The organism is Amycolatopsis bartoniae (assembly GCF_014191255.1).
GTDB lineage: Bacteria > Actinomycetota > Actinomycetes > Mycobacteriales > Pseudonocardiaceae > Amycolatopsis_E > Amycolatopsis_E bartoniae.
Genome location: NZ_JACHWH010000006.1, coordinates 223,930 through 334,417 on the forward strand (window position 1 = coordinate 223,930; position 110,488 = coordinate 334,417).

The window sequence follows — 110,488 nt, forward strand, 5'->3', positions numbered from 1 at the left end:
GACGCGGGGAAGAACAGCTGGGGGAAGATCAGTGCGGCGGCGGTGTTGTAGAGGAAGAAGTCGTACCACTCGATCGTCGTGCCGATCGCGCTGGCGACGGCGGCACGGCGGACCTGGGTCCGCTGCTCGGTGGCCTGGCTGTCGATGACCTTGTGCGCTTCGTTGCGTCCGAGAACCATCCTGGGCCTCCAGTGACTGGCATCACACTGCAGGCAACGATCGCGGACGAAACGGGCGAAGTCCAGACCGCGCGGACGATCAGTTCCCGTTCAGTCGTCCACCGGTGCCAGGACCGGCCGTTTCGGGTTGAGCGCGTCGCCGGAGGACTCGCCGCGCAGGCGCCGGCCCACCCACGGCAGCGCGTGCTCGCGGGCCCACCGCAGGTCCTCCGCGCGCTGACGCCGGCGGTCCACCGAGGGACGCGGGCCGAGGACATTGCGGGTCAGCTCGTGCGGCACCCCGAGGACGTCGAGCACGCTGATCGCGACCTCGGTGTGCCCGAGGGCGTTGAGGTGCAGCCGGTCGGCGGACCACATCCGCCGGTCCCGCAGCTGCCGCATGGCCCACATGTCCACGACGCGGGCGCCGTGGCGGGCGGCGATGACCCGGGCGTGCTCGTTGTAGATCGCGGTGCGCCCGCGCATCCGGCGGAACAGCGGGTCCTCGACGCCGTCGACGCCGGTGAACAGCACGACCGTGGCGCCGGTCTCGGCGAGCCGGGCGACGGCCTTGTCGTACTCGTCGGCGAGCGCGTCGATGTCCACCTTGGGGCGCATCAGGTCGTTGCCGCCGGCGTAGAGCGTGACCAGGTCCGGCTCCATGGCGAGCGCGGGTTCGAGCTGCTCGGACAGCACCTGGCCGAGCAGCCTGCCGCGGATCGCGAGGTTGGCGTAGCGGAAGTCCGGCTCACGGGTGGCGAGGACCTCGGCCACCCGGTCGGCCCAGCCGCGCACCCCGTTCGGGCGGGCCGGGTCGTCGTCGCCGACGCCCTCGGTGAAGGAGTCGCCGAGGGCCACTAAGCGCTTGCTCATGCCGGCTACTCTAGGTGCCCGCCCTTGCGGCCCCGGCACCGCCGGGTGCTTCAGCCGGCGTGCTCCCTGACCGCGAGCCGCTGGTCGATGCCCGTGACGGTCAGCGCGCGGACGGCCCACCGGTTGCCTCCGGTGACCACGCACAGCTCGATGCCGACCTGGCGGGCCAGCAGGTCCGCGTACAGCAGCGTGGAAAGCCCGGCGGCGCCGAGGAAGTCCACTTCGGACAGGTCCACCACGAGGGTGCGCAGGGTGCCGCGCAGCCGGGCGACGAGCACCTCGGTGAGCTTCGGCGCACTCGCACTGTCCACTTCGCCCCGGACGTGGACGACGGCGGTGTGCGGGCCCGGTCGTTCGACGCATACCCGCAGTGAGGACCCGGGGGCGGCGAAGGGCGCCTGGCGCTGGCGGGGCACGGACGGCCCAGTCCGCGGGGAGGAGAACGCATCTGCGGTGGTCACTTCGCCTCCAGCCTCCGCCCGGGAAGCGGGCGGGGTACGGCTTGGGTGGCGGCTACCGGCTTAACCGTTGCCGGCAGTCTAGTCCAGTCCGGCTCGCCGGGCAGGTGGTGTTTCGCCTGTTCCGGTTCAGTTCTCACCCCGGCGGTCGGCGAGGATCTGCGCCAGCGTGTGCACCGGGGAGCTGTCGAGCTTGTGCCGGTGCGCGTCGTAGTGGTCGCGGGTGGTGCGGATGTCGGCGTGCCCCAGCAGGTCCTGCACCTTCTGCACCGGCACGTCGTGCGCGAGCAGCAGCGTGCCGGTGGTGCGGCGGGCGGTGTGCGGGCTGATCCCCGCGGCGCCGGGGATGCCGGCTTCGGTGGCGAGCTTGCGCAGGGTTTGCCAGACGTCGCGCTGCCGCAACGGTTTCCCGCCCGGCTTCGTCCGGTCGTAGGGGTGCGGGATGGTGGCCAGCAGCGGACCCGAAGGCTCTTCGCGTTCGGCGCGGAGCCGGAGGTACTCGCGCAGCGGGCGCAGCGCGGGGGCCACCAGCGGCACGAAGTCACGCCGTCCGCCCTTGGCGCGGTAGCGCAGGATCGTGTGGCCGGAGTCGGTGTCGAGGTCGTCGACCTGGGCGCTGGTGATGCCCGAGACGCGCAGTCCGGTGTAGAAGAGCAGGGCCACCAGCGCGGCGTCGCGCCAGGACGTCTCCGTGCCGGCGCGGCGGGCGCGGCGCTCGACGTGGTCGAGCAGGGTCGCGGTGGCCTTCTCGTCCAGTGCGGGCAGGGGAGAGGTCCGCTCGCGCTTGGGCCGCCCGGCGGCGGCGACCGGGTTGCGCTCGGTGACGTCGTTCGACTGCAGGTACCGGTACCAGCTGGACACCCCGGCGAGGGTGCGTGCCACCGTCGAAGGCGCCGCGGGCCGCGGCACGCCGTCCGGCCCGGTGACGGTGAGGGTCAGCTTCCACGCGTCGACGTCCGCCCGCCGCGCCTGCAGCGGGTCGAGCCCGGTCCGCTGGCACCACGAGAGCCAGCCCGCGAGGTCCGCGTAGTAGGCGCGTTGCGTGTGCTCGCTCTTGTCCGCCTTCAGCCACAGCACCGTCACGTGACGAATCGCGTACCGGTCTCCCGGATCGGCGGGCGGCAGCGCGGGCAACAGCGCCACCGCCTCCGCGAGATCGCTTCCAGGGCTCCCCATCGGGACAAGCTCCGTCATAACTGTGATTATCACGGAACATTGTCGCGAAAATGTTGAGCAGTAACGCGTGTCGCGCAACTGGTTTTACTATCGCGTACGCGAAACTAGGGGTATGGAAAACGTGCTGGTCGAGGGCCAGATCTGCGCCCTGGAGGGCTGTGACAACCCGCTGCCGCCTCCGGCGGTGGACGAGCACGGGCGCCGGAAGGGCGGGCGCCCCTCGTCGTACTGCTGCAAGGGGCACGCCGACGCGGCGTCCCGCGCGCGGCGGGCGGCGCAGACGGCGGTGATCGTGGACCCGCTCGTGGAGATGCGCCGGGTCACCGAGGCGCTCGGGCCGGTCGTGCAGCCCCTGCTGGACTCCTTCGCCGAGCTGCGGGCGCGCCTGGAGGAGGCCGAGCGGGGGTCGCTCTCCCAGGTGCGCCAGGCGGAGGAGGACGCTCGTGCCGCCCGCGCGGAGGCCGAGGAGTCGGCGCAGCGCGCTGACCAGGCGGAACGGGCGCGGAACCAGGCACTGATGCAGTCCCGCGACGATCGCGCGGCTCGTGCCGAGGCGGAGAAGCTCGCGGAGCGGGCGGCGGCCGAGGCTGAGCGGGAGAAGCGGGAGGCGTGGGCGCAGGTCGCGGAACACGAACGTGCGAAGGGTGCCGCGGAAGCCGCCCGGCAAGCGGCGGAGCAGGCACGGAACGAGCTGGCCGAGGAGCTGCGTGCCGCCCGCGCGGGGCTGGACGAGCTGCGGACCGCGCGTGCCCAGCTCGCCCGCGAGCTGGAGGACAGCCGGACCCAGCTGCGGGAGAGCACGGCCGAGCTGGTGGTCCTCAGCGAGCGCCTGGCGACCTCGCGGGCTCAGCAGACCGCCGCCGAGCAGTCGGTCGAGCACGCCCGCCGCGAGACCGCCGACGCCCGCGCGGTGGCCGACGCCCAGAGAGCCGAACGTGAGCAGGCACTGGCTCGGCTCGCCGACGAGCACACCGCGCGCCGGGTCGCCGAAGCCCGCGCCGAGGAGACCGAGAAGGTCCTGCAGACCACGCGTGCGGAACTGGCCGAGGTCCAGGCGCGGCTGCTCGCGCTAGCCGCCGAGCAGGCCTCGCGCCCGGTCGAGCAGGAGGCAAGCAGTGGGAGCGTCGTGGCGTCAGGCGAAGATGAGTCGGCCCCGTAGCGAGATCGGCGGGACCGCCAGCGTGAACCTCAGTCGGTCCCGTAGCGGGACTACTCGCGCTAGCCGTCGAGCAGGCTGCGCGCCCGGTCGAGCAGGGCGCGGGCGGCGGGACTGACGGGCCCGTCGGTGCGCCAGGCGAAGACGAGCCGACCCCGTAGCCGCGGAGCCACGATCGCCAGCGGATGCAGTCCGGGGCGGGAGCGGGCGAGCGAGTCGGGCAGGATCGCCACCCCCAGCCCGTGTGCGGCGAACTGCGCCAGCACCGAGGGATCGCCCGCTTCGCAGACGATGCGCGGCCGGAAACCCGCGGCCGCGCAGGCGTGTTCGAGGTGGGAGCGGATGCCGGTGCCGGGCGGCAGGCTGATCAGCGGCCGGTCCCGCAGCTCCGCGAGCGGGATCTCGGCCAGCCCGGCGAGCTCGTGGTCCGGCGCGACGGCGGCGGTGATCGCCTCGTCCGTCACCACGACGAAGCCGAGACCAGGCGGCGGCTCGGGACCGGCGGAAACGAGCGCGGCGTCGAGAGTGCCGTCACGCAGGCCCTCGACCAGCTGGGCCGACCCGGCCTCGGTGAGCGTGACCTCGACTCCGGGGTGGTCCCGGTGGAACGCGGCGAGCAGCCCGGGCAGGTCGACGTTGTGCGAGGTGACCATGCCGACCGCGACCCGCCCGCGCAGCAATCCGGTCAGCTCGTCGACCGCCGCCCGCGCTCCCGCGACGGCCGCGAGCGCCGCACGGGCGTAGGGGAGTACGGCGGATCCGGCGTCGGTCAGGCGCACCCCGCGCCCGGACCGGTCCAGCAGCTCCTGGCCCAGCTCCCGTTCGAGCCGCCGGATCTGCGCACTCACGCCAGGCTGGGCCACGTGCACCCGCTCCGCGGCGCGCGTGAAGTTGCGCTCCTCGGCGACCGCGACGAAGTACTCCAGCTGACGCAGTTCCATAAGCGATGATTATAGGAGTCAGCAGAACCAGCTCTTGGACTTCTGACAGGCCGCGCGCCACGCTGGGAGGCATGAGCGCCAAGGAACCCGAAGACCTCGCCCGCCTGTTCGTCGAGCGGGCCAACGCCCGTGACGCCGCCGGGCTCGCCGAGCTGTACGAACCCGACGCCGTCCTCGCCTATCCGCCGGGGTCGGTCACCGTGGGCCGCCCGGCGATCCGGGCGGTGTTCGAGCGGATGCTGGAGCAGGCTCCCCGGTTCACCGTCGAGGAGCCGCTGCCGACCGTGCGCCACGGTGATCTGGCCCTGACCTCGACCCGCCCCGCCGACGGCACGGGCGGCCGGGTGCAGGTGGCGCGCCGCCAGGCGGATGGCACGTGGCTGCGCATCATCGACCGCCCGGAGTCGGGCTGAGTCCGAGGACGATCCGGTACCGGACATCGGCCGCAGCGAGCCGGTCCAGAGCCGTGTGGACTCGGTGACGGGAAGGACCTCGACGGTCGCGGTCACGTCGTGGACGACGACACACTGACCGGCGTGGCTCAGCGGTCGGCCCGGGCCGACCAGCGGCCGTCCTCCCTGCTGATCCGCACCGGGTGGTCGAAGCACTTCGTCACCTGGTCGCTGGTGAGCACGTCCGCGACCGGGCCCGCCGCGAGCGCGCGGCCCTCGCGCAGCAGCAGCGCGTGGGTCGTGCTCTCCGGCAGCTCCTCCAGATGGTGCGTCACGAGCACGGTCGCGAGCGCGGGATGCCGGCGACGCAGCGTGTCGAGGCTGGTCAGCAGCTGCTCGCGGGCCGCGAGGTCGAGGCCGGTGGCGGGCTCGTCGAGCAGCAGCAACCGCGGTCGCGGCATCAGCGCCCGTGCGATGAGGGCCCGGCCGCGTTCGCCCTGGGACAGCACGGGCCACAGCGCGTCGCGGCGGGTGCTCAGGCCGAGCATCCCGATCAGCTCCTCGGCCTGCTCGACCTGCTCCGGGGCAGGCGACCAACGCGGCACGAACTCGGTGGTGTTGGTCAAGCCGGTGAGCACGACGTCACGCACCCGCAGCGGCGTGCGCAGGGGATGGCGCGGGTCGACGTGCCCGATCTCCGCCCGCAGGCTGCGCATGTCCACGCGGCCGAGACGGTGGCCCAGCACGTCGACGGTGCCGCGGGTGGGGTGCGCACGGGCACCGAGCAGGCTCATCAGCGTGCTCTTGCCGGCGCCGTTGCCGCCCAGCAAGGCCCAGTGCTCGCCCTCGCGGACGGTCAGCGAGACCGAGCTGAGCAGGTAGTTGCCGTCGCGGACCAGGTCCACTTCGTCGGCCACCAGAACCGCGGTCACTGCGCCACCCCCGATCGCAGCTCGGAGACGATGGCGTCGAGGTGGGCGACGGTGGCGGCGGCCGCCGCGTCGGCGTCCCCGCGCTCGAGCGCGTCGAGCAGGTCGGTGTGGGCGTCGGACACGTCCGGCAGCGGGGTCTCGTGCCGGAACATCTCGGTGATCGCGTCGTGCAGCACCGGCTGCGCGGCGGCGAACAGGTCGGCCAGCAGCGCGTTGCCCGCCAGCGCCACGATCGACCGGTGGAACTCCAGGTCGGCGGCGACGAACTCGGCCGGGTCGGCGTCCAGCAGCTCCTGGCGGCGGCGCAGCCCGGACCGCAGCCGCGCCACGTCCTCGGGCCGCACGCGCTGCGCGGCGAGGCGGGCCGCCTCGACCTCCAGCGCGCGCCGGACCTCGTAGACCTCCAACAGCCGCGCCCGGCGCAGCAGGCCGCGTACGTCGGGGGAGCCGGCAGGCGGCTCGGCGACGAAGGTGCCCGAGCCGTGCCGCACGTCGAGCAGCCCGTCCCGCGCCAGCAGCCGCACGGCCTCGCGCACGGAGGAGCGGCCGACCCCGAGCTCGGCGGCGAGCCGCACCTCGTTGGGCAGCCGTTCGCCCGGTTTCCAGTACCCCTCGCGGAGCCGGTCGCGCAGCAGGCTCTCCACCTGCGGAACGACGGGGCCGTGTCGCAGAACAGTCACGACGGGCACGCTAGCACGCGGTCCGCAGAGGTCTGAGGACTAGGTTTCCCGGCTTGCGGTGTCGGATCGGGGCGATGGCGTTCGTAGCAGGGGTGAGGCCGCCCGCGAGGGGCGGCACCGAGGCAAGGGAAACCACGATGAAGCTGACCACGATGACCCAGATCACCCTCGACGGAGTGGTGCAGGGCAACGGCGCCGCGTCGGAGGAGGACCGCAGGAACGGTTTCGAGCGCGGCGGCTGGGCCTTGGGCGCGGGCGACGACGAGACCAGGACGCTCATCACGCGGACCTACCAGCGCGCCGACGCGTTCCTGTTCGGCCGCCGCACCTACGAGTTGTTCGCCGGCGCCTGGGGGCCCAGCACGCATCCGGTCGGCGTGGCGCTGAACGAGGCCCCCAAGTACGTGGCATCGACTACGCTCACCGCGCCGAGGTGGCAGAACACGACCGTCCTCGGTGGTGACCTCGCGGCGGCCGTCCGTGAGCTGAAGGCCGAGCCCGGGGGTGAGCTGCAGGTGCACGGCAGCGGCACGCTGACCCGGTGGCTGCTGGCGAACGGCCTGGTCGACGAGCTGACCCTGATCGTGGTCCCGGTGGTCCTCGGCCAGGGCGCGCGGCTGTTCCCGGAAACCGGCCCGGATCTCGCGCTCGACCTGGTCGAGTCGCGGGTCGACGCGAAGGGCGTGACGACCCAGGTCTTCCGGCCCGCCGGGCGCCCGCACTACGCCACGGCCTGACCCGAACCACGCTGTTCACAGGAGGGGATTTTCCGATGCAGTACCTGGTTTCCGTGATCCACGACCAGCCGAGCCTCGCCACCGCGGACGAGCACGCCGCGATCGACGTGTTCAACGAGCGGCTCCAGACCGGGGGCAACTGGGTCTTCGCCGGCGGTCTCGCCGCGCCCGACGCGGCCACCGTCATCGACAACCGGGGCGAGGACGCGCTGGTCATCGACGGCCCGTTCCTGGAGTCCAAGGAGTACCTCGCCGGCTTCTGGGTCATCGAGGCCCCCGACCTGGACGTGGCGCTCGCGCTCGCCGCCGACGGGTCGAAGGCGTGCAACCGGAAGGTCGAGGTGCGGCCGTTCCGGGCCGAGTGACCGTGGCCGACGTCCGCGACGCGGTCACCCGGGCCCACCACGAGGAGTGGGCCCGGGTCGTCGCCGCCCTGACCAGGCGTTTCGGGGACCTCGACATCGCCGAGGAGGCGGCGGCCGAGGCGTTCGCGACCGCCGTCGAGCGGTGGCCCGCCGAGGGCGTGCCCCCGAACCCCGGGGCCTGGCTGACCACCACCGCCACCCGCAAGGCCATCGACCGGATCCGGCGCGAGACCAAGCGCGACGACAAGCACAAGGAGGCTCAGCTGGTGCACGACCACACTCCACGCGAGCCTCCCGGTGCCCTCGACGACGACCGGCTCCGGCTGGTCTTCACCTGCTGTCACCCGGCACTGGCGATGCCCACCCGCGTGGCGCTGACCCTGCGCTTGGTCGGCGGGCTGACCGTGCCGGAGATCGCGCGCGCCTTCCTGGTGGCCGAGAGCGCCATGGGGCAGCGGATCACCCGCGCGAAGGCCAAGATCAAGGCGGCGCGGATCCCGTACCGGGTGCCGTCCGCCGAGGATCTCCCGGCCCGGGTCGCCGGTGTCCTGACGGTGTTGTTTCTCGTGTTCAACGAGGGCTACCTGGCGTCCGGCCCCGGCACCGATCCCGTGCGCCAGGACCTGACCGCCGAGGCGATCCGGCTCACCCGCCTGGTCCGCGCCCTGCTGCCGCAGGACGGTGAGGTGGCCGGGCTGCTGGCGTTGATGCTGCTCATCGAGGCCCGCCGTCCCGCCAGGGTGTCGGCCCACGGTGAACTGGTCGCCCTCGACGAGCAGGACCGCGGGGCCTGGGACACGACGCTGATCGCGGAAGGCCACCGGCTGGTGCGTGAGCGCCTGGCCGCCGGAGTACCTCCGGGCCGCTACCAGATCCTCGCCGCGATCAACGCCGTGCACACCTCCGCCCGCGACATCCGCGACACCGACTGGTCCCAGGTCCTCGCCCTCTACGATCAGCTCGCCCGCCTCGACGCCTCCCCGGTCGTCGCCCTCAACCGGGCCATCGCCGTCGCCGAGCTCGACGGCCCGGAGGTGGCGCTGGCGGTCGTCGACCGCCTTGAGCCGAAGCTGGCCGGTTATCACGCCTACCACGCCACTCGCGCCGATCTGCTGCGCCGGCTGGGCCGCGGCCAGGACTCGCGCGCGGCGTACGACAAGGCCATCGAGCTGGCGGGCAACACCGCGGAGGTCGCGTACCTGACCCGCCGTCGCGACCAGCTGGCGTAGAGCGGCTAACATCGGTGGCGACGTACGAAAGCCACAGCCCGGTGGGTAGTCCGGGCGGTGCCGGTCTCCGGCGCCCGTACGAGTGCCCCCGCGGGCCACCGGTGCGTCCTTTGTTCGAGCGATCCAGCAAAGGACCCAGCATGCCCGCACCCGGCACCGTACTGATCATCGGCTCTGGCCTCGGCGGCCTCACCCTCGCCCAGTCCCTGCGGGCCGGTGGAATCGACGTCGCCGTCTTCGAACGTGACCGCAGCCCCTGGGAGCGCCCCCAGGGTTACCGGCTCCACCTCGACGCCGACGCCGTCAACGCCGTCCGGGAGGTCCTTCCGCCGCACCTGGTGGCACTGTTCGAGGCCACCTCGTACTTCACCGAACCCTTCACCACGATCCTCGACACCGACCTGACTGTCGCCCGGCGCCTGCCCGCCGCCGGGGACGTGCACGCGAACGTGGACCGCGCCACGCTGCGGCGGATCCTCCTGACCGGCCTCGACGACGTCCTCCACTTCGGCAAGAGGCTGGAGCGTTACGAAAGCACCTCGGCCGGTGTCACCGCGTACTTCGGCGACGGCAGCACCGCCCACGGCGACGTGCTGGTCGGTGCGGACGGCATCCGCTCCGCCGTCCGTGCCCGGCGGGCGCCACACCTGTCCACTGTGGACGCGGGCATCACCGCGATCTACGGACGGCTGCCCCTCGACGTCGCCCGGCCGCGAGTGCCCGCGGAGGTCCTCGACGACATCTTCGCCATCGCGTCCGACCACCGGAAGGTGTTCCTGGGGCTGGGCTCGGTGCTGTTTCCCTCGCGCCACGAGCAGGACGACTACGTGGTGTGCGTCGTCGGCGGACGCCACGAGTTCTTCCCCGGGACCGCCGGCCGCTCCGGGAACGACCTCCGCGAACTCGCGGCGCGCGCACTGGCCGACTGGCCCGGCGGCGCCGCCGACCTCGTCCGCCAGGGGGATCCCGGGACGTTCTTCCCGGTTCGCATGGACACCAGCGTGCCCGGCACGCTCGACGCGCCGACCAACGTCACCCTGCTCGGCGACGCCGTGCACGCGATGACGCCCACCCTCGGACGCGGCGCCAACCTCGCCATGCGCGACGCGGCCCTGCTCGGCCGGGCGCTGCGTACCGTCGCCGCCGGGGACAGCGATCTCGACGAGGCGCTCTCCCGCTATGAGCGTGACATGACGGCGTACGGGTTCCGCGTCGTGCGCGAAGCCGCCCGGATCGGTGAGCAGCGCATGGCGCAGAACCCGTTGCCGGCGGCGGCGCTACAGTGACCCGTGCTTCCCACCGCTGACATCGTCGCCACGCTGCGCGCCGCCGGATGTGTCTTCGCCGAGGACGAGGCGCGGCTGCTCGTCGAGGCGACGGCCGATCCGGACGAGCTGTCGGCGCTCGTGGCGCGCCGGGTCGCGGGGGAGCCGTTGGAGCAGCTTCTCGGGTGGGCCGAGTTCCGCGGGCTGCGCATCGCCGTCGAGCCAGGGGTGTTCGTGCCCCGGCGGCGGACCGAGTTCCTCGTCGAGCAGGCGCTCGCGAGCGCCCCGCCGGAGCCGGTGGTGCTCGACCTCTGCTGCGGCTCCGGCGCGCTCGGGGCGGCCTTCGCCGCGGCCACGCGGGTGAAAGCCCTCTACGCCGCCGACGTCGATCCAGCCGCCGTCCGCTGCGCGCGGCGGAACGTGCCCGGGCAGGTGTTCGAAGGTGACCTCTTCACCCCGCTGCCCGCGGACCTGCGTGGCCGGGTGGACGTGCTGCTCGCCAATGTTCCTTACGTACCAACGGAAGCCATCGCCACCATGCCTCCGGAGGCCCGGGACCACGAGCACCGCGTCGCCCTCGACGGCGGTGGCGACGGTCTCGAAGTCCTGCGCCGGGTCGCCGCCGAAGCGTCCCGCTGGCTCACGGCGGGAGGGCACCTGTTCGTGGAGACCAGCGAGCGTCAGGCCCCCGTCGCGGCCGCCGTGTTCGCCGAGGCGGGGCTGGCTCCGGACATCACCGGCGATGAGGAGACCGGCGCAACCGTCGTGCGCGGGACCTCAACGCCCTGACGCATCGACCCGACATGCCGTAGCACGCTTTAACTCGGTGCCTGGAAGCCGCCGATGGCCTGTTCGAGCAGTTCGGCTAGCCGCAGCGGGGTGCGGTCCTCGAACATCGGGCCGATGAGCTGCACTCCCACCGGCAGCCCGCCCGGGGTCAGGCCCGCCGGTACGGCGGTGGCGGGCAGGCCGGGCATGGTGGCCAGCCCCGCCCAGACGAGCTGGTCGAAGAACGGGTACTCGGCGCCGTCGATGTCGATTCGGCGGTTGAGCAGGTCGGGATCGTGGTCGTGCGGGAACGCGGGAGTCGGCGTGATCGGGCACACCACGACGTCGAACTCGGCGAACAGTTCGCGCCAGCCGTGACGGTGGAGCTCGCGACGGTTGTTCGCCTCGATCCAGTCGCGGTGGCTGAGCACCATCCCGCGCAGCCGCGCCGCGTCGAGACTCTGGTCGTCCGCGCTCAGTCCGGCGGTGCGGGCCCGCAGCTGCTCGTACGCCTCGACGGGAAAACGTGCGGCGGCACCCGAGAACATCAACTGCGTGTAGACGGTCGCGGCTTCGGTCAGGTCGGGCAACAGTGGACTGTGCCGTTCGACGCGGGCGCCGCCGTCGGCCAGCGCCTCGGCCACCCGGTTCACGCCCGTCCGCACAGCGGCCCCGGTCGGGAGGAACGGATGCTCGTCGAGGACCAGGGCCCGGAACTCGCTCAGGGTCTCGTGGCGGGCGGGCGGCAGGGTCAACTCGTACGCCACGCCGAGCGTCATCGGGTCCGGCCCGGCCATGACGTCGAGCAGGAGCGTGAGATCGCGGGCGGTGCGCGCCATCGGGCCGACCACAGCCAGGTCGAGGTCGGCCGGCAGGGCCGGCGTGGCCGGCGGGACCATGCCGCGGTGCGCGACCAGTCCGAGTGTCGGCTTGTGCGCGTAGACACCGCAGAAATGCGCGGGAGTGCGCAGCGAACCGCCGAGGTCGGAGCCGATGGACAACGCGCCGAAGCCGGCCGCCAGAGCTGCCGCGGATCCGCCGGAGGAGCCGCCCGGCGTGCGATCGTGAGCCCACGGGTTGGTGGTGGTGCCGTAGATCTCGTTGAAGCTCTGCAGATCCTGCAGTCCCAAGGGCACATTGGTCTTGCCGAGCACCACCGCGCCGGCGGCCTTGAGCCGCGACACCTGCACCGCGTCCTCGGCGGGCACGAAGTCCCGGTACATCGGCATGCCCCAGGTCGTGGGCAGCCCGGCCACGTTGTAGGACTCCTTGACCGTCACCGGAACACCGAGCAGCGGCCGGTCCTCGCCGCGGGCGCGCGCCTGGTCGGCCTCGTGCGCGGCAGCCCGCGCACGGTCGAAGTCCGGCACGCAGATCGCGTTGGTCATCTTGTCGTCCCGCTCGATGCGGCCGATCGCCTCGTCGGTCAGCTCCGCAGAGCTGACTTCACCGGCCCGCAAGGCGGTCACGAGTTCTTCGGCCGCCAGAAGGTTCCACGTCATGAATCCGACCGTATCGGCCTCGGGAAAAGGCCATAAAATATCAATTTGCACAACCGGGACAGCGGTATCGGCGCCCGGTCGCCGCGGCCTATGGTCAGATCGAGGTGGGCGTCATGGCGCGGAAATCCGCATTCGAGTGCGAGCGGACCAACTGGCGCCGGGAAGAGGTGGATCTGTACGCGGCGGCGAGGCTGGTGTGCGGCCGGCGGTTACTGCCCGGCGGCCCGTTGCTGCGCGAGCGTGGTGCCGTGCGGTGGTATCTGAAGGATCTCTACATCTTCACGCCCGAACACGAGAAGGGGCTCGGCGGCAGGTTGCCGCTGTTCTGTTCGGAAGGCCGGAAAGCGAGCAAGATCATCTGGCACTCACCGGCCCGCACCAAGGTCGAGGAGACCGGCGTCGCCAGTACGCGGTCGTCGCACTCGGCGGCGAACCACGGCACCGCACACCACAGCAGTTACGGCGTGGGCGGTTGCGGCTTCGGCGGCTTCTGAAGGTTCATCCGGGGGAAGCTCCCTCTCGGGACTGCCGAACCGCTACTTAACATAATGTACATTATCGGCACTTGGTGAGTAGTGGCGCCGGAGGACGATCAGCGGGGTCACGTAGTGCTCGGTGACCGTGCCGCCCAGTTGCCGGACCGCCTCCGCCGCTGCGCCGACCTCCGGTGCGCTCCAGTCGCTGAAGGTGCTGAACAGGTCGTGGATCCCGTCGGCGCCGAGGTCGATGCTCCACCGGAACTCATCGACGTGGACGACCGTGAACTCGCCACCCGCCGTGAGCCGCCGCGCCCATCCCGCGGTGTCGAGCTCGCCGCGGTCCGTGCCCTCGTCGCGTCGCGCCACACCGCAAAGTGGCCACCGGGTGTGAGCGCACGATGGAGCTTGGGCAGCAGCACGGTGTGAGGTCGAGCCAGCGCGCGGACGTCGCGGCCACGGCGAGGTCGTACTGGCCGTCCGCCAACTCGGCGTCCGACGCGCTGGTGACGATCACCCGCGCACGGCGAGGAGACGCTCGGTGGCCAGCCCCGCAAGACCCCCACGTCGATCGCCCGCACGTGCGCCGATCGCAATGCTAGCCCAGCCACTCCCCCTCAGCCGATGTATTCCGCCAGGTGCTTCCCCGTCAGCGTGGACCTCGCGGCGACCAGCTCCGCGGGCGTGCCTTCGAACACGATGCGGCCGCCGTCGTGGCCCGCGCCCGGGCCCAGGTCGATGATCCAGTCCGCGTGGGCCATCACCGCCTGGTGGTGCTCGATCACGATCACCGACTTGCCCGCGTCCACCAGCCTGTCGAGCAGGCCCAGCAGCTGCTCCACGTCGGCGAGGTGCAGGCCGGTGGTGGGTTCGTCCAAAATGTACACCCCGCCCTTCTCCCCCATCTGCGTCGCGAGCTTGAGCCGTTGCCGCTCGCCGCCCGACAGGGTGGTCAGCGGCTGGCCCAGGGTGAGATAACCGAGACCGACGTCGGCCATCCGCTGCAGGATCTTGTGCGCCGCAGGCGTTTTCGCGTCACCGGCGCTGAAGAACTCCTCCGCCTCGCTGACGGGCATCGCGAGCACCTCGCTGATGTCCTTGCCCCCGAAGGTGTACTCCAGGACCTGCGCCTGGAAGCGCTTTCCCTCGCACTCCTCGCACGTGGTGGCGACTCCGGCCATCATCGCCAGGTCGGTGTAGACGACCCCGGCGCCGTTGCAGTTCGGGCAGGCGCCTTCGGAGTTGGCGCTGAACAACGCGGGCTTCACGCCGTTGGCCTTCGCGAACGCCTTGCGGATCGGGTCGAGCAGTCCGGTGTAGGTCGCCGGGTTGCTGCGCCGCGAACCGCGGATCGGGGCCTGGTCGACCGCCACCACACCCTCGCGGCCGGCCACCGAGCCGTGGATCAGCGAGCTCTTTCCCGACCCCGCGACGCCGGTGACCACGACGAGCACGCCGAGCGGGATGTCGACGTCGACGTCCCGCAGGTTGTGCATCGAAGCGCCACGGACCTCCAGCGCACCCGACGGTGTCCGCACCGACGGCTTGAGCGACGCGCGGTCGTCCAGGTGCCGCCCGGTGACGGTGTCGGCGGCCCGCAGCCCCTCGACGGTGCCCTCGAAGCAGACCGTGCCGCCCGCCGTGCCGGCGCCGGGGCCGAGGTCGACGACGTGGTCGGCGATCGCGATCGTCTCCGGCTTGTGCTCCACGACGAGCACGGTGTTGCCCTTGTCGCGCAGCTGCAGCAGCAGGGTGTTCATCCGCTGGATGTCGTGCGGGTGCAGCCCGATCGACGGCTCGTCGAAGACGTACGTGACGTCGGTCAGCGACGAACCGAGGTGGCGGATCATCTTGGTGCGCTGCGCTTCGCCGCCCGAGAGGGTGGCCGCGGGCCGGTCGAGCGAGAGGTAGCCGAGCCCGATCTCGACGAACGAGTCGAGGGTGTGGCGCAGCGAGGCGAGCAACGGCGCCACGGACGGCTCGTCGAGGCCCCGCACCCACTCGGCGAGGTCGCTGATCTGCATCGCACACGCGTCGGCGATGTTGATCCCGGCGATCTTCGACGACCGGGCCTCCGCGCTCAGCCGCGTGCCGTCGCAGTCGGGACAGGTGGCGAACGTGACCGCCCGCTCCACGAACGCCCGGATGTGCGGCTGCATGGAGTCGACGTCCTTGGACAGCATCGACTTCTGGATCCGCGGGATCAGCCCCTCGTAGGTGAGGTTGATGCCGTCGACCTTGATCTTGGTGGGTTCCTTGTGCAGCAGGTCGTGCAGCTGCCGCTTGGTGTACTTGCGGATCGGCTTGTCCGGGTCGAAGAAGCCGCTGCCCTTGAAGATCCGGCCGTACCAGCCGTCCATGCTGTAGCCGGGGATGGTGATCGCGCCCTCGTTGAGGGACTTGTTCTCGTCGTAGAGCTGCGTCAGGTCGATGTCGTTGACCGAGCCGCGGCCTTCGCAGCGCGGGCACATGCCGCCGGTGATGCTGAAGCTGCGGCGTTCCTTCACGGTCTGCCCGCCGCGCTCGATCGTCACCGCCCCGGCGCCGCTGATCGAGGCGACGTTGAAGGAGAACGCCTGGGGCGAGCCGATGTGCGGCTGCCCCAGGCGGCTGAACAGGATCCGCAGCATCGCGTTGGCGTCGGTGGCGGTGCCGACCGTGGAGCGCGGGTCGGCACCCATCCGCTGCTGGTCCACGATGATCGCGGTGGTGAGCCCGTCGAGCACGTCGACGTCGGGCCGTGCCAGCGTCGGCATGAAACCCTGCACGAACGCGCTGTAGGTCTCGTTGATCAGCCGCTGCGACTCGGCGGCGATCGTGCCGAACACCAGCGAGCTCTTGCCCGAGCCGGACACGCCGGTGAACACGGTCAGCCTGCGCTTCGGGAGCTCGATGCTGACGTCCTTGAGGTTGTTCTCGCGCGCGCCGTGCACGCGGATCAGGTCGTGGGTGTCAGCGGCGTGGGGCACCTGCGTCTCCGTTCTCATGGTTTCCGTGGTCCGGTCAGCGCCGTTCCTGGATCCGGATCATGTTGCCCGCCGGGTCGCGGAAGGCGCAGTCGCGGACCCCGTAGGGCTGGTCCACCGGCTCCTGGACCACCTCGGCGTCGCCGGCCTGGAGCCGTTCGAAGGTGGCGTCGAGGTCCTTGGTGGCCAGCAGGAGGCTGCCGTAGGTGCCCTTGGCCATCATCTCGGCGATGGTGCGGCTCTCGTCCTCGGTGATGCCGGGGGTGGCGGTCGGCGGGAACAGGACGATGTTGACGTCGGGCTGGCTCGGCGGCCCGACGGTGATCCAGTGCAGCCCGTTGTAGCCGACGTCGTTGCGCACCTCGAAGCCGAGGGTGTCGCGGTAGAACGCGATGGCCGCGTCCCGGTCGTTGTGCGGGAGGAAGCTGGAGTGAATGGTGATGTCCATGGCGGTCACCCTAGGTTCGGGCTGGTGGGGCGCGCTTCTCGATTCCTGATCGGTCTGGTGACCTGTTTCGCTACGCACGCCGGCAGGCCCTCGGTCGCGTTCGCCGCCTCCCGCCGGTAGGTGCTGGGCGGCATGCCGACCAGTTCGGTGAAGCGGGTGCTGAACGTGCCCAGCGAGGAGAAGCCGACGGCGAAACACGCCTCGGTGACGCTGTGGTCGCCGCGGCGCAGCAGTGCCATCGCGCGTTCGACGCGCCGCGTCATGAGGTAGGAGTACGGGGACTCGCCGTAGGCGCGCTTGAACTCGCGGCTGAGGTGGCCCGCCGACACGTTCGCGCCGCGGGCGAGCGCCTCGACGTCCAGCGGCTGTGCGTATTCGCGGTCGATGCGGTCGCGGACGCGGCGCAGCAGCGCGAGGTCACGCAGGCGCTGAGCTGCGGCGGAGGAGCTGGTCACCCGCGAATCGTGCCACATCGGACGGTCGGCGGCGGCCGGATGTCAGCGCAGCCGTTCCAGTTCCCTGGCCGAGCGCACCAGTTCCAGTGCCATGCGCCGCAGCTCGCCGGACTCCGCGCCGTCGTCCGCGGCGGTGGCGACGTCCTCGGCGGCGCAGCGCAGCTGGAACAGCCGGTCCTGCAATGCGGCGAGCTCGGCGTCGGAGAGCACCACGGCGTCGTCGGGCAGTCCGCTGCGCTGCAGCGCCGTGCGCCGCTCGTAGGCCCGCTGTCGGCACGACTGCCCGCAGTAGCGCCGCCTTCTCCCCTTCGCCGCGGCCTGCTCCAGCCGCCGCCCGCACCAGCCGCAGTGCTGGGGCGGGGTGTTGCGCGGGATCCCCGCCAGCAGGTCGACCGTCTCGCTCACGTGCCAGACCCTAACCGGCCACCGGGGCATCATGACTTGGCCACGCCGATCCCCCACACTGGTGGGGTGCGCAGCACTCACCCGTACCTCGCCGGCACCTTTCCCCGAGCCTTCGCCCACCGCGGCTGGCACCTGGACGAGCTGGACGGCATGGAGAACTCGCTGTCGTCGTTCCGCCGCGCCGTGGCCGAGGGGTTCCAGTACCTCGAGACCGACGTGCACGCGACGTCCGACGGTGTGGTCGTGGTCCACCACGACGCCGTGCTCGACCGCACCACCGACGGGCACGGGGCGATCGCCGCGCAGCCCTGGTCGGTGGTGAAGAAAGCCCTGATCGGGGGACGCGAGCCGGTGTCGCGCCTGGAGGACGTGCTGGAGGAGCTGCCGGAGGCGCGGTTCAACATCGACGTGAAGGCCAACAGCGCGGTCGTGCCGTTCCTGCAGGTCGTCGAGCGGCTCGGCGCCACCGAGCGGGTCGCGGCCGCGGCGTTCTCCGATGCCCGGCTCGCCCGGATCCGCAAGCTCGCCGGGCCGAAGCTGCTGACGTCGATGGGTCCGCGGTCGGTGGCGACCCTGTGGGCCAACGGCTGGGCACCGTGGCTGCGGCTGGGTGCCCTGTGCCGCGGCGCCATGGCACAGGTCCCGGTCCGGCAGGGCCGGCTCACCGTGGTCGACCCCGCGTTCCTGCGCAGCGCGGCGAAGGTGGGCGTCGAGGTGCACACGTGGACGATCGACGACCAGGCCGAGATGCGCCGGCTGCTGGAGCTGGGCGTGCACGGCATCGTCACCGACCGGCCGGACCTGCTGCGCGAGGTCCTGCGCGAACGGGGCGAGTGGGGCTGAGGGGCTCAGGCCGGGCCGAGCAGGTCCCAGCGGTTCCCGGCCACGTCGAGGAACACCGCCACCTGCCCGTAGTCCTCGGTCCGCGGTGCGGTGAGGAACTCGACGCCCGCCCCGTTCATGCGCTGGTACATGGCGTCGAAGTCGTCGACCCGCAGGAAGAACCCGACGCGGCCGGCGAACTGGTGGCCCACCGCCGCGCGCTGGTGCTCGCCGTCGGCGCGGGCGAGCAGCAGGCCCGTCTCCGCGCCGGGCGGGCGGACCACGACCCACCGCTTCGGGCGGCCGTCGTTGGTGCGCGAGGGCTCGTCCTGCACCAGGTCGAAGCCCAGGACGCCGACGAAGAACTCGATGGCCCGGTCGTAGTCGTCCACGACCAGCGCGGCGAGGTCGATGCGCATCCGCGGGAGCGTAGTCAGCGGGGGGCCTTGCCGTCCCAGGCGGCGTTCCACGTCTGGGGGCCCAGCCTGCCGGAGTCCTTGATGCCGTTGGCGCGCTGCAGGTCGAGCACGGCGTCGCGGGTCTTGTCGTAGTAGCAGCCGGTGCCGGTGAAGCCGTAGCCGAAGTCGTTCATCCGCAGTTGGAAGGTCTTCAGCGCCGGGGCGCAGTCGCCGTAGGCGTAGACCACGCCGGGCCACGCGGGTTTCCCCGCCGCGGGTGACGGGGCGGGTGCCGGCGCGGCGCCGCCGCCGATGTAGGCGGACTCGGCGTAGGTCGGGACGCGCTTGCTGCGGGCGTCGGCGTCGGCCCGCAGGCCGAGCATGCCCGCGCACTCCCACGGCTGCCAGCCGCGCATCCGGTAGAGGTAGAGGGCGCGGTAGTCCTGTTCGGCGGGGCTGGCGAGGTCGGGCCTGCCCTGGCCGCCGACGCTGCGCCAGGTGGGCAGGTCGAACTGGTAGGCGCCGTAGTAGCCGTTGCCGGTGTTGGTGGCGTAGCGGTTGCTGGACTCGCACATGCGCAGCTTGAGCCAGGTGGAGGCGGCGGGATCGGCGGACGCGACACCGCTGGTGCCCAGCTGGACGGCCAGGGCGACCAGCGCGACGAGCAGCAGCCGGGCGAGCAGGCTGCCGCCGCGTCTGAGTTCGATCATGGGGAGGACGGTAGGTTCGGGACTCACCAGCCACAACTTCCCCACGTGTCCCAGCGACATCCCTAGCCCCACCCGTCCGGGCGACCGTCGACCCGGTTGCGCTGGAAGACGCCCCCGCCGGGCCTGCTCGGGCTCTCCGCACGATTCACCCGATCAAGCGAGCGCTAGGGTCGAGCGTCGTGACCTTGTCTTCCGACCAAGAACTCGACCCCACCACCGCCCTCTCGCCGGTGCCCGGTGTGGACGCCCGGCGGCCGCCGGTCCGGGGCCTGCTGCGGTTCTGCTACGGGCCGATGGACTGCGGGAAGTCGACGCTGGCGCTGCAGATCGACCACAACCACGCCCGCCAGGGCCGGCGCGGGCTGCTGCTGGTGCGCCACGACCGGTCGGGGACCCCGCAGATCACCAGCCGCATCGGGATCACCCGGCGCGCGCTGGAGGTGGGGGCCGGCACCGATCTGCGGCAGGTGGTCCGGCAGCAGTGGGTGGCGGGGCGGCACGTGGACTACCTGGTGGTCGACGAGGCGCAGTTCCTGTCCCCGGCGCAGGTGGAGCAGCTGGCGGAGCTGGCCGACGAGGTGCGGATCGACGTGTACTGCTTCGGCATCGCCACCGACTTCCAGAGCCACCTGTTCCCCGGGGCGCGGCGGCTGTTCGAGCTGGCCGACGAGCTGCAGCCGGTGCAGGTCGACGTGTTGTGCTGGTGCGGCGCGCCGGGACGGTTCAACGCGCGGGTCCGCGACGGCGAGGTGCTGCGCGAGGGCGACACCGTGGTGGTCGCGGACACCGTTGAAACGCCCGTTTCCTCACGCGCGCAATCCGAAGTCGCTACGTTGCGTTACCAGGTACTGTGCCGCCGCCACTTCCGCCTCGGGGACCTCGGGCCGGGTGCGGGACAGCGGGGGCAGCTGCGCCTGACGTGACGCCACGGACTACCGGAATTGCCGTCACGTGATAGCCCGACTGGGGGATTATCGCAGAAAGAACCACCAATCCGCGTCACTTAGCGGCGCGAACGGTGTCCCTCTGGAGGAAGCTGTTGCCGAGGGGTGAGACCGTTCATCGTGAGGGACGACATGTTCTGCCGGGAATTCCCGGAAGGGCAGAGTCGTTGCACTGGGTGAGCATCACCCTGGCTCTTAACGACCGGAGCCGACTGAAAGGACGTCATCATGGCCGACCGTGTACTCCGTGGCAGCCGGCTGGGAGCGGTCAGCTACGAGACCGACCGGAACCACGACCTCGCACCGCGCCGAACGGTGCGGTACGCCTGCCCCAAGAACCACGAGTTCGAGGTGCCCTTCTCCGACGATGCGGAGATCCCGTCCGTGTGGGAGTGCCGCCTGCACGGCAGCGAGTCCGAGATCGTCAACGGCGGGCAGCAGGAGCAGAAGAAGGTCAAGCCGCCCCGCACGCATTGGGACATGCTGCTGGAGCGGCGGTCGATCCCGGAGCTGGAGGACCTGCTGAACGAGCGGCTGGCCGAGCTCAAGGGTCGCCGGACGTCGCGCTCGGCGTAGCTGACTGGCCCCACCACGAAGACGAGAAAGGCCCCCGCGTCCTCCCGCCGCGGGGGCCTTTCTCCGTGTCCGGACGCCGTTACCGGCGGCGCAGGAGCCTGCGGAGCTGGCCGAGGCGGTGCTGGGTGCCCCACACGCCGACGCGCAGCATCGCCTCGCGGATGATGGCGCCGCTCATCTTCGACTCGCCGATCTCGCGTTCGGTGAAGGTGATGGGCACCTCGACGATCTCGAACCCGGCGCGCAGGGTGCGCCAGGCCAGGTCGATCTGGAAGCAGTAGCCGGCGGAGGCGATCTCGTCGAGCGGGAGCTTCTCCAGCACGGCGCGGCGGTAGGCGCGGAAGCCGGAGGTGTACTCGGTGATCTTGCCGCCGAGCGCGACGCGGGAGTACAGGTTGGCGCCGCGGGAGAGGATCTCGCGGCGCTTGGGCCAGTTGACGACCGCGCCGCCGGGGACGTAGCGGGAGCCGAGGACCAGGTCGGCGTCCTCGAGCGCGGCGAGCATGCGGGGCAGGTCCTCGGGCGCGTGCGAGCCGTCGGCGTCCATCTCGACGATGGTGGCGTAGTCGCGCTCCAGCCCCCAGCGGAACCCGGCGATGTAGGCGGCGCCGAGGCCGGCCTTCTCGGTGCGGTGCAGCACGTGGACGCGCTTGTCGTCGGCCGCGAGCTTGTCGGCGAGCTCCCCAGTGCCGTCGGGGCTGCCGTCGTCGACCACGAGCGCGTGCGCCTCGGGCAGGGCTTCGTGCAGCCTGCGCAGGATGGGCGTGAGGTTTTCACGCTCGTTGTAGGTCGGGATCACCACCAGAACCGGCTCGATCGGTCGTGCTGCCCGTGGCGCCTGCGCCATCCGTGTCCTCCCTCGGCGGGAGTCCTCACCCCGCCCCGGTCGCTCGCGTCGTGTTTTCGGCGCCTGCGCGCCTGGTGCGCAGGCGGACGACGAGGCCGGCGAGCACCGCCGCCAGTGCGGCGCCGACCTGGCCGTACTCCGTCCACGCACCGAGTCGATCCGACAGCGTAGTCGTGTCCCGAAGCGGCACGCGCCCGACCAGGGATGCGGCGGTGAATTCGCTGGTCGACTGCAGGATCTGCCCGTCAGGGGCGACGAGGGCGCTGACGCCGCTGGTGGCGGAGACCACCACGGCGCGGCTGTGCTCGACGGCGCGGAGGCGGGCGATCGCGAGCTGCTGCTGGCTCATGCCGCTGGTGCCGAACCAGGCGGTGTTGGTGGGCAGCACGATCAGCTGGGCGCCCTGCTGGACACCCTGGCGGGCGACGTAGTCGTAGGCGATCTCGTAGCAGATGGGGGTGGTGACCTTGGTGCCCGCGACGTCGAGGACGGCGGGCGCGTCGCCCGGGGTCATGTCGTAGAAGCCGTTGACGAACGGGGTGACCCACTGGGCGATGGCGCGGGCGGGCACGTATTCGGAGAACGGCACGAGTTCCTGCTTGGAGTACCGCTCCCCCGGGCCGGTCGCCGGGTTCCACACCACTTCGCTGTTCTGCGTCTCGCCCGGGGCGCCGGCGCGGTAGATCGTGCCGATGAGCGCGGGGGCGCCGACGTCGGCGACGGTCGCGTCCAGTGCCGGGTCCGGGCCGCGCAGCTCGGTGACGCTCTCGGGCCAGACCACCAGGTCGGGTTGCGGCACCGCGCCCGAGTGGACCTGCTGGGCGAGCCGCTCGCTCTGCGCGAGGTGGTTCGCCCGGATCGTGTCCTGTTCCTCCATCAGCCCGATGCCGACGTCGGGGGCGTTGCCCTGGACGGTGGCGACGGTGAGGCTGCCGGTCTGGGCGGCGGTGCCGATGGTGGGCCACAGCGCGAGCCCGGCGACGATGGGCAGGACGACCCCGGTGGCGGGCAGGATCGAGCCGCGCCAGTTGCGGCGGCGGAGGCGGGCGACGAGGGACGGGACGGCGAACCCGGTCAGCACGACCGCGAACCCGACCAGCGGCGCGCCGCCGACGGAGGCCAGCGGCAGGAAGGCGCCCTCGGACTGGCTGAACGCGACCCTCCCCCACGGGAAGCCGCCGAACGGGAACCACGCGCGCGGGGTCTCGGTGGCGATGAGGATCATGCTCATCCACACCGGGCTCCACGGCAGCCGGGCGACGAGCGTGCACAGCGCGGCGCCGACGGCCAGGTACGCGGCGAGTGCGGCGGAGAGCCCGAGCCAGGGCCACGGGCCGAACTGGACGCCGAGGAAGTCCTGCAGCCAGAACAGCAGCGGCAGGTAGAACGCGAACCCGAAGGCGAAGCCGTAGCCGAGCCCGCCCCACAGCCGCCGCCCGCGCAGGGCGAAGGCGAACCCGGCGAACCCGATCGGCGCGAGCCACCACAGCGAGCGCGGCGCGAAGGCGAGGTAGAACACCACGCCGGAGCCGGCCGCGAGGGCGAGGCGCAGCAGCCACGGGCGCCAGTTCCGGCGGCGGCGTGGGGGGTTTTCGGTCGCCGTCGGTTCCGGCGCGGTGGTCACCACGGGGTTCACTTTAAGCCGGTGGTGTGAACGCGTCGTAGAGAACCTCCCCGGCCCGCACGGTGCGCAGGCAGGTCGGGAGCGGGCTGTCCGGTTCGAGGGGCGGCAGCGCGGGCACGCGGGAGCGCGGGTCGGTGGACCAGCGCTGGACGCGGGAGTCGGGCGCGGCGACGACGAGGTCGGCGGCGTCCCAGATGGCGTAGTGCGCGGGAGCGCCGGGCTGCAGCGTGCCGGTGAGGCCGTCGTTGGTGCCGGCCGCGCGGTGGCCGCCGCGGGTGTGGGCGTTGAACGCGGCGCGGGCGGACAGCCCGGCGCCCGGGGTGCGGTGGTGCACGGCGGCGCGCACGCTCGCCCACGGGTCGAGTGCGGTGACGGGGCTGTCGGAGCCGAAGGCGAGCACGACGCCCTGCGCGGCGAGCGTCGCGAAGGGGTTCATTCCCGCGGCGCGGTCACCGAGACGGGTGGCGTACATGCCGTCGGTGCCGCCCCAGAGGGCGTCGAACTGCGGTTGCATCGAGCCGGTGACGGCCCAGCCCGCGAGCTGCGCGGCCTGCTCGGCGTCGACCATCTCCAGGTGTTCGAGGCGGTGGCGGGCCCCGGCGAGGGCGCGTTGCCCGACGGCCTGTTCGGCCAGCTGGAACCCGCGCACGACCTCCGCCACCCCGGCGTCGCCGATGACGTGGAACCCGGCCTGCAGCCCGGCTTCGGTGCAGGTGGCGAGGTGCTCGGCGATGTCCTCGGCGCCGAGGTAGCGGGCGCCGGTGGAGCCGGGCCGGTCGGTGTAGGGCTCGTGCAGGGCGGCGGTGTGGGAGCCGAGGGCGCCGTCGACGAAGAGGTCTCCGGCGAGGCCGCGCAGGCCGTGGCGGCGGGCCAGCTCGACCGCGCCGCGTTCGCCCCAGTAGCCGATGACCTCGGGGCGCCCGGGTTCGGCGGCGAGGGCGAGCAGGTCGGCGAGGTCGGTTTCGCCGGAGATGTCGGGGCCGGCGCACTCGTGGACGCTGACGATGCCGTGGGCGGCGGCGTGGCGGAGGAAGGCGTCCTGGGCGCGGCGGCGCTGCTGCGGGGTGATGGCGGCCTGCAGCGCGGTGCGGACGCGGTGGTGCGCCTCGCGGGTCAGCGGTCCTTCGGCGGACCAGCCGTCGGCCTCGCGGGCGTGGGGGGCGAGGTCCACCAGCGCGGTGGAGACGAGGGCGGAGTGCACGTCGACGCGGCTGAGGTAGACCGGGGCGCCCATGGCGGCGTCGTCGAGCTCGGCGCGGCTGGGCAGGCGGGTATCGGTCCAGGTGGACTCGTCCCAGCCGTGGGCGATCAGCACCTCGCCGGGCCGGACGGCGTCGCGCACGGCGGCCAGCAGCCCGGCCGCGCCGCGGACGCCGGTGAGGTCGAGTCCGGCCAGGTGGAGGCCGGTGGCGGTGGCGTGCACGTGGGCGTCGACGAAGGCGGGCGCGACGAAGGCGCCGTCGAGGTCGACGACCGCGGCGCCGGGGTGCAGGGCGCGGCCGGGGCCGTCCTGCCCGACCCAGACCACGGTGTTCCCGGTGACCGCCATCGCGGTGGCGTCGGGCGAGCTCGGCGAGTGGATCCGCCCGCCGACCAGAAGCGTCGTGTCGTTCACGGGCACGAGTCTGCCTGATAGTAATGCGGCAGCAATATTTACGTCGTATTGTCGCTTCCGCAGGAGATTTTCACGTCTCACCGCCGACAAGGAGCACAGATGACTGCGATCCAGGAACCTGTCTCGCCTGCCGACGTCTACGGGCAGCCCTACGCCTACGTCCGCCGCGAGCTGACCGAACCCGACTGGCGCCGCTTCCCCGGCTGGCGGGAGGTCACCGAGGCGCAGTGGCGGGACGCGCAGTGGCAGCGGGTGCACTGCCTGCGCAACGCCCGGCAGCTGAAGGCGGTGCTCGGCGACCTGGTGGACGAGCGGTTCTACGACGACCTGGCCGCCGACCAGCGCGAACTGGCCACGATGTCGATGCTGCTGCCCCCGCAGATGCTCAACACGATGGACGTCTCCTCGACCGAGGCGTTCTACGCCGACCCGGTGCGCCGCTACATGCTGCCGGTGCGCAGCGACCGCGACCCGGTGTGGCCGAGCCACCCGCACTCGGCGCGGGACTCGCTGCACGAGGCGGAGATGTGGGTCGTGGAGGGGCTGACCCACCGCTACCCCACCAAGGTGCTGGCGGAGCTGTTGTCCACCTGCCCGCAGTACTGCGGGCACTGCACGCGAATGGACCTGGTGGGCAACTCCACCGAACAGGTCGCCAAGCACAAGCTCGCGCTCAAGCCCGTGGACCGGCAGGACGCGATGATCGACTACCTGCGCCGCACGCCCGGGGTGCGCGACGTCGTGGTGTCCGGGGGCGACGTGGCGAACGTGCCGTGGCACCAGCTGGAGTCGTTCCTGATGCGGCTGCTGGACATCGAGACCGTGCGCGACATCCGGCTCGCCACCAAGGCACTGGCCGGTCTGCCACAGCACTGGCTGCAGCCGAAGGTCGTCGAAGGGCTGGAGCGGGTCGCGGGTACCGCGCAGCGGCGCGGGGTGAACCTCGCCATCCACACCCACGTCAACCACGTGCAGTCGGTGACGCCACTGGTCGCGGAGGCGGCACGCACGGCGCTGGATGTCGGCGTGCGGGACGTGCGCAACCAGGGCGTGCTGATGCGCGGGGTGAACGCGACCCCGGCGGCGCTGCTGGACCTGTGCTTCGCGCTGCAGGGCGAGGCGAACATCCTGCCGTACTACTTCTACCTGTGCGACATGATCCCGAACGCCGAGCACTGGCGTGTCGCGGTGTGGGAGGCCCAGGAGCTGCAGCACGCGATCATGGGCTACCTGCCGGGGTACGCGACGCCGCGCATCGTGTGCGACGTGCCGTACGTGGGCAAGCGCTGGGTGCACCAGGTCGCCGAGTACGACCGCGAACGGGGCATCTCCTACTGGACGAAGAACTACCGCACGGGCATCGAACGCGAGGACCCGGACGCGCTGGCGCGGCGCTACCCGTTCTACGACCCGATCACGACGCTGCCCGAAGAGGGCCGCGCGTGGTGGGAGGCCCGCCGCTCCAGGCCCTAGGGTGGGCCGGTGCACCGGATCCTGATCATCGGTGGCGGTGTCGCCGGCACCGCCGCCGCGCTCGGGCTGCGCGAGGCCGGGTTCGACCCGGTGGTGTTCGAGGCGCAGACCGGCGGCGCCGAGCACCTCGGCGCGTTCCTGACGCTGGCCCGCAACGGCGCGGCCGCGCTCGCGCAGCTGGACGCGGCGGACGCGGTCACGCAGGCGGGTTTTCCGCTGCACACGATCGAGTTCGCCGGGCAGACGCGGCCACTGGAGGCGATGCGGTGCCTGCGGCGCGCCGAGCTGTGCCGGGTGCTGCAGGACGAGGTCGTGCGCCGCGGAATCACCTTGCACCACGGTAAACGGCTCGCGACGGTGACGGAGGACGAGGACGGGGTCACCGCGCGCTTCACCGACGGCAGCAGTGCCCGCGGCGACCTGCTGATCGGGGCGGATGGGCTCAACTCGGCCGTGCGCGAGGTTCTCAGTCCCGGGACGCGGCCCCGGTACGCCGGTCAGCAGGTGTGCTACGGCTACAGCACGGTGGTTCCGCCGCCGGGTGAACCCGGCCGGATCGTGATGGTCCGGGGCAGCGCGGTCGCGTTCGGCTACGCCGTCTCCCCCGGCGGCGAGACGTACTGGTTCGCCCGCGTGGACGGGGAGCCGCTGCCTCCCGGCGGGCGGCCGGACCGCGACCGGCTGCTGGAGCTGTTGCGGCCCGACGACACCCCGTGCGCGGGCATCGTCGAGGCCACGGAGGGCCCGCTGCTGGGCACCAACGCGCGGGACCTGGCGAACGTGGCGCGCTGGCGCAGTGCCCGGATGCTCCTCGTCGGCGACGCCGCGCACGCCGCCTCGCCCGCCACCGGTCAGGGCGCGTCGATGGCGCTGGAGGACGCCGTGGTCCTCGCGAAAGCCTTGCGGGACACCGGGTCCTTCGAGGTCTACGAACGGCTGCGGCGGCCGCGGGTGGAGTACAACACCGAGGCGAGCGCCCGGCTGAGCGATCGCGCGCCCCGGCCGGCGGGGCCGCCACCGGTGAGCGACGAGGAGCTGGCCCACCAGCTCGACTGGTCCACTCCCCTGCCGCCGCCCCGCTGACCGTGAGCGACAATCGGACGATGCCGTCCCTGTCCGCCGACTGCTCCTCCTGCTTCGGGTTGTGCTGCGTCGCCCTGCCGTTCGCCAAGTCCGCCGACTTCGCGTTCGACAAGGCCGCGGGCACGCCGTGCCGTCACCTCGCCGGCGACTACCGCTGCGGCATCCACTCCCAGTTGCGGGAGCGGGGCATGGCCGGCTGCACCGTGTTCGACTGCTTCGGCGCCGGGCAGCAGGTTTCGCAGGTCACCTTCGGCGGGCACGAGTCCCCGCAAGCCGCCGCGGTGTTCCCGGTGATGCGCGGGCTGCACGAACTGCTGTGGTACCTCACCGAGGCGCTGGCGCTGCCCGCCGCCGCACCCCTGCGTGACGAGCTGCGGCGCGCCCTCGACGACATCGAACGACTCACGGAACTTCCGGCGGCCGAACTGACCACTGTGGACGTTCCAGCCGTGCGGGGCGAGGTGAACGAGCTGCTGCTGCGGGTCAGCGAGCGGGCCCGCCAGGGCGTGCCCGGCCGCCGGAAGAACCACCGCGGCGCCGACCTGATCGGCGCGAAGCTGCGGGGCGCGAACCTGCGTGGAGCGTCGCTGCGGGGGGCCTACCTGATCGGCGCGGACCTGCGGGAGGCCGATCTGCGCTCGGCCGACGTGATCGGCGCGGACTTCCGCGGCGCCGACCTGCGGGGCGCGGACCTCACCGGAAGCCTGTTCCTGACCCGGATCCAGGTCGCCGCCGCACGCGGCGACGCGACGACGCGGCTGCCGGAGGGGCTCACGCCTCCCGCGCACTGGGCTTCTCCAGGAACTTCCGCAGCCGGCCGAGCGGCCAGGTGTTGATCACCTCGTCGGCGGTGAGCCAGCCGCGCTGGGCGGTGCCGACGCCGTAGCGGATCTGCGCGAGGTCCCGCACCGAGTGCGCGTCGCTGTCGATCGCGAACTTCACGCCGTACTCGCGGGCCTGGCGGATGTGCTCGTCGCGCACGTCGAGGCGGTCGGCGAAGGAGTTGACCTCCAGCGCGGTGCCGGTGCGGGCGCAGGCCCGGAACACCTCGGCGAAGTCGGCGTCGATCGGCGGCCGGTGCCCGATCTGGCGTCCGGTGAGGTGCCCGAGGACGTGCACGTGCGGGTTCTCGGCGGCCCGCACCAGGCGGCGGGTGGTGTCGGCGCGGGACTGGGTGAACGCCGAGTGCACCGACGCCACGCACAGGTCGAACCCGGCGAGGAACTCCGCGGGCCAGTCCACGCCGCCGTCGGCGTCGATGTTCAGCTCGGTGCCGTGCAGGACGCGCATCCCGCCGTAGGTGCGGTCGAGGGCGCGGACCCGTTCGCGCTGGGCGAGCATCTTCTCGTCGGTCATGCGCTGGATGACGAGGTTCGGCGCGTGGTCGGTGACGGCGTAGTACTCGTAGCCGCGGGCGGCGGCCGCGGCGAGCATCTCCTCCAGCGAGGCGACGCCGTCGGTCAGGTCGGTGTGGGTGTGCAGGTCCCCGCGCAGGTCCTGGGTCCGCACGAGGTCCGGCAGTTCCCCGCGCAGCGCCGCCTCCAGCTCGCCGCGGTCCTCCCGCAGCGGCGGCGGGATCCACGGCAGGCCGAGGCGGGCGTAGACCTCCTCCTCGGTCTCGGACACGATCAGCTCGCCGGTCTCGACGTCGAACAGCCCGTACTCCGAGAGCTTCAGCCCGGCGCGCACGGCCCGTTCGCGGACGCGGACGTTGTGGGCCTGCGAACCGGTGAAGTACTGCAGCGCCGCGCCCCATGACGCGGGCGGCACCACCCGCAGGTCCACCTGCAGGCCGGTGCGGGTGCGGATCGAGGTCTTCTTGTCCCCGCTCGCGATGACCTCGGCGGCCAGGTCCAGCTCGCGGAAGGCCGCCATGACCGGCACCGGGCTCTCGGCGGCGACGAGGACGTCGAGGTCGCCGATGGTTTCGCGGAAGCGGCGCAGGGACCCGGCGTGGGTGCAGCGCGCGACGCCGGGCAGCGCCGAGAGTCGCCCGGTGATCTCCTCGGCCAGCTTGGTCGCGACGTCGAGCAGCACCCGGCCGCCGGAGGTGCGCAGCAGCTCGACGCCGTGCAGGAGGTTCTCCTCGGTCTTCGGGCCGAACCCCTTGAGGTCGCGCAGCCGTTCGCTCTGGATGGCGTCGACGAGCTCGTCCACCGAGGAGATACCCAGGTCGTGGTAGAGCACGGCGGCCTTCTTCGGGCCGAGCGTGGGGATCTCGGTCAGCGCTCGCACGCCCGGCGGGATGCGGGCGCGGGCTTCCTCGACGACGGTGATGCTGCCGCGCTCGAAGTACTCGGCGATCTTGTCCGCGATGGACTTGCCCACGCCCGGGATCTGCCGAAGCTCCTGGGGGCCGAGCTCGGACAGGTCGCCGCCGTAGCCGGCGACGGCGCGGGCGGCCTTCTCGTAGGCGCGGGCCTTGAAGGCGTCGCCGCTGGTGAGGGTGAGCAGGTCGGCGTACTCGCGCAGCAGCGCCTCGACCTCGTCGTTCGGGCGGGGCATCGGTTCAGCGTAGGGAGTCGGCGAGCTTCTTGTCCCGGGAGACCCGGACGAGCGCCGCGGCGAGGCGGGCCTGGTCGTCGCCGTCGACGAGCCCGCCCAGCTTCCCGGGGTCGCGGGGCAGGCCGAGGCGTTCCGCGCCCTGCAGCGCCTTCGCGTCGAAGTACGGGCGCAGGCCGGGCCAGACCTGCTGGGCCTCCCGGCAGAAGATGTCCACGCCGACGGGACCGAGCCGCGGCACCTTCCGCAGCAGCGCGCCCAGCTCCTCCCGGCCGGCGGCGCGGTCGCGCAGCTTGCGCAGGTCGCCGCCGTACTCCTCCAGCAGCAGCCGGGCCCCGTCGCCGAGCGCGGTCGCGGTGCTCTCGTCGTAGCGCACGTAGTGCCCGCGCCCCAGCGCGTCCACACGGTCCTGCCAGCTCGCGTCGGCCATCCGCCGCGCGGTACCCAGCCCGGCGCGCACCAGTTCCCGCGCCGCCGCGACGGCGATCGTGGCCTGGATCCGGGCCGACATCAGCACCGAGAGCACCAGCAGCCGGTACAGCGGCGCCGGGGTGTCGGCCAGCTTGATCCCCGCCTCCTCGGCGTAGGTCCGCCCCGCCCGTTCGAGCAGCTTCCGCACGTCCGCCATGGGTGCGGCGTACCCCGGTACTCCGCCTGTCACACCGCGTGGGCGACTCCGGCCAGTGCCCGCAGGCTGTCTTCCAGCGCGCCGGTGCTGTCGCAGTGCCGGGTGGCGGCCTCGGCCATCGCCTTCCAGCGATCGGGTTCGGCGATCAGCGTGCGCACCGCGCCGGCCAGTTCGCCGTCCGTCTCGCACACCACCGCGAGTCCGGCATCGGCCATCAGCTGGGCGTTCGCGCGGCCGTGGGCGGCGATCGGGCGGTGCATGAGCACGGGACGGCCGCAGGCGAGCGCCTCCAGGCCGGTGGCGCCGCCGGCGTTGGTGACCACCACGTCGGAGGCGATCGTGTACGCGGCCATCTCGTCGGTCCACCCCAGTGGCCGCAGCCGGGGATCCTGCTCGGCCAGCGGTCGCAGCCGCCGCAGCAGGGCGTCGTTGCGGCCGCACACCACGACCGGCACGACGCCGGGATGCGCGGCGAGCAGTTCGCGGGCGGCGTCCTCGACGTCGCCGAAGCCGAGCGAGCCGCACGACACCAGCGCCACGAACGCGTCCGCCGGCAGCCCGAGCCGCTGGCGGGCGCTGTCACGGTCACCGGTGGTGAAGGCCGCGCGGACCGGTGGCGCGGACACCGCGACCTTCGCCTCGGGCACGCACTTGAGGGCGGGCGGAACGGCCTGCTCGTGCATCACGACGTTGAGGTCGAGCGCGCCGTAGACCCAGAACGGGTGCGGCGCGAAGTCGGAGATCCACGCCCCCGCAGGCATGGGCAGCCGGTCGTGGCGGCGCAGCCACTCCAGCCCCGCCGACCCGAGCGGGTACGTGGACAGCACCAGGTCGGGTCCGAGGTCCTCGACGCGGCGGCCGAGCCGGGGCCCGCACCAGACGCCGACGAACCGCTTGGAGGCGGTGGCGAACCAGCGGTGGCGCCACAGGGAGCGGTAGAAGAACTCGTACAGCCACGGGGTGCGCTGCACGTTGGACACGTAGATCCAGCGGAACAGCGGCCCCACCCCGGAGCCCATCACGTCGAGCGTGTCGAGCCAGCTGACGTCGGCGTCCGGCCACAGCCGGCGCACGGCGTCCTCCAGCGCCCGGCCGGTCGCGTTGTGCCCTTCCCCCATGGCCGCCGAGACGACCAGCACCTTGTTCATGCGGTCCCTTCCGGTGCGTTCAGCGAGACGCCGGTGCCCGGCTGGGCGCGGGCGAGGTGTTCGGCGCGGCTGGCCAGCAGCCCGATGCCCACGAGGATGACCACGCCCGCGAGCCCCTCCCCGGCCAGCGCCCAGGCGTTCGCGTTCGCCGTCTCCCCCAGCCACCACACGCCGATCGCGACGCCCACCAGCGGGTCGAGGGCGGTGATCACGGCCAGCGCGGGGGTCAGGAACCGGCCCTGCTGGAAGGTGTTCTGGCTGACCAGGAATCCCAGCGGACCCACGAGGCACACCAGGTAGAGCGTCCAGTGCTGGAACGGTTCGGCGATGCCCTCGCGGGCCTGCCCGGCGACGACCTTCATGAGCCCGGCGGTGACGCCGTACAGCACGCCGGTGGCGACCGCGAGCCCGAGTACGCGCATCGAGCCGTGGCGGACCAGCAGCGCCACGATGAGCGCGACGACGGTGAGCGTGGCCAGCGCGATCGCCAGCGGCAGCGGCTCGGACTGCGGGGAGAAGCCCTGGGAGTCCCCGCTGGGGCGGGCGACGAGGAGGAACGCGGCGAGCCCGGCGATGCACACCCCGGACCCGGCGAGCATCACGCGGTCCAGCGGGCGGCGTTCGAGGCGGGCGGAGATGACGCCGGCGAAGATCAGGGAGGTGATCAGCAGCGGCTGCACGACCAGCAGCGGCCCGAACGCGAGGGCGACCAGCTGCAGGGCGAGCCCGAGGCCGGTGGCGACCATGCCGACGAGCCACAGCGGCCGGTGCGCGAGCCCGCGCAGCAGGCCGGGGTCGAGGATGCGGCTGACTTCGACTTCCTTGGTGGCGCGCGCCTGCGCGGCGCTGGCCATGCCCATGCTCGCCGCACCGACGACGGCGGCCGGGACCGCCAGCAGCAGCGAGGTGCCGGTCGCCGACACCATGCCCCCTCCGGAAGGACTGGCTGGAACGTTCGCTGCCGACCTTACCGGGATTTCATCCGCGGCGGACCCGGGAAACGCAGGCGAGCAGTTGCTGTCCGCGGGCGAGGCAGTCGGCGCAGATCACCGCGTCCCCCGGCAGGCAGCGCATCCGCGGCAGCGGGCGGCGGCGCAGGAACAGGGTGCGCCGCTCGTCGCGGCCGCAGAACTCGCACTCCAGCCCGGGCGCGGTGACCAGGCGCGCGAGGTTCAGCTCGCCGAGGAAGCGCTCCTGCCCGTCGCGGCACAGCCAGGTCCCGACGTGGAGGCAGTCGGGGCAGATCGGCCCGCGCGGGCCGGGGGCACGGCGCACGCCGTCCGTGCCGGTCCTGCCGCAGAACCGGCACGGCGCGGTCCGGCCGTTGACCAGGTACTCGGTGCTCTCCGCAGGCTCCGGCGGTGCCGCGTGCCCGATGGTCCCGGTCCTCTGGCTGATGTCGATGGCCTCGGCCGTCATGCCCCGCGCGTCCTTTCCCCGTTCCGATCCAGCACTCCCTGCCCGAGGGGTTCCACCGACACGGCCAGGCAAAACGTGCCCCTTCGCTGCTTACTGTCCGCAACGATTCGGCAGAGTTCCCCCGGTGGCGCGACCCGTCCGGGGTAGGTTCCGCGTCATGCGGAAACCGAGGGGGGTCTCGCTGCCGTGGTCGCGCGCGCCGCGTGCCGCGCTGGGGGGCAAGCTCACGCTGGTCGTCGCGGCGGTGACCGCGCTGCTGTCGTGTTTCCTGGCGGGGTCGGCGGTGCTGATCGGAGCCGCGGCGGGCGGCGCGGCGACGGACTACCAGGCCGCGGCGGTGTGCCCGGACTCCTACGGGCCGGTGTTCTCGCGCGCCGGGCTGCCGGTGGAGCAGGCGCCGGTGGTGGCCGACACCGTGCGGCGCCAGGCCGCGGCCCACGGTTTCCCCCAGCCGGTGACGTCGCTGTTCGCCGGGGTCCTGACGCACGTCGACCTCGGGCCCGCGACCGGCCGCAAGATCAAGCTCAGCTACCGCGACGGCGCGCTCGGCCAGGTGCAGCAGCTGCAGGGCGGCGGGGCCGGGCTGTGGGTCGGCGACGACCTGACGCGGTTCAGCCCGGTGCGGCCGGGTGATCCGGTGAACGTGCTCGGGTTCGCGCTGCCGCCCGTGGCCGGGGTGTACCACGCACTGACGGTGCCGCCGCCGCGCTGGTGGTGCTCCCAGCAGACGCTGGCGACGGTGTACGCCTACGCCAACGACCCCATCCACACCGTCGCGCTGGCCGGTGACCAGCGGACGTTCGACGCCGCCGTGGCCACGCTGGGCCTGCCGACGCTGGACTTCACGGTCTCCTTCTACCTCGACCCGCCCCGCACCACCGGGGAGGCGCGGGCCGACCTCGACCGCTCACGCGAGCTGATCGACGCCGTGCGGGCGGACCTGCGGCGCCAGGGGCTCGGGGACGTCGTGGCGATGCAGATCCCGTTCGAGCGTTCGCTGCAGATCGCCGGGCAGGCGGAGCACAACGTGCTCGTGTCGATCCTGCCGCTGGCCGCGATCAGCGTGCTGGTCGGGTTCGGCGCGGTCGCGACCGTGGCGTTGCAGTGGTACCAGCGCCGCCGGACGCAGGTGCGGCTGCTGGCCGCGCGCGGCTCCAGGCCGGCCGCGCTGGGCGGGCTGGCGGTCGCCGAACTGGGCCTGCCGGTGCTCGCCGGCGGAATCGTCGGGATCGTGCTCGCCCGGGTCGCGCTGCCGCTCTACGCCCCACCCGGGCAGATCGGCACCGGCAGCCAGGTCGCCGCGGCGGGGATCGCGCTCGGGGCGCTGCTGGTGTCGCTGCTGGTGCTGGGCGTGGTCGTGGCGGTGCGGACGCACCGCGACTTCCAGGTGGGACGCCGTCCCGTGCGTGCGCTGAGCCGGCGGCTGCTCGCGTTCGTGCCGTGGGAGCTGGCCACCGCGGGGCTGGCGGTGCTCGGCTGGAGCAGGCTCGCCGGCTACGGCGCCTCCTCCCGCCAGGGCACCCCGCTGCCGCAGGTCGACCCGCTCGCCCTGACCTACCCGGTGTTCGTGGTGCTCACCGCCGGGCTCGTCGCGGCGCGGCTGGTGTGGCTGCTGCTGCGGGCCTCGCACCACGTGCGGTGGTGGTCGAAACCGCCGCTGCAGCTGGCGATCCGCCGCCTCGCCGGAGCCCGGGCCCCGGTGACCGGGGTGCTGGTGGTCGGGGTGCTCGCGATCGGCACGCTCGCCGCGGGCAGTGGCATCGCGCGGGGCCAGCACACCGCGCTGGACGACAAGTCCGGCATCCTCGTCGGCGCGAACAGCCGGGTGGACGTCGAAACCGGCGTCGGGCTGGGCACGATCACGCTGCCGCCGGATCTGCGCGGCACCAGCACGGTGGCGGGCCGCACGAGCGGGACCGGCAGCGTCGTGCTGGTCGTCGACCCGGCGACGTTCGCCTCCGCCGCCTACCTCGGCCCGCTGCGCGACCGGATCACCGAGCTGCTGCCGAAGCTCACCACACCGGTGCCCGGTGGCCTGCCCGCGCTGCGCATCGGGCACGCGGCGACCCAGTCGGCCGCGCTGCCGGGGCTGCCGCCCGCGGTGACGGTCGCCGACCTGCCGTGGTTCCCGCTGCTGGGCGGCAACCTCGGCTACGTCGTGTCCCGCACCGCGCTCACCCCGGCGCAGCTCGCGGCGATCCCGCAGTGGAGCCTGCTGTCGCAGCAGCCACTCGAACGGGTGTCGGCGGCGCTGTCGGGCGCCGGGCTCACCCAGATCGACCGCACCAGCCGGGACGGGGCCGTCGACGCGCTGCCGTTCTACGTCGTGGAGTGGACCTTCTCGTTCGTCACCGTGCTCGGCGGGGTGCTGGGGGTGGTGGCGGTGCTGGCGCTGCTGGTCGCGGTGGAGGTGCGGCGAAGGCAGAACGCCCTGGCCGGGGCGCTGGTGCTGCGGATGGGCATGCGGGTGCGGACGCTGTTCGGCAGCCACCTGATCGAGCTGGGCCTGCTCGCGGGGCTCGCCGCGGTGGCGGGCGTGGTGTGCGGGGTGACCGTGGCGGGCCTGGCGGTCCCCCGGTTCGACCCCGTGCGCTGGCTCGCGCCCCGCTCCGCGCTGCCCGACCAGACGATGTTCGTGCTCGCCGTGCTCGCCGCCGGGGTGCTCGTGGTGCTGCTGGCGGGCTGGCTCGCGGTGCGCTCGGTGCGCACCGCCCGGACCGTGGAGCTGCTGCGTGGCTGACGCGATCTTCCGGCTGGACCGGATCGGCGTGGACTACCCGACCCCCGCGGGCACCGTGACCGGCCTGCACGACGTGAGCATCGACGTGCCGCGCACCGGGATCACGGTGTTCGCCGGGCCGTCCGGCTCGGGCAAGTCGACCCTGCTGCGGGTGCTGGGCCTGTTCGAGCGCCCCGCCCGCGGCGTGCTGTGGTTCGACGGCGTGGACACCGGCGCGCTGCGGCACTCCGGGCGGCGCGCGCTGCGGCGGGAGCACCTGGGGCTGGTGTTCCAGAACCCGGCGGAGAACCTGCTGGACTACCTGAATGTCGGCGACAACCTCCGCGCCGCCGCCCAGTCCGCGCGCCGCTCCTGCGCACCGGAGGAGATTCTCGCCCGGCTGGGGCTCGGCGGGACCGGCGACTGGCACGTCTCGGCCCTGTCCGGCGGGCAGCAGCAGCGGCTGGCGTTCGGCTGCGCGATGGCCCGCGGCTCGTCGGTCATCCTCGCCGACGAGCCGACCTCGCAGCTGGACGAGGCCTCGGCCGACCTGGTCCTGGACACCCTGCGCTCCCTCGCCGGGCAGGAGTTCGCCGTGCTCGTCGCCTCGCACGACGACCGGCTCATCGACCTCGGCACCCGCGTCGCGCGCCTGCGCGACGGACGACTGGAAGGAGTCGAGCAGCGATGAGCTCCCCCGCGTTGCACGCCTTCGGGCTGCGCCGCCGCTTCCGCCACCCCAGCGGGGACGTCGAGGTGCTGCGCGGCCTCGAACTGTCGGTCGACGCCGGGGAGCTGGTGACCGTGTCGGGCCGGTCCGGCTCCGGCAAGAGCGCGCTGCTGGCGTTGCTGAGCGGGTTCGACGAGCCCGACGCCGGGCGCGTGCTGCTGGCCGGGGTCCCGATCGACGGGGCACCACCGTGGCACACCTGCGCCGTGCTGCCACAGGCGCTCGGGCTCTCCGCCGAGCTGACCGTCGCCGAGAACGTCGCGCTGCCGCTGCGGCTGCGCCCCGGCGGCGAGGACATCGAGCAGCGGGTGCGCGGGTTGCTGACCGATCTCGGGGTGGCGCAGCTGGCCGACCGTTATCCCGGGGAGGTGTCGTTCGGGCAGCAGCAGCGGGTCGCGCTGGCGCGCGCGGTCAGCGGGCGGCCGAAGGTGCTGCTCACCGACGAGCCGACCGCGCACCTGGACAGCGGCAGCATCCCGGCGGTGCTGGAGTTGTTGCGCGACTGTGCCTCGCAGGGCGCCGCGGTGATCGTCGCGACCCACGACGACGCCGTGCACGCCATCGCCGACCGGCGGGTCCGGCTGGTCGACGGCGTCCTCGCCGCCGCGTGATCACTCCGTAGACTGCGCGGTGATGCGACGGTTTCGGTGGTGGATCGGTGGGGGCGTCCTGCTGTTCGTGGTCGCACTGGTCGCGATCTTCGTGTTCTCCGGGCCCGGCACGCCGCCGGGCCCGGTCAGGCGGCCCGGGCCGCCGGGGACGGGTCCGCTGACGATCGTGTCGCTCGGCGACAGCACGCTGTCGGGTGAGGGCGCGGGCGGCTACACCGCCGACACCAACGGCACGAACGGCGACTGGTGCCACCGCTCCCCGCACGCGGAGGTGTTCCAGACCCACGTGCCGGGCGTGACGGAGGAGAAGAACTTCGCCTGCTCGGGCGCCCCGGCGGGGCAGGTCGCGCTCGGCGACACGAAGCAGTGGACCGAGCCGTCGCAGGCCGGGCAGCTGGCGAACCTGGTGAAGGACCACCGGGTGGCGGTCGTGGTGGTCGCCGTCGGCGCGAACGACGACCCGCACTTCTCGGCGCTGGTCTCCCAGTGCTTCCAGTCGTGGTTCCTGCCGGGCAACGCCCCGTGCAGCACGACGGTGCGCACGACGTGGCGGGACCAGGTGAACGCGATGGTGCCGAAGGTGGTCTCGGCGCTCGCGGACGTGAAGAAGGTGCTCGCGCAGGCCGGGTACGAGCCGGGTGACTACCAGCTCGTGCTGCAGTCCTACGCCGCCCCGATCGGCCCTGGCATTCCGGCGGACCTGCAGAACCTCAATGGCTGCCCGTTTCGCACGGAGGACCTGACGTGGGTGCGCGACGAAGGCGTGCCCGTCCTGTCCGCGGGCCTCGCGCGGGCCGCGACGCAGGCCGGGGCGCGGTTCCTGGACCTGTCGCGCGCCGGGCGCGGGCACGAGGCGTGCAGCGGCGGCGCCGACGCGAGCAAGGAGTGGTTCAGCAGGCTCACCCTGCAGCTCAACGACCTCACCGACGCCGACCGCGCCAGTCACGCGCTGCAGGAGTCGTTCCACCCCAACGCGAACGGGCACGCCCAGATCGGGCACTGCCTGACGGAGTTCCTCGCCACCGCCCTGCCGTCCGCGGCGTGCCTGGCGGGCGCCGACGGCGACCTGCACGCGGCGGCGACCGTCGCGACGCCCGCCTAGAGGTCCAGCGCCGCGCGCAGCGCCGCGTCGACCTGGTCCTGGACGCCCGGCTCGATCTCCGCGACCCGCTCGACGAGCCAGCCGCGGTAGAGGCGGGTGAGGAACAGCGTGGAGATCCACAGCCGCGAGTCCAGCGCGACGCCGAGGATGTCCTGCGGGTCCTGTTCCAGCAGCTCGGTGCCCAGCAGCCAGGGCCGTTCGGACTCGTTCACCCCGTCGGAGGACAGGATCAGCACCGTGCGTTCGCGGGCCTGCTGCGTCGGCGGACGGTAGGTCCAGACCTCACCCCTCCGCACGCAGCTCCTTCTCCGCCGCCGCGACCTCCGCCTCGTCCGCTGCCGCCAGCCGCTCGGCTGCCTGCGCGTTCTGGCGCGCCGGGCGATACCCGGTGCGCACCGCCTCGCGGCGGGCGGCCTTCGACAGCCACGACGACAACGACACCCCGTGCGCCTTGGCCGCCCGCTCCGCGTATTCCACCGCGGAGGCGTCCAGCGACAGGGTCACCTTCCGTGTTGCCATACCTTTTACCGTACTCGCCCTACGCCTCGGAGGACAGCGTCGGCGTGCGGCCCTCGAACGGGGTCGACAGCACCACCGTCGTGCGGGTGGAGACCTTCGCCGATTCGCGGATGCGGCGCAGCAGGTCCTCCAGCGCGCGCGGCGAGGCCACCCGGACCAGCAGGATGTAGGACTCGTCCCCGGCCACCGAGTAGCACGACTCGATCTCGGTGATGTGCTCCAGCCGCTGCGGGTAGTCGTCCGGGGCGGCCGGATCGTTCGGGGTGAGCGAGATCAGCGCGGTCAGCGGCAGCCCGATCAGCTCACCGTCGAGCTGCGCGGTGTACCCGCGGATGACGCCACGCTGCTCCAGCCGCCGCACGCGCTGGTGCACGGCCGACACCGACAACCCGACCCGTTCGGCCAGGTCGGTGAAGCTGCAGCGCCCGTCCAGCGCGAGCTCCCGCGCGATCGCCTGGTCCAGTGGCTCCAGCGGTCCGGAGGTGCTGCTCATGCGTCGAGCACGACGAGCTCGTGCGGCTGGTTGTTGAGCGACTCCACACCGGTCTCGGTGACCACCACGATGTCCTCGATCCGCGCGCCCCAGCGGCCCGGCTGGTAGATGCCCGGCTCCACGCTGAACGCCATGCCCGGCTCCAGCGCCAGCGTGTTCCCGCCGACGATGTAGGGCTCCTCGTGCACGTCGAGGCCGATGCCGTGGCCGGTGCGGTGGATGAAGTACTCACCGAACCCGGCGTCGGTGATCACCTCGCGGGCGGCGGCGTCGATGTCCTGCGCACTCACCCCCGGCCGCACCGCTTCGACCGCGGCGCGCTGGGCGCGCTGCAGCACCGCGTAGGTCTCGGCCACGTCGGCGTCCCGCGGCTCGCCGACCGCGTAGGTGCGGGTGGAGTCGGAGTTGTAGCCCTCGGGCAGCGGGCCGCCGATGTCGACCACCACCACATCGCCGCGCTCGATCACGCGGCCGGACACGTCGTGGTGCGGGCTGGCGCCGTGGGGGCCGGAGCCGACGATCACGAAGTCGGCCAGCGCGTGGCCCTCCTCCACGATCGCCGCGGCGATGTCCGCGCCCACCTCGGCCTCCGTGCGGCCCGGCCGCAGCCACTCGCCGACGCGCGCGTGCACCCGGTCGATCGCGGCACCGGCCCGGCGCAGCGCCTCGACCTCCGCGGCGTCCTTGCGCATCCGCAGCTCCCGCACCACCGGCCCGGCGAGGGTCTGCTCGGCGTCACCAAGCGCGGCACGGAACGCCAGCACGTGCAGGGCCATCGTGTTGTCGCTGACCGCGACGCGCCCCGGCTTGCCGAGCCGGTCGGCGACCAGGCGGTACGGGTCGTCGCCGTCCACCCACGTGACCAGCTCGACGCCGAGCGCGTCGGTGGGCACGTGCGCGTAGCCGGGCGCTTCGAGCTTCGGCACGACCAGTGCGGGCACGCCGTCACCCGCGGGCAGCACGAGGGCGGTGAGCCGTTCGAAGGAGCCGCCGGCCTCACCGAGCAGGTAACGCAGGTCCGATCCCGGGGCGATGAGCAGCGCGTCGGTACCGGCACCGGCCGCCGCCTGGCGGGCGCGGTCCAGCCGGGAGCGCAGCAGGGTCGGGTCGACGGGCGGGCTCTGCGGGGATCGGCGTGACATAGCAGGAAGGTTAACCGCCCCGGGCCCGCCGGGATGCTCAGGTGGGGGCACGGGTCACTAGACTTCCCCCGCCCGGTACCCCATCCCAGGAGCCCATGAAAACCCGCATCGCCACCGCTGTCCTGGCCGCCGCGCTGCTCACCGCCTGCGCCCGCGACCCCCAGCCCGCGAGCCTGCCCCCCGCCCCCAGCGCCACGTCCACCGCCACGTCCACCGCCGTGGCCGAGCCGTGCGCTTCGGTCATCACGCGGATGAGTGAGCGGGAGCGGCTGGCGCAGCTGCTGGTCGTCGGCGTCGACCCGGCCGATCCGGACGCCGCGGTGCGGCTCGTGCGCGAGCAGCAGGTGGGCGGGGTGTTCATCGGCGGCAACGCCACGGCGCTACTGCGGAACAACGCCCTGGACGCGGTGCAGCACGCCGCCCGGTGGGGCGTGTCGATCGCCGTGGACGAGGAGGGCGGCCGGGTCCAGCGCATCGACGAGCTCGACGGCACGCTGCCCAGCGCCCGCACGATGGCCCGCACGAAGACCGTCGACCAGGTGCGCGCCGCCGGGCGCGAACGGGGTGCGCAGCTGCGGGCGCGCGGGGTCACGGTGGACTTCGCGCCGAGCCTCGACGTCAGCTCCCAGCCCGACGACGGCCCGATCGGCGACCGGTCGTTCAGCAGCGACCCGGCCGTGGTCCGCGCCTACGGGCTCGCCTTCGCCGCCGGGCTGCGCGACGCCGGGATCACGCCGGTGTTCAAGCACTTCCCCGGGCACGGGCACGCGGAGGGCGACTCCCACGCCGGTCAGGTCACCACGCCCGCACTGGCGTCCCTGCGCACCGTCGACCTGGTGCCCTACCAGGACGTCGCCGGGTTCGACGGCGGCGCCGTGATGGTCGGGCACCTCACCGTGCCGGGCCTGACCGACGGCGTGCCCGCGTCCCTGTCTCCCGCCGCGTACCGGCTGCTGCGCGAGGACTACCACTTCACGGGCCCGGTGCTCACCGACGACCTCGGCGCGATGAAGGCGATCACCGGCACCTACCGGCTGCCCGACGCCGTGCTCCACGCACTGCTCGCGGGCGCGGACCAGGCGCTGTGGTCCTCCGGCGGGAACGTGAGCGCGGTGCTCGACCGGCTGCAGCAGGCCGTGGACTCCGGTGAGCTGCCCGCCACGCGGGTCACCGACGCGCTGGGCCGGATCCTGCCCGCGAAGCACGCCTGCGGCTGACCAAGATCACCGGCGCCGGTTTCGCCCTATACTGGCTCGTCATGCCGACCGCCGTGACCCTGCGCTGGCTGGGCCGCCCCACCCGGGGTGAGCCCGCCGAGCTGCTGCGTGCGCTGGCGCCGCTCACCGCGCGGTTCGAGCCCGCGCTGGGGCCACCCCGCGTGCACACCGCGTCCTATCTGGACACCGCCGACTGGCGGTTGCGCCGCCGCGGCCTGGAACTGACGCACGAAGGCGCCTCCGGACCGGGTTCGCTCGTCCTCGGCGCGCACGCGGTCAAGCTGACCGAGCCGCCCGCCTGGCCGGCCCGGATCGACGGGCTGCCGGAGGGGGACCTGCGGGAGGCGGTCGCGGGGGCGATGAGCGTGCGGGCGATCGCGCCGAAGGTCCGCAGCCGGACGGTGTGGCGCGAAATCGTGCTGTGCGACGCCGAGGGCGCGGAGGCCGGGCGCCTGCGGTGGGCCGAGGCGACGACGCTGCACCCGGTGCGAACCCCGCCCGTGGTGCGCGTGACCGTGCACGGCAAGCGCCGGGTGGCGCGCACGCTGCTGGAGAGCGGCGAGTTCGAGCCCGCCGACGGCAGTGCCTACGACGACCTGCTCGCCGCGTGCGGCCTGCCGGAACCGCGCCCCACGGGGATCACCCCCGGCATGCCCGCCGACGCCGCCGTGGCGACCGCGCTGCTCGGGTTCGCCGACGCGATCAGCGCGAACGTCGAGGGCACCCTCGACGACGTGGACCCCGAGTTCCTGCACGAGCTGCGCGTGGCCGTGCGCCGCACCCGGTCACTGCTGAAGGTCGCCGGGGACGTGCTGCCCGGCAACCTCGCCGCCCGGTTCGCGCCGCGGTTCAAGGAGCTGGGCGACCTCACCACGCCGACCCGCGACCTGGACGTGTACCTGCTCGACTTCGACGCACTGGCCGCCGGGCTCACGGTCGCCGGACCCGCCGTGCTCGCCCCGTTCGGCGAGTTCCTGCGCGAGCGCCGGGACACCGAGCGGAAAACCCTCGTGCGGGGACTGCGCGCCCAACGGTTCACGCGGCTGCTCGAAAGCTGGCGCGCCACGCTCAACGGCGTCGTGACCACTCCCACGGCACATTCCACTGTGGACGACCTGGCCGCGAACCGGTTGCGGCGCAACGCGAAACGCCTCGTGCGCCACGCCAAGGCCATCACCGGAGACTCCCCTGCCGAGGACGTGCACACCCTGCGCAAGCGCGCCAAGGAACTGCGCTACGCACTGGAGGTCTTCGGCCCGCTGTGCGAACCCGGACCGCACCGCACGGCCGTCAAGGAGCTCAAGCGGCTGCAGGACGTGCTCGGCGCGTTCCAGGACGGCGAGGTGCAGAGCACGACGCTCCGGGCCTACGCGCAGGAGATGCTCCACAGTGGACTGGCCGATGCGCCGGTGCTGCTGGCGATGGGCGAGCTGCTGGCCGGGTTCGTCCGCCGGGAACGCGAGGCGCGCGACGAGCTGACCGGCGCGCTGGCCCGGTTCCTGAGCGCGTTCACGCTGCCGGTGTCCTGACGCGCCGCAGCATCGGGGAGGTCAGCGCGCACACCGTCGCCAGCAGCCCGAGCGCGACGCCGAGGGCGAGGCGGGCGCCGTCCGTCGGGTGGGGCGGGCGGAAGAACGCGGCGCCCAGGACGGCCACCCCGACGGTCGCGCCGAGCTGCTGCACCGCGTTGAGCAGCCCGGACGCCGAACCCGTCTCGTGCGGGGCGACGCGGGACAGCGCGTTGGCGAAGAACGGCACGGTGAACACCCCCAGCCCGACACCGGCGACGAGCAGCGGGGCCGCGAGGTACCACGCCGGGGCGGCGGCCGGGACCCGCAGCAGCACGGCGACCGCCGCCACGCCGAGCACCACCAGCACCACCCCGGCCCGCATCACCCGCGCCCCGAACCGCGGCACCAGCACCAGGCCGGTGGTCAGCGACCCGAGGGCGAGCCCGCCCGACCACGGCAGCATCGACAGCCCCGCGCCGAACGCGCTCGCGCCACCGGACGCCAGGAACACCACGAGCACGAACATCACCCCGTTGAGCACCGCGAAGAACAGCAGCGACCCGGCCAGCGACGCCGGGAACACGCCGTCGCGGAACAGCCCCGGCTCGACGAGCGGATACGCCGCGCGGCGCTGCTGCCCCGCGAACCCCGCCAGCACCAGCACGCCACCCGCGAGGCAGCACCACGTCCACGCCGGCCGGCCCGCGTCGGTGCCCTGCACCAGCGGATACACCAGCAGCCCGGTCGCGACCGCCACGAGCACGGTGCCGAGGCCGTCCAGGCGCAACGCGTGGGGCGAGCGGTCCTCACGCAGCAGCGGGCAGGCGAGCAGCGCCGCCACGCCCAGCGGCACGTTGACGAGGAACACCGACCGCCAGCCGAACGCGTCGGTCAGCGCACCGCCGGACAGCGGGCCCGCGACGGCGGCCAGCGCCATCACCGGGCCGATCGTGCCCAGCGCGGCGCTCAGCTCCCGTCCGGTGAACATCGCGCGGATCAGGCCGAACGTCTGCGGGACGAGCAGCGCGGCGCCCGCGCCCTGCACCGCGCGGGCCGCCAGCAGCACGCCGATGCCGGGGGCGCACGCGCACAGCGCCGAGCAGACGACGAACACCGCGAGCCCGGTGGCGAACACCCGGCGGCGCCCCAGCAGGTCGCCCAGGCGCCCGCCGCTGATCAGCAGCACCGCGAACGGCAGCGTGTAGCCCGCGGTGAGCCACTGCAGCTGCCCGGCGCTCGCGCCCAGCTCGGTCCGGATCACCGGGGCGGCGACCTGCACGATCGTGGCGTCGAGGAGGTTCATGGCCTCGGCGACGAGCAGCACGCACAGTGCCGCCCGCCGCCGGGCGTAGGGGATCGCGGTCATGACCACGACGGTAAGAAGAACCCCGTCTCGCTCTCCGCATTCAGCGGCAATCTGGACGATTTCCTCCATCGAGGACGCTCTATGCTGCGGAACATGCCACTCGACGAGCTGGACCGCGGCCTCGTGCACGCGCTGCACCTCGACGGGCGGGCGCCGTTCACGCTCATCGCGGACGTGCTCGGCACCTCCCAGCAGACGGTGGCGCGCCGGTACCGGCGGCTGCGCGAGGAGCACGGGCTTCGCGTCGTCGCCCGGCTCGCGCCGCGCAAGGTCGGGCAGGTCGAGTGGTTCGTGCGCCTGCGCGCCACCCCGGACGCCGCCGTCGAAGTCGCCCGTGCCCTGGCCGCGCGCGACGACACCACGTGGGTGCAGCTGACCTCGGGCGGCACGGAGATCGTGTGCCTCACGCGCGTGCCGGGGACCCAGGCGCCGGACGCGTTGCTGCTGCACCAACTGCCCCGCACCCCGCGCGTGGTCGCGGTGTCGGCGCACTGCCTGCTGCGCATGTTCGTCGGCGGACCCGTCGGCTGGGCGGCCCGCGCCACCGCGCTGAGCCCCGAACAGGCGGCCCGGCTCACAGCCGAACCGGAAGCGGACACCGGCGAGTCCGTCGACCTGAGCGGGGACGAGCCGCTGTTCACCGCGCTGGCGCGCGACGGGCGGGCCACCTTCGCCGACCTCGCCGCCGCGACCGGGCAGGCCGAGCCGACCGTCCGGCGGCGGGTGCACGACCTGCGCCGGACCGGCGTGCTGTACCTCGACATCGACCTCGACCCCGCCGCGCTCGGCTACCACGCCCCAGCGCTGCTGTGGCTGTCGGTGCGCCAGCCGCGGCTGGCCGCGGTCGCCGAGGCGCTGGCCCGGCAGCGGGAGGTCGCGCTCGTGGCCGCCACGACCGGGCCGACGAACCTGCTCGCGAGCGTCCTGTGCACCGACGCCGACGCGCTCTACACCTACCTCGCGGACACCCTCGCCACGATCGAGGGGGTCGGACACGTCGAGAGTGCGCCGATCATCCGCACGCTCAAGCGGACGGCCTGACTACGGTAGGGCTCTTATCCCACTGAAGGAGACCGATGGACCCCTTGGAGACGACGCGCAGGTCCCTGCACGGCGTGGCGGAGCTGGTGCTCGCCGGACCGCAGTACCGGCGCAGCGGCCGGATCCGGCTGCGCGTCACGCCGGGCGGCTTCGGCACCACGCTCGACCCCGCGCTGCGGGTCGACGGCGCGGAGCTGGTCGCCGGCGCCCGCCGGATCTCGCTGTCCGGCCGCACCTTCGCCGAAGTGGCGCGCGACGCCGAGGTGGAGCCGGGTGCGCCGGAGGGCCTCTACTCCGACGGTTCCGGCGTGCGGGTGGACGAGCCGATCGTGCTGGACTTCGCGGTGCTGGAGACGATCCTGTCGGCCTACGCCGCCGCGGACGCGGCGCTGCGGGAGTTCGCCCCGGGCGAGGAACCCGTGCTGTGGCCGGAGCACTTCGACGTCGCGGTGACCGTGGACGAGGTCAACTACGGCGTCTCCCCCGGCGACGGCTACCTGCCCGAGCCCTACGCCTACGTCGGCCCGCACCGGCCGCGGCAGGGGCCGTTCTGGAACGCCCCGTTCGGCGCCGCGCGGCCCGTGCGCGAGCTCGGCGACCTCGCGGAGTTCTTCGCCGAAGGCCGAGCAGCCGCCGCATGACGCCAGGAAAGCCGGGGCAGCCCGGCGAGTGCGGACCGCCCCGGCGTGGAGCAATCGAGCGGACGCTGGCCCCGACCGGTCGTCGCGACTGCTCCCCTGCGAGCGGCGTGAGTCCCCGGTGGAGCGCCGCCCGCCCCCGTCGTGCCGTTGCCCCGAGCACCGGCACGCGAACCAGTCTGCGCCGTTCGGTCCAGTGTGGATACGGCCGGAAGTCCCAACCCCGCGGGGACCAAGGCTCCCACCCGTTCGGGTCGTTTCCGGTGATCGACCGGCGGGAAGCGTGGTGCGCGTGAGCGCTCCGGAAGGGGTGCGCGCGACGGCGCTGCTCACCGCGTACGCCCGCGCCCAGGAGTCGGCGCGTCCGGACCGGCTGTTCGACGACCCGTGGGCGCGGCTGTTCGTCCGGGAGGCGACCGCCTTCACCGGGGAGGGGCTGCCGCGCATGGGGATGGCGCGCGACGAGAACATTTCCCCGCTGTGGCATGCGTTCAGTTCCTACTTCGCCGCCCGCACCCCGTTCTACGACGAGCGTCTGCGGCGGGCGGTCGAGGCCGGGGCGCGGCAGGTCGTGCTGCTCGGGGCCAGTATGGACACCCGCGCCTACCGGCTCGGGCTGCCGGGCGGCACGACGGTGTTCGAAGTGGACAGTGGGTCGGTGCTGGAGTTCAAGAACGGCGTCCTGACGCGTCACGGCGCCCGGGCCACGTGCCGGCGGGTACCGGTGCCGGTGGACGTGCGGGACGCGTGGGACGGTCCGCTCGTCGAGGCCGGGTTCCGCCGGGACGAGCCGGTGGTGTGGCTCGCCGAGGGCCTGCTGATGTATTTCACCGCGCAGGAGAGCGACCGGCTGCTGGCGAGGGTCACGGCGTGCTCCGGGGAGCGCGCGCTGCTGCTGACCGAGTATCCGGCGCGGATGGTGGACGAGGCGACGATGACCGCCCGCGCCACCGACGAGGCTGAGCGGATCTCGGCGATGATGATGGCGAACGTGGTGCACTCGGGGCCCGGCGGCGAGCCCGCGGAGTGGCTGGCGCGCCACGGCTGGGCCGGTGAGGTCACCGACATCGCCGCGCAGCTGCGGCGCTGGGGGCGCGACGTGCCCGACGTGTTCGCCGACGCCCCGGACCGCGTGCCGGTGTGGCTGATGGCCGCGACCCCGGGTCAGGGCACCACGCGGTAGTGCGTGGTGAGCCGCTCGTCGTCGTCGAGCACGTGGAACGCGACGGCGGGCGGCAGGTCGTAGTCGAGCACCGGCCCGGACTCCCACGGCAGCCGCAGCGTCGAGACGATGCCGGGAGCCACGCGCAGGGGTTTGCCCGCGAAGGTGGTCGCCGCCCCGGTGTGGGCGTGCCCGCACAGGAGCGCCGCGACCCGCGGATGCGCGGCGATCAGGTCGGCGAGGCGGTCCTCGCGCTGCTGGCGGATCTCGTCGACGAAGGGACTGTGCAGCCGCACCGGCGGGTGGTGGAAGCACACGAACACGGGGGCGTCGCCCGCGCCGTCGAGGACGTCGCCGAGCCAGGCGAGGGTTTCGTCGTCGAGCAGGCCCTCGTCCCGGCCGGGGATCGACGAGTCACACAGCGCGAACACGGCGCCGCCGGCGTGGTGGACCTGGTTGACCGGGCCTCCCGAGGCCGGTTCACCGAGCAGCACCTGCCGGTAGGGCTCCCGCACGTCGTGGTTGCCCGGGCAGGTGAACACCGGGACCGGGGACTTCAGCGCCGCCCGCACCTCCTCGTACTCGGCCGGGGTGCCGTGGTCGGCGAGGTCGCCGGTGACCAGCAGCGCGGTGACCGGCTGCGACAGGGTGTTGACGTAGTCGAGCACGCGCGCCGCGCGCTCGGCCCGGACCGGGCTCCCGTCGAGGTGGGGGTCGCTGACGTGGGCCAGCACGATCATGGCGGTCGCCTCCTGGGAAGTCGGTCGTCCCGGCCAGGCTAGAGCACTTCTCCCCGCGCTCGAACCAGTTAATTCGCCGGACGAATCGACGAACATGTTCGTTCCGAACTTGTTCGTCACGAACATGTTCGTTACAGTGGTGGCATGACAGCCGCGCCGTCCGGTCCCTCCCGCAGCCGCCGGGAGCGCCCGGCGAAACCCGCCCTCACCCGCGCCGGGATCATCGCGACCGCGGTGGCCCTGCTGCGGGCGGAGGGGCTGCAGAAGGTGACCATGCGGCGTCTGGCGCAGGAGCTCGACACGGGGCCGGCGTCGCTGTACGTGTACGTGGCCAACACCGCGGAGCTGCACGCGGCCGTGCTGGACGAGCTGCTCGGCACGGTCGACCTGGCACCGGTCCACGCGGGCGGCGACTGGCGCGAGCGCATCCTCGCGGTGCTGACCTCCTACACCGCGGTGCTGTTCGACCACCCGAGCCTGGCGCGGTCGGCGCTGCTGGCCCGCCCCCGCGGCGAGCACTACCTCCAGCTGCTGGAGGGGCTGCTGTCGCTGCTCGACGAGGGCGGTGTCCCGCCCGGTCAAGCGGCGTGGGGTGTGGACGTGCTGCTGCAGCACGCCACCGCCACCGCGGCCGAGCACGCGGGCCGGGACGACGAGGCCGACCAGGCCGACTGGGACGCGGTCGCCCGCGCCGTGCGGGAGGTGGACGCCTCCCACCCGCACCTCGCCGCGATCGGCGAGGACCTGCTGTCGGGCAGCCCGCCCGAACGGCTCACCTGGGGGTTCCGGGTGCTGCTCAACGGCATCGCCTACACCCCGCGGACTGCCAAGGAGAAACCATGACCCACCACCCGATCGCCATCGTGGGCGCCGGGCTGAGCGGCCTCACGCTCGCCCGCGTGCTGCACGTCCACGGCGCCGAAGCCGCCGTGTTCGACCTCGCCTCCGGCCCGCACGACCGCCCGCAGGGCGGCATGCTCGACATCCACGACGACTCCGGCCAGGAGGCGCTGCGCGCCGCCGGGCTGCACGAGGACTTCCGGCAGCTCGTGTTCCCCGGCGGGGAGGCCACCCGCGTCCTCGACTCCCGTGGCACGGTGCTGTTCTCCGAGGGGGACGATGACCGGGGCCGGCCCGAGGTCGAGCGCGGGCAGCTGCGTGACCTGCTGCTGGGTTCGCTGCCCGCGGGCACTGTCCACTGGGGAGCGAAGGTCACCGGGGCCCGCCCGCTCGGCGGTGGCCGCCACGAGGTCACCCTCGCCGACGGCACCGCGTTCACCACCGATCTGGTCGTGGGCGCCGACGGGGCGTGGTCGCGGATCCGCCCGCTGGTGTCCGAGGCGGTGCCGGTCTACACGGGAATGTCCTTTGTGGAGCTGGACCTGTTCGACGCCGACCGCCGCCACCCCGGGTGCGCCGAGGTCGTCGGGGACGGCATGCTCTTCGCGCTCGGCGAGGGCAGGGGATTCCTCGCGCACCGCGAGCCGGACGCCAGCCTGCACGTGTACGTCGCGATCCGTGGCGGTGACCTCACCGCCACGGAGGTCACGAAGGATTCGGTGCTCGCCGAGTTCGACGGCTGGGCCGAGAGCCTGCGCGCCCTGGTGACCGAGGCCGACGGCCCGCTGGTCCCCCGCGCGATCCACGCGCTGCCGGTGGGGCACCGCTGGGACCGCGTGCCCGGCGTGACGCTGCTGGGTGACGCCGCGCACCTGATGTCGCCCTTCGCCGGAGAGGGCGCGAACCTCGCCATGCAGGACGGCGCGGAACTGGGCCTCGCGCTGGCGGCGCACCCGGGCGACACCGAGGCCGCGCTCGCCGCGTACGAGCAGGACATGTTCGCCCGCGCCGGGGAGTCCGCCGCCGGGTCCGCGCAGAACATGGAGCTGCTCTTCCGCGCCGACGCCCCGCACGGCCTGGTGGAGGCGTTCGCGGGGTTCGCCGCGCAGGCGGCCGGGTAGCGGCGGGATCCCGCCTGCGCTGAGCCGCGGCACACGGCCGCCTGGCGGCGAGCTCTGGTCCGGCTCTGAGCCCCGGGCCTGTGCAGTGCTGTGGCTCAGCTGTTCCTGAGCCGTGGTTTTGCGCCCGGATGTCAGGCGGCCGGGTAGAGGCGTCCCATCAGTTCCAGGACCTCGTCGATCATCCGGCGGGCCTGGGCGCGGCTGGGGGCGGTGGCGACCTCGCGGCCGGCTTCGGTGGCCATCGCGGTCAGGCACAGCACCAGCATGTCGCTCAGTGGCCGGGTGTGCCCGTTGACGAGCGTGGAGTTCGCGTGCAGCCACTCGCGGAACCGCTGGCGCGTGAGCGTCCCGAACCCGGCCGGCCCGCCGCCGGAGAGGAACACCGTGGCCAGCTCCCGCTCCTCCCAGCAGCCTTCGAGGTAGGCGCGGGTGCCGATGATGAACAACCGCAGCGCGTCCTCCTCGCCGCGGGCGAGCGCGGCGCGGAACGCCTGGGCGGAGCGGTGCTGCTGGCGGCGCTGGTAGTCGTTGTAGAGGGTGGTGTAGAGATCCGACTTGGCGGCGAAGTGGTGGTAGAGGCTGCCGATGCTCGCGCCGGCGCGGTCGGCGATGTCCACCATCGTCGCCGCGTCGTACCCGGCCGCGCAGAACACCTCGCGGGCCGCTTCGAGCAGCGCCGTGCGCGTGGTCTGCGCTCGTCTGCTGCCTGCCACCTCAGTCATGCCCCGATTGTGCCGGACGCCCCGGCGGCCACCGCCGCAGGCACGCGCCGGCCGGCCCGGTGTTCACGCGACCGGGCGGGAACTCGCGGGGCGGGCTCCGGGCGCGTCGGCGCCCGCCCCGCGAGGGTCACGGCGCCGGGATCCCGTTGGCCGGGGCCGTCGGCTGCGCCTCGGTGAACGGCACCACGGGCCCGTCGCCGTCGTCGGTGGTCAGCGGCGTGCCCTGGCCGGTCTGCCGTCCGCCCTGGACGATCGCGATCTGGCCGCCGGTGAACCCGGCGTGGCTGTCGGGGCCGTAGCGGAACGGCACGAGCCCTGGCCCGCGCAGCCCGCCCTTGTTCAGCACGTCGAGCAGCCCCTGCCGGGTGAGGTTGCGGCCGGCGGCCTGCAGCGCCTGCACGAACGTGTACGCGTAGGACATCGCGTAGTAGACGTTGCCGTCGAACGGGATGTTCGGGATGTACTGGTCGTGGATCTTGCGGAACAACGCGGTCCACGAGTTCGCCGTGTCGTCGAGCGCGGGCAGGTAGGCGCTGGTGACGAGCCCTTCGATGAGGTCCGAGCCCTTGACCGACGCCCCGGACTGCTTGGCGAAGTTCTCCAGCAGCCCGGACACGGTGATCGGGTCGGCGCCCACGCTGGAGGCCAGCAGCGTCGGCTTGTACCCGAGCCGGAGCGCGGTCAGCTTGAACAGCGCGGTGTAGGCGGGGATCGTCTCGAGGACCACGACGTCGGCCTGGGAGCGGGCGATCGCCGAGACCTGGGCGGCGACGTCGGTGTTGCCGGGCTGGTAGGGCTGGCGCGACACGACCTGGTTGGGGTCGATGAACTTGTCCAGGCCTTTCATGCCGTCGCGGCCGAAGTCGTCGTCCTGGTAGAAGTAGGCGACCTTCTTCCCGGCGAGGTTCTTCTTGACGTAGTCGCCGAGGATCTTGCCCTCGACGGTGTAGTCGGGCTGCCAGCCGTAGGTGTAGGGGTGGTCCTTGGGGTTGTCCCAGCAGGTGCAGCCGGAGGCGACGAACAGGTCGGGCACGCGGGAGCTGTTGAGGAAGTCGACGACCTTGGTGTGGGTCGGGGTGCCCAGCGCGCCGAGGATCGCGAACACGTTGTCCTGCAGCACGAGCTGCTTGGTCAGGGTCACCGTCTGGGCGGGGTTGTAGCCGTCGTCGAGGTACTTGTAGCTGATCTGCCGCCCGTTGATGCCGCCGTTGGCGTTGACGTAGTCGAAGAACGCCTTGGCCGCGGGCCCCTGTTCGCTGTAGCCGGGCGCGGCGGTGCCGGTGAGCGGCAGGGTGCTGCCGATGGTCACCGAGTTGTCGGTGACGCCGGGGGTGCTGCCGCCGCCACCGCCTCCCCCGGCGCAGCCGCTGAGCGTCAGTGCCAGTGCGGCGGTCAGTGCGATGCCCGCCCGCACCTGTCTCGAAGGGGCCATGTCTTCTCTCTTTCCTCGGGGTTTCATCGGCGCAGCCTCGCGCGCAGCGTGCGGCCCGCCCAGCGGACTCCGGACTGGATGCCGCCGGGGAACAGGGTGATCACGAGGATCAGCACGATCCCGTAGAGCACGAGCGGCACGTTGGCGTAGATCTCCTCGGGCAGCTGCGCCGACTGCGCGAGGTTGTTCGACCACGTGGGCAGCAGCGTCACCAGCACCGACCCGTACACCGCGCCGGCGAGGCTGCCCAGGCCGCCGAGCACCGCCGCGGTCAGCAGGGACAGCGACAGGGCGAGGGTGAACGCGCCCGGCGAGGCGAGGTTGTTCACCACCGCGAACAGCGCCCCGGCCAGGCCCGCGCAGCCGGCGCTGACCCAGAACGCGAGGACCTGGGTGCGCGCGACGTGCACGCCGGACAACGCGGCGGCGTCCTCGTCCTCGCGCACCAGGCGCATGTTGCGCCCGAGCGGGCTGCGCACGAGGTTCGCCAGCAGGAACAGCACGACCACCAGGCACAGCCCGCCGATCCAGGCGTGCCAGCGTTCCAGCGGGAACGCCTCCCCCAGCGACAGCGGCGGGGGCGGCGGGGTGACGATGAGCCCGTTGGCGCCGCCGAGCAGGTCGCGCAGCCCGTGGTAGTCCGCCAGCGACGGCAGCCCGACGGCGAGCGCGAGCGTCGCGCCCGCCAGGTACGGGCCGCGCAGCCGGGCGGCGGCGACGCCGACGAGCGCGCCGAGCGCGGCGGTGAGCACGGTGGCCGCGACCAGTACGAGCGCGAGCGGCCACTGCTGGTGTTCCAGCAGCAGTGCGGTGGTGTAGGCGCCGACGGCGACGAACGCGCCGTGCCCGAGCGAGATCTGTCCACTGAGGCCGGACAGCACGGTCAGGCCCGCGGTGGCGATGGTGGTGTAGCAGATCTGCGCCAGCTGCAGGTCGCCGAACGGGTCGAGCGAGATCGACAGCAGGTACAGCGCCAGCAGCCCGAGCACGGCGACGACGGTGTGTCCGAGCAAAGTGGACTGTCGCCACCACGGAAGCTCGCGGGTGGCGGGCGCGGGAGCGCGGTGCACCTTGCTCTCCTTGGTCTCGGTCATACCCGCCGTCCCGCGCTCGTGCCGAACAGTCCGCTGGGCCGCACCATGAGCACGAAGATCAGCACCACGAGCGTGGCGAAAGTGACGATGTCCGGGCCGAGGTAGCCGGACACGTAGCTGAGCACCACTCCCAGGGCGAGGCCGCCGACGACCGCGCCGGGCGGGCTGTCGAGCCCGCCGATCACCGCGGCGGTGAACCCGAACACCAGCGTCGCGTCGAAGGCCGTGGGGCTGACGAACGTGCTGGGCGCGATGAGCACCCCGGCGATGGCGCCGACCACGGCGGCCAGCGCCCACCCGACGGTGAGCATCCGCCCGACGCGCACGCCCAGCAGGCGCGCGACCTCGGGGGCGAAGGCCGCCGAGCGCATCCGCAGCCCGAGGGAGGTGCGCCGGAACACCACGGCGAGCGCCGCCATCACCCCGAGCACGACGAGGATCACCCACAGGTCGTTGGGCGAGAACAGCAGCTGGTGCCCGGCGACGCGGAACCCGGTGATCCCGAACCCCGGCGGGTACGAGCGCGGGGTGCCGCCGAAGATCATCCCGGCGAGGCCCTGCAGCAGCACCAGCAACCCGAAGGTCACCACCACCGCGTCGAGTGGCGCGCGTTTCTCCACCGGCCGCACGAGCAGCCGTTCCACCACGGCGCCGAGCACGAGTCCACTGAGGACGGCCACGGCGAGCGCGAGCCAGTAGGAGCCGCCGTGGCTGACGACGGTGTAGGCGAGGAACGTGGTGACCATGAGCATGCCGCCCTGGGCGAAGTTGACGATCCGGGTGGAGCGCCAGATCAGCACCAGGGCCAGTGCGACGGCCGCGTAGACCGCGCCGCTGGTCAGTCCCGCCAGTGTCAGGTCGAGGAAACGGCCCATCAGCCCTCCAGGTAGGCGCGCCGGACGCGGTCGTCGGCGGCGAGGCGCGCGGCGTCGTCGTCGGCCACCTTGCGGCCGAGGTTGAGCACCACCGCGCGGTCGGCGACCGACAGCGCGGTGGCGGCGTTCTGCTCCACCAGCAGCAGCGTCAAACCGGTGTCCTCGCGCAGGGTCCGCAGCGTGGCGACGATCTGCGCGGCGGTGCGGGGCGCGAGCCCGAGCGACGGTTCGTCGAGCAGCAGCAGCTCGGGGCGGCTCATCAGCGCCCGCCCGATCGCCAGCATCTGCCGTTCCCCGCCGGACAGGGTTTCCGCGCGCTGGTGGCGGCGCTGGGCCAGCGGCGGGAACAGCTCGAACATGCGGGCCAGCCCGGTGCGCAGCCACGCGCGATCCCGGCGCCACAGCCCGCCCAGGCGCAGGTTCTCCTCGACGGTGAGCTCGACGATCACGCCGCGGCCCTCGGGCACGTGCGCGATGCCCAGCCGCACCAGGTCTTCGGGCTGTTCGCGGGTGATGTCGCGCCCGCCGAGGCGGATCGCGCCGGCCTTGGGGGGAAGCAGCCCGCTGATGGCACGCAGGAGTGTCGTCTTGCCCGCGCCGTTGACGCCCAGCACCGCGGTGATCGAACCGCGTTCGACACTCAGGTCCACGCCGTCGAGCGCCCGCACCGGACCGTACGCGGCGACCAGTTCGCTGACCTCAAGCATCGGCGCCTCCCGGCACGGCCTCGCCCAGGTACGCCCGCTGCACCGCCGGGTCCGCGCGCACCTGCGCGGGGGTGCCGCGGGCGATGACCTCGCCGAAGTCGAGCACCACCAGCTCGTCGCACAGGTTCATCACGAAGTCCATGTGGTGCTCGACGAGCATCACCGTGGTGTTCTCGCGCAGCCCGCGCACGATGCCCGCCAGCTCGGCGGTCTCCGTTTCGGACAGTCCCGCGGCGGGCTCGTCGAGCAGCAGCAGCCGCGGCCTGCTCACCAGCGCACGCGCGAGGGCTACGCGTTTCCTAGTGCCGTAAGGAAGACTCGCGCACACGCGGTCGGCCTCGTCCTCGATCTCCAGCGCTGCCAGTACTTCCCGTGCCTGCTCGGCGAGCCGCCGCTCGTGCCGCTGCGCCCACGGCGAGGCCAGTAGCGCCCCAACGACTCCGGTGCGGGAGCGGTGCGTGGTGCCGGCGAGGACGTTCTCCAGCACGGTCAGGCGGGAGAACAGTCCCAGGCCCTGCAGGGTGCGGGCGATGCCGTGCCGGGTCAGCCGGTGCGGGTGGGGGCGCCGCAGCGGGGCGCCGTTGAAGGAAAGCGAACCGGATTCGGGGCGGACGAAGCCGCACACCGCGTTGAACAGGGTGGTCTTGCCCGCCCCGTTCGGGCCGATCACCCCGACCACGCCGCCGCGCGGCACGTCGAGCGAAACGTCGTTGAGCACCTGCAGGCCACCGAAGGACACGCACAGTCCTTCCACCCGCAACAGGGGACCGTCGGGGGGCATCTGTCGCGACCACCGCCTCGTTGCAGCGTCCGGATTCCCGAATGGGATTCGGTTTGCGCGAACAGTACAACGGCGCGTCCGGCTTGCCCAGACCTCCGGCGAAATCAGACAAACCGGCAGCGCCGGTGTTATGCCGCCGTGATCAGGTCCTTGCTCCGAACGGTCCCCCGGCTAACCTGGGTCCTGGTAAGACCGAACGGCGTTCTGAAAAAGGGGAGTCGATGCTGAACCTCTCGGTACTGCTGGAGTCGACCGCGCGGCGGCACCCGGACCGCGCCGCGCTGGTGTGCGGCGAGCAGTCGCTGACCTACGCCGAGCTGGACCGGCGCGCCCGCCAGGTCGCCGAAGCCGTCCGCGCCCGCGGCGTGCGCCCCGGCGACCGCGTCGCGCTCATCGGCCCCAACGTGGTGGAGTTCCCGGTCGTCTACTACGGCCTGCTCAAGGCCGGCGCCGTCGTCATCCCGCTCAACCCGCTGCTGAAGGAGCGCGAGCTGGCGTTCATCTTCGGCGACAGCGGCACCGTCGCCGTGTTCGCCTGGGAGGGCAGCGAGCAGCTGCCGGTGCTGGACAACGCCCGCCGCGCCGCCGCCGGCTCCCCCACCGTGCGCGACGTGTTCGCCTTCGGCGACCTGCCCGGCCTGCTCGCGCCGCACCCCGGCACGGCCGACGCCGAACCGACCGGAGCCGAGGACCCGGCGGTGATCATCTACACCAGCGGCACCACCGGCACCCCCAAGGGCGCGGTGCTCTCGCACGTGAGCCTGCTGCTCAACGCCCGGATGAAGGAGCTGATCGTCCCCAAGCACGACCACGACGTCGTGCTGGTGACGTTGCCGCTGTACCACATCTTCGGGCAGACCTCAGTGCTCAACGGCAACGTGCACGGCGGCGCGACCCTCGTGCTGCTCCCCCGTTTCGACCCGGACACCGCGCTGGACCTGCTCGTGCGGCACCGGGTCACGCTGTTCTCCGGCGTGCCCTCGATGTACCAGGCGTTCCTGCAGGCCGACCCCGACGGGGTGCGGCTGCGCAAGGCGGCCGAGACGCTGCGCTACCTCACCTCCGGCGGCGCACCGCTGCCGGTCGCGGTGTTCGAGCGCTTCGACCGGCTCGCGGGCCTGCAGATCCGCCAGGGCTACGGGCTTTCCGAGACCAGCCCCACCGTCACCGCGTGCCCGTGGGAGGAGCCGATCCGCCCCGCGTCGGTCGGCAAACCCGTGTGGGGCGTGGACATCCGCGTCGTCGACGCGCGGGACCGGCCGCTGCCCGCCGGTGAGGTCGGCGAGATCGTGATCCGCGGGCACTGCCTCATGCTCGGCTACTTCAACCGCCCGGACGCCACCGCCGAAGCCATCCGCGACGGCTGGTTCCACACCGGCGACCTCGGCCGGTTCGACGAGGACGGCTGGCTCTACGTCGTCGACCGCGTCAAGGACCTCATCCTGCGCGGCGGCTACAACGTCTACCCCGCCGAGGTCGAGCAGGTGCTGCTGACCCACCCGTCGGTCGCGCTGACCGCCGTGGTCGGCGAACCCCACGAACGGCTCGGCCAGGAGGTCGTCGCCTACGTCGTGCCCCGCACCGGGCAGCAGGTCGACGTCACCGAGCTGACCGCCTACGCCCGCGAGCGCCTGGCCGAGTACAAGTACCCGCGCCGCATCGAGGTGCGTGACGAGCTGCCGATGACCGCCACCGGCAAGATCCTCAAGCGGGCATTGTCCTGACGAGGCGCTCCAGTGCCGCGAGTGCGGCGGCGACCGCGGGAACGGAGCGGCCACCGGGGCGGGTGACGGTGAGGAGCTTCCGCCGCGGCTGCCCGGCACACGGGAGCCGGACCACGGCGTCGGTCGCCCGCGCCATCCGGGGCACCAGCGCCACCCCGAGCCCGTGCGCGACCAGCGCGAGCGTGGCGTCCCAGTTCACCGCCTCGTGGGCCGCGTCCGGGGCGAACCCGGCCGCGCCGCACGCGGACAGCACGTGGGTGCGGCACGTGGACGGCTCCGCCGGCACGACCCACGGCTCGTCCGCGGCCTCGGCGAGCTCCACCCGGTCCCGGCCCGCCAGCCGGTGACCGGGCGGGACCACGAGGTCGAACGGGTCGTCCACCAGCGGTTGCTGGTCGAACCGGGCACGGTGGCGAGGCGGCTCGTCCGGCGTCGCCTCCACCACGGCCAGCTCGGCGTGCCCGTCGAACAGCAGGTCGAAGCAGTCCGCGGTCTCCCCCTCGCTGATCCGCGGCACGAGCCGGGGATGGCGCGCGACGAGCGCGGCCGCGGCCGGGGCGAGCAGCGCGGTCACCGCGGTGGGGAAACCGGCCAGCCGCAGCAGCCCGGCGGGCTCGTCGCCGTCGGTCCGCAGGTCCCGTTCGGCCAGCTCCCAGCGGGCCTGGATGTCGTCCGCGTGCGCCAGGAGCCGGTGCGCCGCGGGGGTGAGCCGCACGCGGCGGCCCTCCGGCTCCAGCAGCGCCACGCCGAGCTCCCGGCCGAGCTGACGGATCTGCTGGGACGCCGCCGACGGGGTGAAGTGCAGGGCCTGCGCCGCCGCGGTCACTGTGCCGTAGTGGTCCACGGCCCGGAGCACGTGGAGCCGCCGCAGATCAATCATGTAGCCGATTCTTCATGGTCGAGTCTGGATACTCAACCTGGACCTACCGGATTTCCGGCCGCAGGCTGGAGACATGCTCACCGTATGGCTGTCGCTGCTCGCCGAAACCGTCGTCGTCACCGGTCTCGCCGCCGCACTGGCCCGCTGGTCCTCGCGCCGGCGGTTCAGGGCTCCAGGATCAGGCGAATCGGATTGCCCTCCTTGCGAGTGAGCCGGTCGACGGCGGTGGCCGCCTCGGCCAGGGGCAGGTGGTCGCTGATCGAGCGGCTCCAGTCCAGCCGGTGGTGACGCGCCAGGTCCACCAGCGTCTCCACGTCACCCGGCGCCGAACCGTAGTGCCCCAGCACCTGCTTGTGCAGGAAACTCAACCCGATGCTGTCGGGAACGGTCAGTGGCGCCGGCGTCAGGCCCGCCAGCACCAGCTTCCCGCCGAAGCCCAGGCACTTCACCGCCTGCTCACGCACCGCCGCCACCCCGGCCATGTCGAACGCGACGTCGAGCCCTCGCCCGCCCGTCGCGGCGAACACCTGCTGCACCAGATCCGGCGCGGACGCGTCGAACGCGGCGTCCGCACCGAACTCCAGCGCCCGCTCCCGCGCCGCCGCCAGCGGGTCGACCGCGATGATCGGCGCCGCGCCCACCAGGCGCAGCAGCTGCACGGCGTGCGCACCCAGTCCGCCCGCACCCCACACACCGGCGGACTGGCCGGGGCGGACCTGCGCGGTGCCGGTGATCGCACCCCACGGCGTGGACACCGCGTCCGGCACGATCGAGGCTTGGTCGAACGGCAGGTCGTCGGGCAGCGCGACGAGCGTGTGCTGGCTCGCGATCGCGTACTCCGCCCAGCCGCCGTCGTAGTCCACCCCACGCGTGCGCCCCTGCAGGCACGGCGCCTGGAACCGGATGCAGTTCGCGCACCGCCCGCACCGCTCCCCGGCCAGCAACGCGACGCGATCGCCCTCCTGCCAGCCGCCGGGCACGTCCGGGCCGAGCGCGTCGACCACGCCCGCGACCTCGTGCCCCAGGGTCACCTCGGGCACCTGCAGGAACAGCGGGGTGAGACTGCCGTCGATCAGGTGCACGTCCGACAGGCACACCCCCGCCGCCTTCACCCGGACGCGCACCTCACCGGGGCCCGGTTCGGGCACCGGGACCTCCCGCAGCACGAACTTGCGGGGGTCGAGCTCGAGCCGGCCGGCCAGCATGGTCGCCATCCAGGATCCTTTCGCATCGGGGTGCTTCCCTGTCTACACCCCGGCGTGGATCACTGCTGCTCTTGCTGCTGCTTCGCCACCTCGGCCCGCACCTGCTCCATGTCGACCTCGCGGGCCTTGCCGATCAGCTCCTCCAGCGCGGGCGCGGGCAGCGCTCCGGGCTGGGCGTAGAGCACCACGCCGTCGCGCACGACCATCAGCGTCGGGATGGACGAGATGCCGAACGCGGCGGCCAGCTCCTGCTGGGCCTCGGTGTCCACCTTGCCGAACACGATGTCCTCGTGCTTGTCCGACGCCTCGTCGTACACCGGCGCGAACATGCGGCACGGCCCGCACCAGGACGCCCAGAAGTCCACCAGGACCATGCCGTCCTGGCCGACCGTCTCGTCGAAGTTCTCCTTGGTCAGCTCGACCGTAGCCACGTGAAAGCTCTCCTCAACCGGGGAAGGGACACTGCGCACAACACCGGTACCCCGCCCCGCATTCCTACGTGGACGACGCGGGCGTCGCCTCGTGACCCGGCACGCCCGGCGAGCGCCGGTCCCGCTTGAGCTGCGCCTCGTACAGGTGCCGGTGACCACCGGTCAGCTGCCGCGACCGCTCCTCGAACCCCCGGAACGGCTGGTAGTAGGTCTCGTCGTAGCCCTCCACCACCTGGAACGTCCACCGGCCCGGCAGCACGTTGCGCCCCAGCAGGTGCGTCTCCAGCTCGTCGGCGAACTCGGCGTGCCCGGCCTTGCGCAGCAGCCCGATCGCCTCCTCCACCTCGAAGTCGGCCGTCCCGCTGAGCCGGTGGAACTGGTACAGGTGCCCGCGCGCGACCTCGACGGTCTCCAGCGCGGCGCTGAGCTTGCCGACCGCCTCCACGGTGGTGGGATCGAACTGGCCGCCGACGAGTGAGCCGCCCTCGACGCGGGTATCAGAGGCGTCGTCCGGTGTGTGTGCCATGGAGGCCCGGGTACCCCCGCGGGACGAAACGATGCAGGAACGTTGCGTGGAGGCCACGGGTGGAGATCAGCCGGGAAGTGGACGCACCACCGGACGCGGTGTACCGCGTGCTGGCCGACGGGTGGAGCTACGGGATGTGGGTGGTCGGCAACTCCCGCGTCCGCCAGGTCGACCGCACCTGGCCGGAACCCGGCAGCCGCCTCCACCACAGCGCGGGGGTGTGGCCCCTGCGCATCAACGACGTCACCGTCGTGCGCTCGGCCGAGCCCAACCGCAGCCTGGAACTGCAGGCCCAGCTGTGGTTGCTCGGCGGGGCCACCATCCGCCTCACCCTCGAACCGCTCGACGGCGGCGGCCGCACCCTCGTCGTGATGGCCGAGCAGCTCACCGAAGGCCCGGCGAAGCTCGTGCCCACCCCGCTGCAGAACCTCGCGCTGTGGCCGCGCAACGCCGAGTCGCTGCGCCGCCTCGCGGACCTCGCCGTCGGCCGCGAGGCCTAGCTACCAGGGCACCACCCGGCCCTCGTAGTCCAGGAACCGCAGGCCCGGCTGTCCACTGTGGTCCTCGATCGTGCGCACCACGCCGGGAATGCTGTCCTCGATGGACAGCGGCGCCGCCGGGCCGCCGAGCTCCGTGCGCACCCAGCCCGGGTTGATCAGCAACAGCGTCCGCGTGTCGTCGGCGTAGCGGGCCGCGTAGCAGCGCATCAGCTGGTTCAACGCGGACTTGCTGGCGCGGTAGACGTCCTGGCCACCGTTCTCGTTCAGCGAGATGCTGCCCTGACGCGAGGACATCACGCCGATCGTGCCGTCCGGCGCGACCAGCGACCGCAGCGACTCGACCACCCGCATCGGGGCGAGCGCGTTGGTGACCATGACCTCGGTGAACATCTCCGTCGGCACGTCCGCGATCGGGATGTCGCCCCGGGTGATGGCCGCGTTGACGAACAGCAGGTCCAGGGTGCGCCCCGCCAGCCGCTCGCGCAGCGCCGTGACCTGTGCGGGAGCCGTCATCTCCAGCTGCTCGACGGTGACCCGGCCGCTCGCGGACTCGGCCAGTTCGTGCAGCCCCGTGCGCTGCTCGCCCCGGACCGTGCCGATGACGTCCCAGTCGTGCTTCAGCAGCTCAGCGGCCAGAGCGAGCCCCAGCGCGCGAGAGGCCCCGACGACGAGGGCGGTCCTGTTCACGCGAGCACCGCCGGCTTGAGGACTTCCTCGCACCACTGGCGGAACGTCGTCGGGCTCGCGGTCTCCGGAGTGCGGAGCAGCCCCCCGTCGAGCCCCTCGTCCTTGGCCCGCATCATGTCGACCATGCCCTGGACGAACGCGGGTCCCGCGCCGAATCCGGACATCCGCGCGGCCAGGTCGTCCAGCGAGTGGCGCTCGTAGCGCACCGGCCGGCCGAGCACCTCGGACATGATGCGCGCCATGTCGTTCGGCGACAGGTCCTCCGGGCCCAGCACCGCCACCTCACCCGTCCCCGTCCACGACCGGTCGAGCAGCAGCCGGGCGGCGGCCGCGGCGATGTCGCGGGTAGCGGCGGTCGGTGCCTTCCGGTCGGGGTCGGCCGTGTCGCTGAACACGCCCTCCCGGATCGAGCCGACCTGCCGGAGCACGTTGTCCATGAAGGACGGGTTCGCCAGCGCCCGGTAGGCCACCCCGGTGCTCGCGATCAGGTCGTCCATCGCCAGCGAAGCGGTGACCAGGCCCGCCCGCCCGGCGACGGGCGTGCCGCGGCCGACCGCCGAGACGCCGACCACGTGCCCGACGCCGTGTGCCGTGAACGCCTTGGCGGCGGGGCGGGTGAAGCCGGAGTACGCCTCGTCCAAAGTGGACGCGCGGGGGTCCGGCGGGACGAGCCAGAAGACGGCGTCGGCACCGGTGAAGGCGCGGTCGACGACCTCGGCGTCGCCGTGCGAACCGACCACGACGTCGACGCGCTCGCGGACGTTCTCGGGCAGCTTCGCGGGGTCGCGGACGATGACGCGAAGCTCTTCCCCGGAGCCGAGCAGGGTGTGCAGAACCTGGCGGCCGATGTCGCCGGTGGGTGTGGTCACAACGATCATGTCTTCAGTCTCCGGTGGCCCTGACCAGGCGTCCAATACCCTTTGCCGACCATTGATACCCTGAAGGCATGGATCTGGACCTGCGCAAGCTGCGGTACTTCGCCGCGGTCGCCGAGCACCGCCACTTCGGCCGGGCGGCCGAACAGCTCTTCATCGCGCAACCGGTCCTCAGCCGCCAGATCCGGGCCTTCGAGCAGGAACTGGGATGCACGCTGTTCGTCCGCAACACCCGCACCGTCGAACTCACCGCGGCGGGCGAACAGCTGCGCGAGGAGGCGCAGAAGATCCTCACCACCGTCGACGCCTCGATCCGGCGGGTGTACGACGCCGACCGCGGCGTGCAACGGCTCGCCGTCACCTTCTCCGCCGGACTGCACGTCTCCGACGCCATCCGCGCCTTCACCGCCACCCACCCGGACGTCGAGGTCGACTTCGTCCCCTCACGCTGGTGGGAACGCGACGCGCCACTGCGCGACGGCCGCGCCCAGGTCGGCTACCTGCGGCGGCCGTTCGACGACACCGGCCTGCGGATCATCCCCATCGGCTCCGAGCAGAAGGTCGCCTGCCTCCCGGTCACCCACCCGCTGGCCACGCGCGACACCCTGACCTCGGCGGACCTGGAAGGCGAGCCGATCCTCGACGCCCAGTCCCGGCGCACCTCCTCGATCGACGAGAAATTCGAACTCGTCGCCTCCGGCCACGGCGTCGCCCTCGTGCCCCACAGCGCCGCACGGTCCTACTCCCGCCCGGACCTCGTGTACGTGCCGGTCACCGACATCGAGCCCCTCGAAACCTGCCTGGTCGTCCCGCAGGACCGCCACGAGCCCGTGGTGCTGGAGTTCCTGGAGATCGCCACGCGGACGCTGCTCCCGGTGACCGCGGGAACCCGGTGACGACCGGGGTACGTCTCAGGACACCTTGAGCACGACCTTGCCCGCCGGATGACCGCTCTCGACGGTGGCGAGGGCGGCCGGGGCGTCGGAGAGCGGATGGACCGCGGTGATCACGGGGGCGAGCAGTCCGTCGAGGGCCAGCCGGGCGGAGCGCTCCAGGTTCTCGCGGTCCAGGCGGCGCTCGACCGGCCGCCCACCGAGTTCGACCACGGACGAATCCCCCACGGCGATGACGTTGCGAGGATCCCGCGCCAGCGGAGCGACCTGCCGCAGCGAGGCTCCTCCGACCAGGTCGACGATCCCGTCGAAACCGTCCGGAACCAGCTCGCCCGCCGCGGCGGCGACGTCCCCCGCGGCGTAGTCGAGGAACCGCACCCCGACGGCCTCGGCACGCTCGCGCTTGGCGGCACTCCCGGTCCCGAACACCCGCAGCCCGCGCCCGGCCGCGAGCCCGGCGACGGCGAGGCCGACCCCGCCCCCGACGCCGTTGACCAGGATCGTGGCACCGGCCGGAAGGCCGAGCTGGCCGAGCGCGTCCACCGCGGTCGACCCGGCCACCGGCAGCGTCGCCGCCACGGCCGGGGCCAGACCCGCCGGGATGCGCGCAGTGTTCGCTGCTGGCAGCACGGTCGTCTCGGCGTAGGTGCCGCCACCGGTGAGCGCGAAACCGAAGACCGCGTCGCCCACCTCGAGCCCGTCGACGTCCTCACCCCGGGCGAGCACGGTTCCCGCCGCTTCCATGCCCAGCACGCGGGGGAACGGCCGCCCGCCGTCGAGCCCGGAGACCAGACCCGAGCGCAGCAGGTGGTCGAGCGGATTCACGCCGGCGACCGTCACCCTGATCAGCACCTCGTCACGACCGGGGACGGGATCGGGACGATCGAAGAACTCCTGCACCTCGGGCCCGCCGTACCTGCGGTAACCCCACGCCTGCCCCATCTTCTGCTGCCTTCCGTGTGACCGGACCCGGTGTTTCCGGGCTCCCCGGACATGCTCACCGCTCACACCGACGTCAGGGGCAACCGGCTGAGGTGCAGGTCACAGCGCGGCGGGCAGCTAAGCCTGCGACTGGTGACTCGGCCGCCCCCCACGGCACCGCGCTCAGGCGCTCCCACAGCCGGGCTGGGCGCGCCGCCAGCGCCTCCGCCGGAGTCGCCGCCTGGTCCCGCAACCCGTCGGCGAACTCCGTGAACACCGCGGTCGCGTCCCGCTGCGGACGCCAGCCCAGCTCCTGCCGCGCCGTCGTCGTGTCGCCCAGCGCCGCCCGGTCCGCCAGCTCCAGCCAGCCCGGGTGCAACGGCAGCACCCCCGCCCGCCACAGCGACCACGCCGCCCGCGTCAGCACCGGCCGCGGTGCCGGCACCCGCACCGCGCCCAGCAGCCCGGCGACGTCCGCGGCGCTCAGCACCGGATCGGTCGCCAGGTTCACCGCACCCGCGAACCCCGCCCGCACCGCACGCCAGATCCCGTCCGCCACGTCCGCCGAATGCACCACCTGCACCCGCAGCTGCGACCACATCGGCAGCGGAAACCCGCGCAGCGACAACAACCCCGCGGGCAGCAACGGGCTGAGCAGCCACCGGCCGAACTCTCCCCCGGCGTCCCGCTGCAGGATCGCGCACGGGCGCACCCGCGTCACCCGCACATCGGGCTGCTGCCGCGAGAACACGTCCAGCATCCGCTCCAGCTCCGCCTTGCCCCGGCTGTAGGCACTGGCCGCGATCCCGTCGCACGGCCAGTCCTCCCGCACCGGCGTCCAGCGCGGCGCCGGCGAATACGCCGCGACCGACGACGCGCACACCACGTGCTGGACCCCGGCCCGCGCCACCGCGTCGAGCACCCGGCGCGTCCCCGTCAGGTTCGTCGCCTCCATCGGCGGATCACCCGCCCCCGGGTTGACCGCCCACGCCAGGTGCACCACCGCGTCCGCACCGCGGAACACCGGCTCCAGCGGCACGTCACCCGTCAGGTCGTGCTCGACCCACGTGACCTCCGCGTACGGCCCCTCCGCCGGCGGCACCCGGCGCGCGAGACCCGTCACCTCGCACCGCTCCCCGGCCAGCAGCCGGACCAGTGCCGTCCCCACGTTGCCGGTCGCCCCGGTCACCACGATGCGCACGACGATCCAGGTGCCCGTTCGGCGGCCCGCCAAAACGGGTAGGACTGACGCCATGGAAACCTCAGCCGAAACGGTGGACGCGGTCGTCGTGGGCGCCGGACCCAACGGACTGGTCGCCGCCAACACCCTCGCCGACGCCGGCTGGGAGGTCCTCGTCCTCGAAGCCGCCGAGACCCCCGGCGGCGCCGTGCGCACGGCCGAGCTCACCGCCCCCGGCTTCCGCAACGACGTGTGCAGCGCCTTCTACCCGCTCGGCGCCGCGTCCCCGGTGATCTCCGCGCTCGGCCTGGAGGACTACGGCCTGCGCTGGCGCCACGCCCCCGCCCCGCTCGCGCACGTCCTGCCCGACGACCGCGTCGCCCTGCTGTCCCGCGACCTCGACCGAACCCTCGCCTCCGTCGCCCAGTTCGACCCGGCCGACGCCGACGCCTGGCGCACCGAGTTCGAGTTCTTCACCTCGGTGCGCGACAGCCTGCTCGACGCCCTCTTCCAGCCCTTCCCCCCGGTCCGCGCCGCCGCCCGGCTCGGCAGGCAGCTCGGCGTCGCCGACGGCCTGCGCTTCGCCCGCATGGTCACCCTGCCGGTGCGCGTGTTCGCGGAGGAACGCTTCGGCGGAGCCGGCGCCCAGCTGCTCTTCGCGGGCAACGCCCAGCACACCGACCTCGGCCCCAGCCACGCCGGCGGCGCCGTCTTCGGCTGGCTGCTCGCGATGCTCGCGCAGGACGTCGGCTTCCCCGTGCCCGAAGGCGGCGCCGGACGACTGGCCATCGCACTGACCAACCGCCTCACCGCCGCCGGCGGGCGCGTCGCCTGCCAGCGGCCCGTCACCCGCATCCACACCGCCGGCGGCGAGGCCATCGCCGTCTCCGACGCCTCCGGCCGGCTCGTCCGCGCCCGCCGCGCGGTGCTCGCCACCGTCCCGGCCCCCGTGCTGTACCAGGAACTGCTCGACCCCGACGTGCTCCCGGCCCGCTTCCGCGACGACCTGCGCCGCTTCCACTGGGACGACCCCACGGTCAAGGTCGACTGGGCGCTGTCGCGGCCCATCCCGTGGCGCAACCCGGAAGCGGGCCAGGCCGGCACCGTGCACCTGGACGCCGACATGAACGGGCTGGCCGACTACCACCACGCCCTCGCCGTGGGACGGCTCCCGGAAGACCCGTTCCTGCTGCTCGGCCAGATGACCACCGCCGACGACACCCGCTCGCCCGCGGGGACCGAGTCCGCCTGGGTCTACACGCACGTGCCGCGCGACCACAAGTGGGACCGCGACTCGCTGCGCCGCTTCGCCGACCACCTCGAAGCGGTGGTCGAGCGGCACGCCCCCGGCTTCACCGGCCACATCCAGGCCCGCGCCGTGCACGGCCCCGACGACCTGTTCCACATCGACGGCAACCTCGTCGGCGGCGCGATCAACGGCGGCACCGCCGCGATCCACCAGGAACTGTTCTTCCGCCCCGTGCCGGGACTCGGCCGCGCCGACACCCCGGTGGACCGGCTCTACCTCGCGGGCGCGTCGGCGCACCCCGGCGGTGCCGTCCACGGTGGACCGGGCGCGAACGCCGCCCGCGCCGCGCTGCGGCGCTCCGGCCGCGGCGGCGGCGCCTACCGGAAGGTGATCGAACGGCTCCACGCCGCCGTCTACAGGTGACCCGTCAGCATCAGCAGCGCCTCCTTGAGGCTGCTCAGGTACTCGGTGCCCACCGGGCGCCGCGCCGGCCAGCCCGGGCCGGCGATCAGCCGCCGCACCTGGTGGTTGCGCAGCACGCGGACGGCGGCCGGGCTGGCGGTGTCGGCGCGGTGTGACCACAGCACGACCGCGAGCGGCCGCGCCGCCGTGACGGCGTGGTTCAGGCTCAGCGGCGGCGTTGCCGCGCCGAGCATCCGCACCGGCAGGTCCCGCTCGGCGAGCGCGGCGGAAAGCGCTTCCAGCGGCAGGGAGTGTTGCTCCTGTTCGGTGCACGCGAGCAGTACGGGCCGCCGGTCCGCGCGGTCGGCCGGGCGTGGCACCCGGTGCAGGGCGGCGGACACGGCCCACGACAGCACGTGCTCGGTGTCCACGCAGTCCGGGTCCTCCCGCTGGTCGCCGTCGATGGTGATCAACGCCGGGCGGCACAGCCGGTCCCACGTCTCGACCACGCCCTGGCGCGCGATGGCCTGTTCGATCACCCGCAGGCAGCGCCCGGAGTCCAGCACGCGGGCGGCGGCGACCACCTGGGTCAGGTCCTCACCGGGCGACCCGCTGTCGTACGCCATCGCCTCGACGGTCTTCGCCGCGTCCGAGGGCAGCATCCCGGAAGTGATCAGATCCCGCATGTGCCGCAACCGCCCGACGTCCTCCGGCGTGTAGCGGCGGTACCGGCCGGGCTGCGGGTTGTGCGGGCCCACGCCGTAACGGCGGTGCCAGGTGCGGAGCGTGGACTCGGCGATCCTCAGGTGACGGGCCACCTGGCCCGCCGTCCACACGGTGCCTGGTTCCGGTTCCCGGCTCCCGCGCGTCATCGTCCCATCGGCACACCTGCGGTGCTCTCCTGCGTGGCACGGGTCGAGCGGATCATCGAGCCAGTTTTCCGGCTTCCTCGGCGGGGTGCAACCGATAGTTTTCGCTCTTCGGGACAGACGCTGAAGGCATTTTCTGACCCCGAGCTGTATTCGTCGTTATACACCCGAAGAGTTGCTGATCGCGACGTGTTCGAGCGCGCGCAGGAGGTCCTGGATCGTCAGGCGCGCCGAGGGCCGGATGGCGTGCCAGTACCAGTCGGCCCAGCGGAAGGCGATCGCGTCCGTGGCCCGCACCCGCGCCTCGAACGACAGCAGCGTGCCGGCCTCCCCGTAAGGACGCACCGACACCGCCACCGCGATCGTCGCGCGCCGCGGCCGCGAGAACGTCGCGAACTCCGCCGCCGAGAGGCGCTGCCAGTCCATGAACGGGGTCCAGAACCGGCCCGCCGCCCCCAGTACGACCTCCCGCTCGTCCCGGCCCAGCCGCACCCAGGACGCCGTCGACAGCACCTCGTCGAAGTTGGCCACCCCGGCACGGGACCGCGCCGGGAACCAGACCTCGTCGAGCACGCGCGGCGGGTCCTCCAGCAACGGGCCCAGCGCGGGCCACACCCGCTCCGGCGGAACCGGCAGCACGCGGTGCTCACGCGCGAACAGGTCGTACCTCGGCACGTGCTCGTCGAGCAGGCTCATCCACACTCCCTCCACCGCCTCCGAGGATCGTGGCGGGCATGGTGTCCGGGAAGGGCCGTAGGTCCCCGATGGGCACTCACGCCGGAAGCCAGCGCCCGATGCACGTCAGCAGCTCGCCGGGCTCCACGGGCTTGGTGACGTAGTCGCTCGCGCCGGCCGCGAGGCTCTTCTCCCGGTCGCCCGCCATCGCCTTGGCCGTCACCATGATGATAGGCAGCCGGTCGAACCGCGGCATCTCTCGGATCGCGGCGGTCGTGGTGTAGCCGTCCATCTCCGGCATCATCACGTCCATCAGGATCAGGTCGACCTCCGGATCGGCCAGCAGCGCGTCGATCCCCTTGCGCCCGTCGGGCGCGTGCCGCACCACCATGCCGTGCAGCTCCAGCATCCCGGCGATCGCCAGCACGTTGCGCGCGTCGTCGTCCACCAGCAGTACCCGCCGCCCGTGCAGCCCCGGCGGACCGCCGCTCTCGCCACCGGCCGGGGCCAGCACCGCCACCGTCTCCGGCTCGCTCGCGGCCGGTTCGGGCTTCGCCGGGCCGCTCAACAGCAACAGCACCCGTTCCCGCAGCTCGTCGAGCGAAGACAGCAGCTCCACCCGGTGCGTGCGGGCGTGCGCCTCCATGAGCCGTTCCTGCGCCGCGCTGACCTTGCGCGTCGAGTGCGCGAACACCGGCACGTCCACCTCGTCGCCGTCGGCCAGCCGCTGCAGGAACGTCAGCGCGGACGCCCCGGGCAGGCTCGCGTCGAGCACCACGCAGCGGTGACCGCGCGCGGCGAGCGCCGCGACGGCCTCGTCCGGCGTCCCGGCCGACTCGACCAGCACCTGCTCCCCCGTCTCGGCCAGATCGGCCACGAAACCCCGCACCAGCAACGTCAGCAGCGTGCTGTCCGGGCTCTCCACCACCAGCACCCGCGGCTGGGACTCGGCTTCCCCGCGCTGCTTCGGCTCGGCCCCGCCCACGGCGAACACCGGTGTCACCGGCAGGGTCAGCGTGAACGTGCTGCCGTGCCCCAGCCGGCTCTGCGCCTGGATCTCCCCGCCGAGCAAGTTGGCCACCTGCCTGCTGATCGACAGGCCCAGCCCGGTGCCGCCGTAGCGGCGGCTGGTGGTGCCATCGGCCTGCTGGAACGCCCCGAAGATCGTCTCCAGGTTCTCCGCCGCGATCCCGATTCCGGTGTCCCGCACGGAGAACGCGACCGACGGCTCGCGGGCGTCGACCACCCGCACCCGCAGCTCCACCCGGCCGTGCTCGGTGAACTTCACCGCGTTCGACAACAGGTTCCGCAGCACCTGGCGCAGCCGCTGCTCGTCGGTGAGCAGCCGCGCGGGCACCTCCGGCTCGACGATGACCTCGAACTCCAGCCCCTTCTCCGCCGTGAGCGGGCGGAACGTGGTCCGCACGTACTCCAGCAGCTGCGGCAGCCGGACCTGCTCGCAGTGGATGTCCATCTTCCCGGCCTCGACCTTCGACAGGTCCAGGATGTCGTTGATCAGCTGCAGCAGGTCGGTGCCCGCGGACTGGATCACCTTCGCGAACTCGACCTGTTTCGCCGTCAGGTTCTGCGCCGAGTTCTGCGCGAGCACCCCGGCCAAGATGAGCAGGCTCGTCAACGGCGTGCGCAGCTCGTGCGACATGTTCGCCAGGAACTCCGACTTGTACTTCGACGCCAGCGCCAGCTGCTGCGCCCGCTCCTCGATCTCCTGCCGGGCCTGCTCGATCTCGAAGTTCTTGATCTCGATGTCGCGGTTCTGCCGCACCAGCAGCTCCGCCTTCTCCTCCAGCTCCGCGTTGGACTGCTGCAGCTTCACCTGCTGCGCCTGCAGCTCGCCGGAGCGGGTCTGCAGCTCCTCCGCCAGCCGCTGCGACTCGTCCAGCAGCGCGTCGGTGCGGGCGTTGGCGATGATCGTGTTGACGTTGACGCCGATGGACTCCATGAGCTGTTCGAGGAAGTCCCGGTGCACCGGCGTGAACCGGGTGAACGACGCCAGCTCGATGACGCCGAGCACCTGGTCCTCGAACACGATCGGCAGCACGATGAGGTTCGCCGGCGGCGCGGCGCCGAGGCTGGAGGAGATCCGCACGTAGTCCGGCGGCGTCTGCTCCACCACGATCGGCGTCTTCGTCTCCGCCACCTGCCCGATCAGCGACTGGCCGAGGTCGAACCGCACCTCGCCGGTCGCCTCGCGCCCGTAGCCCGCGATCAGCCGCAGCACCGGATCCCCGTTCTCCATCAGGAAGAACGTGCCGTGCTGCGCGCCGACCAGCGGCGTCAGCTCGTTCATGATCAGCTGCGCCACCGCGCGCAGGTCCCGGTGTCCCTGCAGCAGACCGGAGATCCGGGCGAGGTTCTTGTTGAGCCAGTCCTGGTCCTCGTTCGCGCGCGTGGTCTCGCGCAGCGAGTGGACCATCGCGTTGATGTTGTCGCTCAGCTCGGCGACCTCGCCCCTGGCCTCGACGGAGATCGACCGCGTGAGGTCCCCGGTGGCCACGGCACTGGCGACCTCCGCGATCGCGCGCACCTGCCGCGTCAGGTTTCCGGCGAGCTCGTTGACGTTCTCCGTCAGCCGCTTCCACGTGCCGGACACGCCCTCGACCTCGGCCTGCCCGCCCAGCCGGCCCTCCTTGCCGACCTCGCGCGCGACCCGGGTGACCTCCGCGGCGAACGCCGAGAGCGTGTCGACCATCGTGTTGATGGTCGTCTTCAGCTCCAGGATCTCGCCGCGGGCGTCCACGTCGATCTTCTGCGACAGGTCGCCGCGCGCGACGGCGGTGGTGACCTGGGCGATGGAACGCACCTGGTTGGTCAGGTTGTTGGCCATCGAGTTCACGTTGTCGGTGAGGCTCTTCCACGTGCCCGCGACGTTCGGCACCCGGGCCTGGCCGCCCAGGATGCCCTCCGTGCCGACCTCGCGGGCGACCCGCGTGACCTCGTCGGCGAACGCCGACAGCGTGTCGACCATCGTGTTGATCGTCTGCGCGAGCGCGGCGACCTCGCCCTTCGCCTCCACGGTGATCTTCTGCCCCAGGTCGCCGCGCGCGACGGCCGTCGCGACCTGCGCGATGGAGCGCACCTGGTCGGTGAGGTTGTCGGCCATGACGTTGACCGACTCGGTAAGCCCTTTCCAGGTCCCCGACACACCCTTGACGTCCGCTTGCCCGCCCAGCCGCCCCTCGGTGCCCACCTCACGCGCCACGCGCGTCACCTCGTCGGCGAACGCGGACAGCTGCCCGACCATGGTGTTGATGGTGTCCTTGAGCTCCAGGATCTCGCCGCGGGCGTCGACGCGGATCTTCTGTGACAGGTCGCCCCGCGCGACCGCCGTCGTCACTTCGGCGATCGAACGCACCTGGTCCGTCAGGTTGTCGGCCATGACGTTGACCGACTCGGTAAGCCCTTTCCACGTGCCCGACACACCCTTGACGTCGGCCTGCCCGCCCAGCCGCCCCTCGGTGCCGACCTCCCGCGCGACCCGGGTGACCTCGTCGGCGAAGGACGACAACTGGTCGACCATCGTGTTGATCGTGTTCTTCAGCTCCAGGATCTCGCCGCGCGCGTCGACCGTGATCTTCTGCGACAGGTCGCCCCGTGCCACGGCGGTCGCGACCTGGGCGATGGAACGCACCTGCGCCGTGAGGTTGCCCGCCATGAAGTTCACCGACGTCGTCAGGTCCCGCCACGTCCCCGCGACACCCGGCACCTGCGCCTGCCCGCCCAGCATCCCCTCCGTGCCGACCTCACGCGCCACGCGCGTCACCTCGTCGGCGAAGGAGGACAGCGTGTCGACCATCGTGTTGATCGTCGACTTCAGCTCCAGGATCTCCCCGCGGGCGTCGACGGTGATCTTCTGGGTGAGATCGCCCTTCGCGACGGCCGTGGTGACCTCGGCGATGGAGCGCACCTGCGCGGTGAGGTTCCCGGCCATGAAGTTCACCGACGTGGTCAGGTCCCGCCACGTCCCCGCGACGCCCGGCACCTCGGCCTGTCCGCCGAGCCGCCCTTCGCTGCCGACCTCCCGCGCGACCCGGGTGACCTCGTCCGCGAACGACGACAGCTGGCCCACCATGGTGTTGATCGTGTTCTTGAGCTCCAGCAGCTCACCCTTGACGTGCACGGTGATCTTCTGGGTCAGGTCGCCGTTCGCGACCGCGGTCGCGACGCTCGCGATGTCCCGCACCTGTGCGGTCAGGTTGCCCGCCATGGCGTTGACGGACTCCGTCAGGTCCTTCCACGTGCCCGACACCGCAGGCACCGAGGCCTGCCCGCCGAGCTTGCCGTCGGTGCCCACCTCGCGCGCGACACGCGTGACCTCGCTGGTGAACAGCGCGAGCTGGTCGACCATGCCGTTGAACACGTCCGCGATCTCGTCCAGCAGCCCGTCCCCCGCCTGCGGCAGGCGTCTGCTGAAGTCCCCGTCCCGCACCGCCTTGAGGCCGTCGAGCAGCTCCTGGAGCCGGTCGTCCCCGGCGAGCCCGGTGTCGCGGCGGGTGGCGGGTTGCCGTGGCGTCATCGCGAACCTCCCTACCGGCGGGCCGGCCGTCCCGGCAGGTCGACGTCGAAGGAGTCCTCCCCGGCGGCGACCCGGCGGATGGTGTCGAGCAGATCGTCCAGCAGGCCGGCCTTCAGCAGCAGCCCCGCTCCCCCGGCGGCGGCCACGCGGTCGATCACCGAGCGGTCCGCTCCCCCGGTGAACACCAGCACTCGGCTGTCCGGGCTTCGCTCACGCAACCGGGCGATCGCCTCGATCCCGTCGCCGTCGGGCAGCCTGCGATCCAGCAGCACGACGTCCGGCCGGTGCTCCCCCGTCGCGGCTACGGCCTCCTCGACCCCGCGGGCCCGCGCGACGAGCTCGATGTCGGACACCACCTCGAACGCGGCGTCCAGTGCCATCGCCACCTGGGCGTGGTCCTCGACCAGCAGCAACCGGATCGACCCGGTCGACCTCGACGGCGGCGCCACAGTCATCATCTCCCGGCTGCGCTCGTGCGCACGGAGTCTAGGGCCGGCCCCGCGGGCGGACGACCGCCGATCGGGGGGCGCGAATTCCGTCCCGCGGCGGCCTACTTCATGGTGACCAGGACCATCTCGTTCCACCAGGTGTAGAGCTTGTCCAGCCCCTCGTTCGTGTCCGCCGACGCCGACGACAGCTCCCCGACGGTGAGGGTCCGGGTGTCCACCCACCACAGCTGCCCGGCCCCGGCCTGCACGAAGCACGTCACGTACTCCCCGGGCACCGGCCCGCTCTCGTCGCGGTAGTACAGCCCGTAGATGCCCGTCCGCTTCAGCGGCGCGCACCCTCCCCTGCCGTCGTCCCGCTGCAACCCGCGGGTGGACACCAGCTGCTGGAAGAACGCGTCCTGCCCGGCGCGGTCGGCGAAGGAGTAGAAGTATGCCTCCGACGGCGCGTCGAAGTACGGGCTCTGGCTGTTCGGCTGCGTGCACAGGACCGCCGCCTGCGTGCCGGGCTGCCGGTAGCCGTCGTCCGCGCGGCAGCTGGCATTGCCCCGGTACACGTCGGGAAGGTGTTGCAGCAGCTGGGTTTCCTGGTCGCCCGGCGTCGCCTGCGTGCTGGTCTTCGCGGCGCTCGACGACGGCGTCGGCGTCGGTGATGCGCTGGACGACGCCGGGCCGGTAGTGAGCGCGGCGTTGTGGTCGTCCCCGCTGCCGGAGCGGAGGATCAGCAGCACGGTCGCCACGGCCGCGATCACCACGACCGCCGCGCCCGCGACGAGCCACGGGGTCCGGTTCGTCCGGGCCGGAGCAGGCGGCGGGGGCGCCCAGCCGGTCTGCGGTGGTGGCAGCCAGGCCGTCGGCGGGGTCACCGGAGCCACGACGGGCACCGGAGGCGCGGGCGCCGCCAGCGCGGCTTCCGCGGCCGCCATGAGCGCGCCCGCCGTCGGAAAGCGCTCGTCCGGGTTCTTGGCCATCCCCCGCCACAGCACCGCGTCGACCGCCCGCGGCAGCGCCGGGTTCACCACGGACGCCGCGGGCGGCTGGTCCTGCAGGTGCGCGCGCACCTGCGCCGCGGGCTCGGTCTGCGCGAACGGCCTGCTGCCGGTCAGGCAGGCGAACAGCACGCAGGCCAGCGCGTACACGTCCACCCGCCCGTCCACCGGCCGGTCCCCGAACCGCTCGGGCGCCATGTAGTCGAGCGTGCCGATCACGTCCCCGGACAGCGTGATCGACGTGGCCTCCGGCCCCATGCTCCGCGCGATGCCGAAGTCCACGAGGTACACGAAGTCCCCCGGCGCGACGAGGATGTTCGACGGCTTCACGTCGCGGTGCACCAGCCCGTCCGCGTGCGCGGCGTCGAGCGCGCTCGCCACCTGGGCGAGCAGGCCGACCGCCCGGCGCGGCGGGAGCGGGCCGCCGGCCATCAGGTCCTTGAGGTCCACCCCCTCGACCACGCGCATGTCCAGGTACAGCCGCCCGTCGATCTCCCCGAACGCGTGGATGGGGATCACGTGTGGCTCGCTCAGGCGCGCGACGATCTGCGACTCCCGGCGGAACCGCGCCCGGTACGCCGCGTCGTCGCCGTACGGCTCGCTGAGGCGCTTCAGCGCGACAACGCGCTCGTGCACGGTGTCGTAGGCGCGGTGCACCTCCCCCATCCCGCCACGGCCGAGCAGCTCTTCGATGCGGTACGGGCCGAAGGTCTCGGCTGCCATGGCTCTCCCGGGGCACGCGCGCGTCCTGACGCTGGATCGACGTTGATCGTAAACAGGCGGTTCCCCCGGCCGGGGTGCGGTGATCCCCGAGCGTTTCTGCGGCTTTTAGTCGAACTCCGGGAGGACCTCCTGTGCCGCCTAGCGACGAGCCGTATAGGGCGTTATACATCCTTCCTGACCGGCGTGGGCAACGCCTCCTCCGCGATCTCCAGGACCGTGCGCAGCGCGGCCGACGGGTTGTCCCGGCGCCACGCCAGCGCGGCCTGGAGCCGGACGCCCGGGCCCGCGAGCGGCCGGTAGACCAGCCCCGTCTGCTGGATGTGCTGGCACGAGGTCAGGGTCAGCGTCACCCCCACCCCGGCGGCGACCAGCGCGAGGATCGTGTAGGAGTCCGGCGCCTCCTGGACGATCCTCGGGGTGAACCCGACCTCCTCGCAGGCCCGCACGGTCGCCTCCCGCACGCTGGAGCCCGCGTTGGCCGGAAAGCTCACGAACGGCTCCTCCGCGAGGTCCTCCAGGTCGACGAACTTCGCCTTGGCGGCCGGATCGTCCGAAGGCACCGCGACGACCAGCTCCTCCTCGCCGATCACCCGCGCCTCGACGTTCAGCCGGGTGATCGGCAGCCGGACGAACCCCAGGTCGAGCGAGCCGTCGGCGACCCTGGCAAGAGCGGCGTTGGCGTACGTCTGGCCCTGCAGCACCAGCTCCAGCCCGGGATGCGCGGCGCGCACCGCGCGGGTCAGCAGCGGCAGGCTCTCGTGGCTCGACGCCCCGGCGAACCCGATCGTCACCCGCCCGTACTCCCCCCGCCCGGCGGCCTTGACCGTGCGCGTGGCCCACTCGAGGTTCTGCAGCGTCTGCTGCACGGGCCTGACGAACGCCTCCCCCGCGCTCGTCAGCCGCACCGAGCGGGTGTTGCGCTCGAACAGCTGCACGCCCAGCTCCTTCTCCAGCTGGCGGATCTGCTGGCTGAGCGGCGGCTGCGCCATGTGCAGGCGTCTCGCGGCCCGTCCGAAGTGCAGCTCCTCCGCCACGGCGAGGAACGACACGAGGTAGCGCAGCTCCATGATTGATTCGTCCCCCGTCTTGGTCTGACCTGGATTCGATATTGGACAGTAATCAATCCTGGTGCCACGGTGGTGCTTGTCCACCTGATCGGCTCGGCGAGGAGGCCGGCGGCGATGCGCCCCGACAAGACGATGAGCATGCGCGAGGCCGTCGCCTCGTTCGTGCGCGACGGCGACACCGTCGCGCTGGAGGGGTTCACGCACCTGATCCCGACAGCGGCGGGGCACGAGATCATCCGGCAGGGCCGGCGGAACCTCACCGTGGTCCGGATGACCGCCGACATCGTGGTGGACCAGCTGCTCGCGGGCGGCTGCGTCACCAGGCTCGTGTCGTCGTTCGTCGGCAACTCCTCGGCAGGCTCGCTCGGCGAGCTGCGGCGGCGCGTCGAGCACGCCGACCCCGAGCCGCTGGCGTTCGAGGAGTACAGCCACCACGGGATGATCTGCCGCTACCTCGCGGGCGCCCAGCGGCTGCCCTTCTACCCGCTGCGCTCGTACGCGGGCAGCGACCTGCCGTCGGTGAACCCGGCCATCCGCAAGGTCGCCTCCCCGTACTCCGAGGAGCAGATCTACGTCGTGCCGCCGGTCAACCCGGACGTGACGATCGTGCACGCGCAGCGTGCCGATCGCGCGGGGAACACGCAGATCTGGGGCCTCACCGGCATCCAGGCCGAAGCGGTGTTCGCCGCGGAGAAGGCGGTCGTGGTGGTCGAGGAGGTCGTCGACGACGAGGTGGTGCGCTCCGACCCGAACCGCACGGTGATCCCGGCGCACGCCGTCGACGCCGTGGTCGAGTGCCCTCGCGGTGCGCACCCGTCGTTCGCGCAGGGCTACTACGACCGCGACGGCGCCTTCTACCGGGCCTGGTCGGGAATCAGCAAGGACCCCGGGCGGCTGCGCGAGTGGATGGCGGAGTGGATCTTCGGCACCGCGGACCACGCGGAGTACGTCGCGAAGCTCGGCGAGCGGTTCTGGGCCGGGCTGGCCGTCGGCGAGGCGATGAGCCTGCCGGTGAACTACGGGAGGCGGTTGTGACCACGTCCTCGGAGCTGCTGTCGGTCGTCGCGTCGCGCGAGCTGGCCGGGCGCCACACGGTGTTCGCCGGCATCGGCCTGCCGACGCTGGCCGCCTCGCTGGCGCACCTGACCGTCGCCCCGGAGCTGGAGATCGTCTACGAGTCCGGGGTCTGCGGCGCCCACCCGTCACACCTGCCCGAGACGATCGCGGACGCGGTGCTGATCACCGGCGCGGAGGCGGTGCTGTCCATGCCCGCGCTGTTCGGCTATGTGCTGCAGGGCGGGCACATCGACGTCGGCTTCCTCGGCGCCGCGCAGATCGACCGGTGGGGCAACCTGAACTCGTCGGTGATCGGCGACTGGCACGCGCCGAAGGTGCGCCTGCCCGGCTCCGGTGGTGCCATGGAGGTCATGGCCAACGCACGCGAGGTGTTCGTCGTGATGCGCCGCCACGACCGGCGGTCCTTTGTGGACGAGCTGGACTTCTGCACCTCGCCGGGGCCGGACCGGGCGCTGGCCGAAGGGATCCGGCCGCTCGGCGCGGGCGTCACCCGGGTGGTGACCGAGCTGGGCATCCTCGCCCGCGGCGGCGCCGGTGAACCACTGCGCCTGGTCGCCGTGCACCCCGGCGTGTCGGTGGACCAGGTGCGCGAGGCCACGGGCTGGGACCTGGAGGTCGCCGCCGAGGTGATCGAAATCGAACCGCCCGGCGAGGCCGAGCTGCGGCTGCTGCGTGAGGATGTCGACCCGGACCGGGTTTACCTGCGCTGAGGAAGGGAAGTCATGCGAATTCGGATCGTCGGCACGGGCGTGATGGGCCGCGGGATCGCGCAGTGGGCCGTCGTGGCCGGGCACATCGTGGAACTGGCGGACGCGCGGCCCGAATCCGTCGGCGAGGCGCACGAGTTCGTGCGGTCGATGCTGGACCGTGCCGTGCAGAAAGGCCGGATGGCCGCCGGGGAGGCGGAGGCCGCGGTGGCACGGCTGGTGCCGGTGGACTCCCCCGGCAAGCCCGGCGACGACGTCGAGCTGGTGATCGAGGCCATCCGCGAGGACCTCGACACGAAGACGGCGCTGTTCGGCGAGCTGGAACGGGTCCTGCCCGCGGGCACGGTGTTCGCCAGCAACACCTCGTCCCTGCCGATCACCCGGATCGCCGCGACACTGGCCGACCCGTCACGGCTGGCCGGGCTGCACTTCTTCAACCCGGTGCCGCTGATGAAGATCGTCGAGGTGATCCCCGGCGCGAAGACGCGGCCGGAGATCGTCGAGACCCTCACCGGGCTGGTCCGCGAGACCGGGCACCGCGCCGTCGTGGTGGCCGACACGCCGGGCTTCCTGATCAACCACGCGGGCCGGGGCCTGGTCACCGAGGCGCTGGCGCTGCTGGAGGAGAACGTCGCCGAACCCGCCGTACTCGACCGCATCGCCCGCGACGTGCTCGGCCTGCGCATGGGGCCGTTCGAGCTGATGGACCTCACCGGGCTCGACGTCACCGCCGCGGTGATCGAGTCGGTGTGGGAAGGCTTCCGCTACTCCGAACGTCTGCGGGCCTCGTACCTGACGCCGAACCGCGTCGCCGCCGGGCTGCACGGCCGCAAGACCGGCCGCGGCTGGTACGACCACGGCGGCGAGCCGCCCGCCGAGCCGCCGGTCACCGGTGACTCCGCGCGCCCGGTGTACGTCGCCGAGCGCGCGATCCAGGACACCCTGGCCGAGTCCGGCGCACGCGTCGTCACCACCCTGACGGACGAGGCGGTCGTGCTCGTGCCGACATGGGGCACGACGGTCGCCGCCGCGATCGCCGAACAGGGCCTGCCCGCTGCGCGCACGTTCGGCGTCGATCCCCTGTCGCTGGCATCCGGGCGGCGCGTCCTCGCGGTCACCCCGGCGTCGGACCTTCCGGCCGCGCAGGACGCCGCGGCGGTGCTTTCCCTGGGAGACAAGAGGGTCTCGGTCATCCGGGACACCCCGGGGTCGGCCGCCCAGCGGCTGCTCGCGTCCATTGTGTCCGTCGCGTGCTCGATCGCCGAGCGCGGCATCGCCGCGCCGGCCGACCTCGACCTCGGTGTCACCACGGGCCTGGGCTACCCGTCCGGCCCGCTGGCGTGGGGCGACCAGGTGGGCGCCGACCGGCTGCTCGCCCTGCAGCGCGCGCTGCACGAGACCACCGGCGACCCGCGCTACCGGCCCACCCGCTGGCTCACCGAACGCGCGCAGCTCGGCCTGCCGCTGACCACCCCCGCCGCCACCCTGTAAGGAGAGTTTTCCATGCTGGCAAGGGATTTCGGGCTTACCGAGACCCAGCGCGACTTCCGCGCGATGGCCGCGGAGTTCGTCGACGCCGAGATCGTGCCGAACGCGCGCGACTGGGACCGCGCCGAGTCGGTCGACACCGGGATCGTGCGGCGGCTCGGTGAGCTGGGCTTCCTCGGGCTGATGGTGCCGGAGACCTACGGTGGCGTCGAGGCGGACATGCTGTCCTACATCCTCGTCACCGAGGAGCTCGGCCGCGGCGACTCCGCGGTGCGCGGCATCGTCTCGGTGTCGCTGGGCCTGGTCACCAAGACGATCGCGGCGTACGGCACCGAGGAGCAGAAGCAGGAGTGGCTGCCGCGGCTCGTCAGCGGCGAGGCGCTCGGCTGTTTCGCGCTCACCGAGCCGGGCACGGGTTCGGACGCCGGATCGCTGTCGACCTCGGCCAAGCAGGACGGGTCCGACTGGATCCTCAACGGCGGCAAGATGTTCATCACCAACGGCACGTGGGCCAAGGTGGCGCTGACCTTCGCCCGCACCAGCGAGAAGGGCGTCACGGCGTTCCTCGTGCCCACCGACTCCCCCGGGTTCACGGCGAAGGAGATCAAGGGCAAGCTGGGCCTGCGCGGCCAGGCGACGGCGGAGCTGACGTTCGACAACGTCCGCATACCGGACTCCGCACGGCTCGGGGAGGTCGGCCGCGGCCTCGGCATCGCGCTGGGCGCGTTATCTCGGGGCCGGATCTCGGTCGCGGCGGGTTCGGTCGGCGTGGCCCAGGCGGCGCTCGACGCCGCGACGCGGTACGCGACCGAGCGGGAGCAGTTCGGCAAACCGATCGCGTCGTTCCAGCTGGTGCAGGAGCTGCTGGCGGACGCGGCCGTGGACGTGCAGAGCGCGCGGCTGCTGACCCACCACGTGGCGCGGATGGCCGACGCCGGCATCGCGCCGAAGGACTACGCGGTGGACGCCTCCGCGGCGAAGTACTCCGCGAGCGAGACGGCGGTGCGCGTCACGAACAACTGCCTGCAGGTCTTCGGCGGGTACGGGTTCATCGACGAGTACCCGGTGGGCAAGTACGTGCGCGACGCCCGGGTGCTGACGTTGTACGAAGGCACCAGCCAGGTGCAGAAGCTGATCATCGGACGTGACCTGACCGGGGTGAACGCCCTGGCGTAGCGCGTCCACCCCGGTGTGCGTCAGAGCCGTTCGACGATGGTCGCGTTGGCCAGCCCCCCGGCCTCGCACATCACCTGCAGGCCGTAGCGGCCTTCGCGCTGTTCGAGCACCGAGAGCAGCGTCGTCATCAGGCGGCCGCCGCTGGCGCCCAGGGGGTGCCCGATGGCGGTGGCGCCGCCGTTGACGTTCACCTTGGCGGGGTCCGCGCCGGTCTCGGCGAGCCAGGCGAGGACGACGCTGGCGAACGCCTCGTTGACCTCGAAGGCGTCGATGTCGGCGAGCGACAGCCCGGCGCGGTCGAGCACCTTCGCGGTCGCGGGGATGATGCCGGTGAGCATGAACAGCGGGTCGTCGCCGACGACGGCGAAGCTGTGCAGCCGGGCGCGCGGTGTGAGGCCGAGCTGCCGCGCGGTGTCGCCGCTGGTGATCAGCACGGCGGAGGCTCCGTCGTTGATGGGGGACGAGTTGCCCGCGGTGACCTTGAAGTCCAGCTGCGGGAAGCGCTCGTGCCAGATGTCGGCCTCGAAGGCGGGTTTGAGGCCGGCGAGGACGTCGGTGGTCGTGCCCGGCCGGATCGACTCGTCCCGGTTGACCTGCACCAGCTCCCCGTCCTTGCCGGGGGCCTTGAGCGGCACGACGTCCCGGGCGAAGCGCCCCTCGGCCCAGGCGCTCGCGGCCCGGCGATGGCTTTCCGCGGCGAACTCGTCGAGCTGTGTGCGGGAGAGGTGCCAGCGGTCGGCGATGAGCTCGGCGCTGATCCCCTGCGGCACCAGCCCCTCGGGATACCGCGCGCTGATCTCAGGTCCGAGAAAGTCCCGCCCGGCGGCTTGGCTGCCGATGGGCACGTGACTCATCGACTCGATCCCGGACGCGATCACCACGTCGTAAGCACCTGCCAGCACCCCCTGGGCGGCGAAGTGAATCGCCTGCTGCGACGACCCGCACTGCCGGTCGACGGTGACGGCGGGCACGGACTCGGGCAACCCCGCGGCGAGGGCGGCCCAGCGTGCCGTGTTTCCGCTCTGCTCCCCGATCTGCCCGACAGCGCCACTGATCACGTCGTCGATGCGCGAGCCGTCGATGCCCGTCCGTTCGACCAGCGCCCTGATCGCGTGGGCGTGCAGGTCGACCGGATGCACCCCGGCGAGCGCCCCGCCGGCCTTCCCCTTGCCGACCGGCGTCCGCACCGCGTCGACGATGACTGCGTCCCGCATGGGAGTCCTCCTTGCCCGAGTTGAGAAGCTACTCCCCGGTATACGCTGCTACGTTGGATTCCACAACTCAGTGTGGCGCACTCCCCCGTTCGCCACTCACCGTGACGGCGCGGCCCCTATATCGCAACCGCCCGTACAGCCAGAAACCACCCCCCGGTTCAGGAGGCCGGAGGCATGGGCTAATCTCTTTTCCAGCAAGTCCGAGTGGCGGAATGGCAGACGCGCTAGCTTGAGGTGCTAGTGCCCTTAACGGGCGTGGGGGTTCAAGTCCCCCCTCGGACACAGTTTCGTGGCAACCGTGCCACATCTGACGTATCAGTGCCAGAAGGCACTTCAACACCACGCCGTGGCCTCCAAGCCACGGCTTCGTGCTTTCCGGCGGCGGTCATCGTGACCGGCCCCGTCATCACTCCCCTGGCCGTCCCGTCCGCTGCTGCGCGGGCGAAGATCCCGATTCGCGCCATGGGCCGCCGGGTTCTGCCGTTACCGACTTTGGCGACACCGCGCACCTGCGATGTCGTGTACGGGCTGTCCGCTGTGGACTGCCGGGGCCGGATCGCTGATCGTGCCGTCGTCGCCGCGCTCGGCTGGTGCCCCGGCACCCTCCTGGGGATCCGCGAAGCCCACGGCCTGCTCGTCGTGCGGCCCACCCCGCATGGTCCGGTGAGCGTGACGCCGCCGGGGTATCTGCGCCTGCCCGCCGCGATCCGCCACTCCAGCCAGCTTTCGCCCGGGGATCGGCTCCTGCTCGCGGCCTACCCATCTCACGACCTGCTCATCGTCCACCCACCCGCAGCGCTCGACGAACTACTGACACCGCACCACCGCGACCTGCTGGCGGTGATCCCGTGAACGAACAGCAGGTGCCCCGAGACCACGCCGCCCTCGACGCCGCGAAAGTTCTGCTGACCCGGCTGGGCCTCTCCCCCGAAGACCTCCTCGCCAGCGTGTCTCCGCGCCCGCCAGTGCCGACCTTTGCCGAGTACATCCCCGTCGTGGCCGCAGCGGTCTCCGAGGGTGCCCGGCGCGTGTACGGCAGCTACTGGAACCGCATCGAGCACGCCTGGGGTCCCCGGCGCCTCGACGAACCCACTCCTACCGAGATCAAGCAGCTTGTCGAGCACACCAAGGCCAACGTCGTACCGCGCCGCAACGGCCGCGGCGGACGCAGCGCAGGCGAACACCTCATCGCCGCCCTGCGCTGCCTCTACCGCCACGCCGAAGACGACCACCTCATCGCACCCGCCGCCAACCCCGCCGCCAAAGTTCCCAAACCCCGCCGCCTACCCTCCACCCGGCGCGCAGTCGCCGACAACCGTCTGGCCGAGATCAACCGTGTTGCCGCCACCACCGGCAACGACCCGGTCCTCGACTGCCTCATCCTGCGCCTGCACACCGAAACCGCCTGCCGCCGCGGCGGCGCCCTCGCCCTCCGCCCCCACGACCTCGACCCCGCCCAATGCCTGATCTTCCTCCGCTAAAAAGGCGAAACCACCCGCTGGCAACCCGTCTCCCCCACCCTCATGACCCACCTGCAACACCACGCCCGCGAACGCCATGCCCCACCCGACGGGCAACTCCTCCGCTACAGCGACGGCCGCCCCATCACCGCCCGCCGCTACGACCACCTCTGGCACCGCATCGGAAGGCACCTGTCCTGGGTCAGCGCCCAAGGCATCTCCACCCACTGGCTCCGCCACACCACCCTCACCTGGGTCGAACGCAACTTCGGCTACGCCATCGCCCGCGCCTACGCCGGACACGCAGAAACAACCGGAGACGCCGGAACCACCACCACCTACGTCCGCGCCAGCCTCACCGAAGTCGCGGCCGCCCTCGCCGCCCTCACCGGGGAAGCGCACCCGTGCGCTTGAAAGCGCAGCTCGTGTCTCGCAGAGGATGGTGGCGGCCCGAGTTGGCACGATGACCGGCTGCAGGTTCCTATCTCAGGGCGCGTGTGCACGCCCTGAGATAGGAACTGCACTCAGCCATCTACCGCTGGCCAGGACGCTCTACTGATCACCTGGCCGCCGGTCACCAGGGCGAAAGGAAACTACCGCTTCGCCGGAGCACCAGTCAGACTCCCGCAAGCACCCGCTGCAGGTGCTCGGCGACCTGGTGGCGTGCCACCTGGGTCTGCTCGCCGGAGGCCATGTCGCGGATGGTGACTTGGCCGTTGGCCTGTTCTTCGGGGCCGTAGATGAGGACGGTGCGGGCGTGCTGATCGTTAGCCCATTTCAGCTGCCGACCAAGTTTGCCCGAGGTGCCGAGGTACACCGCCGTCCGCAGCCCGCGGCCGCGCAGCTCCCCGGCGAGGCGCAGGACGTCGTCTTCGGCGCCGAGGACGGTCAGGGCCACCTCGAGCCCGCGAACCTCGGCGTCGTGGGCGGTCTGAACGGCGAGGATACGTTCGATGCCGATGGAGCCGCCGCAGGCGGGCAGGTCGGGGCCGCCGAGTTTGGCGACGAGGCCGTCGTAGCGGCCGCCGGAGGCGATGGAACCGGGGTAGCCGGGGGCGGTGACTTCGAAGATCGGGCCGGTGTAGTAGTCCAGGCCGCGCACCATGCGCGGAGTGAACGCCACCCGCCCCGCGGGCAGGCCCGCGGTGAGCTCGAGCAGCCGGTCGACCTCGGCCAGGCCGATGCGGCCGCGGTCGGTAGTAGCGAGCCGGGCCCGCATTCCGGCCTCATCACCGACGATGTCCTCCACCAGAGTCTTCGCGGTGTCCGAGTCGAGGCCGCGTTCGGCGAGTTCCTCGATGACCTGCTGCGGCGGGGTCTTGTCGAGCTTGTCGAGGCTGCCCAGCACGCGCAGGCCGAGTTCCTCGGGGACCTGGTAAGCGTCCAGCAGTCCGTAGAGGGCCCGGCGGCTGTTGATCAGGAATTGGAACTCGGGGACGCCGAGCGCGGTGAGGGCGTCGTTGATCGCCCACACGGTGTCGGCGTCGGCAAGAGGGGAGGAGGAACCGACGGTGTCGATGTCGCACTGGACGAACTCGCGGAAGCGGCCCTGGGCGGGGCGGTCGGCGCGCCAGACCGGGCCGATGGCGTAGCGCTTGTACGGGGAGGGCAGCTGCGAGCCGTAGGTGCCGATCACCCGGGCGAGGGGGACGGTGTGGTCGTAGCGCAGGGCGAGATCAGCCTCGCCGGTAGCTTCGTGGACGCCGCGTTTGAGGATCTTGAAGATCAGGGCGGAGGCTTCCTCACCGAGCTTGCCAGCGAAGACCTCGAGCCGTTCGAACGCCGGGGTCTCGAGCGGGTCGAACCCATAGCGCTCGAACACGTCGCTGACGGTGGCGAACGCGGCCGTGCGGCGGCGGACCTCGTCGGCGAGGAAGTCGCGGGTGCCTGAGGGCGGTTCGGCCGCCTGCGCCATGACCGGTAGTCCTTCACGTGGTGCTGGTGTTGCTGACCGTCACGACGGTACCGGTCCGGTTCCCGCCCAGGTCAGGCGGTCTGCCAGGAGCGGATCCACAGCTCGACGGCCAGCAGATTGACCAGCGGCCACAGGCTCGCCCCGCTGTGCCCAAGGGCGGCGGCCATCGGCGCGTCCAGGGCGAGCTGGGGTCGGATGACGCCCAGCCGCGGTACCAGCACCTGCAGGAGCACGACCAGCCCGTAAACGGCGTACTTCAGACCCAGCGGATCGTGATCGCGCTCCAACACGACAGCGATCGGTATATCCGCCGTCGTCACCTCTTCCACCAGCACGGGCAGGCGCTCCGGCCGCAGCCAGCTCAGGTGCAGCGTGAACGGCACCACCGCCGCTGGCCCGAGATCGCGGGTCCGGGCGAGCACGTTGTGCAGGCCGGCCCGATTATCCTCGGCGATGTAGCCGGCGCCAGCCGAGCAGAGACAAGCCAGTCACGGCGCGAGGAGTCTCCGTGGGTAAATCTCCCGGCTCGCGCAGTGTCCATCCGTACTGATTGAGACAGATACGAAATGACTTGAACTGGCTGGGCTGACGCATCCGAGATCGGCGACCGCTGGATGGGGAACGCCATGGACGCCTTCCACATCTTCTTCAGCTCGGCCAGCCTGGCGAACTGGCGAACGGTCGGACCTTGCAGCGTCGGCGGGATCTCTTGCGCTGGTGCGAGAAACTCCCCCGCGAACTGATTGGCCTGCCGTTCCTGGTCCTCGTGCGGAAGCTCGTGCATCAACAGATATCCGAGTTCGTGAGCGAGGGTGAAGCGCTCACGATCCGGCGCGAGGCCGCGATTGCCAGGATCACTGGCGACTCCCCCGGACCTCCACGAACTCCCTGCGTCCTGGGCACTGGTGCCGAGATCTTCCAAGGGCCCAGACAAGAAGGATGCCTCTGGTCCGCCAGAGTCCTCAGCAACGCCCGTCAGCAGAACAGGACTCACGATCGACGGCAGGTGAACCACCAAGAGCAGCTTCTAGCCCAATCACGCGTAGGTGGTGGTCGACGCCCGAGTGCTGTCAGTCCACCGTTGAGCGGCGTCGAGGAAGACGGCGTCACGCCAGACGCCGTACCGCTGCCGGGCAATGTCCCAGGGTCGGCCCAGCTCAGGAGCCAGGAGTCCAAGTCTCTACCTGGTTCTTACAAGGTTTGCGCTCTGGAGCTGCACGCAACACTGACCGACGATCGCGGTGTAGTCGTTCAGCTCTCGCACCGTGTGAAAGGCCCCCGGTATGTTCGCCGCTCCACGCTCGGTCGTCCTCCAGCCGACCACTTCCTGCAACCTCGACTGCCGGTACTGCTACCTGCCGCTCCGGCGCGAACACCTGACCATGTCCTCGACGGTCGCACGAGCCGTCGCCGAGTCAATCCGGCCGTGGACGGAGGCCGGGACAGTCGAGGTCTGCTGGCACGGCGGCGAGCCGCTGACGCTGGGGCCGAAGCGGCTCGCGCTCCTGATGGACTGCTTCACAGGCCTCGACGTGGCTCACGGCGTCCAGACGAACGCCACTCTCATCACCGACGAATGGTGCGACCTGTTCGAGGCGTACGACGTACACGTCGGCGTCAGCGTGGACGGATACGCCGGCGACACCCCGAGCCGAGTGGACCGTCAGGGGCACGCGCCTTACGAACGCATCCTGCGGGGCATCGACCGGCTGCGCGAACGGGGCCACCCTTTGTCGATCATCGCCGTGGTATCCGACCCGACCGTGGAGCGGGCCCGGCGGCTGTACGACTTCGCGGTCGAGATCGGCGCCGCGTCGCTCGGGGTGAACATCGAGGAGACCGAGGGCGTCAACCTCACCTCGAACGCCCACGACCTCCAGACGGTGATGGCCTTCTGGGCCTCCCTCACCCGAGCCTGGCAGGCCAACCCAGTGGTGCGGGTGCGTGAACTGGAAAGTGCGCTCGGGTTCGTGGGTTCCGTGCTGCGCTGGCCCGGCAACCCACCGATGACGAGGCTCGATCCGCTACCGACAGTCGCCTACGACGGCGCGGTCACGCTGATCTCACCGGAACTCGCCGGGTTCGACTCTCCCCGGCACGGGCCACTGTCCTGCGGAAACGTCCTGGACGCCCAGCTGGACGAGCTGATCCACGCCGCATGGGACACGTGTTGGGTGCTCGAGTTCTTGGCAGGGGTCAAGGCGTGCCAGACCACCTGCCCCTACTTCGCCTTTTGCGGCGGGGCGCACCCAGCGAATCGGTACTTCGAACACGGTCGCTTCGACATCGCGGAGGTGCAGGAACGGATCATCGAGGCGCGCGCGAAGGGATGGGCCCAGGTGCACGACAGCGTCGAAGCCGGAATCTCGGCCATGGCCGCACCGCTGATCACCGAGGGCGGCGCCCCGCCCGCCGGGGTCGTCAGCATCGCGGGCCCGAGTGTTCACCTCACCGCGGCCCGCATGGACGAACTGGCTCCGAGCCTGCTCGCCACGGCCGCGGAGCTTTCCCAGCTCGCCGACGGGCTCTCGCAGGAACTGCGCACCCAGAAGGAAGTGGACGTGATCCACCAGTCCAGGCGGGAGAAAGCCAGCGAACCCGCCTGACCGGCGGCCGGACTGTCCGAAAGGCCGAGCTCACGCCTGCTTCCGGGCGTCGTTCCCGACGATCGCGTTGCGCAGGACTCCCAGGCGCTCGACTTCGACCTCGACGACGTCCCCGGCGCGCGAGGGTGCGCGCCATGCGCCGGCTCCGCAGAAGTACGCGGTCCGGATGTGACAGTCCGCGAGGTCCACGACGGCCGAAGCGACGGACAGGCCATCCTCTCCCTTCGAAATTCCTCGGATGACCGAGAACTCGCGGACGTCAGCGCCGCACTCGACTCGGCACGTCTGCTCGGGAATCCTCAACGGAGCACCGCTGCTCCGGCAGCACAACGACGACATGCTGCCGGAACTGTTGCCCCACAACCGCCGAGCCGCCCCTGCTTGCCGAGACCCACACCGCCCGCACCGCCGCTTCCGAGGAGATCCCTGTCCGGCGCGGTTACCGTGTGACCATGTCGGTGCACGGTCTGACCCGTTTCTCGACCGAAAACCTTCCGCGGGCGCTCCGGCTCGCCGGCTGGGAAGGCCACAACTCACGCTCCCTCGTGGGTCTCAGCGCCCGGCCGACGGACGACCGGCCCTTCGCCGGAACGGAGGTCAATCTCTGGCTGCCGCGGGTGCAGCTGGCCAGGGTCAGCGGCTCCCCGCATGTCGTGGAGCGGGACACCCGGCGGATCGCCGCCGAGCCCGGCGAAGGGGTGGTCGTCTACTTCCCGCTGAGCGGGAACAGCGAGTTCTTCCACCGCGACGGCTGCCTGCCGCTCTTCCCGGGACGGGGCCTCGTCTGCGACGCCGACCAGCCGTTCCGGCGGGTCTTCGCACGGGGGCTCACCGAACTGGTGCTGAAGGTTCCCCGAGCGGCCTTGCGCGAGACGACGGGGCGATCCGGGCTGGCCGAACCACAGGTCTTCGACTTCCGCGGTGCCGCACACGCCCTCGCGCTGGCCTCCTCGGTGGCCAAGGCGCTCCAAGGGGCGCCGGCAGACTGGGAGACTCTGGAGTCGACCACGCTGGAACTGCTCGCCGCGGTGCTCGGTGAGGAAGTCCCGGACCGCAGTCACATCGCGGCCGCTCATCTTTACATCGCGGCGCACCTGGGCGAACCGGACCTGTCCGCGGGCCGGATCGCCGCCGCGATCGGGTACTCGGAACGCCAGCTGTCGCGGTTGTTCGCCGAGTCGGGGCAAAGCGTGCCACAGGCGGTACTGGCCGCACGACTCGACGCGGTCCGCCGGGTCCTCGCCGACCCGGCCAGCGCCGGCACGACGCTGGCCGAGCTCGCCGGCCGGTACGGCTTCGCCTCGCAGGCGCACTTTTCGCGCACCTACCGGGCGCGGTTCGGAGTCACGCCCCTGCAGGACCGCCGCGAGCTGCTCAACGGCAGGCTTTTGCCTGTTTCCGCCGTCCCGGGCCGGCCCACGCCACGCGGCGCCCGCGGCTGCCACGGTGTTCCGCAGTGCACCGGCGACGTGGCCGGGGCAGCCGAGGAGGAGCAGCAGGCATGGTGAACTTCCACGACGGGCTCGCCGAGACCACCACCCCGACGACCGCGACGGTCGAGACGGACGTGCTGGTCGTCGGATCCGGCCCCGCGGGCGCCTCGGCGGCGCTCTTCCTGTCCACACTGGGCATCCCCAACATCATGATCACGAAGTATCGCTGGACGGCGAACACGCCGCGAGCACACATCACCAACCAGCGCACCATGGAGATCTTCCGCGACGTCGGCGTCGAACAGCAGGTCCTCGCCGACGCCACCCCGCACCACCTCATGGGCGACACGGTGTTCTGCACCTCGGTCGCCGGCGAGGAGATCGGCCGGATCCTGACCTGGGGCACCCACCCCGCCCGGCACGCCGACTACCGGCTGGCCTCGCCGTCGCTCAACTGCGACATCCCGCAGACCTACCTCGAGCCGATCCTGGTCCGCAACGCAACCATGCGCGGCACACAGACGCAGTTCAGCACTGAGTACCTCGGACACACCCAGGACGACGACGGCGTGGACGTGCGCGTGCTCAACCGGCTCACCGGCACCGAGTACGGGATCCGCGCGAAGTACCTCATCGGCGCGGACGGTGCGCGGTCGAAGGTCGCCGCGGACCTCGGCCTTCCCCACGAGGGGCAGATGGACATCGCCGGCTCGATGAACATCACCTTCAAGGCCGACCTGGCGCCGCTGTGCGGACACCGGCCGTCAGTGCTGTACTGGGTGATCCAGCCGGGGGCGGACGTCGGAGGCATCGGCGCGGGCCTGGTGCGCATGGTCCGGCCCTGGCACGAGTGGCTGATCGTGTGGGGCTTCGACATCACCCAGGGCGTGCCCGAGGTGTCCGAGGACGACGCCCTGCGGATCGTGCGCAACCTCGTCGGTGACCCCCTGCTCGACGTCGAGATCACCGGGATCTCCTTGTGGGGCAACAACGAGCAGTACGCCACCAGCCTGCACCGGGGCCGTGTCTTCTGCGCCGGGGACGCCGTGCACAAGCACCCGCCGAGCAACGGGCTCGGGTCCAACACTTCGATCCAGGACTCCTACAACCTGGCCTGGAAGCTCGCCGCCGTCCTGAACGGACACGCCGGGTCGGCTCTGCTCGACACCTACACCGCCGAGCGGGCTCCTGTCGCGCGCCAGATCGTGTTGCGGGCGAACAAGTCCGCCCGGGAGTTCGGCAAGCTGTTCGAGGCGCTCGGCCTCGACACCGCCGACACCGCGGAACAGATGCGGGCGAGCATCGAGGAACGCAAGGCGGCCACCCCAGCCGGCGCCGCCAAACGCGCCGCGGTGCGCGAGGCGATGGAACTGAAGAACTACGAGTTCAACGCCCACGGTGTCGAGATGGGCCAGTACTACGAGTCCACGGCCGTCGTTGCCGACGGCACCCCCCGGCCCGAACCGCGCCGCGACCCCGAGCTGTACTACGAACCGTCGACCTACCCGGGAGGGCGGCTGCCGCACGCCTGGGTCGGCGACAACGAACACAAGCGCTCCACGCACGACCTCGCGCCCTACGGCCGCTTCACCCTGTTCACCGGCATCACGGGCGAGGCGTGGACGGCGGCGGCCCGGAAGGTGGGTGACAGGCTGGGTGTTCCGGTGGAAACCGTGGTGATCGGGCCCGGGCGCGACGTCACCGACCTGTACTTCGACTGGGCGGGGTTGAGCGGAGTGGCGGAGGACGGCGCGGTGCTGGTGCGGCCGGACAAGCACGTCGGGTGGCGCATCCGCTCCCTTCCCACCGACCCCGAAGCGCAGCTCACTGACGCGCTGACGCGCGTCCTCAGCCGGGAGAAGGACACGAGTATGGCACCAGGCGCCTGAGATGGAATTGCGGAACCTGCGGCACTTCGCCGCCGTCGCGGACACGCTGAACTTCCGCGTGGCCGCGGAGCGGCTGCACCTGAGCCAGCCCGCGCTCACCCGGTCGATCGCGGCCCTGGAGCGCGAGCTGGGCGTTCAGCTGTTCGTCCGCGACAAGCGGCACGTGGAGCTGACGACCCACGGCACCCAGCTGCTGGAACGGGCGCGGACGATCCTTTCCGGTGCCGACGAGCTGGCCTACACCGCGCACGCGCTGTCGGCCGCCTCCAGCCGGCGCCTGCGCGTCGGCATCTACGGCAACGGGCTGGCCGAACTCACCCACCCCGTGCTGCGGACCTTCTGCGACCGCTACCCGGACACGGCGCTGGAGGTGCGCGACGCCGACTTCGCGCACGGCATCGATCCGCTCTTCTCCGGCCAGTTCGACGTCGCCCTGCTGCGCTCGCCCGTGCACCTGCCGGTCCTGCGCACCGTGCCGCTGTTCGACGAACCCATGGTGGTCCTGGTGCCCGAGGGCGACCCTCGGGCGAGCACCGGGGCGGCCGACGTCAGCGACTTCTTCGCCGACCCCTGGGTGGCGCACCCGCCGCGCATTCCGGCCGAGTGGGGCGCTTCGTGGCTGTTCGTCGAACAACGCGGGGGCACGTCTGCGACCATCGGCGGTTACGCCCGCAACGAGACCGAGTACTTCGCCGCGGTGGCCTACCGCCGGCTGATCGCCCTCGCTCCGGCCTCCGCGCCACGCGGGACCCGCCATCCCGGGGTCCGCGCGGTGCCCCTCCGCACCCGGCACCTCCTGCCTGCCGCGGTCGTCCATCCGGCCACCGCGTTCCACCCCGGTGCCGTGGCGTTCGCCGAGATCGCCGCTTCAGTCGTGCGCCGCTCACTGCACCTGGTCCCTGGGGCCGAGGCCCCCTCGCCGGCACGCTGAGCCGCGAGCGGCCTGATGCACCGCGTGCATCAGGAAGTGCAGAAGTGGCATTGGACCAGGTCCGCGGGCTGGGCGACGCTGTGCGGGCGGCGCCGAGGCCGGTCCGGCCCTGCCGCAGAACGCACTCCGGCACCAGGGTCAGACAGGAGCTTCCCGTGTCCACTCCCCCCGTCATCGTCGCCGGTGGCGGCCCTGTCGGCCTCGCGACCGCCTTCGGCCTCGCCCGGGCCGGGGTTCCCGAGGTGCTCGTGATCGACCGGGACACCTCCGTCGGGACCTCGCCGCGGGCGATGGTCTACCTCTTCCCGGTCCTGGAAGGGTTCGACCGGCTCGGGCTGCTCGACGACCTGAAGGCCGAGGCCGTGCGCGGGCCCGGCGTGACCTTCCTCGACCACGAAACCGGCGAGCACTTCCCGCAGCTCGTCGACACTCTCGAAGGCGTGGTCGCACACCCGTACGCGCTCCACATCGGACAGGACCAGGTCAGCGAGATCCTGCTGCGCCGCCTGGCCGACTTTCCCGGCGTGCAGGTCCGGTACGGCACCGAACTGAGCGGACTCGCCCAGGACGACGACGGCGTCTCCGTGCACCTGCGCACCACTGCGGGTGAAGAGACGGTGCGGGCCGGCTGGCTCGTCGGCGCCGACGGGGCACACAGCACCGTGCGGCGCAGCCTCGGTCTCGGATTCGAGGGGTTCACCTGGCCCGACCGGTTCATCTCGACGAACCTCCGCTACGACTTCACCGCGCACGGACTGCCAATCGCGAGCTGGCGCATCGACCAGGTCTACGGCGCGGTGATCGCCCTGATCAACGACTCGGGCCTGTGGCGGTTCACCTTCCGCGAGGCCGGCGACCTGCCCGACGAAGGGCTCGAGCAGCGGATCCACGAGCACTACGCCACGGCACTGCCGGGCGGTGGGGACTACGAGCTCGTGCAGTTCGCGCCCTACCGCATCCACCAGCGGGCGGCCACGACCTTCCGCGCCGGCCGGGTGCTCCTCGCCGGCGACGCCGCCCACCTCACGAACCCGATCGGCGCACTCGGCCTCACGACGGGGTTCCTCGACAGCTTCGTGCTCAGCGAGGCGCTGGCGGCCGTCGTCACCGGACGAGCCGACGAGACCGTGCTCGACGCGTACGCCCACGCGCGCCGCCAGGTGTTCCTCGACCTGGTCTCCCCCCGCGCTACGCAGACCAAGCGGCTGGTGTTCGACACACCCCCCGGGCCGGCGAAGGAGGCCGCACTGGCACACCTGCGGCACCTGTCCAGCGATCCTGACGCCCGTCGCGAGGACCAGCTCACCATGCGGGCCATGGCGACGCCATCGCTGCTCGGTTCCGCGAGCGGCCGGTGAGCACCCGGCGTGGCTTCTGGATCACCGGTGAGGTGGTCGCCGGCGTGCAACGCGGCCCCATGTGGGTCGAGGAGCTGGCTCCGGAGGGCACCGGGCAGCGCGTCCCGGTCGTGCTCGTCCACGGGGGCGGCGGCCAGGGCACCGATTGGCTGCTCACGCCCGACGGCCGTCCCGGCTGGGCACCGCTGCTCGCCGCCGCCGGTCACCGGGTGTTCGTCGTCGACCGGCCGGGCCACGGCCGTTCGCCGGCCGACCCCGCCGTGCTCGGTCCACTGGCACCCACCTTCGGCGAGGAGAGGCTGCGTGAGCTGTTCCTCGGTCCCGCCAACACCCGGTGGCCCGGCGCCGCGGACGGTTCCGACGAGATCTTCGCCCAGTTCGCTGCCTCGCAGGGACCGTCGGCGACCGACACCGCGGCGGCGCACGCCCTGGAGCGCGACCGGCTGACCGCACTGCTGGAGCGGACCGGACCCGCCGTTCTGCTGGCCAGTTCCGCGGGCGGCCCCGGTGCCTGGCTGGCCGCCGACGCACGGCCGGAGCTCGTTCGCGCCTTCGTCGCCGTCGAGACGCTCGGGCCCCCCTTCACGGGACAGCCCGGCACCCCGTTGCCCTGGGGCCTGGCGGCGGCACCGTTGACCTACGACCCGCCGATCTCCGATCCCGGGCAGCTGCACACGCACACAGACCCCGCCGGCCCCGTGCCCAAGGTGCTGCAGGAGGAACCCGCCCGGCGGCTGGCGTCCCTGGCCCGGCTGCCGATCGCGGTGGTGACCGCCCAGGCCTCGCCCTTCCGGCTCTTCGACGGCCACCTCGTGGAGTTCCTCACGCAGGCTGGCTGCTCCCCCGCCCTGCTGCGCCTCGAGAACGCCGGCATTCACGGGAACGGCCACGGGATGATGCTCGAGAGCAACAACGCCGAGGTCCTCGCCGTGATCACCGGCTGGCTCGCCGACCGCGGGCTCGACGGCCCCGAGGGCACCGGCTTCCCGCCCGGTACCGACAACCCGGATGCCTCCCCACGGCCCGTCGACGACGACGGCCGCCGACCGAAGGAGAACAGATGCGCACCTTCCTCCGGAGCCGAGCCTGGCCGGTCGCGGCCGGAATCCTCACGCTGATCGGCCTGACCGCCTGCGGTACCGGCACCGTCGGCTCCAGCGGCGGCGGGACTTCCGCCGCCCCCGCGTCCGGTGCGGCCCGGGACGCCCTCGCCGCCGCCTACACCGGGGTGACGGGCGCACCACCCACGGAACCGGTACCCGTCCGGTCCGGGGTCAAGGCCTGGGTCATGAGCTGCGGCCAGGAACTGCCCACCTGCTCGACGTCCGCGGACGCGGTGCGGGAGGCCACCGGCGCGATCGGCTGGGACACCAGCATCTGCGACGGCAAGCTCAACCCCGACGGGTGGTCCTCCTGCATCCGCCAGGGCGTGGCCCAGCACGCGGACGTCATCTTCGTCATCGGCCAGGACTGCTCCAGCTTCGAGGGCCCGCTGCGGGAAGCCCGCGACGCGCACGTGACCACCATCGGTGTGGGCGCCAACGACTGCGACGCGCAGGGCGGCGAGAAGCTGTTCAGCGCCACCACGCAGCGCTTCGACGGCATGAGCAACCAGCAGTGGTGGAACAAGCTCGGCGCCCTGCAGGCCGACTACCTCATCGGGCGCACCAACGGCTCGGCGAAGGTGCTCGAAGTCAGCTTCGCCGACTCCCTGTGGGGCCGGTGGATCAAAGAGGGGCTGGAGGCCCGGCTGGCCACCTGCCAGGGCTGTTCCGTGGTGCAGCAGCTGCAGCTGACCAACGCTGACGTCTCTTCGGGGGCGCTCGGGCAGAAGTTCTCCTCGGCACTGGTCAAGGCCACCGGCGTCAACGCCGTCTCGGTTCCGCTGGACGCCTGGTTCCCGTCCGGCATCTCCCAGGGCATCCAGTCCTCCGGCCGCACCGATCAGCTGACCGTGGTCGGCGCGTTCGGCCAGCAGGCCAGCCTCGACCTGATCCGGGGCGGGCAGGGCGAAGACGCCACGGTCGCCTTCGACCAGATCTGGGACGGCTGGAGCGCCGTCGACACCGCGCTGCGCGTGCTGGCCGGGCAGCAGGTGCGGCCCGCGGGCATCGGGCTGCAGGCCGTCGACGCCGACCGCAACCTGCCCGCGGCCGGTCAGCCGTTCGGCTACGTCCCGGCGGTCGACTTCCGGGCGCTGTACCGGAAGGTGTGGATCCGCGGATGACAGCGCCGGCACCCGCTCTCGCCGCCCACTCGGTCACCAAGACCTTCGGCGGTACCGTCGCGCTCGGCGGGGTCGAGCTGACCGTCCGCGGCGGCACCATCCACGCACTGCTGGGCGGCAACGGCTCCGGCAAGTCGACGCTCATCAAGTGCCTGGCCGGGGTGCACCGGGCCGACAGCGGTGTCGTGACCGTCCAGGGCCGGACCCTGGAGCTCGCCGGCATGGCTCCGCCCCGGGCGCGGGCGGCCGGGTTGCGCTTCGTGCACCAGGACCTCGGGCTGTTCGACGACCTGACAGTCGCGGAGAACTTCGCCCTCGAAAGCGGTTTCCCGCTCGCCGCGGGTGGCCGGATCCGGTGGCCGGCGCTGCACCGCCAGGTCGCCGCGGTCCTCGACGACTACGACCTGCGGGTCCGCCCACGCGACGTCGTGGGGTCGTTACGGCCCAGCCAGAAGACGATGGTCGCCGTCGCCAGGGCCCTGGCCGACCAGGTCGCCACCGAGCACGTGCTGTTGCTGGACGAACCGACCGCCACGCTGCCGGAGAAGGAGTCGCGGGAGCTGATGGCGGCGCTGCGGCGGCGCGCCGACCGGGGGCAGACGATCGTGCTGGTCAGCCACCGCCTCGGCGAGGTCGAGCACGTGGCCGATGCCCTCACGGTGCTGCGCGACGGGCGGGTCGTCGGCGAGCACAGCGGGCCGGGACTGCGAGCGGCGGAGATCTCGGCGCTGATCGCCGGCGAGCGGTTCGCGGAACCGGCCCACCGCACGCGGTCCTCGCACGCCGGCGGACCGGTACTGGTGACGGCCCGGCTCAGTGCCGGTGGCGTGCACGAGGTGAACCTGACCGTGGGCCGCGGCGAGATCGTCGGTCTCGCGGGCCTGGCGGGCGCCGGGAAGTCGACGCTCCTGCGCGCCGTCTTCGGCGACGTGCCGGTGACCGGCGGGTCGATGCGTCTCGCCGGTCACCCCTACGCTCCCCGTTCGCCGCGCGACGGCCTGGCCGCCGGTGTCGGCCTCGTTCCCGAAGACCGCCACGCCGAGGGCGTCTTCGCCGACCTGACCGTGCGGGAGAACGCTTCCGCCCCCGTGCTGTCCCGGTACTGGCGCCACCGGCTGTACCTGGACCGCCGGAGCGAACGGCGGGAGACCGAAGCGCTCGTCGCACGCCACGCCGTGCGGGCCGACGGGATCGAACTGCCGGTCGGCAAGCTGTCCGGCGGCAACCAGCAGAAGCTGGTGCTCGCGGCCCGGATGCGCCGGGACCCGTCACTGCTGCTGCTCGACGAGCCGACCCAGGGTGTCGACGTGATGTCCCGGGCGGAGATCTACGAGACCTTGCGGGACCTGGCGGCGCGCGGCTGCGGGATCCTCGTGGCCTCCACCGACCTCGACGAGCTGCTCCTGCTCTGCGACCGGATCCTCCTGCTCGCGGGCGGCACCGTCACCGGCGAGTTCGACCCGGCCGCGACCCGGCGCGACGAGATCGCCTCCGCCGTACTCGGCACCGAGCCACCCCCATCCACCTCCACGAGGAACTGAGCCGATGCCCCCGTCTTCCAGCTCCGCCCCGTCCACCGCCCCCGCGGCGCCACCCGGCGACGCACCCGCGCCCCGGCCCCCGTCGGCCGCCCTGCACCACCTCGAACGGCTCGCGTTGCCAGCGCTGCTCGTCCTCGTGGTGCTGTTCTTCTCCGTCTTCCCGGTGACACGGGGCCTGTTCCCCACCACCGCGAACATCAGCGTGGTGCTGGCCAACCAGTCCGTGGTGCTGCTGGTCGCCGGCGCCCTGCTGTTTCCCCTGATCTGCGGGCACTTCGACTTCTCGGCCGGGGCCAACGCGGTGTTCTCCAGCGTGGTGTGCGCCGCCGCGATGAGCCGCTTCGGGCTGCCCGCGTGGGCGGCCTGCCTGCTCGCGCTGGCCGCCGGGGCGCTCGTCGGCTTCGTCAACGGTGTGGTCGTGGCCCGGTTCCGCATGAACGCCTTCGTCTCGACGCTGGGCATGGCGACCGCGCTCAACGGGATCGTCCAGTGGTACACCGGCGGCCTCGCGATCATCGGGATCGACCGCGGGATGACGGCCTTCGGCTCGACCACCTGGCTCGGCCTGCCGCTGGTCGTGTTCGTCGTCCTGGTGGTGCTGGTGCTGGCCTGGTACGTCCTGACGCACACGCCCTACGGCCGGTCCCTCTACGCCCTCGGCTCCAACCCGCGCTCGGCCGTGCTGGTCGGCTTGCCGCAACGCGGCTACACGCGGGCCGCCTTCGTGCTCTCCGGCGTGCTCGCCGCGATCGCCGGGATCGTGCTCACGGCGCGGACGGGCGGGGCCAATCCCGACAGCGGCACCTCGCTGCTGTTCCCCGCGCTCACGGCGGCGTTCCTCGGGACCACCGGCTTCCAGCCCGGGCGGTTCAACGTTCCGGGCACCGTCGTCGGGGTGCTGTTCGTCGCGGCGAGCGTCTCGGGCCTGACGCTCAGCGGCGCGGACAGCTGGGTGGACCAGCTGTTCAACGGCGTCGCGCTGCTGGTGGCGGTCGGCCTGTCGAGCTACCTGCGACGGCGCCGCGAAGGCTTGGCCGGCTGACCGCCGGAGGAAGGGCGCGCCGCGGTCAGGCTCGGTCCGCTCCGGTCAGCCGTATCCGGACGTCGGCGCGCCGGATCTTGCCCACCGGGGTCTTCGGGATGCCGGGCCACAGCTCGAAGAGCCGGGGGACCTTGTACTTCGCCAGCCGTTCGCTCAGGAACCCGCGGATCTCCTCGATGTCGGGTACCGCGCCGGCGGCCGGCACGAGGACGACGGCGACCCGTTCGCCCCACACCGGATCGGGAACCCCGACCACGACCGCCTCCGCCACGGCGGGGTGGGCGAGCACCGCCTGCTCGACCTCGACCGGGTCGACGTTCTCGCCGCCGGTGATGATCGTGTCCTTGAGCCGGCCGACGATCACGAGGTCCCCGTCGGGGTCGACGTAACCGCGGTCGCCGGTGTGCAGGCCATCGGCGCGGAAGGTTTCCCGCGTCGCGCCGGGTCGGTTCCAGTACCCCGGGGCCACGTGCGGCCCGGTGACCACGATTTCGCCGACTTCCCCATCGGGCAGCTGCGCACCGTCGCGGTCCACGACACGCACTCCGGTCAAGGGCGCGGGAGGACCGGACGAAGCCGCCTTGCCCGCGACGTCGTCCGGGCGCCGGAAGGTGACCGACGGTCCGGCCTCGCTCAGCCCGAAACTGGCGATCACCGGCACTCCCCTGCCCTGCCACCGCGCAGCGGCTTCCGGCGCCAGTGGCGCCCCACCGCTGAGCACCCACCGCAGCGACCGGACCCGTTCTCCGTCGAACCCCGGCGCCTGCTCGACCAGGGCCAGCATGGTGGGAACCGCGAACATGATGGTCACCCCATACGTCTCGATCGCCTCGAGGCACTCCCCCGCGTCGAACCCGCGCTGGAGCACCACGGTGGCGCCCTTGTACAACGTGTTGGTGGCCAGCGTGTTCAGCGCCGCCGTGTGGAACAACGGCGTGTTCACCAGCGCGACGTCGCCGGAGACGATGTCGAGCCCCAGCAACGTGTTCAGGCTGTTCCAGTGCAGCGCGCGGTGAGTGAGCACCACGCCCTTCGGTCTGCCGGTCGTGCCCGAGGTGTAGCAGATGACCGCCGCGTCGTCCGGACCGACGTCGACGGCTTCGCCCGGGGCGCCGGCGGGGCCGGGCGCGGCGGCCAGGTCCACCACCGGCGGCAGACCCGGCACGTCACCCGACCACACCTGGCGCGCTTCGGCTCCGGCGCACACCACGACGGGCGTCGCGTCGGCCAGCACGAACTCCAGCTCCGGCACCGGTGACGCGACGTTCACCGGCACGAAAACCGCTCCGATCCGCGAGCAGGCGTAAGCGGCCACGAGCAGTTCCGGCCGGTTCTCGCTCACGCACAGCACCCGGTCGCCCCGGCTCACTCCCCTGGCCCGCAGGACATCCGCGAACCAGCCGATGCGCGTGCCCACGTCGCCGTAGGTGAGCGTGTGCCCCTCGTGCACGATCGCCGGGCGGTGCGGCTGGCGCTCCGCGCGCCGTTCGACCAGCTCGCCGTAGCGCAGACCCCAAGCATCCATGGCCGTCGCTCAGATCGGGTAGTGCCGGCTGCCGGCCTGGATGGTGAGCCATCTCAGCTCGGTGAACTCCTCCAGCGCGGCCCGGGAGCCGAACCGCCCGAACCCGCTGTCGCCCACGCCGCCGAAGGGCATCTGGGGTTCGTCGTGGACGGTCGCACCATTGATGTGGCAGATGCCGGACCTGATCCGCTTCGCCAGTTCGAGCGCGCGGGCGACGTCGGTGCTGAAGACGGCGCTCGACAACCCGTACCGCGTGTCGTTGGCGATGGCGACCGCGTCGTCCTCGGAGCCGGCTTCGATGACCGAGGCGACCGGCCCGAAGGATTCTTCGTGGTAGATCCGCATCTCCGGTGTCACGCCGCGCAGGACCGTCGGCTCGAAGAACAGGCCGTTGCGCGCACCTCCGGCCAGCAGCCGGGCTCCCTTGCCCGTGGCGTCCTCGATGAGCGCTTCGACGTGCGCACAGGCCTGCTCGTGCACCATCGGCCCGATCTCGGTACCGGGATCGGCCGCGTCGCCGATCTTCAGGGCACCGGCGCGGGCGGCCAGCCGCCGGGTGAACTCGTCGAGCACCTCAGCGGCGACCACGATCCGCTCGGTGGACATGCAGATCTGCCCCTGGTTCATGAAGGCGCCGAAGACGGCCGCGTCCACCGCCGCGTCCAGGTCGGCGTCCCGCAGGACGAGCATCGGCGCCTTGCCCCCGAGCTCCAGCAGCACCCGCTTGAGGTGCTTGCCGGCCAGCTCGCCGATGATCCGGCCGACGCGGGTGGAGCCGGTGAAGTTGACGCGCCGCACGGCGGGGTGGGCCACCAGCCGCTCGACGATCGCGGGTGCGTCCGCGGCGTCGTTGGTGACCAGGCCGATCGCCCCGGCGGGCACACCCGCGTCGTGCAGGGCGCGGGCGATCTCCGCGTGGGTGCCCGGTGTCTGTTCGGACGCCTTGAGGATCACCGGGTTCCCGTAGGCCAGTGGCATCGCCACGGCCCGGACTCCCAGGATCAGCGGCGCGTTCCAGGGGGCGATGCCCACGGTGACCCCGGCGGGCTGGCGGACCCCCAGCGCGGTCAGCCCGGGCACGTCCGAGGGGATCACCTCTCCCACCGCCGAGTAGGTCTGCGCGGCGGCCTCACGGAGCATGCCGACCGCCACGTGCAGGTTGAACCGGCACCACCCGGAGGCCGCGCCCATCTCGCGGGACATCAGCGCCGTGATGTCGTCGCCGCGTCCGGCGAGCACCCGGGCCGCCTCCTCCAGGACGTCGCGGCGCTGCCCCGGGGTGGTCGCGGCCCAGGTGTCGGCGGCCGCGGCGGCCGCTTCGACCGCCCGGTCGACGTCCTCACCGGTCGCGGCCGCGACCCGGGCGACGGTTTCGCCCGTGGTGGCCTGCGTCGTGGTGATCGTCGCGCCCGACGCGGAGGGTTTCCACTCCCCGCCGACGAGGAGCCGGACATCGTGCGGCTGTTCACTCATCACGTTCTCCTAGCTCTCGTAGGTGCTCAGTCCCGGGCGGTAGGTCTTGTCGTCGAGGAAGCCCTGCATGCCCTTCGCGCGGGCTTGCTCGTCGTAGAGGATCGCCTGGTCGTGCTTGGCGTAGAGGAAGTCCTCCGCCGCCTCCCACGACATGAGCCGGGAGTGGCGGAACCCCATCTTCGCGCCGCGCACCACCCACTGGCTCAGGCTGCTGAGCTCGCGGGCCAGCTCGACCGTGCGTTCCCGCAGCCGGTCCGCGGGCACCGCCTCGTTGACCAGGCGCATCTGCTCGGCCCTGCGGCCGTCGAAGGGCTTGCCGGTCATGATGTGGTACATCGCGTCCCGGGTCGGGATCACCTCCGCGAGCGCGCGCGTGACGAGGTTCCCCGGCGTGACACCCCAGTTGACTTCGGACAGTCCGAACTGGGCGTCCTCGGCGGCGATGGCGAGGTCGCACGAGACCAGTGGCACGAAAGCGCCGCCGAAGCACCAGCCGTTCACCATGGCGATCGTGGGTTTCGGGTAGCTGATCAGCTTGTGGTGCTGCCAGTCCGTGCCCTGGCGCCGGACGCGGTTCTGCACCCACCGCGGCTTGCCGTCGGTCTCCCGGAAGTACTCCTTCAGGTCCATCCCGGCGGACCAGGCGCTGCCCGCGCCGGTCAGCACCACGACCTGGACCCGGTCGTCCCCTTCGAGCGCGTCGAGCACCTCGAACATCTCGACGTTGAGCGCCGGGTTCATGGCGTTGCGCTTCTCCGGGCGGTTGAAGTACACCCAGCCGATGGCGTCGTCGTCGATCTCCACGCGGACGGTGTCGCCGCCGGGGAGCTCGGTCAGGTCGGTAGTCATTCAGCGATCTCCTCGGTGGTGAAGGCGTCGGCGAGGTCGGTGGAGTTCAGGGTCGAGCCAAGGAGCCCGAAGGTGGCGAGCGTGGCGTCGTGCGCCCGCTCGTCGGCCGCGGCGCAGGCGTCCGCGACGAGGACCGTGCGGTATCCCAGGCCCACGGCGTCGCGGGCGGTGCCTTCCACGGTCACGTTGGTCGCCACGCCGGTGACGAGGACGTGGGTGATTCCGCGGGCGCGCAGGATCAGGTCGAGTTCGGTGCCCTGGAAGGCGGAAATGCGGGCGTGGGTGATGACGGGCTCTCCCGTTCGCGGGGCGAGTTCGGGGATGATTTCGGCGCCCTCGCTGCCCTCCTGCAGGCATTGCGTGGCGGCCACCTGCTCGTAGAGCGCGCAGTTCTGGACGAGGTCCGGGTAGCCGGGCCGGAACGCGGCCCGCGCGTAGACGACCAGCGCCCCCTGCTCCCGGGCGGTGGCCAGCGCCTGCGCCGCGTGCTTCACGGCGTCACGCCCCTCGACCTCGTCGGCGAAGAACGGGCCGAACGCGCCCTCCCGCGTGACGATGTCGCGCTGCCAGTGGACGTTGACAAGGGCTGTGGTGCTGGGGTTCATGGCACGCTCCAGTGCGTTGTGGACGGTCAGAGGGCCGAGGACGGCAGCTCGGTGAAGACCGGTGAGGCGTGCTCGGCTCCTCGCAGCGCCGCGGAGACCCGGGGCAGGCCGTACCGGGCGAACCACCGGCCGGCGGCGACCTTGCCGAGGTAGAACTCGCGCTCCCCGGCCGCACCGGCCAGTGCCGCCTGCGCGGTGACGCTCGCGCGCAGCGAGAGCCACCCGATCACCAGGTCTCCCAAGGACATCAGCAACGGGGTGCAGTCCTGGGCGGCCAGCGCGCGGTCCTCCGCCGAGGTCCACCGCCGGACCACCAGCGCGGTCAGCGCTTCGAAGTCCGCCAGCGCGGTGCGCAGCAGCCCGCATTCGGTCTCGAAACCCGCGAGATCCGCTTCGGCGGTCGCGGACACCTCCGCGAGCAGGGCGTCGAGCGCGGCGCGGTCGTCGCGCACGATCTTCCGGCCCACGAGGTCGAGCGCCTGGATACCGGTGGTGCCCTCGTACAGGGCGTCGACCTTCGTGTCGCGGACGTACTGCTCCAGCGGGTAGTCCTTGAGGTACCCGGAGCCGCCGAAGACCTGCAGCGACTCCTGTCCCAGCAACCGCCACGCGGTCTCCGAGCAGTAGCCCTTGATCACCGGCAGCAGCAGCTGGTGACGGACGTCGGCGGCCTGGTCGAAAACCCCCGCGTGCCGCGCGAGCTCGACCCTGTCCTGCTGGGAGGCGGCGTAGAGGATCAACGCCCGCATCCCCTCCGCGTGGGCCTTCTGGGCGAACAGCGACCGGCGGATGTCGGGGTGCTCGACGATCGGAACCGGCGGCCCGTCCTTCGCCGACACCGGGCGCCCCTGGACGCGGGACCTGGCGTAGTCCAGCGCGTGGAGGTAGCCGGTGGAAAGCGTGGCCATCGCCTTGACGCCGACGAGCATCCGGACGTGCTTGATGATCTCGAACATCTGCGAGATCCCGGCGTGCCGGTCGCCGAGCAGGGTGCCGACGGCGGGCTCGTCCACGCCGAACGTCAGCTCACACGTCGGGTTCACGCTGAGCCCGAGCTTGCGCTCGAGTCCGGTGACCCGGACCCCGTTGCGTCCCAGGCACTTCCCAGTGTCCAGGTCGACGTGGAACTTGGGGACCACGAACAGCGACAGCCCCCGGGTGCCGGGGCCGCCGGCGCCCTCGACGCCGGCCGGACGAGCCAGGACCAGGTGGACGATGTTCTCGGTGAGGTCGTGGTCGCCGTAGGTGATGAACCGCTTGACACCCTCGATGTGCCAGGAGCCGTCCTCCTGCGGGTGGGCACGCGTCCTGGCCGCGCCGACGTCCGAGCCCGCGTCGGGTTCGGTCAGCACCATGGTGACCATCCACCGCCGGTCGCGGATCAGCTCGGCCAGCCGCTTCTGCTCGTCCGTCCCGTGTGCCGTGAGCAACCGCACGACCTGCGCGATCACGTTGAGCCCCATCGGGACCGGCGGGTTGGCACCGAGCATCAGCTCGGTCACGCACCACCGCAGCGACGGCGGCACGACCTCCTCGTCGTCGCGCGGGGGCAGCTCCAGGTCCAGCCAGCCGGACTCGAGGTAGTCGAGCGCCGTCTCCCGGAACGCCTGGGGCAGGCGGACCGCGGACTCCGCCACGTCGAACGCCAGTGGCTCGGCATCCACGTCGCTGAACGTGCCCGCCAGCTTCCCGCTGGCATACCGCTCGGCCTCGGTCAGCACCGCGTGCGCGGCGGCCTGGTCGATCTCCCCGAAGGCAGCCCCGGCGTAGCGTTCCCGAGACCCGAGGAGCTCGAACAGGACGAACTCCATGTCCCGGACGTTGGCCCGGTAGTGACTGCTCACGGCTCCCCACTTCCTTGTGACAAGAACCTTGATACCCGTGTTTATCAAGGCCCTTGATACTCTGTCAAGCATGAACGGCCCCGAGGACACCTCCCGCTCGCAACCCCGCGTGACCTACCTCGTCAAGCGCCTGGAACAGGCGGTGCGCTCCCACCTCGACGAGGCCACCGGCGAGGTGGGACTGACCACGCCCCAGTACGCCGCGCTCAGCTCGCTGCTGACCAGGCCGGGCACCACGTCGGCCGAGCTGGCCCGCATGGCGTTCACCTCCGCCCAGGCCATGAACCAGATGGTGGCGACGCTCGAGCGCAAGGGCCTGATCCGGCGGGAAAGCCTGCCCCACCACCGCAAGCAGCTCGGGATCTTCCTCACCGACCACGGCCTGGAGTGCCTGCGCCTGTGCGAGGAACGCGCCGATCAGGTCGAGAAGCGGATGTTCGCCGACCTCAGCGCCGCGGAACAGCGCACCCTGGCCCGCCTGCTGCGCAAATGCTCCAGCGCGCTGGCCGGGGACGACGCCCGGGCTAGCGGGGACTGATGACGAAGTTGCTGAAGCCGCCGTTGCGGTTCTCCACCCCGGAGATGGCGTCGTTGACCTTCTCGAGCGGGAAGACGACGTTCTCGAACACCGACAGGTCCACCAGCCCGCTGTCGGCGAGCTGCGCCATCTGCTGGCCTTCACCCGCGGTGAACCAGATCGAACCCCGGAAGCTCAGCTGCTGGTCCATGATGTGGTGGACGTCGAAGGGCACCATCCCCGCCGTCGCACCGATGTTGACCGCGCGGCCGCCACGCCGCAGCGAGGCGATGCCCTGGATGAGCCCTTCGTGCGGTGCGCCCGGCCCCAGGGCGTCGATGTAGACGTCCACTCCGCGGCCGGTCCGCGACCGCACCCAGGCGTCGACCGGGCCGTCGAGCGTCGAATGCGTCTCGATCCGGTCCGGGGCCAGCGCACGGACCCGGTCGAGCAGCGCCTTGTTCCGCCCCGTGCCATAGATCCTGGGCACGCCCATGGCCAGTGCGAACAGGGCCACGCCGAGGCCCAGCGTGCCGGAGACGCCGTTGATCAGCAGCGTGGTGTCCGCGCCCACCGCGGCCTTGCGCAGCGCGGAATAGCCCGTGCCAAGATAGCCGAAGCGCGCCCCGTGCGCGAAGCTGATCGACTCGGGCAGGCGGACGAGGCTGTACGCCGGGGCCAGCAGGTACTCGGCCAGCCCGCCGTAGGGGTAGCGGTCGAGCAGTTTCGTCGACGAGGCGGTGAAGCCGAAGTAGCCTGCGAAGGCGTAGCTCTCGCAGTCGATGTGCTCACCACGGCGGCAGGCGGGGCAGTCTCCGCAGTGCCGGCCCGGGTTCACGTACACGCGGTCGCCCGGCTGGAAGCCGTGGACGTCCGCGCCGACCTCCTCGACGACCCCGGCCGGGTCGAGACCGAAGATCGCGGGCAGCCCGGGCAGCGGGTTCTGCGGGAACCACGTGGTCCAGTTGACGAGGATGTTCGCCAGGTTCGGCACGATGTTGCACGCCTCGACCCGCACCACCACGTCGGAGCCGTAGGCGGTCGGCTTCGCGACGTTCTCCAGGACCATCGGCTCACCGACGCCGTGCATCCGTGCCGCTCTCATCATTGTGGACACAGTCATCCCTCACCGTCGTCACGACCGGGCTCCCCGTCGAGCCGCGGCAGGCCAACCATGACCCGGCGCCCGTGCGCACGGACACCCGCGTTCCGGCCAGTGGGCAGCTTCTTCCCTTTCCATGTATCAAGGAACCTGATATCAAGGACCCATGTCGGGAAACAACGGGGTTCCCGGGCTGACGGTCGTGGCGAAGGCGTCGATGATCCTGGACGCCTTCGCGGGCAACCGGATCGCGATGTCGCTGTCCGAGCTGGCCAGGGCCACCGGCCTGCCGTCCAGCACGGTGCACCGGATAGCGCGGGAGCTGGTCGCCTGGGGCGGCCTGGAACGCACCGACCGGGGTGACTACGCCGTGGGCATCCGGTTGTGGGAGATCGCGGCGCGCTCACGCCGCAGCTACGGGTTGCGGGAGACCGCCATGCCCTTCCTGCAGGGCCTGTTCGACCTCACCCGCCAGCACGTGCAGCTCGCCGTGCTGGACGGCACGGACGCCTTGTTGGTCGAGAAGATCTCGGCGGCGCGCGCGGTGGAGACCGTCGGGCGGGTCGGCGGGCGGCTGCCCCTGCACGCCAGCGCCGTGGGTAAGGCCCTGCTCGCTTCGGCTCCGGCCGGCGTCCAGTCCCGGGTGCTCGCACACCCGCTGCCCGCGTACACGCCGCACACCCTGACCTCGCCTCGCGTGCTGCGCCGTGAGCTGGCCGAGACACGGCGACGCGGGTTCGCACTGGCCACCGAGGAGATGAGCCTGGGCGCCGTGTCCTGCGCGGCTCTCGTCCCGGGGCCGTCCCAGGAGGTGGTGGCCGCGGTGTCGGTCGTCCTGCCCGCCGGGGACGGACCGGGCCGCAAGTGGAGCACCGCCGTGCTGGCCGCCGCCTTCGGCATCGCCCGCGCGCTGGCGCAGCAGCGCCCGGTCGCGGCGATCAGCGCGCGGCTGACCGGTTCCTCGGCGCCGGGATCACCTCGTGAGCGAACAGGCGCGCCTCCTCGCGGGTGAAGGTCTCGCGGGCCGGTCGGAGGCCAGGCGGCCAGATCTCCTCGACGAGCAGGTTCAGCGTGTTGTGCGAGCCGAGATCACCGAGCGCCCATGGAGACTTGCCCGGCCAGGTGACGGGACGCCAGCACCGCCAGCGCCACGGAGGTGGCGGTGGGATTGCACGCCGTGGGGGTGGGGATGACCCCGTTCCCGGCCACGTAGAGGTTCTCGAATCCCCACACGCGGCTGTCCCGGTCGCAGACGGACGTGCCGTCGTCGACTTCCCCCATTCGCACAGTGCCCTGGTAGTGCAAGGAACTGCCGGCAGGCAACAGGCGCGGCTCGCTGCCGGGGAAGAAGTCGCCGATCGCGGCGGCCTGGGCGATCATGTCCCGCTCGGCACGGGCGATGGTGTCCCGGTCGCGCCGGCTCAGTCCATAGTGGATCGTCATCGCGGGCATGCCGAATTCGTCCAGCTCGGTGTCGGAGAACTCGACGCGGTCCTCCGCGCGGATGTCCTTGGTGGTAAACCGGCCCCAGGTCACCACCGGCCGGTGCTGGACGTCGGCGCCGGGGATCTCGATCGGCGTGGTCCCGACCTGCATGACCTGGGTGTGGAAGGGGAAGTCCGGCTCATGGAAGGGGATCCACAGCACGCCGCTCAGCAGTTCCCTGCGGTCGTCCGCCGCGGTCGAGGGACCCGCGGCCGTGTCTCGCAACGCCAGCGCGCTCACGATCTGCGGCTGGTCGTTGAGGTGCGTGCCCAGTGCCCGGGGGCGGATATCCGATGCCCACAACAGTTGCGGGGTGCGCAGCGCGTCGGCGGCGACCACGACGAACCGGGCCCGCACCAGATGCGTTTCGTTCGAGTGGCGATCGGCCAAGATCGCGCCGGACACACGGCCGGACTCGTGCAGCAGCCGGCGGCAGACCGTCTCGGCCGCCAGGGTGAAGCGCTCATGCTGCCCGCGCGCCAGAGGACCCAGCACGGTGTCCACTCCGGACCAGTGGGGCAGTGCGTGCCCGGTTGGGGTGCAGGCCAACGGCATCGGCTGGACGCGGCGATCGGCGGGGCGTCCCGCGTCGAACAGGTTCGACAGCGTGCGCCGCAGTTCCCGGCTGGTGTCGGTGTCCGGAAAAGCCTCGGTGGTGACGCCGAGCAGCGTGCACGCGCGGTCGAACGCGTCGTCGAACGAATCCTCGAGGAAGCCGATCCGTTCCGAGCCGCCGGGCTTCGGACAGGCGCAGGTCCAGTGAGCGCCCATCCCGCCGACGTTCGCGGACAGTGCGGCCGCCGGCATGCCGGTCTGGTCGTCGTCACCGGTGATACCGGCCTCCCGCAGCAGGAAGGTGCCGGGCCGTGCCGCGAGCCGGCCACCGGCACGGCCGGTGTCCGAGGTTTCCTGGCCCGTCCAGCGGGTGGCGAGATCCTGGGCACGGCGCCGGTTCCCGGCATCGAGATTGCGCACGTTCGCCCCGAGGCTGTCGGTGAGTCGTGGCCCCGCCTCGACCATCAGGACCGACAGCCAGGGGGCCGCGTCGTACAGTTCCCGGGCGAAGGTCGCGCCGACCGGTCCGCTGCCGACGACCAGAACGTCCGCCCGCGACGGCAGGGAGCGGCGGGCGGTGCCGTGCGGATCACCGTCCACTGTCGAGCGCCTCACTCCCCCGCGCTGCGTCCTGCTCCAGCAGTTCGGCGATGACACGCCGTTCCAGCTTCTGGTGCCGGGCGATCATGTCCCACGGATCGTCGGTGACGTTCCAGTGCCAGCCTTCCCACTCACTGGAGATGTAACCGGTGTAGCCGCTGTCGATGAAGACGCGCAGGATGTCCTTCACGGGCACCGAGGGTTCGTCCCCGGACGCGTCGATGTCGAAGAACTTGCCGTGCATGTGCACCGTCCAGGGCGCGACCAGTGCCCAGTCCGCTGGCTTCGCGTGCCCGAACAGCCCGATGGAGTTGCGGGCCAGCGGCTGCCCCTCGGCGCCGACGCCCTCTTCGTCGAGAATCCGGTAGGCCGCACGGTACATCTCCGGCAGTGCCGAGTCGTCCAGGATCGGCCCGCGCTCGTGCTGCGCCAGCCAGCTCTCTTCGATGCGCTGGATGTACCTTTCCGGCAGGCCGTTCCGCCGGCCCACCTCGAGCCGGCTCGGCGGCAGCCGCCGCATGCTGCTGCCCCAGTCGGGGATGAACCCCAGACGCGGCGAGCCGAGCTTCTCGTAGCGTTCCCGCAGGGCGGCCATGATCGGGTGACGCGGCGAGTGGTGGGCGTGGATCTCGATCCCCAGCTTGACGTCTTCGCGTTCGGCGATCGGGAGCAGCCGTTCCATGTCGTCCGGCGTCAGTGAGTACTGGACGCGCACGACGGGGAAGCCGAGCTTGCGCGCCATGACGATCTGCGCCTCCATGTAGGCGACCAGCTCGTCCGGGGTGAGCAGCCGGTCCCGCCGGATCCCGGCGTCCGCGTTCGCCCCGATACAGGCCGCCACGAGCCCGGTTTCGTCGATCAGCGAACGGAACGCGCTGATCTGCTCCTCCGACAGCCGGGGCCAGCCCCGGAAGCTCTGAAAGCCGACGACCTCCAGCCCAGGCCCGAGCCCCAACTCGGCGACGCGCCGGGCGGCGTCTTCGAAGGAGATGCGACGGCCGTGGAAGTCCCGGGTGACGCTGTAGAGCGTGGTGGCCAGCTCCGGGCCGCGGGACGTGGTCTCGTTCGTCATCAGGCTGCCACCTTCAAGCGCGCAGAACAGGTATCGAGATTGACCAGGGGCGAGCCGTCCACCGGCAGGTACGGGATGTACAGGCCCAGCACGACGGTCACCTCGTGCTCACCGGGCGCGGCGGCCACGGCGGAGTCCACCGTGAGCAACGCCGAGTCGAGGACGTACCACCAGGTGTCGGTCAGCGACGCCATGTCCGGGACGGACAGCGGACCGGTAGCCGCCACGCTCAGGCTGATCGCGTCGTCCGGGACTTCGGTGCCGTCGACCGTCACGGTGATCCGTTC

Annotated in this window: 110 protein-coding genes and 1 tRNA gene (2 of these 111 running past the window's edge); 48 read left to right on the forward strand and 63 right to left on the reverse strand. The window is 72.3% G+C overall.

From position 1 onward, the window contains the following. From FHX82_RS26370 to FHX82_RS26385, 4 genes are all read right to left on the reverse strand, one after another. A protein-coding gene (locus FHX82_RS26370) for an MFS transporter (RefSeq protein WP_145934316.1) crosses the window boundary here: on the reverse strand, positions 1-179 show its beginning. Its footprint begins 1,174 nt before the window's first position; the window shows 179 of its 1,353 coding nt (coding positions 1-179); its start codon is at positions 177-179; its stop codon lies beyond the left edge, outside the window. 90 nt (positions 180-269) lie between these two features. Then, entirely contained in the window at positions 270-1,031 is a 762-nt protein-coding gene (locus FHX82_RS26375; protein ID WP_145934317.1) for an SGNH/GDSL hydrolase family protein, read from the reverse strand. A gap of 50 nt (positions 1,032-1,081) precedes the next feature. Then, positions 1,082-1,492 (reverse strand): STAS domain-containing protein, encoded by a 411-nt coding sequence (locus tag FHX82_RS26380; protein WP_229880246.1) that lies wholly within the window; start codon positions 1,490-1,492, stop codon positions 1,082-1,084. Positions 1,493-1,618: 126 nt separating this feature from the next. Next, on the reverse strand, positions 1,619-2,683 hold the full coding sequence (locus tag FHX82_RS26385; protein WP_145934318.1) for a tyrosine-type recombinase/integrase: 1,065 nt from the start codon (positions 2,681-2,683) through the stop codon (positions 1,619-1,621). Between the two features lie 94 nt (positions 2,684-2,777). Between FHX82_RS26385 and FHX82_RS26390 the strand changes: the two genes are divergently transcribed. Further along, positions 2,778-3,824: a coiled-coil domain-containing protein gene (locus FHX82_RS26390; protein ID WP_145934319.1), complete on the forward strand. Its 1,047-nt coding sequence runs from the start codon at positions 2,778-2,780 to the stop codon at positions 3,822-3,824. Between the two features lie 59 nt (positions 3,825-3,883). Here the strand turns inward: FHX82_RS26390 and FHX82_RS26395 are convergent, their stop codons facing one another. Further along, positions 3,884-4,762 (reverse strand): LysR family transcriptional regulator, encoded by an 879-nt coding sequence (locus FHX82_RS26395; RefSeq protein WP_145934320.1) that lies wholly within the window; start codon positions 4,760-4,762, stop codon positions 3,884-3,886. Positions 4,763-4,833: 71 nt separating this feature from the next. On the opposite strand from FHX82_RS26395, the gene FHX82_RS26400 reads away from it, so the two are divergent. After that, positions 4,834-5,175 carry a YybH family protein gene (locus FHX82_RS26400; protein ID WP_145934321.1) on the forward strand — a complete coding sequence of 114 codons (342 nt, stop codon included), beginning with the start codon at positions 4,834-4,836 and terminating at the stop codon, positions 5,173-5,175. A 128-nt stretch (positions 5,176-5,303) separates the two neighbouring features. Here the strand turns inward: FHX82_RS26400 and FHX82_RS26405 are convergent, their stop codons facing one another. Both FHX82_RS26405 and FHX82_RS26410 read right to left on the reverse strand, forming a co-directional pair. Beyond that, complete coding sequence (locus tag FHX82_RS26405; protein WP_145934322.1) at positions 5,304-6,086, reverse strand: ABC transporter ATP-binding protein; 783 nt, start codon at positions 6,084-6,086, stop codon at positions 5,304-5,306. Further along, positions 6,083-6,766, reverse strand: a complete 684-nt coding sequence (locus FHX82_RS26410; RefSeq protein WP_145934323.1) for a FadR/GntR family transcriptional regulator — start codon at positions 6,764-6,766, stop codon at positions 6,083-6,085. Before FHX82_RS26410 ends, FHX82_RS26405 begins: the two co-directional genes overlap by 4 nt. A 137-nt stretch (positions 6,767-6,903) precedes the next feature. Here FHX82_RS26410 and FHX82_RS26415 point away from each other — a divergent pair, with 137 nt between their 5' ends. The 5 genes from FHX82_RS26415 to FHX82_RS26435 all read left to right on the forward strand — a co-directional run bounded on the left by FHX82_RS26415 (position 6,904) and on the right by FHX82_RS26435 (position 11,151). After that, positions 6,904-7,503 carry a dihydrofolate reductase family protein gene (locus FHX82_RS26415; protein WP_145934324.1) on the forward strand — a complete coding sequence of 200 codons (600 nt, stop codon included), beginning with the start codon at positions 6,904-6,906 and terminating at the stop codon, positions 7,501-7,503. A gap of 35 nt (positions 7,504-7,538) precedes the next feature. Then, entirely contained in the window at positions 7,539-7,868 is a 330-nt protein-coding gene (locus tag FHX82_RS26420; RefSeq protein ID WP_145934325.1) for a YciI family protein, read from the forward strand. Positions 7,869-7,870: 2 nt separating this feature from the next. Then, positions 7,871-9,097 (forward strand): RNA polymerase sigma factor, encoded by a 1,227-nt coding sequence (locus FHX82_RS26425; protein ID WP_145934326.1) that lies wholly within the window; start codon positions 7,871-7,873, stop codon positions 9,095-9,097. A gap of 140 nt (positions 9,098-9,237) precedes the next feature. Continuing rightward, entirely contained in the window at positions 9,238-10,383 is a 1,146-nt protein-coding gene (locus tag FHX82_RS26430) for an FAD-dependent oxidoreductase (protein WP_183176847.1), read from the forward strand. Between the two features lie 3 nt (positions 10,384-10,386). Continuing rightward, entirely contained in the window at positions 10,387-11,151 is a 765-nt protein-coding gene (locus FHX82_RS26435) for a putative protein N(5)-glutamine methyltransferase (protein WP_183176848.1), read from the forward strand. A gap of 29 nt (positions 11,152-11,180) precedes the next feature. Here FHX82_RS26435 and FHX82_RS26440 read toward each other — a convergent pair whose 3' ends face one another. Beyond that, complete coding sequence (locus FHX82_RS26440; protein WP_145934327.1) at positions 11,181-12,632, reverse strand: amidase; 1,452 nt, start codon at positions 12,630-12,632, stop codon at positions 11,181-11,183. Between the two features lie 113 nt (positions 12,633-12,745). Between FHX82_RS26440 and FHX82_RS26445 the strand changes: the two genes are divergently transcribed. Further along, positions 12,746-13,126 carry a hypothetical protein gene (locus FHX82_RS26445; RefSeq protein WP_145934328.1) on the forward strand — a complete coding sequence of 127 codons (381 nt, stop codon included), beginning with the start codon at positions 12,746-12,748 and terminating at the stop codon, positions 13,124-13,126. A 42-nt stretch (positions 13,127-13,168) separates the two neighbouring features. Here FHX82_RS26445 and FHX82_RS26450 read toward each other — a convergent pair whose 3' ends face one another. The 5 genes from FHX82_RS26450 to FHX82_RS26470 all read right to left on the reverse strand — a co-directional run bounded on the left by FHX82_RS26450 (position 13,169) and on the right by FHX82_RS26470 (position 17,382). After that, a complete protein-coding gene (locus FHX82_RS26450) occupies positions 13,169-13,477 on the reverse strand; it encodes a hypothetical protein (protein ID WP_145934329.1) in 309 nt (102 codons plus the stop codon). Between the two features lie 248 nt (positions 13,478-13,725). Beyond that, on the reverse strand, positions 13,726-16,095 hold the full coding sequence (locus FHX82_RS26455; RefSeq protein WP_145934330.1) for an ATP-binding cassette domain-containing protein: 2,370 nt from the start codon (positions 16,093-16,095) through the stop codon (positions 13,726-13,728). A 16-nt stretch (positions 16,096-16,111) separates the two neighbouring features. Then, on the reverse strand, positions 16,112-16,522 hold the full coding sequence (locus tag FHX82_RS26460) for a VOC family protein (RefSeq protein ID WP_145934331.1): 411 nt from the start codon (positions 16,520-16,522) through the stop codon (positions 16,112-16,114). A 5-nt stretch (positions 16,523-16,527) separates the two neighbouring features. After that, positions 16,528-16,995, reverse strand: a complete 468-nt coding sequence (locus FHX82_RS26465; RefSeq protein WP_221216562.1) for a helix-turn-helix transcriptional regulator — start codon at positions 16,993-16,995, stop codon at positions 16,528-16,530. Positions 16,996-17,019: 24 nt separating this feature from the next. Next, positions 17,020-17,382: a hypothetical protein gene (locus FHX82_RS26470; RefSeq protein WP_229880247.1), complete on the reverse strand. Its 363-nt coding sequence runs from the start codon at positions 17,380-17,382 to the stop codon at positions 17,020-17,022. Positions 17,383-17,448: 66 nt separating this feature from the next. On the opposite strand from FHX82_RS26470, the gene FHX82_RS26475 reads away from it, so the two are divergent. Continuing rightward, complete coding sequence (locus FHX82_RS26475) at positions 17,449-18,225, forward strand: glycerophosphodiester phosphodiesterase family protein (RefSeq protein WP_145934333.1); 777 nt, start codon at positions 17,449-17,451, stop codon at positions 18,223-18,225. A gap of 5 nt (positions 18,226-18,230) precedes the next feature. On the opposite strand, the gene FHX82_RS26480 is transcribed toward FHX82_RS26475, so the two are convergent. Together FHX82_RS26480 and FHX82_RS26485 are read right to left on the reverse strand one after the other, a co-directional pair. Further along, positions 18,231-18,623, reverse strand: coding sequence for a VOC family protein (locus FHX82_RS26480; RefSeq protein ID WP_145934334.1), 393 nt, complete (start codon positions 18,621-18,623; stop codon positions 18,231-18,233). A 14-nt stretch (positions 18,624-18,637) separates the two neighbouring features. After that, positions 18,638-19,312 (reverse strand): transglycosylase family protein, encoded by a 675-nt coding sequence (locus tag FHX82_RS26485; protein WP_145934335.1) that lies wholly within the window; start codon positions 19,310-19,312, stop codon positions 18,638-18,640. A gap of 179 nt (positions 19,313-19,491) precedes the next feature. Here FHX82_RS26485 and FHX82_RS26490 point away from each other — a divergent pair, with 179 nt between their 5' ends. Next, entirely contained in the window at positions 19,492-20,235 is a 744-nt protein-coding gene (locus tag FHX82_RS26490) for a thymidine kinase (protein WP_145934336.1), read from the forward strand. Between the two features lie 249 nt (positions 20,236-20,484). Further along, positions 20,485-20,832 carry an RNA polymerase-binding protein RbpA gene (locus FHX82_RS26495; protein WP_145934337.1) on the forward strand — a complete coding sequence of 116 codons (348 nt, stop codon included), beginning with the start codon at positions 20,485-20,487 and terminating at the stop codon, positions 20,830-20,832. Positions 20,833-20,911: 79 nt separating this feature from the next. Here the strand turns inward: FHX82_RS26495 and FHX82_RS26500 are convergent, their stop codons facing one another. From FHX82_RS26500 to FHX82_RS26510, 3 genes are read right to left on the reverse strand one after another with little or no spacing between them, the layout of a single operon-like run. Continuing rightward, positions 20,912-21,679 (reverse strand): polyprenol monophosphomannose synthase, encoded by a 768-nt coding sequence (locus FHX82_RS26500; RefSeq protein WP_145934338.1) that lies wholly within the window; start codon positions 21,677-21,679, stop codon positions 20,912-20,914. Positions 21,680-21,704: 25 nt separating this feature from the next. Further along, positions 21,705-23,303 carry an apolipoprotein N-acyltransferase gene (lnt, locus tag FHX82_RS26505; RefSeq protein ID WP_145934365.1) on the reverse strand — a complete coding sequence of 533 codons (1,599 nt, stop codon included), beginning with the start codon at positions 23,301-23,303 and terminating at the stop codon, positions 21,705-21,707. Positions 23,304-23,316: 13 nt separating this feature from the next. Then, positions 23,317-24,924 carry an amidohydrolase gene (locus FHX82_RS26510; RefSeq protein ID WP_183176849.1) on the reverse strand — a complete coding sequence of 536 codons (1,608 nt, stop codon included), beginning with the start codon at positions 24,922-24,924 and terminating at the stop codon, positions 23,317-23,319. A gap of 93 nt (positions 24,925-25,017) precedes the next feature. Here FHX82_RS26510 and FHX82_RS26515 point away from each other — a divergent pair, with 93 nt between their 5' ends. From FHX82_RS26515 to FHX82_RS26525, 3 genes are read left to right on the forward strand one after another with little or no spacing between them, the layout of a single operon-like run. After that, positions 25,018-26,391, forward strand: a complete 1,374-nt coding sequence (locus FHX82_RS26515; RefSeq protein ID WP_145934339.1) for a KamA family radical SAM protein — start codon at positions 25,018-25,020, stop codon at positions 26,389-26,391. Between the two features lie 9 nt (positions 26,392-26,400). Continuing rightward, positions 26,401-27,474: an FAD-dependent monooxygenase gene (locus FHX82_RS26520; RefSeq protein ID WP_221216563.1), complete on the forward strand. Its 1,074-nt coding sequence runs from the start codon at positions 26,401-26,403 to the stop codon at positions 27,472-27,474. 20 nt (positions 27,475-27,494) lie between these two features. Next, the gene (locus FHX82_RS26525; RefSeq protein ID WP_145934340.1) at positions 27,495-28,310 is read left to right on the forward strand and encodes a pentapeptide repeat-containing protein; all 816 of its coding nucleotides are present in this window, start codon (positions 27,495-27,497) and stop codon (positions 28,308-28,310) included. Here FHX82_RS26525 and polX read toward each other — a convergent pair. Genes polX through FHX82_RS26550 form a run of 5 tightly spaced genes read right to left on the reverse strand, consistent with a single transcriptional unit; the run spans position 28,246 to position 33,171 of the window. After that, a complete protein-coding gene (polX, locus tag FHX82_RS26530) occupies positions 28,246-29,979 on the reverse strand; it encodes a DNA polymerase/3'-5' exonuclease PolX (RefSeq protein WP_145934341.1) in 1,734 nt (577 codons plus the stop codon). The genes FHX82_RS26525 and polX overlap by 65 nt on opposite strands. A gap of 4 nt (positions 29,980-29,983) precedes the next feature. Next, the gene (locus FHX82_RS26535) at positions 29,984-30,604 is read right to left on the reverse strand and encodes an endonuclease (protein ID WP_145934342.1); all 621 of its coding nucleotides are present in this window, start codon (positions 30,602-30,604) and stop codon (positions 29,984-29,986) included. A gap of 29 nt (positions 30,605-30,633) precedes the next feature. Further along, positions 30,634-31,752 carry a glycosyltransferase gene (locus FHX82_RS26540; protein WP_145934343.1) on the reverse strand — a complete coding sequence of 373 codons (1,119 nt, stop codon included), beginning with the start codon at positions 31,750-31,752 and terminating at the stop codon, positions 30,634-30,636. Further along, a complete protein-coding gene (locus FHX82_RS26545; RefSeq protein ID WP_145934344.1) occupies positions 31,749-32,678 on the reverse strand; it encodes a DMT family transporter in 930 nt (309 codons plus the stop codon). The genes FHX82_RS26540 and FHX82_RS26545 overlap by 4 nt, the downstream gene beginning before the upstream one ends. Before the next feature lie 52 nt (positions 32,679-32,730). Then, the gene (locus FHX82_RS26550) at positions 32,731-33,171 is read right to left on the reverse strand and encodes a hypothetical protein (protein ID WP_145934345.1); all 441 of its coding nucleotides are present in this window, start codon (positions 33,169-33,171) and stop codon (positions 32,731-32,733) included. Between the two features lie 157 nt (positions 33,172-33,328). Here FHX82_RS26550 and FHX82_RS26555 point away from each other — a divergent pair, with 157 nt between their 5' ends. Genes FHX82_RS26555 through FHX82_RS26570 form a run of 4 tightly spaced genes read left to right on the forward strand, consistent with a single transcriptional unit; the run spans position 33,329 to position 38,333 of the window. Further along, on the forward strand, positions 33,329-35,911 hold the full coding sequence (locus FHX82_RS26555; RefSeq protein WP_145934346.1) for an ABC transporter permease: 2,583 nt from the start codon (positions 33,329-33,331) through the stop codon (positions 35,909-35,911). Then, the gene (locus tag FHX82_RS26560) at positions 35,904-36,581 is read left to right on the forward strand and encodes an ABC transporter ATP-binding protein (RefSeq protein ID WP_229880248.1); all 678 of its coding nucleotides are present in this window, start codon (positions 35,904-35,906) and stop codon (positions 36,579-36,581) included. Before FHX82_RS26555 ends, FHX82_RS26560 begins: the two co-directional genes overlap by 8 nt. Next, entirely contained in the window at positions 36,578-37,231 is a 654-nt protein-coding gene (locus tag FHX82_RS26565; RefSeq protein WP_145934347.1) for an ABC transporter ATP-binding protein, read from the forward strand. The genes FHX82_RS26560 and FHX82_RS26565 overlap by 4 nt, the downstream gene beginning before the upstream one ends. 22 nt (positions 37,232-37,253) lie before the next feature. Continuing rightward, on the forward strand, positions 37,254-38,333 hold the full coding sequence (locus FHX82_RS26570; RefSeq protein WP_145934348.1) for a GDSL-type esterase/lipase family protein: 1,080 nt from the start codon (positions 37,254-37,256) through the stop codon (positions 38,331-38,333). Here FHX82_RS26570 and FHX82_RS26575 read toward each other — a convergent pair. From FHX82_RS26575 to FHX82_RS26590, 4 genes are read right to left on the reverse strand one after another with little or no spacing between them, the layout of a single operon-like run. Next, entirely contained in the window at positions 38,330-38,629 is a 300-nt protein-coding gene (locus tag FHX82_RS26575; RefSeq protein WP_145934349.1) for a hypothetical protein, read from the reverse strand. The genes FHX82_RS26570 and FHX82_RS26575 overlap by 4 nt on opposite strands. Then, positions 38,616-38,852, reverse strand: a complete 237-nt coding sequence (locus tag FHX82_RS26580) for a hypothetical protein (protein ID WP_145934350.1) — start codon at positions 38,850-38,852, stop codon at positions 38,616-38,618. The genes FHX82_RS26575 and FHX82_RS26580 overlap by 14 nt, the downstream gene beginning before the upstream one ends. Before the next feature lie 19 nt (positions 38,853-38,871). Further along, complete coding sequence (locus tag FHX82_RS26585) at positions 38,872-39,345, reverse strand: Lrp/AsnC family transcriptional regulator (RefSeq protein WP_145934351.1); 474 nt, start codon at positions 39,343-39,345, stop codon at positions 38,872-38,874. Then, positions 39,342-40,487 carry a M24 family metallopeptidase gene (locus FHX82_RS26590; RefSeq protein ID WP_145934352.1) on the reverse strand — a complete coding sequence of 382 codons (1,146 nt, stop codon included), beginning with the start codon at positions 40,485-40,487 and terminating at the stop codon, positions 39,342-39,344. The genes FHX82_RS26585 and FHX82_RS26590 overlap by 4 nt, the downstream gene beginning before the upstream one ends. Positions 40,488-40,582: 95 nt before the next feature. Between FHX82_RS26590 and FHX82_RS26595 the strand changes: the two genes are divergently transcribed. Further along, positions 40,583-41,704, forward strand: a complete 1,122-nt coding sequence (locus tag FHX82_RS26595; RefSeq protein WP_183176850.1) for a glycoside hydrolase family 3 N-terminal domain-containing protein — start codon at positions 40,583-40,585, stop codon at positions 41,702-41,704. A gap of 41 nt (positions 41,705-41,745) precedes the next feature. Further along, a complete protein-coding gene (locus FHX82_RS26600; protein ID WP_145937831.1) occupies positions 41,746-43,233 on the forward strand; it encodes a CYTH and CHAD domain-containing protein in 1,488 nt (495 codons plus the stop codon). On the opposite strand, the gene FHX82_RS26605 is transcribed toward FHX82_RS26600, so the two are convergent. Next, positions 43,214-44,581, reverse strand: coding sequence for an MFS transporter (locus FHX82_RS26605; protein ID WP_145937832.1), 1,368 nt, complete (start codon positions 44,579-44,581; stop codon positions 43,214-43,216). The two genes, FHX82_RS26600 and FHX82_RS26605, sit on opposite strands and share 20 nt — an antisense overlap. A gap of 93 nt (positions 44,582-44,674) precedes the next feature. Here FHX82_RS26605 and FHX82_RS26610 point away from each other — a divergent pair, with 93 nt between their 5' ends. From FHX82_RS26610 to FHX82_RS26620, 3 genes are all read left to right on the forward strand, one after another. Continuing rightward, complete coding sequence (locus FHX82_RS26610; RefSeq protein ID WP_145937833.1) at positions 44,675-45,622, forward strand: Lrp/AsnC family transcriptional regulator; 948 nt, start codon at positions 44,675-44,677, stop codon at positions 45,620-45,622. A 35-nt stretch (positions 45,623-45,657) separates the two neighbouring features. Then, positions 45,658-46,263, forward strand: a complete 606-nt coding sequence (locus FHX82_RS26615) for a hypothetical protein (RefSeq protein WP_145937834.1) — start codon at positions 45,658-45,660, stop codon at positions 46,261-46,263. 289 nt (positions 46,264-46,552) lie between these two features. Further along, the gene (locus FHX82_RS26620; RefSeq protein WP_183176851.1) at positions 46,553-47,443 is read left to right on the forward strand and encodes an SAM-dependent methyltransferase; all 891 of its coding nucleotides are present in this window, start codon (positions 46,553-46,555) and stop codon (positions 47,441-47,443) included. Here the strand turns inward: FHX82_RS26620 and FHX82_RS26625 are convergent. After that, positions 47,425-48,162: a metallophosphoesterase gene (locus tag FHX82_RS26625; RefSeq protein ID WP_145937836.1), complete on the reverse strand. Its 738-nt coding sequence runs from the start codon at positions 48,160-48,162 to the stop codon at positions 47,425-47,427. The two genes, FHX82_RS26620 and FHX82_RS26625, sit on opposite strands and share 19 nt — an antisense overlap. Before the next feature lie 144 nt (positions 48,163-48,306). On the opposite strand from FHX82_RS26625, the gene FHX82_RS26630 reads away from it, so the two are divergent. Beyond that, complete coding sequence (locus FHX82_RS26630; protein ID WP_145937837.1) at positions 48,307-49,005, forward strand: TetR/AcrR family transcriptional regulator; 699 nt, start codon at positions 48,307-48,309, stop codon at positions 49,003-49,005. After that, positions 49,002-50,123, forward strand: a complete 1,122-nt coding sequence (locus FHX82_RS26635) for an FAD-dependent oxidoreductase (RefSeq protein ID WP_145937838.1) — start codon at positions 49,002-49,004, stop codon at positions 50,121-50,123. The genes FHX82_RS26630 and FHX82_RS26635 overlap by 4 nt, the downstream gene beginning before the upstream one ends. 131 nt (positions 50,124-50,254) lie before the next feature. Here FHX82_RS26635 and FHX82_RS26640 read toward each other — a convergent pair whose 3' ends face one another. The 6 genes from FHX82_RS26640 to FHX82_RS26665 all read right to left on the reverse strand — a co-directional run bounded on the left by FHX82_RS26640 (position 50,255) and on the right by FHX82_RS26665 (position 55,734). After that, positions 50,255-50,845 (reverse strand): TetR/AcrR family transcriptional regulator, encoded by a 591-nt coding sequence (locus FHX82_RS26640; protein WP_145937839.1) that lies wholly within the window; start codon positions 50,843-50,845, stop codon positions 50,255-50,257. 127 nt (positions 50,846-50,972) lie between these two features. Further along, positions 50,973-52,277, reverse strand: coding sequence for an ABC transporter substrate-binding protein (locus tag FHX82_RS26645; RefSeq protein WP_145937840.1), 1,305 nt, complete (start codon positions 52,275-52,277; stop codon positions 50,973-50,975). Positions 52,278-52,300: 23 nt separating this feature from the next. Further along, positions 52,301-53,371 carry a branched-chain amino acid ABC transporter permease gene (locus FHX82_RS26650; RefSeq protein ID WP_145937841.1) on the reverse strand — a complete coding sequence of 357 codons (1,071 nt, stop codon included), beginning with the start codon at positions 53,369-53,371 and terminating at the stop codon, positions 52,301-52,303. Further along, positions 53,368-54,246, reverse strand: coding sequence for a branched-chain amino acid ABC transporter permease (locus tag FHX82_RS26655; protein ID WP_145937842.1), 879 nt, complete (start codon positions 54,244-54,246; stop codon positions 53,368-53,370). The genes FHX82_RS26650 and FHX82_RS26655 overlap by 4 nt, the downstream gene beginning before the upstream one ends. Continuing rightward, on the reverse strand, positions 54,246-54,953 hold the full coding sequence (locus FHX82_RS26660) for an ABC transporter ATP-binding protein (protein ID WP_145937843.1): 708 nt from the start codon (positions 54,951-54,953) through the stop codon (positions 54,246-54,248). The genes FHX82_RS26655 and FHX82_RS26660 overlap by 1 nt, the downstream gene beginning before the upstream one ends. Next, positions 54,946-55,734 carry an ABC transporter ATP-binding protein gene (locus FHX82_RS26665; RefSeq protein WP_145937844.1) on the reverse strand — a complete coding sequence of 263 codons (789 nt, stop codon included), beginning with the start codon at positions 55,732-55,734 and terminating at the stop codon, positions 54,946-54,948. The genes FHX82_RS26660 and FHX82_RS26665 overlap by 8 nt, the downstream gene beginning before the upstream one ends. Positions 55,735-55,955: 221 nt before the next feature. Here FHX82_RS26665 and FHX82_RS26670 point away from each other — a divergent pair, with 221 nt between their 5' ends. Beyond that, positions 55,956-57,458, forward strand: a complete 1,503-nt coding sequence (locus FHX82_RS26670; RefSeq protein ID WP_145937845.1) for a long-chain-fatty-acid--CoA ligase — start codon at positions 55,956-55,958, stop codon at positions 57,456-57,458. Here the strand turns inward: FHX82_RS26670 and FHX82_RS26675 are convergent. From FHX82_RS26675 to FHX82_RS26690, 4 genes are all read right to left on the reverse strand, one after another. Continuing rightward, positions 57,439-58,338: a LysR family transcriptional regulator gene (locus FHX82_RS26675; protein WP_145937846.1), complete on the reverse strand. Its 900-nt coding sequence runs from the start codon at positions 58,336-58,338 to the stop codon at positions 57,439-57,441. The genes FHX82_RS26670 and FHX82_RS26675 overlap by 20 nt on opposite strands. Positions 58,339-58,502: 164 nt before the next feature. Then, on the reverse strand, positions 58,503-59,552 hold the full coding sequence (locus FHX82_RS26680; protein ID WP_145937847.1) for a zinc-binding dehydrogenase: 1,050 nt from the start codon (positions 59,550-59,552) through the stop codon (positions 58,503-58,505). Between the two features lie 50 nt (positions 59,553-59,602). Next, on the reverse strand, positions 59,603-59,974 hold the full coding sequence (gene trxA, locus FHX82_RS26685; protein WP_145937848.1) for a thioredoxin: 372 nt from the start codon (positions 59,972-59,974) through the stop codon (positions 59,603-59,605). 64 nt (positions 59,975-60,038) lie between these two features. After that, the gene (locus tag FHX82_RS26690; RefSeq protein WP_229880249.1) at positions 60,039-60,500 is read right to left on the reverse strand and encodes a hypothetical protein; all 462 of its coding nucleotides are present in this window, start codon (positions 60,498-60,500) and stop codon (positions 60,039-60,041) included. Positions 60,501-60,559: 59 nt separating this feature from the next. On the opposite strand from FHX82_RS26690, the gene FHX82_RS26695 reads away from it, so the two are divergent. Continuing rightward, positions 60,560-61,000, forward strand: coding sequence for an SRPBCC family protein (locus FHX82_RS26695; protein WP_145937849.1), 441 nt, complete (start codon positions 60,560-60,562; stop codon positions 60,998-61,000). On the opposite strand, the gene FHX82_RS26700 is transcribed toward FHX82_RS26695, so the two are convergent. After that, on the reverse strand, positions 61,001-61,687 hold the full coding sequence (locus tag FHX82_RS26700; RefSeq protein ID WP_145937850.1) for an SDR family NAD(P)-dependent oxidoreductase: 687 nt from the start codon (positions 61,685-61,687) through the stop codon (positions 61,001-61,003). Then, positions 61,684-62,565: an NAD(P)H-binding protein gene (locus tag FHX82_RS26705; RefSeq protein WP_145937851.1), complete on the reverse strand. Its 882-nt coding sequence runs from the start codon at positions 62,563-62,565 to the stop codon at positions 61,684-61,686. Before FHX82_RS26705 ends, FHX82_RS26700 begins: the two co-directional genes overlap by 4 nt. 68 nt (positions 62,566-62,633) lie before the next feature. Here FHX82_RS26705 and FHX82_RS26710 point away from each other — a divergent pair, with 68 nt between their 5' ends. After that, positions 62,634-63,458 carry a LysR family transcriptional regulator gene (locus FHX82_RS26710; protein ID WP_145937852.1) on the forward strand — a complete coding sequence of 275 codons (825 nt, stop codon included), beginning with the start codon at positions 62,634-62,636 and terminating at the stop codon, positions 63,456-63,458. Positions 63,459-63,473: 15 nt separating this feature from the next. Here the strand turns inward: FHX82_RS26710 and FHX82_RS26715 are convergent, their stop codons facing one another. Continuing rightward, positions 63,474-64,397 (reverse strand): NADP-dependent oxidoreductase, encoded by a 924-nt coding sequence (locus FHX82_RS26715; protein WP_145937853.1) that lies wholly within the window; start codon positions 64,395-64,397, stop codon positions 63,474-63,476. Between the two features lie 73 nt (positions 64,398-64,470). Further along, positions 64,471-65,631, reverse strand: coding sequence for an NAD-dependent epimerase/dehydratase family protein (locus FHX82_RS37845; protein WP_261377213.1), 1,161 nt, complete (start codon positions 65,629-65,631; stop codon positions 64,471-64,473). On the opposite strand from FHX82_RS37845, the gene FHX82_RS26725 reads away from it, so the two are divergent. After that, positions 65,630-67,228, forward strand: coding sequence for a phytoene desaturase family protein (locus FHX82_RS26725; protein ID WP_145937854.1), 1,599 nt, complete (start codon positions 65,630-65,632; stop codon positions 67,226-67,228). The genes FHX82_RS37845 and FHX82_RS26725 overlap by 2 nt on opposite strands. Here FHX82_RS26725 and FHX82_RS26730 read toward each other — a convergent pair. The 6 genes from FHX82_RS26730 to FHX82_RS26755 form a co-directional block, all read right to left on the reverse strand. Beyond that, on the reverse strand, positions 67,219-68,079 hold the full coding sequence (locus FHX82_RS26730) for a MerR family transcriptional regulator (protein WP_145937855.1): 861 nt from the start codon (positions 68,077-68,079) through the stop codon (positions 67,219-67,221). The two genes, FHX82_RS26725 and FHX82_RS26730, sit on opposite strands and share 10 nt — an antisense overlap. A 156-nt stretch (positions 68,080-68,235) precedes the next feature. Beyond that, on the reverse strand, positions 68,236-68,772 hold the full coding sequence (locus FHX82_RS26735) for a hypothetical protein (protein ID WP_145937856.1): 537 nt from the start codon (positions 68,770-68,772) through the stop codon (positions 68,236-68,238). A gap of 76 nt (positions 68,773-68,848) precedes the next feature. Further along, positions 68,849-73,285, reverse strand: a complete 4,437-nt coding sequence (locus FHX82_RS26740) for a HAMP domain-containing hybrid sensor histidine kinase/response regulator (protein ID WP_145937857.1) — start codon at positions 73,283-73,285, stop codon at positions 68,849-68,851. Positions 73,286-73,296: 11 nt separating this feature from the next. Then, entirely contained in the window at positions 73,297-73,743 is a 447-nt protein-coding gene (locus FHX82_RS26745) for a response regulator (RefSeq protein WP_145937858.1), read from the reverse strand. Between the two features lie 92 nt (positions 73,744-73,835). Then, positions 73,836-75,443, reverse strand: coding sequence for a serine/threonine-protein kinase (locus tag FHX82_RS26750; protein ID WP_145937859.1), 1,608 nt, complete (start codon positions 75,441-75,443; stop codon positions 73,836-73,838). A 161-nt stretch (positions 75,444-75,604) separates the two neighbouring features. After that, a complete protein-coding gene (locus tag FHX82_RS26755; protein WP_145937860.1) occupies positions 75,605-76,510 on the reverse strand; it encodes a LysR family transcriptional regulator in 906 nt (301 codons plus the stop codon). Between the two features lie 114 nt (positions 76,511-76,624). Between FHX82_RS26755 and FHX82_RS26760 the strand changes: the two genes are divergently transcribed. The 4 genes from FHX82_RS26760 to FHX82_RS26775 are packed head-to-tail and all read left to right on the forward strand — an operon-like array spanning position 76,625 to position 80,958. Continuing rightward, complete coding sequence (locus FHX82_RS26760) at positions 76,625-77,545, forward strand: CoA transferase subunit A (protein ID WP_145937861.1); 921 nt, start codon at positions 76,625-76,627, stop codon at positions 77,543-77,545. Then, entirely contained in the window at positions 77,542-78,297 is a 756-nt protein-coding gene (locus tag FHX82_RS26765) for a CoA-transferase subunit beta (protein WP_145937862.1), read from the forward strand. Before FHX82_RS26760 ends, FHX82_RS26765 begins: the two co-directional genes overlap by 4 nt. 12 nt (positions 78,298-78,309) lie before the next feature. Next, positions 78,310-79,785, forward strand: a complete 1,476-nt coding sequence (locus tag FHX82_RS26770; RefSeq protein WP_145937863.1) for a 3-hydroxyacyl-CoA dehydrogenase — start codon at positions 78,310-78,312, stop codon at positions 79,783-79,785. Positions 79,786-79,797: 12 nt separating this feature from the next. Next, the gene (locus FHX82_RS26775; protein ID WP_145937864.1) at positions 79,798-80,958 is read left to right on the forward strand and encodes an acyl-CoA dehydrogenase family protein; all 1,161 of its coding nucleotides are present in this window, start codon (positions 79,798-79,800) and stop codon (positions 80,956-80,958) included. A 20-nt stretch (positions 80,959-80,978) separates the two neighbouring features. Here the strand turns inward: FHX82_RS26775 and FHX82_RS26780 are convergent, their stop codons facing one another. Then, positions 80,979-82,172 (reverse strand): thiolase family protein, encoded by a 1,194-nt coding sequence (locus tag FHX82_RS26780; protein WP_145937865.1) that lies wholly within the window; start codon positions 82,170-82,172, stop codon positions 80,979-80,981. A 198-nt stretch (positions 82,173-82,370) separates the two neighbouring features. Between FHX82_RS26780 and FHX82_RS26785 the strand changes: the two genes are divergently transcribed. The 4 genes from FHX82_RS26785 (at position 82,371) to FHX82_RS38090 (ending at position 84,046) form a co-directional block, all read left to right on the forward strand. Next, positions 82,371-82,454, forward strand: a tRNA-Leu gene (locus FHX82_RS26785). Positions 82,455-82,562: 108 nt separating this feature from the next. Then, the gene (locus FHX82_RS26790; protein ID WP_229880250.1) at positions 82,563-83,024 is read left to right on the forward strand and encodes an AbrB/MazE/SpoVT family DNA-binding domain-containing protein; all 462 of its coding nucleotides are present in this window, start codon (positions 82,563-82,565) and stop codon (positions 83,022-83,024) included. Further along, a complete protein-coding gene (locus FHX82_RS38085; protein ID WP_373308533.1) occupies positions 83,021-83,653 on the forward strand; it encodes a hypothetical protein in 633 nt (210 codons plus the stop codon). Before FHX82_RS26790 ends, FHX82_RS38085 begins: the two co-directional genes overlap by 4 nt. Positions 83,654-83,695: 42 nt before the next feature. Then, complete coding sequence (locus tag FHX82_RS38090) at positions 83,696-84,046, forward strand: site-specific integrase (RefSeq protein WP_315851416.1); 351 nt, start codon at positions 83,696-83,698, stop codon at positions 84,044-84,046. Between the two features lie 202 nt (positions 84,047-84,248). Here FHX82_RS38090 and hisS read toward each other — a convergent pair whose 3' ends face one another. The 3 genes from hisS to FHX82_RS38095 all read right to left on the reverse strand — a co-directional run bounded on the left by hisS (position 84,249) and on the right by FHX82_RS38095 (position 86,562). Then, positions 84,249-85,547, reverse strand: a complete 1,299-nt coding sequence (gene hisS / locus FHX82_RS26800) for a histidine--tRNA ligase (protein WP_145939139.1) — start codon at positions 85,545-85,547, stop codon at positions 84,249-84,251. A gap of 71 nt (positions 85,548-85,618) precedes the next feature. Next, positions 85,619-85,969 (reverse strand): hypothetical protein, encoded by a 351-nt coding sequence (locus FHX82_RS26805; RefSeq protein WP_145939140.1) that lies wholly within the window; start codon positions 85,967-85,969, stop codon positions 85,619-85,621. Further along, complete coding sequence (locus FHX82_RS38095; RefSeq protein WP_191303880.1) at positions 85,909-86,562, reverse strand: ImmA/IrrE family metallo-endopeptidase; 654 nt, start codon at positions 86,560-86,562, stop codon at positions 85,909-85,911. Before FHX82_RS38095 ends, FHX82_RS26805 begins: the two co-directional genes overlap by 61 nt. Positions 86,563-86,830: 268 nt before the next feature. On the opposite strand from FHX82_RS38095, the gene FHX82_RS26815 reads away from it, so the two are divergent. Then, the gene (locus FHX82_RS26815) at positions 86,831-88,153 is read left to right on the forward strand and encodes a radical SAM protein (RefSeq protein ID WP_145939141.1); all 1,323 of its coding nucleotides are present in this window, start codon (positions 86,831-86,833) and stop codon (positions 88,151-88,153) included. Between the two features lie 30 nt (positions 88,154-88,183). Here the strand turns inward: FHX82_RS26815 and FHX82_RS36640 are convergent, their stop codons facing one another. Further along, entirely contained in the window at positions 88,184-88,456 is a 273-nt protein-coding gene (locus FHX82_RS36640; RefSeq protein WP_221216564.1) for a fumarylacetoacetate hydrolase family protein, read from the reverse strand. 149 nt (positions 88,457-88,605) lie between these two features. On the opposite strand from FHX82_RS36640, the gene FHX82_RS26825 reads away from it, so the two are divergent. From FHX82_RS26825 to FHX82_RS26860, 8 genes are all read left to right on the forward strand, one after another. Next, positions 88,606-89,661: an AraC family transcriptional regulator gene (locus FHX82_RS26825; protein ID WP_145939142.1), complete on the forward strand. Its 1,056-nt coding sequence runs from the start codon at positions 88,606-88,608 to the stop codon at positions 89,659-89,661. Next, entirely contained in the window at positions 89,655-91,475 is a 1,821-nt protein-coding gene (locus tag FHX82_RS26830; RefSeq protein ID WP_145939143.1) for an FAD-dependent oxidoreductase, read from the forward strand. The genes FHX82_RS26825 and FHX82_RS26830 overlap by 7 nt, the downstream gene beginning before the upstream one ends. A 1-nt stretch (position 91,476) precedes the next feature. Beyond that, positions 91,477-92,406 (forward strand): LysR family transcriptional regulator, encoded by a 930-nt coding sequence (locus tag FHX82_RS26835; protein ID WP_145939144.1) that lies wholly within the window; start codon positions 91,477-91,479, stop codon positions 92,404-92,406. 155 nt (positions 92,407-92,561) lie between these two features. Then, positions 92,562-93,764: an FAD-dependent oxidoreductase gene (locus FHX82_RS26840; RefSeq protein WP_183176853.1), complete on the forward strand. Its 1,203-nt coding sequence runs from the start codon at positions 92,562-92,564 to the stop codon at positions 93,762-93,764. Next, complete coding sequence (locus FHX82_RS26845) at positions 93,761-94,882, forward strand: alpha/beta fold hydrolase (RefSeq protein ID WP_229880251.1); 1,122 nt, start codon at positions 93,761-93,763, stop codon at positions 94,880-94,882. The genes FHX82_RS26840 and FHX82_RS26845 overlap by 4 nt, the downstream gene beginning before the upstream one ends. After that, entirely contained in the window at positions 94,825-95,991 is a 1,167-nt protein-coding gene (locus FHX82_RS26850; RefSeq protein WP_145939146.1) for a substrate-binding domain-containing protein, read from the forward strand. The genes FHX82_RS26845 and FHX82_RS26850 overlap by 58 nt, the downstream gene beginning before the upstream one ends. Then, complete coding sequence (locus FHX82_RS37850; protein WP_145939147.1) at positions 95,988-97,532, forward strand: sugar ABC transporter ATP-binding protein; 1,545 nt, start codon at positions 95,988-95,990, stop codon at positions 97,530-97,532. The genes FHX82_RS26850 and FHX82_RS37850 overlap by 4 nt, the downstream gene beginning before the upstream one ends. 4 nt (positions 97,533-97,536) lie before the next feature. Next, complete coding sequence (locus FHX82_RS26860) at positions 97,537-98,574, forward strand: ABC transporter permease (protein WP_183176854.1); 1,038 nt, start codon at positions 97,537-97,539, stop codon at positions 98,572-98,574. A 25-nt stretch (positions 98,575-98,599) separates the two neighbouring features. Here FHX82_RS26860 and FHX82_RS26865 read toward each other — a convergent pair whose 3' ends face one another. The 5 genes from FHX82_RS26865 to FHX82_RS26885 are packed head-to-tail and all read right to left on the reverse strand — an operon-like array spanning position 98,600 to position 104,870. After that, entirely contained in the window at positions 98,600-100,099 is a 1,500-nt protein-coding gene (locus tag FHX82_RS26865; protein WP_145933559.1) for a class I adenylate-forming enzyme family protein, read from the reverse strand. A gap of 9 nt (positions 100,100-100,108) precedes the next feature. Next, positions 100,109-101,572, reverse strand: a complete 1,464-nt coding sequence (locus tag FHX82_RS26870) for an aldehyde dehydrogenase family protein (protein WP_145933558.1) — start codon at positions 101,570-101,572, stop codon at positions 100,109-100,111. A gap of 9 nt (positions 101,573-101,581) precedes the next feature. Then, positions 101,582-102,421, reverse strand: a complete 840-nt coding sequence (locus FHX82_RS26875) for a p-hydroxycinnamoyl CoA hydratase/lyase (protein WP_145933557.1) — start codon at positions 102,419-102,421, stop codon at positions 101,582-101,584. Continuing rightward, a complete protein-coding gene (locus FHX82_RS26880; RefSeq protein ID WP_145933556.1) occupies positions 102,418-103,026 on the reverse strand; it encodes a cysteine hydrolase family protein in 609 nt (202 codons plus the stop codon). Before FHX82_RS26880 ends, FHX82_RS26875 begins: the two co-directional genes overlap by 4 nt. Positions 103,027-103,052: 26 nt before the next feature. Beyond that, positions 103,053-104,870, reverse strand: a complete 1,818-nt coding sequence (locus FHX82_RS26885) for an acyl-CoA dehydrogenase (RefSeq protein WP_229880252.1) — start codon at positions 104,868-104,870, stop codon at positions 103,053-103,055. Between the two features lie 70 nt (positions 104,871-104,940). Here FHX82_RS26885 and FHX82_RS26890 point away from each other — a divergent pair, with 70 nt between their 5' ends. Then, a complete protein-coding gene (locus tag FHX82_RS26890) occupies positions 104,941-105,408 on the forward strand; it encodes a MarR family winged helix-turn-helix transcriptional regulator (RefSeq protein WP_145933554.1) in 468 nt (155 codons plus the stop codon). Here the strand turns inward: FHX82_RS26890 and FHX82_RS26895 are convergent. Then, positions 105,395-106,495 carry an alcohol dehydrogenase catalytic domain-containing protein gene (locus FHX82_RS26895; protein WP_221216565.1) on the reverse strand — a complete coding sequence of 367 codons (1,101 nt, stop codon included), beginning with the start codon at positions 106,493-106,495 and terminating at the stop codon, positions 105,395-105,397. The two genes, FHX82_RS26890 and FHX82_RS26895, sit on opposite strands and share 14 nt — an antisense overlap. A gap of 160 nt (positions 106,496-106,655) precedes the next feature. Here FHX82_RS26895 and FHX82_RS26900 point away from each other — a divergent pair, with 160 nt between their 5' ends. Then, positions 106,656-107,501: an IclR family transcriptional regulator gene (locus FHX82_RS26900; RefSeq protein WP_145933552.1), complete on the forward strand. Its 846-nt coding sequence runs from the start codon at positions 106,656-106,658 to the stop codon at positions 107,499-107,501. A gap of 77 nt (positions 107,502-107,578) precedes the next feature. On the opposite strand, the gene FHX82_RS26905 is transcribed toward FHX82_RS26900, so the two are convergent. The 3 genes in view from FHX82_RS26905 to FHX82_RS26915 are tightly spaced (each overlapping or abutting the next) and all read right to left on the reverse strand, a layout consistent with a single transcriptional unit that may run on beyond the window. Continuing rightward, complete coding sequence (locus FHX82_RS26905) at positions 107,579-109,144, reverse strand: GMC oxidoreductase (RefSeq protein ID WP_373308534.1); 1,566 nt, start codon at positions 109,142-109,144, stop codon at positions 107,579-107,581. Continuing rightward, positions 109,119-110,201 (reverse strand): sugar phosphate isomerase/epimerase family protein, encoded by a 1,083-nt coding sequence (locus FHX82_RS26910; RefSeq protein ID WP_145933551.1) that lies wholly within the window; start codon positions 110,199-110,201, stop codon positions 109,119-109,121. The genes FHX82_RS26905 and FHX82_RS26910 overlap by 26 nt, the downstream gene beginning before the upstream one ends. Continuing rightward, positions 110,201-110,488, reverse strand: the 3' portion of a protein-coding gene (locus FHX82_RS26915; RefSeq protein WP_145933550.1) for a C-glycoside deglycosidase beta subunit domain-containing protein. The gene runs 108 nt beyond the window's last position; 288 of the gene's 396 nt are visible here — the last part of the coding sequence; its start codon lies off the right edge, out of view — the gene reads right to left on this strand; it ends in the stop codon at positions 110,201-110,203. The genes FHX82_RS26910 and FHX82_RS26915 overlap by 1 nt, the downstream gene beginning before the upstream one ends.

What these genes read in the sequence shown, in the direction of transcription:
- FHX82_RS26375 (WP_145934317.1), bottom strand. Translation starts at nt 1,031, where the DNA reads ATGAGCAAGCGCTTAGTGGCCCTCGGCGACTCCTTCACCGAGGGCGTC.
- FHX82_RS26385 (WP_145934318.1), bottom strand. Translation starts at nt 2,683, where the DNA reads ATGACGGAGCTTGTCCCGATGGGGAGCCCTGGAAGCGATCTCGCGGAG.
- FHX82_RS26390 (WP_145934319.1), top strand. Translation starts at nt 2,778, where the DNA reads ATGGAAAACGTGCTGGTCGAGGGCCAGATCTGCGCCCTGGAGGGCTGT.
- FHX82_RS26395 (WP_145934320.1), bottom strand. Translation starts at nt 4,762, where the DNA reads ATGGAACTGCGTCAGCTGGAGTACTTCGTCGCGGTCGCCGAGGAGCGC.
- FHX82_RS26400 (WP_145934321.1), top strand. Translation starts at nt 4,834, where the DNA reads ATGAGCGCCAAGGAACCCGAAGACCTCGCCCGCCTGTTCGTCGAGCGG.
- FHX82_RS26415 (WP_145934324.1), top strand. Translation starts at nt 6,904, where the DNA reads ATGAAGCTGACCACGATGACCCAGATCACCCTCGACGGAGTGGTGCAG.
- FHX82_RS26420 (WP_145934325.1), top strand. Translation starts at nt 7,539, where the DNA reads ATGCAGTACCTGGTTTCCGTGATCCACGACCAGCCGAGCCTCGCCACC.
- FHX82_RS26430 (WP_183176847.1), top strand. Translation starts at nt 9,238, where the DNA reads ATGCCCGCACCCGGCACCGTACTGATCATCGGCTCTGGCCTCGGCGGC.
- FHX82_RS26440 (WP_145934327.1), bottom strand. Translation starts at nt 12,632, where the DNA reads ATGACGTGGAACCTTCTGGCGGCCGAAGAACTCGTGACCGCCTTGCGG.
- FHX82_RS26445 (WP_145934328.1), top strand. Translation starts at nt 12,746, where the DNA reads ATGGCGCGGAAATCCGCATTCGAGTGCGAGCGGACCAACTGGCGCCGG.
- FHX82_RS26455 (WP_145934330.1), bottom strand. Translation starts at nt 16,095, where the DNA reads ATGAGAACGGAGACGCAGGTGCCCCACGCCGCTGACACCCACGACCTG.
- FHX82_RS26460 (WP_145934331.1), bottom strand. Translation starts at nt 16,522, where the DNA reads ATGGACATCACCATTCACTCCAGCTTCCTCCCGCACAACGACCGGGAC.
- FHX82_RS26465 (WP_221216562.1), bottom strand. Translation starts at nt 16,995, where the DNA reads ATGTGGCACGATTCGCGGGTGACCAGCTCCTCCGCCGCAGCTCAGCGC.
- FHX82_RS26480 (WP_145934334.1), bottom strand. Translation starts at nt 18,623, where the DNA reads ATGCGCATCGACCTCGCCGCGCTGGTCGTGGACGACTACGACCGGGCC.
- FHX82_RS26485 (WP_145934335.1), bottom strand. Translation starts at nt 19,312, where the DNA reads ATGATCGAACTCAGACGCGGCGGCAGCCTGCTCGCCCGGCTGCTGCTC.
- FHX82_RS26495 (WP_145934337.1), top strand. Translation starts at nt 20,485, where the DNA reads ATGGCCGACCGTGTACTCCGTGGCAGCCGGCTGGGAGCGGTCAGCTAC.
- FHX82_RS26500 (WP_145934338.1), bottom strand. Translation starts at nt 21,679, where the DNA reads ATGGCGCAGGCGCCACGGGCAGCACGACCGATCGAGCCGGTTCTGGTG.
- FHX82_RS26515 (WP_145934339.1), top strand. Translation starts at nt 25,018, where the DNA reads ATGACTGCGATCCAGGAACCTGTCTCGCCTGCCGACGTCTACGGGCAG.
- FHX82_RS26525 (WP_145934340.1), top strand. Translation starts at nt 27,495, where the DNA reads ATGCCGTCCCTGTCCGCCGACTGCTCCTCCTGCTTCGGGTTGTGCTGC.
- polX (WP_145934341.1), bottom strand. Translation starts at nt 29,979, where the DNA reads ATGCCCCGCCCGAACGACGAGGTCGAGGCGCTGCTGCGCGAGTACGCC.
- FHX82_RS26535 (WP_145934342.1), bottom strand. Translation starts at nt 30,604, where the DNA reads ATGGCGGACGTGCGGAAGCTGCTCGAACGGGCGGGGCGGACCTACGCC.
- FHX82_RS26540 (WP_145934343.1), bottom strand. Translation starts at nt 31,752, where the DNA reads ATGAACAAGGTGCTGGTCGTCTCGGCGGCCATGGGGGAAGGGCACAAC.
- FHX82_RS26545 (WP_145934344.1), bottom strand. Translation starts at nt 32,678, where the DNA reads ATGGTGTCGGCGACCGGCACCTCGCTGCTGCTGGCGGTCCCGGCCGCC.
- FHX82_RS26550 (WP_145934345.1), bottom strand. Translation starts at nt 33,171, where the DNA reads ATGACGGCCGAGGCCATCGACATCAGCCAGAGGACCGGGACCATCGGG.
- FHX82_RS26555 (WP_145934346.1), top strand. Translation starts at nt 33,329, where the DNA reads ATGCGGAAACCGAGGGGGGTCTCGCTGCCGTGGTCGCGCGCGCCGCGT.
- FHX82_RS26565 (WP_145934347.1), top strand. Translation starts at nt 36,578, where the DNA reads ATGAGCTCCCCCGCGTTGCACGCCTTCGGGCTGCGCCGCCGCTTCCGC.
- FHX82_RS26570 (WP_145934348.1), top strand. Translation starts at nt 37,254, where the DNA reads ATGCGACGGTTTCGGTGGTGGATCGGTGGGGGCGTCCTGCTGTTCGTG.
- FHX82_RS26580 (WP_145934350.1), bottom strand. Translation starts at nt 38,852, where the DNA reads ATGGCAACACGGAAGGTGACCCTGTCGCTGGACGCCTCCGCGGTGGAA.
- FHX82_RS26585 (WP_145934351.1), bottom strand. Translation starts at nt 39,345, where the DNA reads ATGAGCAGCACCTCCGGACCGCTGGAGCCACTGGACCAGGCGATCGCG.
- FHX82_RS26590 (WP_145934352.1), bottom strand. Translation starts at nt 40,487, where the DNA reads ATGTCACGCCGATCCCCGCAGAGCCCGCCCGTCGACCCGACCCTGCTG.
- FHX82_RS26595 (WP_183176850.1), top strand. Translation starts at nt 40,583, where the DNA reads ATGAAAACCCGCATCGCCACCGCTGTCCTGGCCGCCGCGCTGCTCACC.
- FHX82_RS26600 (WP_145937831.1), top strand. Translation starts at nt 41,746, where the DNA reads ATGCCGACCGCCGTGACCCTGCGCTGGCTGGGCCGCCCCACCCGGGGT.
- FHX82_RS26605 (WP_145937832.1), bottom strand. Translation starts at nt 44,581, where the DNA reads ATGACCGCGATCCCCTACGCCCGGCGGCGGGCGGCACTGTGCGTGCTG.
- FHX82_RS26610 (WP_145937833.1), top strand. Translation starts at nt 44,675, where the DNA reads ATGCCACTCGACGAGCTGGACCGCGGCCTCGTGCACGCGCTGCACCTC.
- FHX82_RS26615 (WP_145937834.1), top strand. Translation starts at nt 45,658, where the DNA reads ATGGACCCCTTGGAGACGACGCGCAGGTCCCTGCACGGCGTGGCGGAG.
- FHX82_RS26625 (WP_145937836.1), bottom strand. Translation starts at nt 48,162, where the DNA reads ATGATCGTGCTGGCCCACGTCAGCGACCCCCACCTCGACGGGAGCCCG.
- FHX82_RS26630 (WP_145937837.1), top strand. Translation starts at nt 48,307, where the DNA reads ATGACAGCCGCGCCGTCCGGTCCCTCCCGCAGCCGCCGGGAGCGCCCG.
- FHX82_RS26635 (WP_145937838.1), top strand. Translation starts at nt 49,002, where the DNA reads ATGACCCACCACCCGATCGCCATCGTGGGCGCCGGGCTGAGCGGCCTC.
- FHX82_RS26640 (WP_145937839.1), bottom strand. Translation starts at nt 50,845, where the DNA reads ATGACTGAGGTGGCAGGCAGCAGACGAGCGCAGACCACGCGCACGGCG.
- FHX82_RS26645 (WP_145937840.1), bottom strand. Translation starts at nt 52,277, where the DNA reads ATGGCCCCTTCGAGACAGGTGCGGGCGGGCATCGCACTGACCGCCGCA.
- FHX82_RS26650 (WP_145937841.1), bottom strand. Translation starts at nt 53,371, where the DNA reads ATGACCGAGACCAAGGAGAGCAAGGTGCACCGCGCTCCCGCGCCCGCC.
- FHX82_RS26655 (WP_145937842.1), bottom strand. Translation starts at nt 54,246, where the DNA reads ATGGGCCGTTTCCTCGACCTGACACTGGCGGGACTGACCAGCGGCGCG.
- FHX82_RS26660 (WP_145937843.1), bottom strand. Translation starts at nt 54,953, where the DNA reads ATGCTTGAGGTCAGCGAACTGGTCGCCGCGTACGGTCCGGTGCGGGCG.
- FHX82_RS26665 (WP_145937844.1), bottom strand. Translation starts at nt 55,734, where the DNA reads ATGCCCCCCGACGGTCCCCTGTTGCGGGTGGAAGGACTGTGCGTGTCC.
- FHX82_RS26670 (WP_145937845.1), top strand. Translation starts at nt 55,956, where the DNA reads ATGCTGAACCTCTCGGTACTGCTGGAGTCGACCGCGCGGCGGCACCCG.
- FHX82_RS26675 (WP_145937846.1), bottom strand. Translation starts at nt 58,338, where the DNA reads ATGATTGATCTGCGGCGGCTCCACGTGCTCCGGGCCGTGGACCACTAC.
- FHX82_RS26680 (WP_145937847.1), bottom strand. Translation starts at nt 59,552, where the DNA reads ATGGCGACCATGCTGGCCGGCCGGCTCGAGCTCGACCCCCGCAAGTTC.
- FHX82_RS26690 (WP_229880249.1), bottom strand. Translation starts at nt 60,500, where the DNA reads ATGGCACACACACCGGACGACGCCTCTGATACCCGCGTCGAGGGCGGC.
- FHX82_RS26705 (WP_145937851.1), bottom strand. Translation starts at nt 62,565, where the DNA reads ATGATCGTTGTGACCACACCCACCGGCGACATCGGCCGCCAGGTTCTG.
- FHX82_RS26710 (WP_145937852.1), top strand. Translation starts at nt 62,634, where the DNA reads ATGGATCTGGACCTGCGCAAGCTGCGGTACTTCGCCGCGGTCGCCGAG.
- FHX82_RS26715 (WP_145937853.1), bottom strand. Translation starts at nt 64,397, where the DNA reads ATGGGGCAGGCGTGGGGTTACCGCAGGTACGGCGGGCCCGAGGTGCAG.
- FHX82_RS26725 (WP_145937854.1), top strand. Translation starts at nt 65,630, where the DNA reads ATGGAAACCTCAGCCGAAACGGTGGACGCGGTCGTCGTGGGCGCCGGA.
- FHX82_RS37845 (WP_261377213.1), bottom strand. Translation starts at nt 65,631, where the DNA reads ATGGCGTCAGTCCTACCCGTTTTGGCGGGCCGCCGAACGGGCACCTGG.
- FHX82_RS26730 (WP_145937855.1), bottom strand. Translation starts at nt 68,079, where the DNA reads ATGACGCGCGGGAGCCGGGAACCGGAACCAGGCACCGTGTGGACGGCG.
- FHX82_RS26735 (WP_145937856.1), bottom strand. Translation starts at nt 68,772, where the DNA reads ATGAGCCTGCTCGACGAGCACGTGCCGAGGTACGACCTGTTCGCGCGT.
- FHX82_RS26740 (WP_145937857.1), bottom strand. Translation starts at nt 73,285, where the DNA reads ATGACGCCACGGCAACCCGCCACCCGCCGCGACACCGGGCTCGCCGGG.
- FHX82_RS26745 (WP_145937858.1), bottom strand. Translation starts at nt 73,743, where the DNA reads ATGATGACTGTGGCGCCGCCGTCGAGGTCGACCGGGTCGATCCGGTTG.
- FHX82_RS26750 (WP_145937859.1), bottom strand. Translation starts at nt 75,443, where the DNA reads ATGGCAGCCGAGACCTTCGGCCCGTACCGCATCGAAGAGCTGCTCGGC.
- FHX82_RS26755 (WP_145937860.1), bottom strand. Translation starts at nt 76,510, where the DNA reads ATGGAGCTGCGCTACCTCGTGTCGTTCCTCGCCGTGGCGGAGGAGCTG.
- FHX82_RS26760 (WP_145937861.1), top strand. Translation starts at nt 76,625, where the DNA reads ATGCGCCCCGACAAGACGATGAGCATGCGCGAGGCCGTCGCCTCGTTC.
- FHX82_RS26770 (WP_145937863.1), top strand. Translation starts at nt 78,310, where the DNA reads ATGCGAATTCGGATCGTCGGCACGGGCGTGATGGGCCGCGGGATCGCG.
- FHX82_RS26775 (WP_145937864.1), top strand. Translation starts at nt 79,798, where the DNA reads ATGCTGGCAAGGGATTTCGGGCTTACCGAGACCCAGCGCGACTTCCGC.
- FHX82_RS26780 (WP_145937865.1), bottom strand. Translation starts at nt 82,172, where the DNA reads ATGCGGGACGCAGTCATCGTCGACGCGGTGCGGACGCCGGTCGGCAAG.
- FHX82_RS38090 (WP_315851416.1), top strand. Translation starts at nt 83,696, where the DNA reads ATGACCCACCTGCAACACCACGCCCGCGAACGCCATGCCCCACCCGAC.
- hisS (WP_145939139.1), bottom strand. Translation starts at nt 85,547, where the DNA reads ATGGCGCAGGCGGCCGAACCGCCCTCAGGCACCCGCGACTTCCTCGCC.
- FHX82_RS26815 (WP_145939141.1), top strand. Translation starts at nt 86,831, where the DNA reads ATGTTCGCCGCTCCACGCTCGGTCGTCCTCCAGCCGACCACTTCCTGC.
- FHX82_RS26825 (WP_145939142.1), top strand. Translation starts at nt 88,606, where the DNA reads ATGTCGGTGCACGGTCTGACCCGTTTCTCGACCGAAAACCTTCCGCGG.
- FHX82_RS26830 (WP_145939143.1), top strand. Translation starts at nt 89,655, where the DNA reads ATGGTGAACTTCCACGACGGGCTCGCCGAGACCACCACCCCGACGACC.
- FHX82_RS26835 (WP_145939144.1), top strand. Translation starts at nt 91,477, where the DNA reads ATGGAATTGCGGAACCTGCGGCACTTCGCCGCCGTCGCGGACACGCTG.
- FHX82_RS26850 (WP_145939146.1), top strand. Translation starts at nt 94,825, where the DNA reads ATGCGCACCTTCCTCCGGAGCCGAGCCTGGCCGGTCGCGGCCGGAATC.
- FHX82_RS37850 (WP_145939147.1), top strand. Translation starts at nt 95,988, where the DNA reads ATGACAGCGCCGGCACCCGCTCTCGCCGCCCACTCGGTCACCAAGACC.
- FHX82_RS26860 (WP_183176854.1), top strand. Translation starts at nt 97,537, where the DNA reads ATGCCCCCGTCTTCCAGCTCCGCCCCGTCCACCGCCCCCGCGGCGCCA.
- FHX82_RS26865 (WP_145933559.1), bottom strand. Translation starts at nt 100,099, where the DNA reads ATGGATGCTTGGGGTCTGCGCTACGGCGAGCTGGTCGAACGGCGCGCG.
- FHX82_RS26870 (WP_145933558.1), bottom strand. Translation starts at nt 101,572, where the DNA reads ATGAGTGAACAGCCGCACGATGTCCGGCTCCTCGTCGGCGGGGAGTGG.
- FHX82_RS26875 (WP_145933557.1), bottom strand. Translation starts at nt 102,421, where the DNA reads ATGACTACCGACCTGACCGAGCTCCCCGGCGGCGACACCGTCCGCGTG.
- FHX82_RS26880 (WP_145933556.1), bottom strand. Translation starts at nt 103,026, where the DNA reads ATGAACCCCAGCACCACAGCCCTTGTCAACGTCCACTGGCAGCGCGAC.
- FHX82_RS26890 (WP_145933554.1), top strand. Translation starts at nt 104,941, where the DNA reads ATGAACGGCCCCGAGGACACCTCCCGCTCGCAACCCCGCGTGACCTAC.
- FHX82_RS26895 (WP_221216565.1), bottom strand. Translation starts at nt 106,495, where the DNA reads ATGATGAGAGCGGCACGGATGCACGGCGTCGGTGAGCCGATGGTCCTG.
- FHX82_RS26900 (WP_145933552.1), top strand. Translation starts at nt 106,656, where the DNA reads ATGTCGGGAAACAACGGGGTTCCCGGGCTGACGGTCGTGGCGAAGGCG.
- FHX82_RS26910 (WP_145933551.1), bottom strand. Translation starts at nt 110,201, where the DNA reads ATGACGAACGAGACCACGTCCCGCGGCCCGGAGCTGGCCACCACGCTC.